Raw genomic sequence first — 115,343 nt, forward strand, 5'->3', positions numbered from 1 at the left:
GGGACTGTCATGGTCAGCCAATTGAGCATAAGGTTGAAGAGATGCTTGGCACTGCCAAGTTTAATGAGCTTCCTGTCGAGAAGATCCGTGAACTTTGTCGCAAAATGGCGGTTGAGCAGGTAGATACGCAACGTCAGGGCTTTAAGCGCTTGGGCGTACTGGGTGAGTGGGATAATCCTTACCTTACCTATGTGCACGATTATGACGCTACAGATGTAGAGATCTTTAAGGCTGTGTTTGATAACGGTGCTGTTTATCGTGGTAGTAAGCCTGTTCATTGGTGTACTCACTGTCACACTGCTTTATCTGAAGCAGAAATCGAGTACAGCGATGAGGTTTCTCCTGCTATCTTTGTGCGCTTTGAGCTTACCTCTGTGCCTGCAGGTCTTGAGGCATATGCTGGTAATATTTGGGTAGACATTTGGACCACCACCCCTTGGACTATGCCTGCCGATATGGCTGTTATTCTTCATCCTGAGGCTAGTTATGTTGCCATTAAGGTTGATGATCGCGTTGAGTTAATGGCAGAAGCGTTGGTTGAGAAAAATGCGGAGCGTTTTGGTTACACCAAGTATGAGCTGGTACACAACGAGGATGGCAGCTTATGGTCCCGCAATGGTATGGAACTTGCTGGTAATGAGTACAAGCAGCCCATCTTTGGCGATCAGGGTGCTTTGGGCAAATTTATTTATGCAGATTACGTAACGCTTGATGATGGCACTGGAGTTGTACACTCTGCTCCTGGTCATGGTGTGGACGATTACAACGCTGGTCAGCGTTTTGATATCCAGATTGTTATGCCCGTAGATGATGATGGTTATTTCTACAAGGGTGAGGGTTTGGGCACTGGCGGTCCCTTTAGTGGCATGGAAGTTAACGAGGCTAATCCCGTCATTATTACGTGGCTGGATGAGCGCGGTCTTCTTATCATGCATGAAGACATTACGCACAGTTACCCTCACTGTTGGCGCTGCAAGAATCCAGTTATTTTCCGTGCAACAGACCAGTGGTTTGTCTCTATGGATAAAACAGGCTTGCGTGCACAGGCAACAGATGAACTATCTCGTGTTGCGTTCTACCCTGAGCATTCTCGTAATCGTATTGGTTCTATGGTAGAAGGTCGTCCAGACTGGTGTATTTCTCGTCAGCGTAACTGGGGTGTACCAATTCCTGCTTATACCTGTGCAGATTGTGGCGAGACGGTCATTAATGATGCAACATTGGATCGCGTTATTGAGCTATTTTCCAAGAAGGGCTCTGATGCGTGGTTTACCGATGATCCTGCAGAGTATCTGGGGGAGGCTAACGTATGTCCTAAGTGTGGCGGTCATCATCTTAAGCCCAACTCTGACATCTTGGATGTGTGGTGGGATTCTGGCGTAAGTCATACTGCGGTATGCAAACACCGCGAGAATTTGCACTTCCCAGCAGACATGTATCTTGAGGGTTCTGATCAACATCGTGGTTGGTTCATGAGTTCGCTTATGACTTCGGTTGGTGCTTATGGTGTAGCTCCTTATAAGGCCGTTGTGTCTCAGGGCTTTACGCTGGATGGTAATGGCCGCAAGATGTCTAAGTCTTTAGGTAATGTTATTGATCCCAATAAGGTATGTGATACGCAGGGAGCAGATGTTTTACGCCTATGGGTTTCCTCGGTAGATACTTCTACGGATGTACCTTGCGATAATGACATTCTTTCTCATGTGGGTGATGCATACCGCAAGATTCGTAATACCATTCGCTTCTTGCTTGGTGAACTTGAAGGTCAGTTTGACCTTGCATCTGACGGCATTGCGCTTGATGAACTGCTTCCTAACGATAAGCTTGCACTTGCACGTATGTGTGAGGTGCATAGTATCGTTTCTCATGCATACGAGAACTATCGCTTTAACGTGGTGTATCGCACGCTGTATGACTACATTATTACCGAGCTGTCCAATGATTACCTCAATGCAACAAAGGACCGCACGTACTGTGGTGCTCAGGATTCCTTTGAGCGCAAGAGCGCCCTTACGGTTTGGTCTTACATGCTAAGCATGCTTGTTCATGACTTCCAACCCATCTTGGCATATACCACCGATGAGGTTATGGACTTTTTGCCTGAATCTTTACGAGACGGTCAGACCTATGCAGCGTTGCTTGATTGGTTTGAGGCTCCTATGGCTAAGGATCAGTATGCTGAGCTTCTGCCGGTATACGCTGCAGTTTCTACTGCTCGCGCCTGCTTTACTCGTGCTTATGATGCCGCTTTAGCTTCTGGTGTTGTTACCGAGAAAACCACGCAGGCCACTCGCGCTGAGTTGACCCTTATACAGGACTTGTATGACCTCATTGTTGCTCACAAGGTGGACTTGGCGGAGTCTTTTGTTTGTTCCGAAGTGTGTATTCAGGTGGGCGATCAGCTGGCCTGTGAAGTGCTTCCTGCCAACGGTGAAAAGTGTCCACGTTGCTGGAATTGGCGTGAGCTAGGCAAGGATGGCTTGTGCGCACGTTGTCACGATGCGGTATCTTTGCTGAATGAGTAAAATCGCTAAAACATCTACGCTTTCCGCATGGGCCAAACTGCTTTTTATGACAGTGGTGGCCTGTGCGGTTATTGCATTTGACCAGGTGAGTAAGGCGTGTATGCGCGAGTATCTTGCTGATGGTCCTAAGCCTTTTTTGCCAGGCATCATTCGTTTTGTGCTTGTACAAAATAAGGGTGCTGCTTTTAGTATTGGTGAAGGCTCCTCATGGTTGTTTATTTTGTTTGCCCTTATTGTTGTGATGGCTGCCTATGTGTGGGTAGCTCGTGATAAGAACTTGCCTTTGAGTATTGTTCTTGGTTTGGGAATTGTGTGTGGTGGCGGTATTGGCAACCTTATTGACCGTGTTGTTGTTGGAGCTGTAACGGACTTTATTGCCACACAGTTTATTGATTTTCCTATCTTTAACGTGGCAGACATTGCCATTAGCTGCGGAATTATTGGTACTTTTTTGTTGGTGTGTCACTTTGATGTAGCTAATCCAAACACTCATACCAATTCTTGTGAGTTGTCTGATTCTCAAGAAAAGTTGCCTGAGCAAAGGCAGGCATAATGGCCAGTCAAGTACTCGACTTCTTAGTAGATCCATCTACGGATGGTCAGCGTTTGGATACTTTTATAGCCCAAGCAGGTGATTTTGTTTCTCGCTCAGCTTGCGTCAAACTTATAGAAGCTGGATTAGTAACCATTAACGGTACGGCAGCTCAGAATAAGTCTGAACGTGTCATGCTTGGAGATCGTATTCGAGTTGTTTATGATGCACCAGATAATCTGCAAGAAGGTGTGTTGCGTCCCAATCCATACATTGAGCTTGATATTCGCTTTGAGGATGAATACTTGATGGTGCTGTCCAAGCAAGCAGGTTTGGTTTGTCATCCAAGTCCTGGCCATGTGGATGATACTTTGGCAAATGCTTTAGTTTCTCATTGTGGTTATGGACATCTAGGCATGTTACAAGGTGAAGATCGTCCTGGTATCGTACACCGTTTAGATATGGATACTTCAGGTTTGATGGTGGCTGCTAAGGATGATCACACACAGAAGTGTCTACAAGATTTAATTCGTCTTCGTACGCTTGATCGTCGTTATGTAGTGCTGGTTCAAGGTTATGTTTCTACAGATAAAGGTACTATCGAGACAGGCATAGCTCGCTCAACACGCAATCGTTTGTCTATGACCGTTTCTGATGATCCCATGGCGCGAGAGGCTATTACTACCTTTCGCACGCTGGAACGTTTTGAAGCTGGTTCTAAGGATGAAGGGTATTCTTTATTAGAATGCCATTTGTACACGGGCCGTACGCATCAAATTCGCGTGCATATGCGTCATATTGGTCATCAGGTGGTAGGAGACCAGTTGTATGGCAAAGGTAGTCTGCAAAGAAATCTTGGGTTAAACAGACAATTTTTGCACTCATGGCATATTAGGTTTTCTCATCCTATTTTGGGAGAGACCATAGAGATGGCCGATTGGCTACCCACGGATTTGGTGACTACCTTACAATCAATACAAGGTCGCTCATTAGGCAAGACCGAGGCTGGCGAGAAAATTATTCCGCAGCTCTTTACACACGATTGGATAGGGTAGTGTACGAGTTTAACCACATGGCCATTACACCCATTGTGTTGTTTAACGGCATCATGTTTTTGTTTTATACCTTTGCGTACTTATACCAGTTCTTTTTTATCATTCGAGTACTCATTAAAGGCGATGTAAAGCTGCCTCCTGCCAAAAAACAGCACAAATACGCTTTCTTTATTGCTGCTCATAACGAAGAGGAAGTAATTGGTAATCTTGTACGTTCTATAAAAAACCAAAACTATCCTGCAGAACTTATCGAGACGTTTGTGGTGGCAGATGCATGCACAGATGATACAGCGCGTGTTGCACGTGAGGCAGGTGCTGTGGTATATGAGCGTAATGATCTTGCACGTAAAGGCAAGAGTTGGGTTATGGATTATGGCTTTAACCGTATTCTTAATGAGTATGGTGATGAGTTTGAAGCCTTTTTCATTTTTGATGCAGACAATATTGCTTCGCCAGACTATGTCAGCATCATGAATCAAGTCTTTGATATGGGCTATTTAGTTTCTACAAGCTATCGTAATTCTAAAAACTTTGATTCAAACTGGATTTCTGCAGGTTATGCCACCTGGTATTTACGTGAGGGAAAGTTTCTTAACAATGCTCGTATGCAAAGTCATACGAGTTGTGCCGTTTCTGGTTCTGGTTGGATGGTGTCCGAGAAGATTATTCGAGGTATGCATGGTTGGGATTTTCATACACTTACCGAAGATATCCAGTTCTCTACCTTCTGTGCAGCCAATGATATTTGTATTGGATATGCTCCTGCCGAGTTCTTTGATGAGCAGCCCACCACGTTTCAGGCATCTTGGGTTCAGCGTATGCGTTGGACTAAAGGATTTTACCAGGTCTTTTTTTCGTATTGGAAGGATTTGCTGCGTGGTATAGCTGCGCGTAAATTCAGTTCTTACGACATGATGATGACCATCGCACCAGGTATGATTTTGACCCTGTTATCATTTTTTGTGAATGCTACCTACTTGATAGTTGGCAACCTATCCAGTGGTTTTCTGGCAAAGTCCAACGAGATTGCTATGGCGTCGGGTTCACTAGTAATGTCGTTTACATCTATGTATAGTGTCTTTTTTCTTTTGGGACTCCTTACTACCATTGTGGAATACAAGCACATTCACTGTAGTAACAAGATGAAGATTGTTGCAAACCTTTTTACATTCCCACTGTTTATGATGACTTACATTCCTATTACCGTTGCAGCTTTGTTTAAGAAAGTTGAGTGGGTGCCTACAAAGCACACCATTGCTGTTTCGTTTGACGACGTTGTGAATACCAAAGCCGATACAGAATCTACCAGCATACCTCGATCATAAATACGAGTGAGTGCGTTACAATCGTTCAAATATAAACTTGCGACATGGGGTCGCAGTACATAGAGGAGGAGCAGCGTATATGGCAACGTTTTTCGAAGGGGAGTCCCACACTTTCTCTGAGTATTTGTTAGTTCCCGGTTATTCCTCGTCGCAAAATGTTCCCGCTAATGTCTCTTTGAAGACGCCACTTGTTAAATACAAGCGCGGTGAGCAACCAGCTATTACCATGAATATTCCTATGGTTTCCGCTATTATGCAGTCTGTTTCTGGTCCTCGTCTTGCTGTTGCTTTAGCGCAACAAGGTGGTATTTCTTTTATTTATGGTTCTCAAACTCCTGAGGACGAGGCATCTATGGTGCGCGAGGTTAAGTCTTACAAGGCCGGATTTGTAATTTCCGACTCTACTCTCACACCAGATATGACACTCCAAGATGTGTTGGATATACGTGAGACAACTGGTCATACCACTATGCCTGTTACAGAGGACGGTTCTGCTTTTGGTAAGTTCTGCGGTATTGTAACCAGCCGAGATTATCGTGTTTCTCGTGATGACCGCAATCTTAAGGTAAGCGACTTTATGACTCATGCATCTGATTGTGTGACAGCTTTGCCAACTGTTTCACTTAAGGAATGCAATGACATCATCTGGGATAATAAGATTAACCAGCTTCCTATTGTCGATAAGAACGGCAACCTTTGTTCTTTGGTATTCCGCAAGGATTATGACTCCCATAAGGCACGTCCTGATGAGCTTTTGGATGAGCATAAGCGCTATATTGTTGGCGCTGGTATTAATACTCGTGACTATGCTGAACGTGTACCTCTGCTCGTAGAAGCTGGAGCAGATGTTTTGTGTATTGATTCTTCTGAGGGCTTCTCGGAGTGGCAGAAACTCACTTTGGACTGGATACGCCAAAATTATGGTGACTCGGTAAAAGTTGGTGCTGGTAATGTTGTAGATGCAGAAGGTTTCCGCTATCTGGCAGATTGTGGTGCAGACTTTATTAAGGTCGGCATTGGTGGTGGCTCCATTTGTATTACACGTGAGCAGAAGGGCATTGGCCGTGGTCAAGCTTCCGCTTTGATTGATGTCTGTCGTGCTCGTGACGAATATTTTGAAGAGACAGGTGTATATGTTCCTGTTTGCTCCGATGGTGGCATTGTGTACGACTATCACATGACGCTTGCTTTTGCTATGGGCGCAGACTTCCTTATGTTAGGCCGCTATTTTGCACGCTTTGATGAATCGCCAACCCGTCGTGTTAACGTCAATGGTTCCTATATGAAGGAGTACTGGGGCGAAGGTTCTGCACGTGCGCGCAACTGGGCTCGTTATGATTTGGGCGGATCAAAAAAACAGCTTTCCTTTGTTGAGGGTGTAGATTCCTATGTACCGTATGCTGGTCCTCTGAAGGATAATGTTGAAGGTTCGCTTACCAAGGTTCGCTCTACTATGTGCAACTGCGGAGCTCTTGATTTATCAGAGTTGCGTGAAAAGGCAAAGATCACTCTCGTCTCTGCAACTTCTTTGGTTGAGGGTGGCGCCCATGACGTAATGCTTAAAGAAAGCCCTTCTGAGAACAGTTTTCGTTCATAAAATTTATAGTATTTTGGAAAAAAAGGTTTAAAGCATCTTTTATACAACTATCCTCCTATAGGTATTCTAGAAATATGTAGTATGTGTATTTATAGAATTTTCATATACCTATAAAGAGGGGATTATTGGAATGAGCTCAATAAGCCTTAAGCAAAAATGCCTTGTCGGTCTATCTTCAGCTGCATTGCTTGCAGCTATGGCTCCCAGCTTTGCTTTTGCTGAAGTTGGGAGTCGTTATACTTCTAACATTACGATTAGTGGTGTAGAAGCAGGCGCAACAGTTAACGCGTATGAAATTGCTGATACTGTAGTAGATTCAAGTAATAATTTGAGCTATGTCTTTGCTAATGGTGTAGATGGTGACGCTTATAAGAATCTCCAAAGTAATTCTGCCGAGATGAAGCAAATGGCTGGTCAGATTGCTACTGGCATTGCTACCCATACCGTCACTCCCATTGACACTAAACAACAAACATCTAATGGAAACGACATTGTTATTTCCAATGCTGATGATGGTTTATGGCTTATTGTCATTACAGGTGTAAATGGTTCCACTAAGGTGTATTCCAACACTATTATCAATAATACTCCTACAATTAGTGGGGGTAACTACGTCGCAAATCCACAAACAGTTACTGTTAAGTCAGAGGCTACACCTACACTTAACAAGACAATTGGTGATACAAATCAGCAAGCTACCCATGCATATCAGATTGCTGATTTAGTGCCCTTTACCGTAACTACGACTATTCCTAACTACCCTGTAAACTATACAGATCCTACCTTTGTGATTAACGATACTCCAGGCAATGGCTTGATAGATCAAGCTGATACTGTTGAGGTAGAAGTAAGTGGTGCAGGTGTTGCTGCATCTAATTACGATATTGCTACCGTGGGCAATGGATTCAAACTTACGTTCCATGCTGATTTTATTAAGACGCATATTGGTCAGCCTGTTACGGTTAAGTACAAGGCAAAGCTTACTTCTGATGCATTTAAGTCTGCAACGGATGTAACAAAAAACGGTGCTAACCTTGAGTACAATACTACCCCTGGTGTTGTCCATACGAGCGACACTATTTCTGATGAGGTTCATACCTATGGCTTCTTCTTCCAGAAGGTAGATAAAAATCAGGCCAGTCTTACTGGTGCAGAATTCACGCTGTATGACGAGACGGGCAATAATGAGATTAAGGATGAGAACGGTCAGCCTCTTAAAAGTACGTCAGATGCGCAGGGCTATGTATGGTTTGAGGACCTTGCTGATGGTAAGACGTATACCGTAAAAGAAACTAAGGTTCCCGCAGGCAAGCAAGCGGTTAGCTTCACTGTTACCATTTCTCAGGCAAATGCCACTTTAGATAATCCAGCGACTGGTACTATCCAGGAAGCAAACTATCAAAAGTTTAGTTCTGATAACAAGGTAGTAGACCCCGATCAAGGCGTTCTGCCTATCACTGGTGGTCCTGGTACCATTGCAATTACAATTGCAGGCGCCGCACTCATTTTTGGTGGTGTTTATGTGGTAACTCGTTCACTTAAGCGTCAGGACGACTAAGACTTTTTTGTTCGTACGTACTGTACTGGGAATTCTTTTTGATTCAACGCAATACATACACTGTCTCGCAACAAGGTAGGGAGGGGAATTCAGCCCCCTCCCTTCTTTCCTACGTATGCAAAGAATCGGTAAGAATTGTTTTTGCGGCTTTATTAGTTTTCGGGGGTCTTGCACTTATCGCCTATCCTTTTGTAAGCAGTTGGCTTAATCAACTAGAGCAACAAAAGGTCGCAAAAGCACAGCAAGAGCTGGTACAAAGTACTCCGACTGAAGATCTTTCGTCAGAGCTTAAAGCCGCCCAAGATTACAATGCACGCTTGCTTGTGAACAATACAAAAGTCATTGACCCCTTTGCTAAGCAGATTCAAAGCGGAAGTGATGAGGAATATAAATCTCTTCTCAATATTGCAGATAATGGCATGATGGGTGAGCTTATCATTCCAAAAATTTCTGTTGATTTTCCTATTTACCATTATGTTGATGGTGAAAACATGAATCATGGTGTTGGACACATGCCCATGACTTCATTACCGGTTGGTGGTCTATCTACACATTGTGTTTTAGCAGGTCATACAGGACTTCCATCGGCACGTGTGCTTGATGATCTTAACCAACTTGAAGAAGGGGACTTCTTTGTTATTCGTGTTTTGAATGAAGAATACGGATATAAAGTATATAAGACTGAAGTAGTACTTCCTACCGATGTAAGCAGCCTTACCATTGCTGAGGGAGACGATATAGTAACACTGGTAACCTGCACTCCTTATGGTGTCAATTCTCATCGTCTTTTGGTTCATGCTCGTCGTTTTGATTTACCCCAAGACTGGAATAGAGAGACTAAGGCATTACCCTTTATAAGCAGTATACCTACTGGTGCTACTACCATACTCATTCCTGTATTGATTGGTTTGGCTGTTATTGCAGGAATAGCAGCTGGCTTATATTTTTCTCGAAGAAAAAAGCAGTACACCATGTATAACGTGCCCCGGGATACTTCTTCGTGGAAAAAGAGGTAGGCACATTCATGCAAGAAATTGATGAAATAAAGGACCAATATAGAAAAAAGAAGTTCGGTACCAGACGCGTCTTACGTGTCTTTGGCGTGCTTCTCTTTCTTGTTGGATGTAGTCTATTTTTATATCCTTTTATAAATGAATTTTTTGCACAGCAGGCTGTAAAGCAGGAGATAGCCCAGGCTTTTGCACCTAACCAATCTCGGGATAATGCAGGAAATGCTCAATCTTTTGCGAACATCATCTCTCAAAAACGTCCAAAATCAGGTGATGCCAGTTATGAATATCTCGAGAAGTATAATGCTCAAGTTCGTAACGGTACAGCTGGCGCCATTAATGACCCCTGGGGAATGGGTCCAGATAATCAAGAGATTGATTCTTTAGGATTTTCAGGTGGAGTTGTAGGATGTCTTACTATTGGTCGGCTTAATGAAACAATTCCTTTGTATTTAGGTGCTGGTTCAATACAACTGAGTAAGGGTGCCAGCGTTGTTGCAGGCACCTCTGCACCATTAGGTGGTAAGGGCAATAATTGCGTTATTGCTGCTCATCGTGGTAGCTGGTCTGGGCTTCCTATGTTTCGTGATATAGAAGATCTAAAAAAGGGTGATTTACTTTATATCGAAACGCCTTGGGATTCCTTACATTATCAGGTTGTAGAAGCAAAAGTTATCAGTCCTGATGATGTTGACTCAGTTCGACCACAGTTAGAACGCGATTTAATAACACTGCTTACCTGCCATCCCTACGGTCATAATTATCAACGGTATTTGGTGTATTGCGAAAGAGTAGAAGTATCGTCAGAAGAAGTGTTATTGGACAACAACGGTTTCCGTAGTTTGCCTGAACTTATTCAACAAGCAACTTTACCAAGTAAATCCGTGGAGCTTACTTTAGAACGATGGGTGCGCGTGGTCGTGCTCCTTATCCTTTTGTCTTTGCTTATTGCAGGGATTGTTATTTTGATACGGATGTTTATACGTTTTTTGCACATATTTATATCTAAAACATAGATAAAGAACAAATTATTGTTTATATTCTATTAAATTGAAAATTATAGTTGCAGTTAGTAATGCGCGTTAAGATAGCGGAAGGTCTACGTTATGTCAGAAAAGCTTATAAGAAAGGCATGCTCTTCTGTCCGGAAACATAGTATTGTTCTATTTGCAGCAGCAATGCTACTTCTTTCTAATCTATTTATGCCAGTCCAAGCTTTTGCCGATACGGTTACCACTTCGGATAATTTGCTTGGTGATCTTGGCGGTACTGTGTACGTTACACATGAGCCTGGAATAGATAATGGTCAATTTTGGTTCAATGGTGCCTGGCATGATTTAGGTGAAATTACGCCAGGAGGCCTTACGCAGGAAGGACCTCAAAAGGATTTAGGCGATGGTTGGAAAATTTATTATTCGCCCACCCTTTGGGAGGATGGTGGCTTCATGGTTTGGCGCTACCATACCCTTACATATGATGGAACTGAATGGAACAACCCTCCACTCAAATTTAGGTTTAATAACGTTGGACATACTGCTTTTGGAGAAAAGTTTGACGTTATCATTTCTTTTGACTCAGTGCATGCATGGAAACAACGTGCACATAATGCATCTTGGTTTTCTCCCTTTAGTATTACAAAAAAATATGGTCTTATGACCGCTGCTCAAAGCAATGATCATATGGGTACAAAATCGATTTTTACTACTCAACTTGTTCAGCATGGTACCAATACTCTCATTAATCCCAACAATGAATTTAATTTGATGTACTGGGATATTGATCAACCTGTATGGAATGATAATGGCTCCGCTGATTATTCTAGCGAGTGGCGCGAGGGCGTTCATAAGGTGAGTGGTTATAAGCCAGAAGCTATTATTAGTACAGATAGTCAACTTGCTGTAACTGATAATGCTACATGGTTTCGCTCAACACGAGATGATCCTTCGAATGTTCCGACAAGTAAATCTACGGTTATTATGAAGGCAAATCCTCAGTATACAACCGAATGGCGTGGATACGGTTGCCTTACCTGTTTGGGTTACGACTCAAAGGTAAAGGTTTATCCTGAGTGGAGCGATCCTGTTAAGTCTGAGGAAGAGCAGATTAAAGAAGTTGGAGAAACGGCCACTTTTGATATTACGCAGGTATTTCCCTATGTGTCTGAAACTAATAAGGCACAGTCAATTGTCATGACGGATATGCTTGATCCAGCTTTGGACGCCTCACAAGCAGTGGTGGAGGTATATAAGGATAATATAAATGTGACAAATAATTGGACTATTAACATCTCTGGTCAAACTGTAACGGCAACAGCAAAAAATACTGGTCACGGTTATACAGAAGGCAAGCATATATTTAGATTAACTGTTCCCGTTTCAACAACAGCAGACATATCAGCTTATCCTTTATATGGGGAGTATTATAAGGTGCCCAATCAGGCATCGGTAAGTATTAACAACCAGACTAAACAGACCAATGAAGTGCGCGTACTTGTTCCTCTTAAAGTAGCTGGTAATGTAACTATTGCGGCTAAGAAAAAACTTACTGGTGGAGTTGAACTTCAGCAGGATCAGTTTAGCTTTACTCTTACCAAAGAAGATGGTTCTGTTGTTGGGCGTGCGACTAATAACGCTAATGGCGATATTAGCTTTGCTCCGCTTGAATTTACTCGTGCAGATATTGGTAAAACGTATCGTTATGTGATTTCCGAAGATCAAGGTTCTCAGGAAGGTATTTCGTACGATACTCATAAGGAGTCAGTAAGTGTTTCCATTACTGATGCAGGCCATGGTAGGGTAACGGTAGTTGCACATTATGATGCTGATGGTGCTGTGTTTACCAATGTGTTCCATACTACACAGTTAGGTATTCTCAAACAAAGTTCTGCAGCAGATCATAAAGTTCTTGCTAATGCTAAGTTTGAGCTTTATCAAGATGATGGTGATGGTCAGTATCAAGAACAAAACGATACTCAGCTAGCGCGTTTCTATCGCGATAGCCAGCTGCATGATATTGCTACTGACGGCATGGTTATTACTGATGAGCATGGAGTGGGACGTTGTTACGGTTTGGCTGTGGGAAAAACATATTGGCTTATAGAAAAAGAGCCTCCCAGTGGATACACTCGTGATACGAATGCTCATGCTATTATGGTCGACTCAAACGGAACGGTGCGAACAATCACCGCTGCTGGTACTGAAGAATTACCCCTTGTAGATGGTATTGCAACAATCACTCTATCCAACAATCCTGTTCAAGCTTTGCCGCAACTTGGTGGTTCTGGTTCTTGGGGGATATATATTGTGGGTGGTAGTATGTTGATTGCTGGTGCATTATATTTGGTATCGGTACAGCTTAAGAAAAACAACTTTGTTCTTATTGGGTAGTATTTTTAAGATATCTTTAAATCTTTTATAAGAGTACTTACATAACTGTGTTTGATTAAACCTTAAATCTCTCTTTAGTACATTTATCTTGTATCTCAGAGGGATTTTCATATTGGTTACTACTTAAAATGTACTATGATTATCGTCTTTAATTGATATTTTAACTGAGGAGTTTTTGCATGAATTCAAAGCGCACTGTCGGTCTTGCTGCCATGCTTTGTGTAACCACAGCATTTTCTGCAGTACCAACGCTAACATTTGGCTCCATTGCCCCAATTATTGCAAACGCTCAAGAGACATATACCGAAGTTGTCACAGATCCCAAAGGTAGCGTTAGCTTTGGAAACTATAGTCTTAATTACGGGTTTGGACCTTCAGGAACCCTGCAAGCTGGAACCATTGCTTCGGATAAGATTCAACTTTCCAAGCCTAATGTATATATTATTAATCAAAATGGTCAGATAATTAATCACATCTGGGGATCTCAAAATTCGAGCTCAAATTTTCTTCTTGGTTTTATGAAGGATGATACTGGCACTAATTACGATATCTTCTCTTCTCCAGGTCTTGGAGGAAAGATTTTCGTTACTAAAAACGATGATGGAAGCGTAGACCGTATTAAGGGTGTCGTAGAGAAGGAAATTCCTAACTACGGCAAGGTTGAATTTACAACAGAACAATACCCAAGTGGCACAAGTGGAATTATGCATAGTACCACCATTAAAAATACTGGCGATAAACCTCTTAAGTTTGTTTACATGAAAAGTGTTGATACTGATTTAGCAGGAAATGATTATGTACCTGTTTTTATGTATGGTCAAAATAAGGGACTGTATATTGACGGTGGCGATTATAGGCTTATCTATGATTTCTCAACACCTCACGGGCCTCAAAACTTTAGAAATTGGTACACCGCAAGTTACCGTAATCCCGTAAAAGATGGATTCGAGAACAACTTACACATTCCGTTTTTCCCAACAAATAATCTTCTTGCTCCAGGAGATGAAAGTAAAAACTATTCTCCAGATGCTAAGGTAACGGGACGTGGCGATACTGGAATTTGGATGAAGTGGCAGCCTGTTTCACTTAATCCGGGAGAGACTGTTTCGTATGATTATCTCGTTCGTCTCTTTGATCGTACGGGTTCAAGTATCAGCGCTTTTAATACTACAAAATCTGCAGATGCAGCCGATGATACTCTTAATGACAATCGAGATAAGATTACCGTAAGTACTAAGATTGATGTTGTGACTAAGTTTCAGAATACGTTTACTGATGGCACCATCAAGCTTACACTTGCTCATTCCAATGCAGATGGCTCCATTCGCAATGATGATCTTAAGCTTGATACAACAGTTTCTTTAGTTGACTGAAATGGCCAGGTAAAAAAGACACTTTTGCTTAGTGATATCTATGATTCTGCTAACAAACAGCTTACCATTCCGTATTCCAAAGTAGATTTTCCCAATGGTATTATTGAAGTTAAATTTGACGTTTTACCAGATGAGAAGCATGTAGAACAAGAGCGATATCTTAACATTCATGCTGACAACAGTATTAGTTTTAGCGATGGCTTTGTTTCTCATACAACAAACGATCTTAAACTTAAACTTAATGCTTTAGTACTGGTTAAGCCTCTTGTTGCTGCACCAACTCTTGAAGTTGAAGATAAAACCATTGAGCAAGGCGATGCTTTAGAGCTTACGTCTTTGGTTAAGTCTGCTTCTGACTTTGAAGGAACTGACCTTGTATCTAAGGTTCAAGTCATTAATGATGGTGGCTTCAAAAATGATGTGCTTGGTAAGTATGTCGTTACGTTTAAGGTAGTAGATAAGCTTGGTGCTTCTGCTACCAAAAAAGCAACGGTTACTGTCAATCCTAAGATGGCTATTTTGAATGCTGCACCAACCCTTGAGGTCCAAGACAAGACTATCACTGCAGGAGACAAGCTCGACCTTGCTTCTCTGGTGACTACTGCCACCGATCAAGAAGATGGAGATCTTACTGCAAGCGTCCAAATTATTGATAACGGTGGTTTTGATAACAGCAAGGTGGGAGAGTATAGTATTACTTTCCGACTCGTGGACAAAAGTGGTGCTACTGTAACCAAAACTGCGATGGTTACAGTCAAAGCGGTACCAGCGGTTCCTGAAACACCTACAAAGTCTCAGCCTCAGGTTAAATCTAAGACACAGATACTTCCACAAACTGGCGACGCAACAAGTACAGTGGTTGTAGCAGGTGTTGGTGTATTGGGTGCTGCTTTCATAGCTTTTGCTCGTAGGTTCAAGAAAAATAAGTAATGTATTCGATTCCCTGGCATTACTGAGTAGCTTTTCGTAACAATTGCGTAACAACACCTCAAACCTTTGAGGTGTTGTTTTTATTTTTTTTCAACTAGGCTAAACTTTATAGCTATCTAACTAAAACGAGGGGAGTCCACGTGGCAGACGTTAGCACCATAGATGAGAACAATTCCGCCATCCCTTGGTATGATGCCAAGGAGATTGAAGCTAAATGGCAAAAGGTTTGGGAAGCCAAGAAAACCTTTAAGGCTTCCGATGAGTCTGAGCGCCCTAAAAAGTACGTGCTCGAGATGTTTCCTTATCCCTCAGGTGACCTGCATATGGGACATGCACGTAATTATTCCATCGGTGATGCTATGGCTCGTCAGGCACATATGCGAGGCTACGATGTGTTGCATCCCATTGGTTTTGATGCCTTTGGTTTACCTGCAGAAAATGCTGCCATTAAGCATAATACTCAAGCTGCAAAATGGACTTATCAAAATATTGCCCAGGCTGTGGAGACCATGCATCGCATGGGTTTCTCGTATGACTACGATCGCATGTTTAACACTTGTGACCCCGAATATTATCGTTGGGGTCAGTGGATGTTTATTAAGATGTGGGAAAAAGGCCTAGCCTATCGTGCTACAAGCCCGGTTAACTGGTGTCCTAACTGCAAGACTGTTCTTGCAAATGAACAGGTTGTAGATGGTAAGTGCTGGCGCTGTGGATCTATCCCGGAGAAGCGCAATTTGTCTCAGTGGTATCTCAAGATTACCGATTACGCTCAAGAGCTGTTGGATGATTTGGACAAGCTCGATGGTTGGCCAGAAAATGTTAAAGCGCAGCAACGTAACTGGATTGGTCGTTCTGAGGGTGCAGAGATTGATTTTACCCTTGCAGACATAGACGGAGTAACGCCTACCAATCAAAAAATCACTGTTTTTACTACTCGTGCAGATACAATCTTTGGCGTAAGCTTCCTTGTGCTTCCCCCAGAGAGTGAGTTAGCCGCTCAGTTGGTTGCTGGCACACAGTACGAAGAGGCTTATCTTGAACTCAAGACAGCTACCGATAAAATTTCCAGTGTAGATCGTCAAGGCTCCAATCTGGAAAAAAATGGTGTCTTTACTGGTCGCTATGTCATTAATCCGATTAATGGACGCCCCGCACCTATTTGGATTGCTAATTATGTCTTGCTCGATTACGGCACAGGTGCTGTTATGGGTGTCCCCTGCGGTGATCAGCGTGATTTTGATTTTGCAAAGAAATATAACCTAGAGATTGCTCCCATTATTTGTACCGAGGAAGACCCTCTGTATGAACAGCTTAAAGATGAAAAGGATTTGCGTGTAACCTCTGTAGACTGGGAAAGTGCCATGGCTGCTGAGGGCTATCTTATTCAATCTGGTGATTTTACTGGTCTTAAGGGTGGCAAGCATTCTGAGGCCGTAGATGCTATTACCAAGTGGCTTGAGAATAACAATTGTGGGCGTCCAAAGGTACAATTCCGCCTGCGTGATTGGCTCATTTCTCGCCAGCGTTATTGGGGCAATCCCATTCCCATGATTCATTGTGATGATTGTGGAGATGTCCCAGTGCCAGAGAAAGACCTTCCTGTACTGCTTCCTCAAAATCTAGATTTAGGTGCAGGGGAGACCTTGGCTCAAAATGCAGAATTCTACCAAACCACCTGTCCTATATGTGGTAAACCTGCCAAACGCATTACAGATACTATGGACACTTTTACTTGTTCCAGTTGGTATTTTATGCGTTATACCGATCCTCACAATGATATGCTTCCGTATGCTCGTGACAAGGTCAATCATTGGATGCCAGTAGACAACTACATTGGTGGTATTGAACACGCTATTTTGCACCTATTGTATTCTCGCTTCTGGACCAAAGTAGCGCGTGACTTAGACTTGATTGATGTAGATGAACCCTTTACAAACTTGCTTACGCAAGGCATGGTTAAGGATGCTCATGGTGAGACCATGTCTAAATCTAAGGGAAATGTTGTTCCTCCTTCAAGTGTTATCGATCCATACGGTGCCGATACCATGCGTCTGGCTATTCTCTTTATCGCTCCTCCCGAGAAGGACTTTGACTGGGATGAAGAGGCTGTTGGAGGTGCAAATCGCTTCATCAAGCGCGCCTGGCGCATTGTTTGGGGTCTCACTCAGTCTGCAAACTTTGATGCCAAGATAGAGTTGAACGGTTTAGATGAAAAATCCGCAGAGCTTAATCGTGTCTTGCATGAGTTAGGTATTCGCTGCACCAATGATTATGATCGAGGGCAGTTTAATACCGCTATTTCTGCCGTTATGGAGCTGGTAAATGCGGCAAGTAAATATCTGGTAGACACTGAGAATACACCTCAGAATCGAGATGCTGCATTATGTGCGCTTGTCGCACGCGATATTGTGGCTATGCTTGCTCCCATTTGTCCTCACTGGGCAGAAGAGCTCTATCATGAGGCATTTGGATTTAGTACTTCTGTGTATGATGAGGCTTGGCCCGAGTTTGATGAGGCGCAAACTATTGCTGCAACTCAAGAGATTGTTGTACAAATTATGGGTAAGCTTCGTGCCCGTATTGATGTTCCCACCAGCGCAACAAAGGAACAGATGCAACAGCAGGCTCAAGAAGCAGTTGCGCAGTTGCTTGATGGCAAGCAGATTGTTAAGGTAATTGTTGTACCACATAAGTTGGTAAACTTCGTAACTAAATAAGTGTTTGAGTATCACATAATGTGTATGTAACGGAGGAAGTATGCTGTGTCCAAATTGTTCACATGACTTTGGAGATGGCATACTTCCTGTTCGTTGTCCCGAGTGTGGGCATAGTTTAGCAAATCTTTCTGATAATCCTGATGTGGTAGAGGGTGCCAAACAGGCTGCAGAGCGTAAAAGGCTGCTGCGTGGCTCAGCTACTATTGAGCATCAAAAGCATCCGTGGGATGGTCATAGTAAGGCATTTGGTTTTGGTATTCTTTCACTGGCCATCATTATTATCTTGTTTTTACTATGGCACCTACAGGCCTGTGGCGGTGTTTCTCCTAGTAATGTGATTGGTTGGCGTTTGGAACGTGCGCAAATAGCATTGGAGCAAAAAGGTTTCAAAGTAACAACCTCAGAGGAGTTTGACGACGGTGAACCTGGTTTTGTTTTGAGTATGAGTCCAAATGCATCGGTTCGTCTTGCTCCTGGTACAACTATTAAGCTTGTCATTTCTAAACCTCGTATCATGCCAGATATTGTTGGCAAAACAAAAGATGAGGCAAAAAAGCTTTTGGATGAAGCTGGACTAAGCTATGAATTTATAGATGTTGTTAGTGATGAAGGAGAAAACGTTGTCTTGTCTGCAAATATTGCAGCAGGAAATAAAGTTTCTTCTAAAAATAAAATCAAGGTTGAAGTATCCAAGAGCTTGACGGTACCTGATGTCATTAATAAATCAGAAGCGGATGCTACTAATACTCTTACCATGGCACAACTTAAAGCTAAGGTAGTTCATGTGGCAGTAACTGCAGATCAAAAAGAGGGTGTTGTGGTATCAGTAGATCCCGGTGTTGGCACCGCGGTAGCAAAAGATGCAGTTATTACTATTTCTGTTACACAAAGTTATATTAAGAAACTCGAAGATAGTTCCAAAGAAATTGTAACAGCTGTATATAGTGGAAGTCCTGCATCTGATGGCTATGCCTGCGGCGGCGTAATTAAGCAGTATGTGGATGATTCTGTAATCATAGGAGGAACCTCAGCTGCAAGTGCTTCCAATAAAGATGTATATTATGCGCTTGTTAAAAATGGCAAATCACTTCCTTGGGGAGTAGATCAAAAGTTGGGTACCTTACCCCGTACACTTACAAGCATCGATAGCCTTACGGGTGATGATATGGGTAAAGTGAGTGTGACAGTTACCGTACAATGGGACTGGTCGTCTTTGGGGGGAGAGTATTCAGGCGTTACCTCTACGGATACACACAATGTTACGTTGAATTTTAACAAAGACGGTAAGCTGACTAGTTTTTATGATCCTCAAGCAGATATGCCATCCTACACAGTAAGCTAGGTAGTAAATCCAATTTCCTTGTAGGACTCGTGTTGATTGCAGCTATTGGCTGCTTAGCTTGATAAAAGCTATGTAGATAGGTATATTTATCTATTGATATGAAGTTTGATTGTTAAGGAAGTGGGGTGCACGTTGGGCCCCGCTTCTTTCTTGTATGTATGCAGGAAGGAGGGCGCTATGGTTAACGAGGCAGTTGTTGCACGAATTATTGAAGTTTTGGAGCAAGCAGGAGAACAAAACAATATTGACATTGTGGATGTTGAGGTTGTGGGGGCTACTAAAAACCCAACCGTTCGCGTGCGCATTGATCATCTTGATATAGAAGCACAGTCTATTTCTTTGGATGAGGTAGCAGCTCATACTGGTTGGATAGGAGATCTTATCGATCAGATAGATCCATTCCCCGATGCATTTACCCTTGAGGTTTCTTCTCCGGGTCTTTCTCGTCCTTTGCGTCGTGCCAAGGATTTTGAACGCTTTGCTGGTAATACGGTAGCACTTAGCACTAATGCTCATGAAGGACGCCGCCGTTTTACAGGTGAGCTAGTGGGCATGGAGCACGAGAAGGTTGTGTTGTTGTGCGATGGTGAGCGTTACGAGTTTGCATTAGATGAGATTAATCGTTGCACCATTAAGCCCGATTTTGATTTTAAGTCTTCTTCGTCTAAGACCAAGAATAAGTAGTTAGGGGAGATCATGGCATCAGAAATGATGGAAGCATTGATGACGCTTTGCCAAGAAAAGCATATCGATCAGCTGTATCTATTAGATCGCTTGGAGCAGTCTTTGGCAAAAAGCTATGCTGATGTTATGCACTTGATTGATGGCGCTAAGGTAACTATTGATCGTGCAACAGGCAAGATTTACGTGTATAAGCTTGTTCCCCGTGAGGAATCTTGGGATGATGAGACTGGCTTATATACCGAGTTTGATGAGGTGGACGTTACACCTGAGGATACCAGTCGTATTGCTGCTCAGCATGCAAAGATTGAGATTAATAACATTGTTCGCAACGCTGCTCGTCAGCAAATTTATGAGGAGTTCTCCGAGCGTATTGGTGACATTATCAATTGTACTGTTTTGCAGATTACAAATGATTTCACTATCGTAAAGATTCGTGAGGGCGTCGAGGCAGAGCTTCCATATTTTGATATTCGTCGTAATCCTGAAGAGCGCAATGAGCGTCCTGCGGGTGAGCGTTACGTTCACAACCAGCGCCTTAAGGCCATTATTGTGGATGTCCGTGATCCATCTAATACCGCAGCTCCTGTTCGTGGTGAGCACGTACGTCCTTCCATTGTGGTAAGTCGTACGCATCCTGATTTGATTCGCCGTCTCTTTGAAGCTGAAGTTCCCGAGATTTACGAAGGAATTGTAGAGATTCGTTCTATTGCTCGTGAGCCAGGTGCTCGCTCTAAGATTGCCGTGTATTCCGCAGATGAGCATCTTGATCCTGTGGGCGCCTGCGTTGGACCTAAGGGAAGCCGTGTTCGCGCCGTTGTAGGTGAGCTGCATGGTGAGCGTGTAGATGTTGTCTTGTGGAGTGATGACCCTACTAAGTGTGTGGCAAACGCTTTGTCTCCCGCTAAGGTCAGTCGTGTTGTAGTAGATCCAGAAACAAATTATGCAACAGTTATTGTTCCTGATGATCAACTATCCTTGGCAATTGGTAAGGAGGGTCAGAACGCTCGTTTGGCTGCTCGTCTTACTGGCTTGCATATTGATATTAAGAATGAATCTTTGGCAGCTAACCTGTTGGCGGGTATGCCTGCACAAGTTGCTCCTCAGACAGAAGAGCTTCTCGATGAGGTGGATGAAGAGCATCGCTGTGAGTATGTCTCTCCATCAGGTATTCAGTGTCGTAACATGGCTCGTCCTGGTTCTCGTTTTTGTGGTGTCCACGAACGCATGACTTCGATGGATGATGTTGAGGTTTCTGACGATCCAGATTCTCTGATTTAGTCCGGGCTTTGCCCTGTAGGTTTTAAAGATGTTAGGGAGGTAGAGTCCATGGCTAAGATTCGAGTACATGACCTTGCCAAAGAGTATGGTATGACCAGCAAAGAGATGTTGGGGCACCTAAAGGAAATGAAGATTCCTGCTTCTTCGGCTTCGTCTTCATTGGAAGATGCGTACTTGTCTATGGTGCGCAAGAAACTTGCACCTATTATGGAAGCACGTGCGGCGGAGATTGAAGCAGCAAAAGCTGCTGAGGCTGCTGCAAAGGCTCAGGAAGAAGCTGCTGCAAAGGCTCAGGCTGAAGCAGAGCGTTTAGCTGCAGAACAACGTCGTGCAGCTGAGCGCGCAGAGGAAGAAAAGCGTCGTGCGGCTGAGCAGGCAGAGAAAGATCGCATTGCTGCCGAGAAAGCAGAGGCCGAGCGTAAGGCTGCAGAAGAGGCTGAGAAAAACCGTATAAAGGATACTGCTCCTAAGGCAGTTCCTTCTATGACAAGTCTGCTTGACCAAATTGCAGCTCAGCAGAAGGTTTTGGAACAACAGAAAACCGAAGAGTCTAGTGCAAAAAAACAGCGTTCGGCTGCAAAGAAGGAAGGTGGCCGACGCAATAATCGTCGCAAGGCCGCTCCTACAGAAAACACTTCTGAAGATGTGGCTGCAGCACAGGCTCAGGCCGAAGCAGAGTCTAGTAACTCAAAGCGTAGTCGCAGTCGCAAAGCGCATCATGAGCAAGAGGAAGATCGCTACACGCGCATGGCTCGTGAGGCAGAAGAATACAACCGCGATCATGTATTAGCTGAGGCTCGCGCTGCTGTTGAAGAAGCGAGTAAGGAATCCACGGGTCGTCGTAAGAAGCGCAAGGAGCGTCGCCAGAAGCAAGCAGAAGAGGCTGCGGAGCAGGCGCGTATTGAGCAGGCGCTGGCTAACGACCAGGATCTGTCTCAGTTGGATACTGTTAAAGTACCCCAAGGATCTACGGTAGCCGAACTCGCAGAGCTTCTTGGCGTGCCTGCAAACGATATTATTAAGCGTTTGTTCTTGCTCGGTACACCTCTTACCATGACTCAGTCTATGACTGATGAGCTTATCGAGCTGGTGGCAGATGACTTGGGTGCAGACGTAAAGGTTATGTCTAAGGAGGAGGAGAATTCCTTTACCTTCTATGACGATCCTAAAGATCTACAGCCCAGGCCTCCTGTAGTTACTGTAATGGGCCACGTAGACCATGGTAAAACGTCACTTTTGGATGCTATCCGCCACACTGGTGTTGCTGCTGGTGAGGCTGGTGGTATTACCCAGGCAATTGGCGCATCGCAGGTTACTATTAAAGACCGCACCATTACCTTTATTGATACCCCTGGTCATGAGACCTTTACGGCAATGCGTGCTCGTGGTGCACGTGTAACCGATATTGTTATTTTGATTGTTGCTGCAGATGACGGTGTTATGCCCCAAACTATCGAGTCTATCAATCATGCTAAGGCAGCTGATGTACCCATCATTGTTGCTGTAAACAAGGTTGATAAGCCCGGTGCAGATCCTACTCGTGTTCGCCAAGAGCTTACTGAGTATGGTGTCATTCCTGAGGAGTGGGGCGGCTCCAACATGTTTGTAGACATTTCTGCTAAGCAAAAAATTGGCATTGATGATTTGCTTGAGTCGGTATTGCTTGAGGCTGATGTTTTGGAGCTTAAGGGCAATCCTTCCACCTTTGCTTCTGGTAATGTTCTTGAAGCTAAACTGGATCGCGGTCGTGGTTCTGTTGCCACTGTTCTTGTTACCCGTGGTATGCTGCGTGTTGGCGATGCTTTGGTTGCAGGCATGTCCTTCGGTCGTGTTCGTGCCATGGTAGACTCTAAGGGCAATACGGTTGTAGAAGCTGGTCCTTCTGATGCAGTAGAGATTTTAGGTCTACAAAGTGTACCTATGGCAGGTGACGAGTTCCGCGTATTCCCCGATGAGCGTGATGCACGTGATTTGGCAGATCAACGTGCTCTTAAAGCTCGCATCGAAGAGCAAAATCGCGTCAAGCATGTTACGCTGGAGAACCTCTTTGATACTATGGCAGATGCTGAGGTCAAGGAACTCAACCTCATTATTAAGGCCGACGTTCAGGGTTCCATTGAGGCACTTCAAGACTCTTTGGATAAGATGGATCAATCTGAGGTTCGCATTAATACCATTCACTCTGCTGTGGGTGCTATTACCGAAACTGATGTTGTTCTAGCAGATGCATCTAACGCCATTATTATTGGCTTTGGTGTTCGTCCTGAAGCAAAGGCGCGTACCGCTGCCGAGCGCCAGGGTGTTGAGATTCGTTCCTACAGCGTCATTTATAAAGCAATTGAGGATATTGATGCGGCACGTATTGGTATGCTCAAACCTACCGAGCAGGAAGTTCAGACGGGTACCGCCGAGGTCCGTGATACGTTTAAGGTTCCTAAGGTTGGTATTGCTGCAGGTTGCATGATTATTGAAGGTGAGATTGCGCGCGAAGACCAGGTACGTTTGGTGCGCGACGGTATTGTTGTCTTTGATGGTAAGATTGCTTCCCTGCGTCGTTTCAAGGACGACGTTAAGAGTGTTAAATCTGGCTTCGAATGCGGTATTGGTCTTGAGAACTACCAGGATATTCACCCAGGCGATCTTATCGAGGGTTACAAGATTGTCCAGGTTGCCCGTACCGAGTAGTACGGTCGCACCGTTAAGGAGCAGCTATGAAGCAGAATCAGAGCTCAAGGCACACAAATGAGATTGCGCGTGAAAAGCTTGCAAGTATTCTGATGTTCGAGATTTCTGACCCTGACCTCACGCTCGTAACCATCACGGGCGTAGAGGTCTCGGTTGATCGTTCATTCATGCGTGTATACGTTACATGTGAACCCGATTCCTATGAGAGGACGCTTATGGCCTTCAATCGCGCAAAGGGACGTATTCGTTCTTTGCTCGGTCGGAGTTTGGGCTGGCGTGTTACACCGGAGCTTGCGTTTACTATCGATAACACAACGGATGAGGCGGACCGTATTGCGCGTGCTTTGGAACAGGTACCTCCTACATTATCTGTTGAGAAGGACGAGGAGGGCTATCCTATTGTGGATGATGCCAATACGTCTGTTGATGAAGGAGATGCGTAGTGGCACCTCACTACAGCGAATCTTTTTCCGCACAGCCAAAAAAGATTGACGCTATTGCCGAACTTATCGATACAGCGCAAACCATCGTGATTTGCGCCCATACCAACCCTGATGGTGATGCATTGGGGTCTGGTTTGGGCTTGGCTATGCTTATTGAGCGCATGTGGCCTGGTAAAGAGGTTGTAAATCTGCTGGCTGATGATAAGCCTATTCCATCGATTTATAAGTTCTTGCCGCAATCAGAGCGTTTTGTTTTTCCTAGTCAATATACGGGTACTCCAGATTTGTTTTTTATGATTGACCTGCCACACCCTTCGCGTCTTAATCATGCGCAGGAAATTTATGAGCGGGCTTTTAAGCGTGTAACTATTGATCATCATCCGAGTCAAGAATCCTTAGGTGATGTGTGTTTGTCTCGACCCGAGGTAGCTGCAACTGGTGTCTTAATCGCAGAGATGGCTCTTAATCGCAATCTTGTCCTTACCCCTGATATTGCTACCTGTTTGCTGACGGCTATTGTGACGGATACGGGGAGTTTCCAGTATCAAAATGCAGATTCTGAGGCATTTGAAATTGCAAGCTTACTGGTGGATGCGGGTGCGGATCCTGCAGTTATTTCTCTGAATGTTTATCAGAGTTTCAGACTTGAGTATTTGCATCTGGCATCTTTGGTTATGGGTCGTATTAAAACATATGATAATGGGCGTATTGCGTACAGCTATGCGACACAACAAGATTTTGCTGCTACAGGTGCCTTACTTGAGGAAGGCGAAGGTCTTATCGATATTGTTCGTAGTGTAGCAGGCACGCAGCTCGCGCTGTTTATAAAGCAAGTGGATAGCAATACCGTACGAGGTAACTTACGTTCTAAATCCGATTTGGATGTTTCGCAGGTTGCAAGCAAACTCGGTGGTGGTGGTCATCGTGCAGCAGCTGGTTTTACTTTTAACGGTACGATAGAAGAGGTTTTGGCGCAGGCACTTCCTATGCTCCAGACTTTGTTTGAGGATGAGTAGAGGTTCGCTTAGGTGAAACGTTCTTCATCAGGTTTACATGCACTTTTAGCCATCGATAAACCCTTGGGTATGACAAGTCACGACGTAGTTGGCAAACTGCGTCGTGCTTTGCATGAACGTCGTATTGGTCATGCGGGAACGCTTGATCCTGAGGCTTGTGGCGTGTTGGTTGTGGGCATTGGTCAGGGTACCCGCCTTATGGGTATGCTCACGGCAGAAAGTAAGCGTTATCGGGCACGTATCTGTTTTGGTACACAAACGACTACCGATGACGCTACGGGTGATATTGTTGCTACTGCATCAATTCCGCAGCAGCTTTTTGACAAAAGTTTTGCTCAGCAAGCTCTTAGCTCGCTTGTGGGAGAGCAGGAGCAAGTTCCCCCTGTATATTCAGCTATTTCCATCAATGGTAAGCGTGCATATGATTTAGCGCGCAAGGGTAATACAGTTGAACTTCCGCCTCGCCATATTACTATTCATGAAGCTTCCTTGGTAAGTGTGAGTTCAACTGATCCTTTGATTTGGGATGTGGATATCCATGCTTCTAAGGGAACCTATATTCGAAGTATTGCTCGTGATCTAGGTCTTAAGCTTGGTACCGTTGCACATATTTGTGGTTTATGCCGTACACAAAGCGGTAGCATTTCTATAGATGCTTGTACTGCACTTGAGCAAATCCAAGCTTTGCAAGATCTACCGGAAGAAGAGCGCAAAACAGTGCTACAGAAAAGCTGGATTGATCCTATTTGCGCACTTGGGCATCCCGTGCGTGAGCTTTCTGATGCAGAGATGGAAGATGTTCGGTGTGGTCGTAAGCTTTGGTTGGGTTCAGACTTGCAACAACTGCTTACGGCAGACCATCAGCGTGCAAGTTTGTTATACATCGGAAAGCTTGTTGGTGTGTGGGAGCGTATAGGTAAAAAGCTTGTGTGTGTTGCTAACTTTCCTGATGGTATTGATGGGGTGCGTGGTTCATGCAACAATATCCATTAGATGCCCCAACACTTACGAGGCTTGCGCGACAGTCGTTTGTGCTTGATGGTCCAGAACTTCTTCTTACAGAGCGTCACGCAGATGCACAGGTATTCATCTATAACAAAACATGGAATACTTTAGGGGTTTCCCGTTCATATATAATTGGCGCCTTTGATGGTATGCATACAGGTCATCAAAGCCTGGTGCATGATGCCTGTGTATATGCGCGAACTCACAATACCTTAGCCGTGGCGGTAACCTTTGACCCCGATCCTTCTGCGTTGGTTGCTGATGTGCAACAAACCATGTTGCTTGCAACACAAGATCGTGTGCGCGCTTTAGCAGCAAGTGGTGTGGATGCTGTGGTAGTGCTTAAGTTCACACCAAAGCTCATGCATACAAGCTATCAAGACTTTTGCTCAACGGTATTAGAAGACTTTGGTCACATGGAGTCTTTGCATGTAGGCGTAGATTTTGTGCTTGGAGCTCAGGCGCAAGGCACGGTTGATATGCTCAAAAACCTTGGTGCAGAGAAGGGATTTGCAGTAGTAGGACATCCGCTGGTAGAAGCTCAAATTGGCACGGTAACTGCAACGCGTATCCGTTCGTTGCTTAAGGATGCCAAGCTTGCGACTGCAAATGAGCTACTTGGCCGCTGGCATTTTGTTAGAGGAACGGTTGAATATGGTAGAGGAAAAGGCCGTTCATTTGGCTTTCCAACGGCAAATGTTCGTTGTGACAGCAACTGGTGTTTTCCTGCACAAGGTGTGTATGCATGTATGGTACGTTATAACAATTGTGCGTGGCCAGCAGCAGTAAACGTTGGCGCTCCACCAACCTTCTTGGCAGAACAGCAAGGCTTTTTAGAAGCGCATCTGTTGGGTTTTGAAGGAAATTTGTACGGCAAAGAAGTTGAAGTTTCGTTCATTGAATATTTACGACCATCCAGGAAATTCTCATCGCTTGAGGAGTTGGAAAAAACGGTTGTAGGGAATATCCAATGGGTAGCAACAAATATTGGTAATGCCCCTGTGGAGGTTTATTAGTGATTGACAACAGCGATAAGGAACGCGTGCGTGATGCCACGGATTTTGCTGCCTTAGTTTCTGAAACTGTTGTGCTCAAGCCACGTGGTAATGATTTGTGGGGCTGCTGTCCGTTTCATCAAGAAAAAAGTCCATCATTTAAAATTACCCCCTCTACTGGTTTATGGCATTGTTTTGGCTGTGGTAAGGGTGGCGATATTTTTGATTATGTGTGTGAGCGAGAAAATCTAGATTTTCCAGATGCTATTCGTTTTTTGGCGGATCGAGCAGGTATAGAGCTCAAAGAAGAGCGCAGTGCTGGTCACACAAATGGCCCTAAGCGTAGTCGTTTGATCGAGTGCCTGACGGCTGCCCAGGAATTTTACAATACACAACTTATGCGTGTACGAGGAGATGCGTTCCAAGCCGCACGAAGCTATTTTGCTGGTCGTGGTTTTGGTTCTGCTGTCTGCAAAAAGTGGATGCTTGGCTATGCGCCTGGGCGAGGCGCGTTGGTACAGCAACTGCAACGTCAGGGCTTTAGCAAAGCGGAGATGCAGGCAGCTAACCTTGCAGTGGAGCGAAATGGTCGCTTACAGGATGTATTCTACGACCGAGTTATGTTTCCTATTCACGATGAACTTGGTCGTTGCATTGGTTTTGGCGGTCGCGTTATGAGTGATGCAAAACCCAAATATCTTAATACCCGAGAAACTCCTGTATTTCATAAGGGTAAACATATGTTTGCCTTTGATTATGCTAAGCAAGCTATTACATCTACAGGCATTGCAATTGTGTGTGAGGGTTATACAGATGTAATCGCCATGCATGAAGCTGGCTTTTCCAATGCTGTAGCTGCATTGGGTACCTCTTTTTCTATCGATCACGTAAAAACACTTTCTCGCTTTGCCAAAACTATTATTTGCATGTTTGATGGTGATGTAGCAGGTCAAAAGGCTGCAGAGCGGGCTGTTCAATTTGTAGATAAAACAGAGTCAGATATTCGTTGTGTGGTCCTGCCTAACAACCAAGATCCTGCAGAGTTCTTGGAAGATCATGGTGATGAAGCGCTTCAGACTCAACTTGATGCTTCACGCCAGCTCATAGATTTTGTGTTTGATAAACGTTTGGCTCAGTATGATTTAACAGTGCCAGGCCAGCGTGTTCGTGCATTGGATGATTTAGCGTCTGTGCTTGCTCCTCTCAAGAACTCTTTACTGCTCGATGATTACGCCGCTCGTCTTTCTGACGCATTGGGTATGGATCGTACACAAACCATGCAGCGCATAAAACAGGCTAAACCGCTTGGGGATAGTGCATATGCTACAACTGTTTCCAAAGATGCTGCTCCAACAGCTGCTGCGGGTCATATCACTAGTACCTATCAGCAAGAAAATCTTGAGTATTCTTTTGTGCCAGATGATTATGTGCCTTATGATGACAGCTCTGCTATTCAGGATGTACCTTCTGCAAACAATACGCACTCTGCTTTGGACAATTCGGTTTTATCTGTAGACGACCGTCGTCAAATTGATATTGAGCAGGAATTACTTTCTTATATGGCCGAGAATATCGATAAAGTACGTCCATTTGATATGCAGATTGGTACGTTTACCTGGGCAGATTCTCGGCATGAAGCTATTGCATGGGCCATGCTCGCAACACCAGTTCATACAGCTGCAACTCAGGTGGTTGCTGCTGCACAAACAGCGGTACCAGAGGCTGGTCAAATCTTATCAGCTGGTCGCATGAGCAGAGTGTGGAAGGGAAGCGAGAGTAGCAAACTTACCTTCCTGCTTAATCAAGTCGAATTATTCTCCACCAAACGCAGAATTAGGGAAATTCGTTCTAAGTTGCGTGGTGCAGAGATTAATGAAGAAACAGAAAAGCTTTTCCGTGAGGCTACGCAGCTGCAGCAACACGTAAATGAGCTTAATAAAACACTTTCAAGTCTGTTATCTCCCGACAATAACGGGTAGAATAGAAAAATCCGTGCGTCGAAAGGACTTTTGTGGCCGCTAAAAAGCAAAAAGCCGACGTCAAGCTTTCTGAGGAACTGGCACAAGTTGCTCAAAAGCTTGTAAGTGCTTCTGGTAAGAGTGGAAGCATTACAGAAGATGATATTCAGGTTGCGCTACGCGACATTGATATTGAAGATGATGAACTTTCTGATCTCTACGATGTCGTTCGGGCACATGGTGTGGAAGTAACTACTGCTGGTGATTCTGAGGCAGCAAGTACTTTGATGGATGTGCTGGGCGATACCGATGACGATGATGCTCCCGTTTTTGATGATGACCTTGATGACGAGGATAAGCGTCCTGGTTTGGATGAGGTTAAAATTGCGGATGAGGAGCTTCGTAGTGCTTCTCGCGCAAAGCCTTCTAAAAAACGTACTACTACACGTGCAAAAAAGCGTAGTAAGTCTGACGCATCTACCGTATTGCTTACAGGCGATCCGGTTCGTATGTATCTCAAAGAGATTGGTAAGGTAGACCTTCTTACTGCCGCAGAAGAAGTGCACCTTGCTATGAAGATTGAGGCAGGTTGTGAAGCTGCCGATAAGCTTGAGGCTGCCGAGAATGGCGAGATTGAGCTTACGCGTGCACAAACACGTCGTCTTACCCGTGTTGAGCAGGTGGGCCTTGAGGCTAAGCAGGCTCTGATTAGCGCAAACCTTCGTTTGGTTGTCTCTATTGCTAAGCGTTATGTTGGTCGAGGCATGTTGTTCTTGGATCTTATCCAGGAAGGAAACCTTGGTCTTATTCGTGCCGTAGAGAAGTTTGACTACACCAAGGGCTTTAAGTTTTCTACCTATGCTACCTGGTGGATTCGTCAGGCCATTACACGCGCCATTGCAGATCAAGCTCGTACCATTCGTATTCCTGTACATATGGTAGAAACTATCAATAAGCTTGTACGTGTACAGCGTCAGCTTTTGCAGGATTTAGGTCGTGACCCAACTCCCGAGGAAATTGGTGAGGAAATGGGCATGACAGCAGATCGCGTTCGTGAGATTCAAAAGATTAGCCAAGAGCCCGTCTCTTTGGAGACCCCAATTGGTGAAGAAGAGGATTCTCAATTGGGTGACTTTATCGAGGATGCACAGGCAGTTGCGCCTCCTGATGCAGCTTCTGATTCCATGTTGCATGAGCAGCTCGATCAAGTTCTTGATGGTCTTGCAGATCGTGAGCGTAAGGTTATTAAATTACGCTTTGGTTTAGAAGACGGTCACCCTCGTACCCTTGAGGAAGTGGGTCGTGAGTTTGGTGTAACGCGTGAGCGTATCCGTCAAATTGAGTCCAAGACCTTGGCAAAGTTGCGTCATCCTTCAAGGTCGGGCAAGCTTAAAGACTACATGGAAGAATAGTCCTAAGTTTTTTAAAATAATGCTTGCACACAAGTACGAGTTCGCTATACTTAGTATTCGTTGCTCGCAACATTCCCCGGTGGCGCAGTGGTAGCGCAGCTGACTGTTAATCAGCGTGTCGCAGGTTCGAATCCTGCCCGGGGAGCCATTAACATCACATGAGTCCGCAAAGTGCTTCTTTGTGGACTCTTTTTCTTACTCAAAAAACTTACTCAAAACTTAACATAATAATATAAAAGTCTTACGCCGTTTGTTTGGAATTTCACCATTGATAGCCTGCTCATGGTAGGATTTATAAGAACATAAATACCGTAGGTGACAACCTATCTATGCAGGTTATGAAAGGATTTGGGAACTTAATAGTGAGTACTTCTCAACCTGTAAATGCAGATCAAATTATGAGTGCCAAGGATGCGTGGAACGATCCTTTTAAACGCGACCTTTCTATCTTGGAACAACTTGTTTCCAAGGATTTCAAACTTAAATATCGTCGTAGTATTTTGGGTGTTGCGTGGAGTGTTTTAAACCCTTTACTCATGATGATTGTCATGGCAGCAGTTTTTTCTTCATTCATGCCAAATGCAGATAAAACACTGGGTAATTACCCTCTGTATTTGATTTTGGGTAACACTGCATGGCAGCTGATGGGTGACTCAACTTCTCAAGGTATGGTGTCCATTATTGGTGCTGCGTCTTTACTAAAAAAAGTTAAGGTAAATAGGTTTGTATTTCCTGTGCAAAAAGTACTTTTTGCAATGGTTAACTATGCATTTTCTTTGGTAGCTATTGCCATCGTAATGCTATTTTTCCGCATTCCCTTAACGCCCTTTGCACTGTTTGTTCCCGTCGCACTTTTGTTGTTGGGAATTTTTTCTATTGGCTTGGCCCTTCTGCTTGCAACGCTGTCTGTGTTTTTCCGTGATGTTATCCACCTGTGGAGTGTGTTCATGACAGCGTGGATGTATGCAACACCATTGTTTTACTCCTACAACATACTTCCTGAGTGGATGAAGATTATTGAAAACTTCAACCCCATGTATTGTTATGTAACGCTTATTCGCGATGCGCTTTTGTGGCAACAAATGCCCACTGCTGCCTTGTTGCTTCGCTGTGCTCTCTTTGCTTTTGCAGCACTTGCTCTTGGCTGGATTGTATTTCATAAGAACGAGCATAAGTTTATTCTGTATATCTAGCAGGGGAGTAACTCTTGTCAGACATCACATTACATAAGCCCGAAGGCTGGACCGCTGAACTTCATGTTGAGAAAACCAACATGCTTACGGAAGAAACTACGCTGGTAGAACCCATTATTACCGGAATTAATCCTAAGGAACTGTGGCTTAATTATACGTGGTCATTTGAAGGTCGTTGGGATGAGGGTAATTGGGATTCCGTTTACAATCATACCGGTGAATATACGCAGGATATGTCGTGGACGTTTGAACCACCACATGAAGGGCGCTATCAAATTTTTGTAGACATCAATGACTCTCAAAGTGGAACCATGACGGTTTCTCGTTGGATTACAGTGTCTGCACCAGATGGTTTTAAGCGTCCTGATCTTCCTGCACCAGATGCAGAGACGGTCATTGCTGTAGATGATGTCTCTATGATTTTTAATATTGCTTCCGAGCAGTTTAATTCCCTTAAAGAGTATTTTTTAGCACTTACTAAAGGTGAATTGAGCTTTAAAGAGTTTCGTGCTTTGGATCACATTACCTTTGAAGTTAAACGTGGTGAAGCATTTGGCCTAGTAGGCACCAATGGTTCTGGTAAATCAACCATGCTCAAGATTATTGCGGGTGTGCTTGAGGCTTCTAAGGGAACATGTCGTGTATCGGGTACCATTGCACCGCTTATTGAGCTAGGTGCTGGCTTTGATATGGAACTTACTGCTAAAGAAAATATCTATCTTAACGGTGCTCTTCTCGGCTATAAAAAAGAATTTATCGATACTCATTTTGATGAGATTGTTGAGTTTGCGGAACTTCAGAACTTCATGGATATGCCCCTCAAGAATTATTCTAGTGGCATGGTGGCTCGTATTGCCTTTGCAATTGCAACCATCACTGAACCAGACATTCTTATTGTTGATGAGACGCTTTCGGTTGGTGACTTTTTGTTCCAGCAAAAATGCGAGCGACGCATTAAGGAACTTGTTGAGTCTGAGGGTGTAACCGTTTTGTTGGTGAGCCACAGCATTGATTTAGTGGAGCGCATTTGCGATCGTGTTTGTTGGATCGAGAAGGGCAGGCAGCGAATGCTTGGACCTACCGACGACGTTTGCGAGCAATACAAGCGATTGGAAGCCTAATATGCCCACCACTTCTTTAGAAAGACCGAGCTTAAGTGTTCTGGTTCCCATTTTTAATGTCGAGAAGTACTTGCGCCAGTGTCTTACATCGCTGATGGCACAGGATTATCAGGATTTTGAAGTCATTTTGCTTAACGATGGCTCTACAGATTCCTCAGCGGATATTGCGGAAGAATTTGCTCATTCGTATGAGCGAGTTAGTCTTATTAATAAAGAAAATTCTGGTTACGGCGCTACGCTTAACCTGGGTATCGATAAGGCTCGTGGCACTTATATTGGTTTTCTCGAGTCTGATGACCTGATGTATCCTGGTGCCTTACGGGTACTTATGGATGCAGCACTTACACATGATGCAGATGTTGTTTGTGGCACCTACTCTAACTATTGGTCACAAGAAAACAAAGATGAGATTCAGCATCCTTATGCTGCAGATTTAGTGGGTCGTCCTAAAGATTATCGTGGTGATTTGCGCCCATTTTTAACGCAACATGCTATTTGGGATGGGGTATACCGTCGCCAAATGCTGTTTGATCAAAGCATTCGTTTTTTGGAAACCGCAGGAGCTTCATATCAGGATACTTCCTTTGCGTTTAAGACTTATGCCGCCTCGCAAAAAACTGTCTTTTTGGATGTACCTATCATTCATTATCGTCAAGATAATGAGGGTTCTTCCGTGCATTCTCGCGGCAAAGTATATGCCGTTTGTCAGGAATACGACGAGATTAATCACTGGTTGGCTCATCGTAACAATCAGTCTTTTGAGAAGAATTTTCAGATGGCTGCTCTGGTTGGGCGGTACAATGCGTATTTGTGGAATGTCGATCGCATTGCCCCTGAATTTCGTAAAGAGTTCATATGCTTCATGAGCAAGGAATTCTCTCTTATGGATGATGCTGGCAGGATTGACTGGGTTCATTTGGATGATTGGCGTGCTCTTAACTTACGTAAAATTTTAGACGATCCTTTGGGATATCTTGCTATTCGCGAACGTCTTCATGGACAAACAGCTTTGTCTAAAGTTGCTTTTGCCTTAGAACTTGGTGGACCTGCAGCACTTGTTGCAGCAGTAAAAGAGCGAAAGACGCGATGATGTCCGCAGCTCAATTAGACTCCTCTTTAACATGCCATTGTGAGCAGCCGCTTGTTTCCGTTATTGTTCCAGCTTATAACTCACAAGATTTTTTAGAGGCGTGCCTTGAGTCTTTGAGAAGCCAAACATTGCACAATATCGAAATCATATGTGTAAATGATGGCTCTACGGATAATACAGCAAATCTGTTGGAGCAGGCTGCAGCTCAAGACAGTCGCATTGTGGTAGTTAGCCAAAAAAATGCTGGTCTTGGATGTGCTCGCAATGCAGGAGTAGCAGCTGCTCACGGTAAAATTATCATGTTGTGTGACGCGGACGATATGCTCAAGCCTCAGGCTTGTGAACATGTATATCAACAGTTTGAACAAAGTGATTGCACTGCTGTAGTTTTTGGGTTTGAGATATTTCCAGAGACTGCATTGCATCCTTCATTGGCTTCTCAGCTTCATCCTCGTGATGTGGTTATTACTAAAAGTAATCGGGGGATAGAGCAGCTTTTATTTGAGGAAAAAGCTCGTCCTTTTGCTTGGCGTATTGCTTTGCGTGCTAAGTTTATGCAAGAACAACATATATGTTTTCATCCAGAGCTTACCTTAGGTGAGGATCAGTATTTTTGCTTTGAAGTGTATCCGCGTTCCAGCAAGACTGTGCTTATGAGTGAGCAGCTTTACTTATATCGCATGAATAATCAGTCCATGACGCATACCATCGGTTCGGGTGTGGATGCGCGTTTGGTAAAACTGTCTAAGCATCTTGCCTGTGAGCAAGCTATTATTCAGGATTGGACTAATGCTTGCTTCATGGGCATATGCGACGAGAAAATCCTTGAGTGGTGTCTCGATCTATTGTTATTGGATGTATCTAAGCTTCCTGCTCAAAATCAAGTGAGTTTTTGGGAGCAATGGCGTACAGAGGTACTCAGTAGGTTTTCTCTACAAGAAATAATGAGTTCTCATAAGTTTTCGAGTGCTGCAAAAGCCTGTGTAACGGATATTTTGTCTGATACTCATCTGGTATCAAAACGCCATCTTGCCATGTTTTACCTGCATAAACGCGGTATGGTAAGCAGTATGAAGCGTGTGGTATGGGGCCTTACGCATAAAGCTTAGTTAACCTATGCATGGCTGCTGTTACAATGTGAACAGTCAATCAAAGGACTTGCAATGACTTATGTTGATCAAACCACACCGCTTATTTCGGTGCTGGTACCTATCTATAATGTAGAGCGCTATCTTGAGGAGTGTCTAGATTCCCTACGTGCACAGACCTTTGATTCTTTTGAAGTACTCTGTATCAATGACGGTTCCACAGATGGGTCAGCTGCGATTGTTCAGCGTTATATAGATATTGATACTCGATTTAAGCTTATCAATAAACCTAATTCGGGGTACGGGGCTTCCATGAATCAGGGCTTGGATGCTGCGCGTGGTGCTTATATTGCCATTCTTGAATCTGATGATTTGTTTATGCCCCAGGCACTTGAAGTGTTGTATCAGACTTTGCGGGCTCATAACGCGCAGGTTGCAAAGGCAAACTTTACGCTGTACTGGTCTGAACCTCAAAAGCGCACGCAATCTTTTGATGTGGTGGGTACACTTGCAAATAGGACCTTATGCCCCTCGGTGGAAGGGCATGAATTCTTTTATCAAAAACCTTCTATTTGGAGCGCACTGTATAGTCGCACATTTTTAGCAGAGAACAATATCCGCTTTTTGGAGACGCCCGGTGCGTCATATCAAGATGCCTCATTTAGTTTTAAGGCTTTTGCTGCAGCAGAATGTGTGAGTTTTATTGCGGACGAAATTTTGCTGTATCGCCAGGATAACGAGGCCTCGTCCGTGAATTCTGCTGGTAAAGTATTTTGTGTATGCGATGAGTATGCGGAAATGCAAAGGTGGCTTGCCAAACATCCTGAGCTTGAGTCACGTCTCAAAAAAGTATTGGCTCATATGAAGCTCAATACCTACTTATGGAATTACAATCGCTTATCTCCCAATCTGCGCGAAAAATTTTTTCCAACTATGCGTGCGGAATTACAAGCAGATTTTGATGAACATAATTTTGACGAGAATAACTTGGGGTTGGTTCGCACAGCAGAGCTCAATGCATTGTTGTTTAACCCTCAGCGTTTTTCTTTTGCTTGGCGCAACGGTGAGCCTCAGCCTGGTAAATGGAACTTGCTTAAGCACGTGTATGCCCTTGGTGGCTTGCAGCTTTTAATTTTCTTAGCAGGTAAGAAGCTCAAGGGGTAGTTGCTATATGGCAAAGTTAAGCATTGTAGTACCTATATATAACGTACAAGAATATCTTGTTTCGTGTTTGGATTCCTTACGTGCTCAAACATATACCAATATAGAAGTACTTTGCGTAAACGATGGCTCGCCTGATGGTTCTCGTGCTATTGCACAAACATATGCAGCACAAGATCATCGTTTTACCGTTATCGATAAGCCCAACGGTGGGCTATCGAGCGCGCGTAATACGGGTATTATGGCTGCTACATCACCCTATATATGCTTCTTGGATGCAGATGATTGTTTTAAGCCACAAGCGTGTGAGCGCATGGTGCATGAATTGGAATCCAATCATGCAGATGTATTAGTATTTGGCGGGGAAGCATTTCCGCATTCCGAGACGTATCCGTGGCTAGAAAGCGTGTTATCACCACGTGACATCATCTATCATTCCTTTAAGCCAGAACTTCTTTTTACCGAAGCAGTAAAACCTTTTTCTTGGCGTCTTGCTTGTAAAACTGATTTTTTGCGTAAGCATCATATTTTATTTAATGAAGCCGTTCGTTACGGAGAGGACCAGGTTTTTGCCTTTAACTTGTTTCCACAATCAAGTAAAACACAGCTGATTTCTGACAAATTGTATGAGTATCGCATTGTGCATAAGAACTCTCTTCTCAACAAAATGTTGCAGGATAAGGTTGGCATGCTGCTTGAACATATCAAGATACAGCAGGTAATTTTTGACTTATGGAAGCGTTTAGGCATTTTGAAAAACTATGCAAGCTATCAAATGGAATGGCTTGTGGAATTTTATTTGTTTGACGCGCTATCCTTGGATGATCCAGGCTATGAAACAGTATGGGAAGCAGCACAAAAGCAACTTATGCAAAATTTTGAGCGTCATCACATACAACAAGCACAGCTTATGATTCCTACGAAGAGACTTTTGCTCGCTTGTTTTGATGGCAAGCATCTTTCTCAAGGCAGGCGTAAACTGCTTGCGTTTTGCTATGTAATAACAAAACGTGGCTTCACAGGTATTGTAAAAAGAATTCTTCGTGGACGCGCAAAAGTTCATAGCTAGGATAACGCTCTGTGCTATAGTGCTTTCAGACCTTTAAGTGTGGTACGAGATACCCACAAGGCGCACTACAAGATTCATATGCCTTTTTCGGATGTCTCGTGTCGCATGACGGCAGGGACATCTTTTTTTGAAGGGGGTCATATGGAGCAGCAGCCTAAGGCAATCCTCATGGACGAGGCTGCCATGAATCGCGCAATCACCCGTATCGCTCATGAAATTTTGGAACGCAATGAAGGTGCATCGCACCTTGCATTGGTGGGTATCGTGCGCCGAGGCGTTTTTTTGGCCGATCGTTTAGCCGATCAAATCGAAAAGATTGAAGGTGTACGTCCTCAAACGGGATCGTTGGATATCAGCTTTTATCGCGATGACGTAACGCGTGCTATCGCACCTGTGTTGCATGCAACGGATATCCCCTTTGGTATTGATGACATTGATATTGTCCTGGTAGATGACGTGTTGTATACCGGGCGTACCGTTCGTTCAGCACTTGATGCTCTTGTAGATTTAGGCCGTCCTAGCACAGTGCAACTGGCAGTAATGGTGGACCGTGGTCATCGCGAGCTTCCCATTCGAGCGGATTATGTTGGTAAGAACGTACCTTCGTCTCATGAGGAAGATGTACGTGTGCAAATTACCCCATTTGACCACGAGAATTCCGTGGGTATTTGGGACATTTTGTCTAAGCAAAACTAGGAGGTGCTTGCCAAGATGCTTTCTGTCAAAAATCTTATCGACACCAACAGCTTGACTGCCGATGATATTACGCAAATTCTTGATACTGCGGCTTCATTTGAGCAGGTAAATAGCCGTGCTATTAAAAAAGTTCCCGCTCTACGTGGTCGTACGATTGTAAACTTGTTCCTCGAGCCATCCACTCGTACACGCAGTTCATTTGAGCTTGCGGAAAAGCGTTTGAGTGCGGATGCTCTTAATATGGGTGGCTCTACCAGCTCTGTTGTAAAGGGTGAGAGTTTAGCAGACACTATTCAGACCATTGATGCTATGAATGTAGACATGTTTATCTGTCGTGCTAAATTGGCTGGTACGCCCCAAAAAATTTCCGAGAATACCGATGCTGTTGTTATTAATGCAGGTGATGGCAAGCATCAACATCCTACACAAGCCATGCTGGATTTATATACGATTCGCAAGAACTTTGGTCACTTAGATGGACTTAAGGTTGCCATTGTAGGTGATCTTAAGCACAGCCGTGTATGTGGCTCTCTTGCACCAGCTCTTAAGACCATGGGCGCAGATGTTACCTTGGTAGCTCCTCCAACCTTCCAGGTAGATGATCCACAGTGGTTTGGTTGTTCTCAAACTTCAAGGCTTGACGATGTGTTGGAAGACATGGATGTGGTCTATATGCTGCGCGTTCAGCTTGAGCGCATGGAAGGTGCTGCCATTCCTTCTCGTCGTGAATACAACCGCCTCTACGGTTTAGATGAAGCTCGTGAGAAGCGCATGAAGCCTGAGGCAATCGTTTGCCATCCAGGACCTATGAATCGTGGTATGGAAATCAATACAGAAGTTGCAGACTGTGCACGATCAAGGATTTTGGACCAAGTAAATGCTGGCGTTTTGACACGCATGGCCGAGATGTACCTGCTTTTGGGAGGAGAAAACAATGGCGTTTCTGCTTAAGGGTGCTCATGTAGTAGATCCTGCAGTACAGTTGGATGAGATCTGCGACGTTTTGATTGAGGACGATAAAATCGCCGAGGTTGGTCAAAACCTTACGGCTCCCAAGAATGCTCATATTATTGATGCTACAGGTAAGTACTTGGTTCCTGGCTTAGTGGACATGCATGTTCATTTTCGTGATCCTGGCTTTGAGTATAAGGAAACCATCGAGACAGGTTCTCGTGCTGCCGTACACGGTGGTTTTACCGATGTTGCCACTATGCCCAATACCGACCCTATTACAGACTCTGGTGCCGAGATTCGCTATCAGATTGATCGTGCTCGCGAAGCGGGTTACGCCCATGTACGTCCTTTAGGCTCACTTACTCGTGGCGAGAAGGGCGAAGCAATTGCAGAAATCGGTGACATGGTCATGGAGGGTGCATGCGGCTTTTCTGATGATGGCCACGGTGTTCAATCTGCTGGTATGATGCGCACCTGCATGGAGTATGTCTCGCAATTTGATCGCGTAGCGATTGCTCACTGTGAGGATGAATCCCTGTCCAGCCATGGTGTTATTAACGAAGGTCTTGCATCTACCCGTTTGGGTATGTTTGGCTGGCCTGCACTGGGCGAAGAACTGGAGATTTATCGCGATATTGAACTTTGCCGCCTTACGGGATGTCCCTTGCATATTGCCCACATTTCCACCAAAAAGGGCTTAGATCTGGTTCGTGCTGCAAAGGCAGACGGTCTTCCTGTAACCTGTGAAGTTACGCCTCATCACTTATTCTTAAGTGAGGAAGACATTACGGATGCATATAACACTCATCTCAAAATGAATCCTCCTCTGCGCCTTGCATCTGATGCCCAAGCTTTATGCGAAGGTCTTCTTGATGGTTCCATTGACTGTGTGGTAACCGATCATGCTCCTCATGCAGCTCACGAGAAGGACTGCGAGTGGGAGATTGCCTTCTTTGGCATTATTGGTCTAGAGACTTCCTTGCCACTTATGCTCACCAAAATGGTGCTTCCTGGCAAAATGAGTTGGTCAAAACTAGTAGAAGTTATGGCTATTAATCCTCGTCAGATATTGCGCCTTGATCCTGTACGTATTGCTAAGGGTAGTGTGGCAGACCTGACGCTTATTGATCCAGAACAGTCTCGTGTTATTACCAAGGAGTATTTCGAGTCCAAATCCAAGAACTCTGCCTTCCTTGGCGATAAGCTCACGGGATTTGCAAGTGATGTATTTGTTGCAGGAAAACAGGTAGTTGTCAACGGTGACGTTGCTTAATGCTTACTTAAATTGCCTCTTGAGCGTATTATTTCGCTGGAGAGGCAATTTTATAAGGAAGGAAACGTACGCATGAGAACACGCTCTCGTACTCAGCTACATGAATTTACGGTTGTGGATAATGTTCCCGTTGCAGCTGGTTTGAATAAAATTGTTATTAAATCAGACCTACTTGCTCAAAAAATTATTCCTGGACAGTTTGTACATATTGCCGTTCCTGGTGACGCTTCACACATTGTGCGTATTCCAGTTTCGTATAGTGCCTCTGATGCTCAGGCTGGTACTGTAGAAATTGTATATGCACTGGTAGGAGAGGGTACCCGTCGTCTTGCAGCTATGAAACCTGGTGAATGTTCAGATCTTGTTGGTGCCAGTGGTAACGGTTGGCAAATCTATGATGACGATACTCGCGTACTTTTAGTGGCTGGTGGTGTAGGTGTGACGCCCATCATTGGCTTAGCACGCGAGCTATCCGATTCTCATACTACTTTTGATGTGGTTATTGGTGCTCAGAACAAAGAACGTTTATGGGGCGCAGATGAGGCTTTGGCAGCAGGCGCTGCTCAGGTTGTAGTGACTACGGATGATGGTAGTCGTGGCCTTAAGGGCTTTACTACCGATGGCATGAAGCAGCTTTTGAATTCTTACTCATATGATCGCGTGTTTACGTGTGGACCTCAAATCATGATGAAAGGCATTGCTCAACTGGCACAGGATTGCAACATTGCTTGTGAAGTGTCTCTTGAGCGGATGATGACCTGTGGATTTGGCGCATGCCATACGTGCAATGTTGCAATGGTTGCCGGTGGTTATAAGCGCTGCTGCACCGAAGGCCCTGTATTCGATGCAACTGAGGTGATGTGGTAATGCAATCTCCTAATCCTACAGTAGATATGTCAGTAAGTTTTGCTGGCATGCCTATGAAAAATCCCATCAATACCGCTTCTGGCACCTATGGTCAAGGCTATCAGTTTGAAGCGTTTTACCCCGTTTCTTCTTTGGGTGCCATTACTACTAAGGGTTGCTCTGCACAGCCTTGGGATGGCAATCCTTCTCCTCGTATGACAGAGATTACTAGTGGAATTATGAACTCTGTTGGCTTAGAAAATCCTGGTATAGAAGCTTTTGTAAAGTCCTATGGTACCTACCTCACAAATTTAGGTAAGAAGGATACCCGCATTATTGTGCAAGCTGCAGGTCATACCCTTGATGAATATGTTGAGGCTGTCGAGAAGTACGAGGAGTTTGCTCCGTTTGCAGATGCCATTGAACTCAATGTGAGCTGTCCTAATGTGGCTGCTGGTGGAGCTGCTATGGGAGGTACACCAGAAGGCGCTTGTGCTGTTATGCATGCAGTACGTAATCGAACCTCCAAGCCACTTATCGTCAAGATGGCTCCTGTTAATGTAGGAGAGATTGCTCGTGCCCTGGAAGATGCTGGTGCAGATGGCCTTTCTTTAATTAACACCATTCCTGGTATGGCAATCAATGTGCATACTCGTAAAAGCAAGCTTTCTAGGCCATGTGCGGGCATTTCTGGTCCTGCAATCCATAATATTGCCGTACGCATGGTGTGGGAGGCTTACAAGGCTTGTAAGCTACCTTTATGTGGTATTGGTGGTATTACGAGTGGCGAAGATGCAGCCGAGTTTATTTTGGCTGGCGCTACAGCGGTTTCTGTTGGTACTGCAAATCTTGTTGATCCAGGCTCGGCATTACGTATTTTGTCCGAATTAACACAATGGGCAGTATCCCAGGGTGTTTCGAATATTTCCGAACTGATTGGAGCGTTTGAATGCTAAGTGCTTCCGAGCGCATTATTGTTGCCCTTGATTGTGAGCGAGAAGAGGCTTTGAGTCTGGCTCAACGTCTGCGTGGTCACGCACAGTGGGTAAAAGTTGGTATGACCTTATACTATGCGTGCGGTCCAGAGATTGTTCACGCTATGCATGATGCCGGTCTCAAAGTATTTCTCGATCTCAAGTTGCATGATATTCCTCATCAAATCCATGGAGCCGCTCGGTCTGCTTCAGACGCTGGTGCAGATATTTTGTCTATTCATGGTCTTGGTGCTGGGGCAATGATTGCCGCAGCACGTGAAGGTGTGAATGAGGCTGCAGCTAATCGAGAAGATCGTACAAAGCTCGTTTCTATTACCGTTCTTACAAGTATGAATCAACAATCGCTTGCTTCTATTGGAATTGAGTGTTCCATTGCAGAAGAAGTGCAGCGTTTAGCCACTCTTGCGTGTTCTCATGGTTCAGATGGTATTGTGTGTTCTCCTCAGGAAGCCGCGGCTATGCGTACCTTATTGGGCCCTGAGGCGCTTATTGTCACTCCAGGTGTACGCCCAGCAGGAGCAACTTTGGACGATCAGCAACGCGTGGCGACGCCCGCTCAGGCCATTGCAGACGGCGCTTCTATGATTGTGATTGGTCGTCCCATTACACAGGCTCAAGATCCTGTGGCAGCTTTTGATGCTATCGTTGAGGAGTTAAAATAGACCAATTAATGGGAAAATTTGCTAAATAAGTACGAAAATTACTGTTAGTTGTGTAAAGTGAGTGGTACAAAAGCATAGTTTCTGCACTTTAGGCTTGATTTTATAGTCTTATATTGCCAAACTATGTTCTCGTTGACGTGTCAAAGCGCGTTTGTATGCAGTTTGCATTAACGATATCTAACAGTTTTGTGTTTGGAGGAAAAATGGCTCTCCCTAACCTCACCCCAGAGCAGCGCAAGGCCGCTCTCGAGAAGGCAGCAGCTGCCCGTCATGCTCGTGCAGAGCTCCGTGAGAAGATTAAGAACGGCGAGGTTTCTCTCGATAGTGTTCTTAACTCTGATGATCCCATCGCTAGCCGTCTGAAGGTTTCCGCTCTTATTGAGTCCCTTCCTGGCTATGGCAAGGCAAAGGCTGCTAAGGTCATGGCTGAGCTTGGCATTTCTGACTCTCGTCGTGTAAAGGGCTTGGGCGCTCGTCAGCGCGAGCAGCTTCTTGAGGCTCTTTCCAAGTAAGTGTCGGCGAATCCAAAACTTTTCGTCGTATCGGGACCGTCGGGTGCAGGTAAAGGCACTCTGCTTGCAAAATTGCGTGCAGAGCGTCAGGACCTGGGCCTGACGGTTTCGGCAACTACACGTAGTCCGCGTGACGGCGAAAAAGACGGCATTTCTTATCACTTTCTTTCCGATGCGCAGTTTGATGCCGGTATTGCTGCGGATGATTTTTTGGAGTGGGCAAACGTACATGGTCATAAGTATGGCACTCCTAAGTCTGAGGTAAATAAGTGTTTGGCTGCTGGTCAGTCTGTTATTTTGGAAATTGATGTCCAAGGTGCACTTATTGTTAAGCAGCGTTTTCCAGAAGCGGTACTCATTTTTATTGAACCTCCTTCACTGGAAGTTCTCGAAAAACGCTTGCGTGATCGGAAAACAGAAGACGAAGCTTCTATTATGCTTCGTATGGCAAACGCAGCTAAAGAGCTTGCGCTTGCGCCACAATATGACGTACGCGTCGTGAACGATGAGCTTGATTTGGCAGTAAAGGATTTGGATGCTGCTATCAAGCAACATGAAATGATGTAAGGAGTGTGCTCAATGTCCGTCATTCAGCCACAGATTAACGATCTTCTCGATAAGACCGAAAATAACCCTTTCTTGCTGTGCTCTATCGCATCCAAACGTGCTTGCGATATTAACGATATGCTTCGTGGTCAGCACTTGCGTGTTACTGCTGTTCAGGCCGTAGATGACATTACCACTATTGCTTCTGGCAAGGATTCTATTGGTATTGCCATGTCCGAGATTTCTGAGGGTACCTTAGGCTTTGTAAAAGATGCTTTTGACGAGGACATTAAGGGTGCAAACAGCAAATACGACAAGATTGACTAGTGCAAAATATGATTTCTCGCGTTTGTCTTGTTCATTATCACGAGATTGGTTTGAAGGGTAAAAATCGTTCTCGTTTTGAAAATCAACTTGTTGTAAATCTGCGTCACGCGCTCAATACATTTCCAATAGCAGACATTGCAAGGATTTCTGGCCATCTGCTTATATCCTTGACGGACGACTCTTGTGTACACCAACTTGCTCATGCGGTTTCATTGGTACCAGGAGTCGCACGTGTTTCTATTGCTTTTAGGACTGCTCAACGTGAAGAAGAGTTTTGTAGCGCTGCGGTTCAAGCTTTAGCTGAGGCAGGGGAGTTTGTAAGCTTTAAGGTGCATGCTCATCGTGCTGCTACCAACTATCACTTGCATACGCTTGAACTTAACAGACTTGTTGGTTCTGTTTTGTGTGAGGCCTATCCCACAAAAAAAGTTGATGTCCACAACCCTGATATAACGGTATATGTAAACGTAGTTCAGGGTGACGTGTTTGTGTATGCTGCTTCTCTGATTGGCGTAGGTGGCTTGCCTGTTGGTACTGCAGGTAAGGTAGTTTCACTCCTGTCCAGTGGTATTGATTCTCCTGTAGCAACATGGATGGTTGGACGTCGTGGAGCAAATGTCATTCCAATCCATTTTTCTGGTCGTCCTATGACAGCAGATACCAGTGAGTATCTATGTCAGGATATTGTAGAGAAACTCCGTGGCGCTGGTATTATTGGCCGTATGTATGTAGTTGCCTTTGGAGAGGTTCAACGCGAGATCTCTCTTGCTGTTCCTCAGGGTCTACGCATCATTATGTACCGTCGTATGATGTTTAAAATTGCCGAGCGCATTGCTCGCATTGAAGGTGCTCAGGCCTTGGTCACGGGCGAGTCTTTGGGTCAGGTTGCTTCTCAGACTTTGGAAAATATTGCGGCTGTCAACGAGGTTGTAGAGATTCCTATTTTCCGACCACTGATTGGAACGGATAAACAAGAGATTATTCAGCGTGCTCAGCAGATTGGTACGTTTGAGATTTCAAGTCAGACGGCACCAGACTGCTGTACGTTGTTTATGCCTCGTCGCCCTGAGACACGTGCTCGTCTTGCAGAAGTGCATACGGCATGGGAACAGTTTGACCATGAAGGTTTTATCGATAAGCTCCTAGATGAGATTGAATACATAGATTTTGGGGGTTGTCCTTCATATAGGCCGCCTAAGTCTATGCGTACTTATCACGCCATACTTGGTTCTGCACAGTCAAGTTTTGTGAAAGAGTAAGATATTTTTGCAGGTATCTTAGCTATTTTTTTGAATGTATAGCCTCTGTTTGGGTTTTGTTAGATTTCTGACAGTTCCAGCAGAGGTTTTTTCTTTAGCCCTTGGGTTTGGCTGTTAACTTCCTCACACTTAAAGCAAGGAGGTAGTATGGCACAAATTCAATCAAATGCGTTTATACGCAGGCTATCCGTTTTAAAGAGAACCTATAGTCTCACAAAACCAAAGCTTCTCGCTTTGGGTGTAAGTGCTGCTTTGTTTATCGGTGGCTTAGTCTTTGTTGCATTCCACCTACCTATAGGTGGAATCGTTATTGGACAATCAGATACACAAGATGCCCAATCAATCGAGAAGAGCAGTCTTAAAAACATGGCAGAAAAGTCAGACGGGAAATCGGATACTAAAACTCAGAACCCGACGACGCAGATGCAAGCTTCAGGCACAGCGCAGTTTATTGTAGTGCATGTAGATGGTGCTGTAGCAAAACCTGGTGTGTACACGCTTGAGCAGCCAAAACCACGCATCAAAGATGCCGTTGATCTTGCTGGCGGTCTAGGAGAAGAGGCAGATACTTCTACGATTAATCTAGCTGCGATTATCGAGGATGGCAGCAAAATATATATTCCAAAACAAGGGGAAAGTATTCCTCTTGAACAAGCTGTTTCTGATGACACCCAGAGCAATTCCAACAGAACCTTAGGTACACACGCAGATGCTGGTGACACACATGCCAGTGGTCTTATTAACATTAATACTGCGACAGAACAAGAGCTTATGAGCCTTCCCGGTGTTGGCAAATCAACTGCTCAAGCAATTATTGAGGACCGTAGGATAAATGGAGTTTTTGCAACCGTAGAAGACCTTATGAGAGTCTCTGGTATTGGCGCAAAGAAGTTTGAAAAACTGCAAGGCAAGATTCGTGTTTAAAGAAATTATGCTTCCTTATAAACCTTACCTTCCAGAAAGCTTATTGGTTCTTGGTTGCTGTTTGGGTTTTGATGCACTTATTGTTCAAGCTAGGCTTTCTAGTTTACTGCTGTTGTGTGCGCTGGGAACCTTTGTGCTTGCTGTGGTTAGTCTGTGCTGTTGGAGAAAACGAGGTAGAACATATACTTCTCTTTGTGTTGCCATGCTCTTAGTTTGTGCTGCAAGTTGTTTTGTTCAGCAACAACATTTTAAGAAGGTTTCTCGCACATTGGAAACGCTGACCCCCTCTTCGTGTATGTATGAGGTGCTGAGCGATAGCACACAAACTCGCTTTGGCTGGAAGGCACGTGCAAACTGCATTTATAAAAATATAGACCATCAAGGAAATGATCTTTGTGCTGACGTTTGGCTTTCGAGTAAAGAACCCTTGCGTTATGGAAGTGTCTTGCGCTTGGTGGGTCGCTATAAGAAAAACTCTGATGATCAATATGGTCAGCAAAACATGGTCCGTGGTATCTGCGGAACAGTGCAAGTTTTACAAGTTAAACAAACATATCTGTTGGGAGGACTAAAAGAATCAATCATTTCTTGTCGAGAAGCCCTATTAAAACAGATTAACCCTGATACAAATGCTTCGCGAGCACTATTAGCAGGATGTATTTGTGGATACAAAACGGGACTTTCAAGTTTTGGTATTTCCCAAAGCTTGGCAGGTTGTGGTCTTGCTCATATGGTGGCAGTGTCTGGCTCGCACCTTGCCTTAGTTGCAAGTATCTTAACGTTATTTATAAGCAAAACCTCGCTAAAACCTGCTGTGCGTGTTGGCGCTGTAGTTGCTGTAACAGGATTGTTTGTAGTGTTTTGTGGTTGCCCTTCATCTGCAATGCGTGCATGGCTTATGTCTGTAACAACTCAAGCGGGAGTGTTGTTGGGTAGGCGCTCTTACGCGCTTTCTGCGAGTTCTTTATGCGGTATCAGCATGTTGATTGTGCAGCCGTTTTTAGTTATGGATGTTGGATTTTTGTTATCGCTTAGTTCCGTTGTTGGTCTTTGCTTGTTTACTACCTATGGTGCATATTTGGGAAAGCTTTTGCTACCTCAGGTTAAAGTATCTCCAACAAAGATACTGGGGAAGTTTTTACACAGAATCCATCCTATTCAAGAGTCGCTTGGCTCATCTGCCGTGACTTCTTGCGTAGCTCTTATAAGCACTTTTCCTCTTGTTATCCATGTGTTTGAACAGTTATCTGTAATTGGCCCCGTATCAAACTGCATAGTAGGACCTCTTTTTGTGTTCTTTATCATGCTTGGTGCAATAAGTGCTCCACTGCTTTTTGTGCCTGTGTTGGGTAATTTGCTACTTGCAGTATTAGATATTGTGGCCAAACTTATTTTGCTGCTGGCGGGATGGTTTTCTCAACTTCCACTTGCCAATATCGCATTGAATGAATCAAGTTGGTGGATTTCTGCTGTAGTAGTAGCTGCGCTTGTAGCTATTGTGCTTGTATGGCCCCGTTTATCCGCACAACTTGTTCGTAGGTGTGTGGGAGTAACCGTATGTTTAATACTGCTGTGGTTTGTGCATGTGCGCTACTTTGCGCCCGCTCGCGTTGTAGTGCTTGATGTAGGACAAGGTGACGCAATTGTGGTGCAGGATGGTCCACAGGCACTGCTAATAGATACTGGACCAAAAGGCATGGTAGTAAAAGCTTTAGGCCGCAAACAAATCCTACACTTAGATGCAGTGTTGTTAACGCATTTGCATGATGATCATATTGGTGGAATGGAAGAACTTGCAACTCGAATGCATACTCATCAAGTGCTTGTGGGTAAAGGGGTTTTGCAGGCGGTTTCTTCTGAGCTAGAACAAAACATCCAAAAAATGACTGACCAGCCAGCTCGGGAATTGTCCTATGGTTCTGTGATTCAAGTTGGACGTTTTTCTCTGCGGATGGTTTGGCCACAAAAGCCAACAGATGGCACGCATAATGCGGATTCAATCATGCTGATTTGCCAGTATCAGGATAATGAAAATGCACAAGAAGACCTTACACTTTTGCTTACAGGTGATGCCGAGAAAGACGAGTTAGAGCAGGTTATACGGTCACATGATATAAAGACTCTTGATGTGCTTAAAGTGGGTCATCATGGTTCGGAAATAAGCATCACCTTAGATCAGGCGCATACCTTAGCTCCAGACTTCAGCCTTATTAGTGTTGGGGCGCATAACAAATATGGACACCCTTCACGAGCATGTTTAGATACACTTACTCAAGCAGATTCAAAGGTGTTGTGTACCAAGGATTACGGAGACCTTGAACTTCGTCCTGATGGCAGAGGTGGCTTTGCTATTATGGGGACACGCAAAGGAGGTATAGATGACTAAGATGAACAAAGAAAACTTACTTGTTGCTTACTTATTAGTGGGTACCGATGAGCTCAAGCAACAGCGTACCATTGCTCGTCTTAAGCAATATCTGGATCCTGACTTTGCAGATTTTAATCTGGAAGAACATCTGAGTGCTTCTGGTTTAGAAGCTCAAGTTCTCATCAGTTCCTTACAAGCGCTTCCTTTTGGAGATAGCCGCAGGTTTGTTATTGTGTGGGAGGCAGATAAGCTTACTAAAGAGGTTTCAGAAGCTTTGGTAAGTTATTTAGCAGATTCCAATCCTTCAAGTATTCTGGTGCTTATTGCTCAGAGCTTGGCTAAATCTACGAGGCTGTATAAAGCAGTAGCTAACGTAGGAGCAAAGGCTGTTATTGATTGTGGTGCCAAGAAAAAATTTGCACTTGCTACCGATGTGATACATATTGCTCAAGTCCATGGTTTATATATAGATACCGCTGCAGCTCAAAGGCTTATTTTTAAGGTGGGAGAGTCCACTATTATGCTGGACAATCAGCTAGCCTCTTTAGCCTCTCGCTTAGGAGTAGGAGCTACAGTTCATGTGGCAGATATAGATTCCTATGTGACCCAAAGTGCAGAAGTAAATCCTTGGGAGTTTTTAGACGTATTGTGTAGTAGAGATTTTGCTCAGTCCATGGAATTATTTCATGTAATGAAATCAAATGGCTATGTAGCGCTACAAATATTTATTACTTCTCGTCTTCGTGAACTTATATGCGTAAAAGCATTACAGGAGCGTGGTACACCGGCGATTATGGCTCAAGAATTGGGTAAGCAAGATTGGCAAATAAAAAAATACCCTAGCTTTGTTCGTAAGTTTGCTCCTGGCGAACTCGAAGAGCTTCTCAAAAAGAGTAAAGAACTTGAGTGGACACTTAAAAATTCAAGCGAAAAAGAAACAGCATTTATCCAGTTTATTGCTGCTGTTTGCGGAAAATAGTAAGTAATGCTACATAAAATAAATTGCATATAAAGAATAAAAAGACCTCGCCAGCACGCGAGGTCTTACACACAAAGATTACTAAGAAAAGCGCTTAGTTATGCAATGGTATTAGCAAGCTTAGCAACACCGCTCTTGCGCTTTGCTGCCTGATTCTTGTGGATAATACCCTTGGAAGCTGCCTTGTCCAGGAGCTTACCTGCATGCTGAACGGCTGCCTGAGCTGCTGCAGCGTCATTTGCCTCTACGGCAAGACGAACATTCTTTACAGCAGTCTTGAGCTCGGAGCGAACTGCCTTATTGCGAATACGAGCTTTCTCGGCAGTCTTAATGCGCTTCTTCTGAGACTTAATGTTTGCCACGTGTGTTTCCTTTCAAAAATAATCTCTGTGAGGCCTCTGACGTTGAGACACGGTGAGGTCAACAAGGAAGTATAGCATGAATGGGGTGCTATACGCTATTATCTCTACTATGACTACATTTGACACTTCACATATCCGCAACTTCTCTGTTGTGGCACACATCGATCACGGTAAATCAACGATTTCTGACCGTATTTTGGAGCTTACTCATACGGTGGAAGAGCGTGACATGGAGCAGCAACTGCTTGACTCCATGGATATTGAACGTGAGCGTGGTATTACCATCAAATCTAATGCCGTACGCGTTATATATGAGGCAAACGATGGACAAAAATATCAGTTTAATTTAATTGACACTCCAGGTCATGTGGACTTCACCTATGAGGTATCACGTTCATTAGCTGCCTGCGAAGGGGCTATCTTGGTTGTAGATGCAACTCAGGGTGTAGAGGCACAAACGGTTTCCAATGCCACACTTGCCATGAATGCTAACCTTGACATTGTACCTGCTATCAACAAGATTGATCTTCCCAGCGCACACCCCGAGGAAGTTAAGGAAGAGATAGAAGAAGAGCTGGCAATTCCAGCAGAGGATGCAGTATGTGTTTCTGGTAAAACAGGCGAAGGCATCCATGAGCTTCTCGAGAGCATTGTTTATCTGGTTTCTCCTCCTGAAGGCGACCCTCATTTGCCGCTTAAGGCTTTAATTTTGGATTCATACTTTGATGAATACCGCGGTGTTGTGGCTACAGTCCGCGTCTTTGACGGTGTTATGAAAGCTGGTCAAAAATTGCAGCTTATGGCTGTAGGGGAGAATTTTATTTGTGATGGAGTTGGCTGTAAGCGCCCTGTTGAGGTGAGTTTGCCTCAGCTTGGTGTGGGTGAAGTTGGTTTTGTGGTAACAGGCCTCAAAGATCCTAGCTTAGTTAAAACAGGTGACACCATTACACTGGCAGATACCCCCTGCGCAGAGCCTTGTCCTGGCTATCATGAAGCTAAGCCCATGGTCTATACAGGTTTGTTCCCTGTAGACAACAAACAGTATGAGAATTTACGTGATGCACTCGAGAAACTTAAGGTTAATGATCCATCACTAACCTGGACACCCGAGACTTCTGTAGCTTTGGGTTTTGGTTTTCGTGTTGGCTTTTTGGGCCTTCTTCACATGGAGGTTGTAAAGGAGCGCTTGGAGCGCGAGTTTGACTTATCTTTAATTGCTACTTCACCTTCTGTGAGCTATCACGTATTTCTAACAGATGGTGAGCAGATTTCTATTACTAGTCCGCAGGATTTGCCTGAGCCTACGCGTATTGATCATATTGACGAACCTTACCTTAAGGCTAAGGTTATTGTTCCGCCCGATTACATGGGTGCTGTCATGCAGCTTGCAGTTGAGCATCGTGGTGCCATGCAGGACATGGTGTATTTGACCGAGAAAAGCGTTGAGATGCACTTTGATATCCCGCTTGCAGAGCTTATCTTGGACTTTTTTGATCAGCTGAAGAGCCGTACCAAAGGCTATGCATCGCTTGATTATGAATTTGGTGATTACCGAGCATCTGAACTAGTTAAGCTGGATATTTTGCTTTCTGGTGAGATTGTAGATGCCTTGTCTTTTATTGTTCATAAGGACAAGGCTTATAACATGGGTCGTTCTCTGTGTGACAAACTCAAGGAAATTATTCCGCGCCAGCAATTTGAGGTACCCATCCAAGGTGCAATTGGTAATAAGATTATTAGCCGTTCTACGGTTAAAGCCATGCGTAAGGATGTTCTTGCAAAATGCTATGGTGGCGATATCTCTCGTAAACGCAAGCTCCTTGAAAAACAAAAAGAGGGCAAGAAACGCATGAAACAGATTGGTTCTGTTGAGGTGCCCCAAGAGGCCTTCCTTGCGGTTCTCAAGGTGGACGACGAGTAATGGCCTTGTCTGTAACTGAGCTGCTCAAAATCTATGGACCATCTGCGGGGTTATCAACAAATCTTGTACCTGCACCACTAGATAAATCCTTTGCACAGCGTCTTGTGCATAATCCATTTTTGATGGCACCCATGGCAGGTGTATCCGATGCTGCATATCGTATTATGGCGCGTGCAGGTGGTGCGGCGTGGGCGGTAAGCGAGATGGTTTCTGTTGCCGGTTTACATTACGGTGGCGAGAAAACCTGGGAGCTCGTTATTCCTCATGATGCAGAGCCAGATATAGTAGTACAGCTTTTTGGTAGCAAGCCCGAACAATTTGCCGAGGCCACAGTTGCAGTCAGTGAGCGCTTGGGCACAAAGCTCAGTGCCATTGATGTAAATATGGCCTGTCCCGTTCCTAAAGTTACACGTAAAGGCGAGGGTTCGGCACTGCTGGATGAGCCCGAACGTGCAGTACAGATTATTCAATATGTTGTACAAAATACTACCGTTCCTGTTACAGCAAAAATTCGTATAGGTCGTACGCCCGATAAAATTGTAGGTCCCGAGTTTGCCTGCAGGCTGGAAGATGCTGGTGTTGCTGCGATTGCGGTCCATGGTCGTACGGCATCACAGATGTATCGTGGTGAATCTAACTTAGAACAGGTGTGTCAAGTAGCTCAAGCGCTGTCCATTCCAGTAATTGGTTCGGGCGATATTCTTACTGCGCAGACAGCAGCACAGCTTGTGAGATCTACACCTTGTGCAGCAGCATATGTGGCACGTGGCACCTATGGTAATCCGTGGCTGTTTGGGGATGCAGCAGCTCTTTTACATGACAAGAAGCCTGCTGAGCATTCTATAGTCCAACGCCTTAATGCCTTTGATTTACATGTGCGCCTATTGGTAGCAACACATGCTCATTTGGCACGTGCACGAAGTCTTGCGGGCTGGTATTTGCGTGGTATTCCTCAAGCAGCAGCTTGGCGTCAAAGAGCTGTGGGGTGTACTGTTCCAGAGGACTACTATGAGCTTGTGGCCGAAGTTAAAGATAAGATTGCAGCACATGGACTCATGTAACGAGTTTTCTCATATTCCTATTGGCTTTTCTTGTGATTGTGCGCAGGATATGCCACATGCGCTATATCTGCACATTCCATTTTGTGCCAAACGATGTAGCTATTGTGACTTTGCAACTTGGGTAGCCGCTCAGGATGATGTCATTATTGCAACGTATGTAAAAAGCTTAGTTCGTTCGTTACATCAACTTGCATCCGGGGGTCTCTTAAGCGCTATACAAACCGTCTATATTGGTGGTGGTACCCCTTCACTTTTGGGTGAGAAGCTCGTGGAGCTTGTACAAGAGATTTGTTACGTCTGCAACCCACTTGAGTTGAGCTGTGAAGCTAATCCAGAATCCTTCTCGCAAAAGTTTGCGCAAAATTTGGCGAGTGCTGGTGCAACTCGTGTGTCATTGGGCGTGCAATCGTTGCTAGATCAAGAACTTAAAGCGTTGGGGCGTATTCATACTGCACAAACAGCACGTACTGCTATTGGTTATGCCAAGCAGGCAGGATTAGACGTATCTGCTGATCTCATGTGTGGCATCCCACTCCAAACACTTCAAAGTTGGGAATATTCTGTTAAACAGCTTATTGCCAGCGAGGTAGATCATATCAGCATCTACCCGCTCATGATTGAAGAGGACACGCTGTTTTGGAAGCAGTGTCAAGATGGACTTCTTGCTTGGCCGGATGACGATGCACAGGCAAGCATGATGCATTATGCACAGCAAGCCTTACAAGAGCGTGGATATTCTCGTTATGAAGTGGCCAGCTATGCACGCATACACAAGCAGTGTCAGCATAATTTGGCATATTGGTCTGGTGTTCCATACATAGCCTTGGGAACATCGGGCTCCGCTATGCTTTCTAGACAGGCTTACGAGAAGTTTTGTGAGCTGGTACCGCATATGCCGCTGCTTGATAAGACTATTTCTCGCGTACGTTATACCATTACAAGTACGCGCAAACAGGTAGCGGCTGCAAAAAGTCTTGCTGCTATGGCATATGAGTTGGAATTTTTGGATGAACAGCAAGCCTCAGCAGAAGATCTTATGCTTGCTGTACGTACCAGTTATGGTATAACTCCTGCGCTCTATGAACGTAGCGCCAAGGCACTAGGAGTGCAAAAGCTCGATAGAGCACTTGCACATGCGTATGAGCTGGGATTACTGCAACAATTACCTCAAAATCAAGCTGCTAAACAATGGTGGATACCAACTCAACGAGGTTGGTTGCTAGGTAATAAACTGTATGGCATTTTATGGGGGTTGGCTCAAAGACCTGTTGAATCTGTGCAGATAGAAGCTTAATTTTTTTGGACTAATGAAGGTACTCAGAAAAGCGCTGTTTAAGCTCTTGTGCACACAGTGGAGTAGTAAGTAGAGTAAACCTGCCGTTTTGCGCCTTAATAAGTCCTATAGATGCATTTGGTGTTTTAACTGTATGACTTTTCCAGCTGCGTGTACAGGCACTGCCATCCATAAACTCCCATACAAGGTAGCGTACCAACGCTCCATGAGCAGCAACAAGAATCTTGTCTCCATCTGAGGCATGGGTATACATGTGTTCAAAAATACGACGGATACGTCTACAGACATCATTGCGTTTCTCGCCACCAAAGCGAGAAAAATCCTGCATCAGATAGCTGCTTATAAAGTTAAATCGATTGTTTTTGAAGGGCTTGCCATCAATGGAGCCAAAGTCAAATTCACGGAGGTCTTCTGTGGGCTGTAGTTGTATCTTTCGATTACCTAAAACCATGCGTGCGGTGTCTTGTGCACGCTTGAGTGGAGAGCACCAACAAGCATTAAACTGTACGTTTTTGAGGGCTTCTGTAGTGTCATGAATAAGATATAGATATTCATTTGCCAGTGGAGAATCTACTCTGCCGCCCTGAATAATAAGATCCCGATTAAACTCTGTTTTTCCGTGGCGCAAGTAGTAAAACGTAACCGTTTTTGAAGTTGGATGATGTGGCGAAGTAGACGCTTGGGACATCATTACTCTTTTCTATCGAAAACCGTACACGTAGTACAAGCTTGAGCGTTAATTGTCTGTACTATGCTATAGGAATGCTTAGAATGCATGACGGATGGATATAATCTCGCACGTATAAATTATAGTAGGTCGCTGCAGACCTGGGGGATAGGATTTTGCTTTGGCTTCCATGAACGAGAAGGACTATTACGAGATTTTAGGTGTCTCATCCGATGCAACAGTGGATGAGATTCGTAAAACATTCCAGCAAAAAGCTCGTAAGCTGCATCCTGACATCAATAAAGCTCCAGATGCAGAAGAGAAGTTCAAGGAGCTTTCTGAGGCTTATGCAGTGCTTTCCGATGAGTCTAAGCGTAAACGTTACGATGCCATGCGTTCAGGCAATCCGTTTGCAGCATCTGGCAATTGGAATCCATCTACTCCAGGTGATATGGACTTTAATGGCTGGCCTTTTGGTGGTGGTTGGGGTTCTCCATTTGGGGCAAGTCCTTTTGGTGGCGTTGGTCATACGGGGTCAAGGTCGCGTGCGCGTGCTTATAACCCAAAGGTGGGCGCAGATGTTGTATACCATATGGACTTTGATGCGGATGCTGCAAAAAAAGGCACGCGTCGTGGCGTAACGTACAACCATTTTGTCAGCTGTGAAGTTTGCTCTGGTAAGGGATCGGTACACACCGGTCATGCACAAACGTGTCCTACCTGCAATGGAAGCGGTCATATTAATGTTGACCTCATGAGTATTTTAGGTTTTGGTGAGATTAAGATGGTGTGTCCTGAGTGTGAGGGCACCGGTAAGGTTGTTGTTGATCCCTGTGATCACTGTGGTGGCTCGGGTCGTGTGCTCACGGCGAGCGAAATTATAGTGGATATTCCTGCTAACTCTCACGATGGTGATGTTATTCGTTTGGCGGGTAAAGGTAATGCTGGCACAAATGGCTCTTCTGCGGGAGATTTTGTTTTAAGGGTGGGCGTTCCAAGTGAGCGATTAGATCAACTACAGGCCTTTGGTTTTAGACTTGTAGGTCTTACACTACCGTTTTTTGCATATGGCGCTATTGCAAAGACCTTGCTTGCCTTTAGTTTTACTTTCTCCATTCCATTATTTATCGGTTTGTACCTCGTGTTCTCTCGTGGTATTGTGGGTCGGCGTGGCATCTGGTGGAAAAATGCTTTGCGCTATTTGGGTGATGGTCTAGCAAATGGTCTGGTTATTACCTTGTTTTTGGTGGGAATGGTCTCGTGCATTTCTGGCGGAAGACTATAGTTGTGAGGTTTGTCCCACAGAGTGCTCTCATATTTTTGTAATGACAGTATATTCGATATGATTGGTTTTTAGCGTGGCTGCTTCAAAGGATTATTACGATATTTTAGGCGTCAATCGTGACGCGGATGCAAAGACTATCAAACGAGCTTTTTTAAAGCTTGCACGTCAGTTACACCCTGATGTTTCCAATGAACCTAATGCGGAAGAGAAGTTCAAAGAGGTTAATGAAGCCTATTCCGTTTTGTCTGACGAGAAGCGCCGTGCAAATTACGATCAATTTGGCAATCCTGATGGTCCGTCCGGTTTTGGCGGAGACTACGTGGATATGTCTGACATTTTTGGTGGCTTTGGGATGGATGATCTGTTCTCATCCTTCTTTGGTGGTATGGGTGGCAGTGCGGGTGCACGTTCTGTTCGCACACGTGGTCGCGATATGGGCCTTAACCTGCATATTACGCTAGAGGAAGCAGCATGTGGTTGCACCAAGACAGTTGCCTATGATCGTTTAGCTCCTTGTGATGACTGCGGTGGTACTGGTGTTGGTGAGGGTGGCAAAGTTACCGCCTGTGATCACTGTCAGGGTACTGGCCGTGTAGTTACTGTACAGCAGACTATTTTAGGTCAGATGAAAACTCAGACCACTTGTCCTGAATGTGGTGGTACAGGCAAGGCTGTTGAAGGTGCGTGTGAGACCTGTGGTGGTCAGGGCCGCACTCCTTCACGAGAGACTGTAGAGGTGAAGATTCCTGCAGGTATTCATTCTGGTCAGTCCATTCGCATTAAGGGACGCGGTGAAGCAGGTGTTCGTGGTGAAGTTGCGGGTGATTTAGTAGTTACCATAAGCGTGTCCGAGCATGAACATTTCCAACGCCAAGGTGATGATCTGTATTACATACTTAAGATCGATGCCTTTGAAGCTATGGTTGGAATTACTCACACCATTGCTGGCATTTTGGCTGACGAGAAGGTCGAAGTTGTTGTTCCGGCTGGTTGTCAGTATGGTCAACAGCTTGTTATTGCTCGATATGGTATGCCTCGCCTCCATAGCTCTGCACGTGGCAATTTGATTATTGCTGTTGAAGTAAGTGTGCCGGTAGACCTTACAGATGAACAGGTGCAGCTTGTTCGTAGCTTGCTTGAGCAACAAAAGTCTCAGGCAAAAGAAGCAGTTCAAGTAGATGATGACTCTGACGATGAAATGGATATGGATACTGCAACTAGTGCTTTCCGTAGACCTTTTGGTAAGAAAAAGCGTCCTCGTAAGGGACATCGCAAGTGAACGCTGCTGTTCCTCGTATTGCATTTGTTAATTTAGGCTGCCGTGTTAATCGAGTTGAACTTGATGATATGGCATATGCCATAGAGCTTTTAGGTGCGCAGGTAGTGCGTCCAGAAGATGCGGATTTGGTAGTTATTAATACCTGTGCCGTAACTGGTGAGGCTGAGTCCAAAACCCGTAAGGCAATTCGTAAACATGCAGCATTAGCACAAAGACCGCTTGTTATGGCTACTGGCTGTGTAGCTAATCTCTTTACCAATGAGCTCACAAGCTTGGGTGAACAAGTTCTTGTCGAGACAAACAAGAGTATGGTGCCAATTCGCGCCTTACAAGAGTTAGGATTTGAGGTAGATCAGCACGTAGGTAAAGTTTGTTGTAGCTCCTCTTATGCGTCACACCAGCAATCGGTTTTAACACCCACAGGACGCACTCGTCCTGGTATTAAAATTCAAGATGGTTGCGATAATCGCTGTACTTATTGCATTGTGTGGAAGGCTCGCGGCGCTGGTCGTTCACTGCCTGTAGATCAGGTTATACAACGTGTACAAACAGAGCAGGAACATGGTTCTCCTGAAGTGGTTCTAACTGGCATTAATTTGGGCCGCTATGAGGATATGAGTTTGGGAAGATGCATTAATCTTGCAGGGCTTCTCGATATGTTATTAGAACAAACCGATATTTCTCGTATTCGTTTATCTTCTATTGAGCCTCAAGATGTAAGTACACAGTTGCTGCGAGTTATTGCGCAGTCTGATGGTCGCATTGCTCCGTATTTGTACATCCCGCTACAGTCAGGCTGCAACAAGACTCTTAAGCGTATGGGTCGTGCTTACAGTTTGGATGACTATATGCGTACTATTGATCGCGTAAAGTCCATGCTTGATGTGGCATTTTTAGGCTGTGATCTAATAGTTGGCTTTCCTGGCGAGACAGATACCGAATTTGAACAAAGTCTGCAAACTTGCATGAATATTACATACACAAAAATGCATATTTTTAGATATTCAAAACGTCCGGGGACTCCAGCGGCAGATATGCCAAATCAAGTAGATGCTCTTGTCATGGCTACGCGTGCAAAACAAGCGCGTGAGCTGTCAATATCTATGAGAAAGCAGATTGCTTCAAGGCTTATTGGAACTACCGATTCTGTAATTTCACAGGTAGATGGTAGGGGAGTTTCATCAGGTTTATTTGAAGTAGCATTTGAGCAACCATTAGCTATTGGAATGCATATATGCACTATAACAGGGGTTCAAGGGACCATGCTATTAGCTAAACCAATCGATTAAGTACTAATTTCACGAATGTTTCTGTTTAGCTTGTTATAAGTTAATAAATTGTTAACAACCCTCTTTTATGCACTTTTTCGTGTATTGTGCAGCAAATCGCATTTGCCTTACACCAGCACATGCGAACGTAGTTTAAGAGGAAGGGAACATCATGGAAACTCCCCAAGCACAAATGTCTCGTAGACTATTTGTCCAAGCAATGGCTGCGGTTGGCGCAACGTCTGCTTTTGCCTTAGCAGGTTGTGGCTCTAAGCGTGCCGGTTCTGCGTCTGACGCAGAAGGAGATTACACCATCACATTGGCACAGGGTGCCGATCCTCGTGGTCTTGATCCTGCATTGGTGGATGATGGCGAGTCCGCTGAAGTATTGGTTCAGGTGTACGAAAATATTTTGCAGTATGAAGACAAGGACTGTTCTTTGCGTCCTGGTCTTGCTAAGTCCTATGAGGTCTCCGATGATGGCTTGACCTATACCTTCGCTCTTCAAACTGGTGTAAAGTTCCATGATGGTACCGATTTTAATGCTGCGGCAGTAAAGGCCAATCTTGACCGACAGCTCGAGCCAAATCGTACAGCAGATATGCCCTATGCATCGTTTACCTTTGGTTCAAAAGAACAAAATAATGGTATTGATTCTGTAGAGACACCCGACGATAGTACGGTCATTATTAAAATGCGTGCCGTTTCTACGGCTTTTCTCGCTAATCTAGCTATGGCTCTTGCGGCTCCCATTGCTTCTCCTAAGGCTATTGAAGCAGGCACCCTTAACGAGAAACCCATTGGTACTGGTCCCTTTAAGTTTGTGAGCTGGACTAAGAATTCCGATATTAAGCTCGAGCGCTTTGATGACTATTGGGATAAAGAAAATGCTGCAAAGCCTAAAAATGTTGTTATCCGCATTATTGCTGAGTCTGCAACACGTGTAACTGCTCTTGCAAATGGTGAAGTAGACATCATTACCGGCATTGATGAAGCGGTGGTAGACCAAATTGAATCCAATGGTGATATGGTTAGTAAAGCTGATGGCATGAACATTAACTATATGGCCTTTAACTGTGACTCTGAGCTGTTTAAGAGCAAGGAGGCGCGCATTGCTGTTGCTCAAGCAATTGACGTTCCTACCATTGTTGACAGTCTGTATAAAGGTTACGGAACCTATGCAAATTCCATTATGCCTACTTGGATGGCTCCTTACGATAAGGATGTTGTGCAAACCACCTATGATGCAGCAGCTGCAAAGGAAGAGCTTGCTCGTTTAGGCATCACAAAGATTAGCTGCATTACGTATTCCAATCCTCGTCCCTACAACGGTAAAGGCGGTACCGCTTTAGCAGAGGCCGTTCAGGGTTATCTACGTGATGCTGGCGTAGAGATGACCATTGATCAGTATGACTGGACATCTTACAAAGATGCTGAGGTTGGCGGTAATTTTGATATTTGCTTCTATGGCTGGGTGGGAGACAATGGCGATCCAGACAACTTTATGAACTTGTTGTCCGACACTGATCCATCCTTAAATGCTGCTCGCTTTAACAACAGCGAGTATAAGAAGCTCATTGCTCAAGGACTGCAAACTCCTAATGGTAGTGCTCGTGATGATATTTATCTGCAGTGCGAAAAGATTGCTGCTTCCGAGCAGCCTTGGCTTCCTATCTCTCATGCAACGGCTTTGCTTGGTTACAAGAAGGGTGTAGACGGCTTTGTCTTCCATCCAACTGGTAATACGTATCTGCGCAATTGCACTAAGTCTGCATAGCGCGAGTCGCGCCACGTGTACGAGTAGCTCGGGCCGGCTCTCCGGCCCGAGTTTTTGTATCTACAGGTAGCAAGACAGTAGGTACCTATCAAATCCGTTGTATGTTTTAAAGAGGTGTATACGTTGATTAAGTACGTTGCAAAACGTTTGCTCCAAGCAATTCCCGTACTTATCGGCTTGTCTATTGTGGTTTTTCTTATTATGCGTGTCTTTTCTCCTGATCCTGCACCAGTTGTACTGGGAGAACACGCTACTGCTCAAGCAAAAGAAGCTTGGCGAGAAGCCAATGGATTACACGAGCCTATTGTTACTCAGTATCTTAATTTTATGTTTGGAGCGCTTCGTGGTGATTTAGGGGCATCGTATTATACACATGCTTCAGTTGCTTCTGAGTTGGCAAGTCGTTTTCCTGCTACTGTTGAACTTGCTTTAGTAGCTATTGTATTTGCTTCAGTTATTGGTGTGTTTTTAGGTGTTATTTCCGCAGTGCATAAAGGTTCATTTATCGATGGCTTGAGCATGATATTGGCTTTAGTGGGAGTATCTATTCCCATCTTTTGGTCTGGTGTGCTTCTCATCATTCTCTTTGCGGGTGTCTTACACATTTTACCTTCCGGTGGTCGCATTGATCCTATGTTAGCTCCTGTGGGAGGTACCGGATTATTTCTTATAGATACGCTGTTTTCTGGAGATACAGAAGCTCTTATTGATGCGCTGGCACATATTCTTTTGCCTGCCTTGGCACTTTCCTTGTATTCCATGGCAATCATTACACGTATGACGCGCTCAAGCATGTTAGAAACACTTAATGAGGATTATGTTCGCACAGCTCGAGCAAAAGGCGTATCACGCGGTCGTGTGAATCGCCATCATGCACTGCGTAATGCTTTATTACCTGTGTCTACTGTCATTGGATTACAGCTTGGTAGTTTGTTGGGTGGTGCACTGCTCACAGAGACAGTTTTTGCATGGCCAGGTATTGGTAAATACGTAGTTGACTGCATTCTTAAATCAGACTTTCCAGTGGTGCAGGGTGTAGTACTTCTTATTGGCGTCATTTTTATTGTGATTAATCTCGTGGTTGATATTGTGTATGCCTATCTTGATCCTCGCATCAAATATTCGCAGGAAGAGAGGTGAGTTGCATGTTAGATCAAAAAAAGACTACTTCTGATACTTCAATTGCTGCTCTTCCTACAGTGGTGCAAAAGTCAGAATCATTGTGGAATGACGTGTGGTACTCGCTTTCTCACAATACTGCTGCATTTATAAGTTTTATTTTTATCATCTTAGTTGCGCTCATTGCCTTGTTTACGGCAGTCTTTCCCCAAGTCTTGCCTTACGATCCATATGCACAAGACCTTACGCAATCCTTTGCTGCTCCTAGCGCAGTTCACTGGTTTGGATGTGATCAGCAGGGGCGAGATATTTTTTCGCGCATTCTTATTGGTTCACAAATTTCTTTGAGTGTTGGTCTACTTTCTGTAGCAATTTCACTAATAGTTGGCGTTACACTTGGCGCCATTGCGGGTTATAAAGGTGGCAAGATAGATACCCTTATCATGCGTATGATGGACATTATGCTTGCTGTTCCATCCATTTTATTAGCTATTACCTTCATGGCTGCATTAGGCAAGGGCATTGATAAGGCAATCATTGCTATTGGTTTAGTTTCTATCCCAGAGTACGCGCGTATTGTTCGCTCACAAATATTGGCTGTTAAGTCAAATGATTTTGTTGCTGCTGCTCAAATTATTGGCGATTTCGATGCCAAGATTATCTTTAGACACATTTTGCCAAATGTTGCTCCTTCTATTATTGTGCGCGCAACTTTAGGCATTTCGAGCGCTATTTTGGATGCAGCAGCCTTAGGCTTTTTGGGTTTGGGCGTACAGCCACCACAGGCAGAATGGGGAGACATGCTTGGACGTGGACGCAATTATATCTTCCAAGCACCTCATGTCATGATATATCCCGGTTTTGCAATTACCTTTACCGTTTTAGCATTTAATTTGCTTGGTGATGGTATTCGTGATGCTTTTGATCCAAAGAGTAGGAGGCGCTAATATGGCTCTTCTCGAAGTCAAAAACTTGGTTACTAAGTTTCCTACACGCACAGGCGTTGTGAAAGCTGTTGATGGCGTAAGTTTCTTCCTTAACCACGGAGAAATTCTTGCGGTGGTTGGAGAGTCTGGTTCTGGAAAATCCGTTACATCTCTCTCTATTATGGGATTGTTGCAGGAGCCAGGTTATGTTTCTGGTGGCAGTATCACATTTGACGGTACAGATTTACTTGCGCTTACTAACAAAAACATGGAACGGCTGCGCGGTCAAAAGCTTGCTATGATTTTTCAAGAACCCATGACATCTCTCAATCCCGTATATCGTGTGGGAGATCAAATTGTTGAGGCTATTCAGACACATATGTCTATGAAGAAAAACGAGGCTTGGGAACGAGCAGTAGAGATGTTGCGTGTGGTAGGTATTCCGTCTCCCGAAGATCGTGCTCGAGATTATCCTCATCAGATGAGTGGTGGTATGCGTCAGCGCGTTATGATTGCAATGGCGCTCTCATGTAACCCTCAACTTCTTATTGCAGATGAGCCAACCACAGCTTTAGATGTAACCATTCAAGCACAGATTCTCGATCTTATTTATAAGCTTCGTGACGACTATAACATGGCGGTACTGTTTATTACACATGACCTTGGTGTAGTGTCTGAGGTGGCAGATAACGTTGTAGTTATGTATTGTGGGCAAGTTGTAGAGCAGGCTGGTAAGATTGCGTTGTTTGAAAAGCCATTGCACCCCTACACACTTGGTTTGCTTAACTCTATTCCTCGACTTGAGGATGAGAAAAGTAATCGTCTTTACACTATCAGAGGTACTGTTCCTAATCCTTTAGACATGCCTCAAGGTTGTCCATTCTCTGATCGTTGTGAAAAATGCTTTAATCGTTGTCTGAAAGAGCGTCCAAAACTTATGTCTGTGCAAGGTGACCCTACACGTAAAGTCCGTTGTTTTCTTTACGATCAACAGGAGGCCTTACCATCATGCAAGTAGTGAACTCTGAGCCTCTTGTTGAGGTTAAAAATTTATCTAAAAGTTTTGTTGCGGACACTAATTTTTTTGGCCGTCCAACATCATTTGTACGTGCAGTAGATGATGTCTCTTTCAAGATTATGCCAGGTGAAGCCTTTGGTCTAGTGGGTGAATCTGGTTGTGGTAAAACCACCATCGGCAAAATGCTTGTTGGTCTTCTTAAACCCTCAAGTGGTCGTATATTCTTTGATGGAAACGATATTACCGATTATTCTCGTACTCAAAGACGTAGTTTATGTACAGATATCCAGCTTATTTTTCAAGACCCCTACGCATCCCTTAATCCTCGCATGACGGTTGCACAGATTATTTCTGAACCTCTTAGTACCAACAATATCTTGCCATCTAAACATATTGATATGCGAGTTGACGAGCTTCTGGAACGCGTTGGTATTCGCCCTGAGCTTAAGAATCGGTATCCGCATGAATTTTCTGGTGGACAGCGGCAGCGTGTAGGTATTGCACGTGCACTTTCGGTCAATCCTAAACTTATTGTGTGCGATGAACCCGTTTCTGCACTTGATGTATCCATTCAGGCACAGGTTCTCAACTTGTTGGATGACCTTAAGGAGGATATGGGTCTGACATATTTGTTTATTGCTCATGGACTTAACGTGGTTAAACATATTTCAGATCGTGTTGGTGTTATGTATTTGGGAAAGCTTATGGAAATTGCTCACAAAAATGAGTTGTATCGAGAGCCACTTTGTCCATATACACAAGCATTGCTTTCTGCAATTCCTTCTCCAGACCCCAAGCTTTCGCGTAAACGTATTATTTTGCAAGGTGATGTACCAAGTCCTATTGATCCACCTACAGGATGTCGTTTTGCTAGTCGCTGTTTTGCAAAAATTGGTGCATGCGATGTAGCTCACCCCGATTTACGCGAAGTAACAGATGGGCATCTTTGTGCATGTCATCGCTATGATGATGTGCTCTTGAGTGATGTGTCAAAAATTGCTCGAGAAATGCAATATGAAGCTGCACGTCCAACGTATGGCAGGGGAGGACGTGATGCAAATGCAGACCCCATTTCTACAGATCCCGATACACCAGAAGAAGCCTATGCAAAAGGAGATGTTCTTCCACAACAATAGGCTGTATGAACAGTAGAGTAAACCAGAGCAGGTAGATGCATACATACCTGCTCTGGTTGAATAAAACTTTAATAATTGGCTAGAATAAAGTCATTAGTATTCGCGCTAAAGCGAGATTACCTTGGAGGAATATGGAGCCAACTCAGCTTCGTTTAACAATTCCAGATTCAGTAGACCTTACTATTTTAATGGGTCCAGCTGATTGTTTACTTCGTCATATTGAGCAAGCATTTGATGCAATTATTACCGTGCGTGGCAATCAAGTGAGTGTTAGTGGTTCTGCCATGGAGGCAAATGGTGTGACACAAGTTTTTTCTCATTTGATTCGGCAAGTCCTTGATGGCGATGTGCCTACTACCATGGATGTTGACGTACTTATTGAACAGGTTAAATCCGGAAGCACGCCGCCTACTTCTTTGTCTGATGACATACTATTAACCTATCGTGGTCGTGCCATTAGGCCTAAGACCGTCGGTCAAAAAGCCTATATAGATTCTATTCGTACAAACACCATTACCTTTGGCGTTGGTCCTGCGGGCACGGGGAAAACCTACCTTGCTATGGCCATGGCGGTTGCCGCACTTAAACGTCGAGAAGTTGGTCGTATTGTTTTAGCGCGTCCTGTAGTAGAAGCAGGAGAATCGCTCGGCTTTTTGCCAGGTACTTTGGAAGAAAAACTCGATCCCTACGTACGTCCTTTATATGATGCGCTCTTTGATATGACGGATATGGAGAAAGCAAACTCCCTTATTGAACAAGGGGTTATAGAAATTGCACCTCTTGCCTTTATGCGTGGACGCACTTTTAATGATTCGTTTGTTATTCTCGATGAGGCTCAAAATACAACGCCCGAACAAATGAAAATGTTTTTGACTCGTCTGGGTTTCTCGTCACGCTTTGTAGTAACGGGAGATCTTTCTCAGCGTGATGTTTTGGGTAAAAATGGCTTGGAGTCTGCTCGGGATGTTTTATCGGGAATCAAGGACATTGATTTTGTAGAATTGACACGAGCTGATATTGTTCGTCATTCGCTGGTAGCGCGTATTGTTGATGCGTATGAAGAAGCCGATGGTGCAATGAGGAGATTCTAGCATGGCTGCAACACTTGATATGTTTTGTGAAGATACTGCTCATCCAGCAATACAGCAAGAAGAGGCGCTTTCTATTTTTAATGCAGTGCTAGAAGAGCGTGGGATTTTGCGTGAGTGTTCTATCTCCCTATCGTTTGTATCTGATGAAAGTATTGCGGAACTCAATGAAGAATGGCGTGATGTTGCTGCTCCTACGGATGTGCTTTCGTTTGAGATTGAACGCCCTAATGACCCCGATTTAGCAGAAGACGAAGTATGCGAGCTAGGAGATATTGTTATTGCGCCCGAATATGTTGCACGTCAAGCACTTGACTTTGGTACTTCTGCGGCTGATGAGACACGCCTTATGCTGGTACATGGCCTTTTACATTTACTTGGATATGATCACATGGAAGAACATGATGCCATTATTATGCAGCGTATTGAGGATAAGCTTTTGCAAATATTGCCTACAGACGGTACATTAAGCGCAACAGTGCTTACGCGTCATCGTGAGGATGCATAAATGATTCCCGGATCTACCAGCGATCATCCTAGCTTTAAGAAGAGCTTTGATTTTGCCATTAAAGGTTTTATCACCGCTTTAAAAACCGAACGTAATATTTGCGTTATGACAGCAGTTGCGTTAGCAACAATTATTGCAGGCTTTGTAGTAAAGCTTGATGTTGCAGGTTGGGTTGTCGTGCTATTGGGTAGCGGAATGGTGTTATCTGCAGAACTTATTAATACCTCTATAGAAACCGTCGTAGACCTAGCCTCCCCAGAAATTCATCCGCTTGCTGCACGAGCAAAAGATATTGCTGCGGCTGCCGTTTGGATTTTATGCATGTTTGTAGCCTGTGCAGGAATTATTGTTTTTGCCCATGCGCTGTTTTATTAGGAGCATGATATGACCTTTGAACCTTCTGGTGTCTTTCATAGTGGATTTGTTGCTTTAGTTGGCCGTCCCAATGTTGGTAAATCGACCTTGCTTAATGCCTGTTTAGGACATCGTGTTGCTATCACCAGTCCTGTTGCACAGACTACACGCAAACGTTTACGTGCAGTAGTGAATACGGATACATCACAACTTGTGATTGTGGATACGCCGGGGCTGCACAAGCCTAAAGATGCTCTTGGCAAGGAACTTAATCGGGCTGCTCTTGGTGAGCTTGCAGATGTTGATGTGGTAGCTATGCTTATTGATGCTACCAAGCCGGTAGGTAGAGGAGATGAGTGGGTAGCTACACATGTGGAGGCCTCTCATGCGTACAAGCTGCTTATCATTACTAAGGCAGATTTAGCCACACCTGAGCAAATGACTTCTCAGCTCGAAGCTGCTCAAGCCTTAGCTCATTTTGATGATGTATTGGTTGTTTCGGCAACGGAAAACTTCAACGTAGATGCTTTTATAGCCTTGGTATCTTCCAAGCTTCCCGAAGGCCCAAAGTGGTTTCCTGAAGGTATGGAAACAGATGCCACAGACGAGGAACTGGTGGCAGAGTTTGTTCGCGAGAAGGTCTTGCTTAACTGTAAACAAGAAATTCCACATTCCGTTGGTGTTCTTTGTAACGAGATTACCTGGGCAAAAAATGGACATGCATCCATTGAAGCTACCGTTTTGGTGGAGCGAGAAGGACAAAAACGCATTGTTATTGGCCATGGTGGTCAGATGATAAAAACTATTGGGATGCAAGCACGTAAAGATATTGAGCGTTTGTTTGGTGCTCGAGTCTTTTTGTCCCTTGAAGTTCGCGTTCGCCCTGCTTGGCGTCGCGATCAAAATGAAATTCGCCGTTTGGGTTATGACGCTGGTGAATAAGAGCCATGCCTCGCAACCATACCTTTCGCAATAAAGGAATAGTACTTCACAAGACAAAGCTTGGGGAGCAAGATGTTATCCTTACGTTTTTGTCTGATGATGGCTCACAGCGTCAAGCGGTGGCTAAAGGTGCACGCAAGCCAGGCGGACGCTTGGCTGCACGTTGTGATCTGTTTTGTGAAGTAGATTTTTTGCTGGCACAGGGACGTTCCTTAGATGTAGTTGCAGAGGCTTCGTTGATTACTCCTCACCAGTCTCTACGCACAAATTTAGAGCAAATGAGCTGCGCATCTTGTGTATGTGAGATTGCACAACATACTTCGTTTGAGGATGCGCAAGATGGTTTTTTGTTTCCTCTTTTATCTCGTGTGCTTTTGGCTATTGAACAAACGGCTACAACTGAGCAGCTAGATTTAATTGTTACAGCATATGTGTTTAAGGTACTTGCTCATCAAGGCTGGCGTCCACAATTAGATGAGTGTATTGCTTGTGCAGATTCAGATGTATCGCGTTTTTCGGCAGCTATGGGTGGCGTTGTGTGTGAAAGTTGTGCATCAGACATCGAAGGAGCAGAGTTAATTTCTCGCACGGAAATCAGCTGGCTTGACTCCTTATTACACATGACTTTTGATCAGATACTTGCAGCTCAGATAGATAAGCAAACCGCTTCATATCTCGTTTCTTTGGCGCATATATGGGCGGTTACACATCTTGATTGTAGATTGCGTGCTTTTGAATATTATGTATCGCTGTAGTAATTCTATATATTCCCAGCGTCTATAGGTAGTTTTTGCTATACTTCGTACGTTGCATTACCCAAGCTTTGTTATCACGTACCACCTACATGATTACGCAGCTTTGGGCGTATTATCCAGCGGTTGCATATGCCGCAGTATGGTGCTTGGCACCAGAAAGGTGGACAGTCCTATGGCTACCATCACAAATGAGCAGATTGCTGACATCATTAAGGAGTTTGGCAAGAACGAGAAGGACTCCGGTTCCGCTCCTGTTCAGGTTGCAATTCTTACCACTCGTATTAAGAATCTCACCGAGCACATGAAGTCTCATCCTAAGGACTTCCACACTCGTCGTGGCCTGTTGATGCTCGTAGGTCAGCGTCGTCGCCTGCTTAGCTACATTAAGCGCAACGACATTAACGAGTACCGTGAGCTTATCGCTCGTCTGGGCATCCGCGACAACGTCCAGTAAATTGGTAAGTAAGGGCGCTTAAGTAGCGCCCTTTTTTATAAGAGGCCCGTCTGCAATGGGGCAGGCGGAGTTAAGGGGAAATAAAACATGACAAAAGTTACCCACGAGTTTGATCTGTATGGCAAGCAGTATGTCTTGGAATCTGGTGAGCTTGCAAAGCAGGCTACAGGTGCTTGTTTAGTAAAATGCGGCGACTCGACCGTTCTTCTTACCGCTGTTGTATCGGACGAGCGTAAGGATTACGACTTTTTTCCACTAACAGTAGATTTTATCGAGAAGATGTATGCGGTTGGACGCATCCCGGGCGGCTATCTTAAGCGTGAGGCTCGTCCCTCCGAGAAAGCCACGTTGACGGCTCGTATGATTGACCGTCCACTCCGCCCAAGCTTTCCAGATGGTTTTCGCAATGAGGTCCAAGTTGTTGCTACTTCTTTAGTTGCAGATCAAATTCATGCGGTAGATACCGTTTGCATTATGGGTGCTTCTGTTGCTTTGGCAGTAGGCGGTGTTCCTTTTGAAGGTCCTTTGGCTTGCGTGCGCATTGGTCGCTCCAAAGAGACAGGCGAGTTTATGGTCAATCCAACCTATGAGGAGCGTGCTAACTCTGATTTGGACCTGGAACTCGCTGGTTCTGATGGTTTTATTTCCATGCTTGAAGCTGGTGCAGATGAAATTTCTGAGCAGGACATGCTGTCAGCTATGGCATTTGGTCAAGAAGCGATTGCCGCTTTTTGTTCAGAGCAGAAGAAATTTATTGCCAAGTATGAAGAAGCTAATGGTGCCATTGAGCAGCGTCAATACATCTTGGATGAGCCTATTGCAGAGGTTCATGAGCGCATTTTTGCCCACTATGATGAAATGAGTGCAGCTCTTAAGAATGAGGACAAGCAGTCCCGCATTGGTCGTGTTTCTGCACTCAAGGAGCACATCAAGTCTGAGTTTAACGATGAGGAACTCGAAGAGTGGGGTCGCGCCATTGCTGTTGAGCTCAAGGGTCTTGAGAAGCATGCTATGCGCATGATGGTTGTCGAGACGGGCGAGCGTGTTGATGGTCGTGTTGCCAATGAAGTACGTCCTCTTATGATTAAGCCGGACTACTTGCCTTTGGTACATGGTTCTGGTTTATTCCAGCGCGGTCAAACTCAGGTTTTATCTGTTGCTACGCTCGGTATGCTCAATGAATGGCAGCGCCTCGATACCATTGAGCCTGTTGAGGGTAAACGTTATATTCACCATTACAACTTCCCACCGTATTGCACTGGCGAGACTGGTCGTATGGGTAGCCCTAAGCGTCGTGAGCTTGGTCATGGTGCTTTGGCAGAGCGTGCCTTGTTGCCTGTATTACCTTCTGAGGAAACATTCCCTTATACCATTCGTGTTGTATCTGAGGTTATGGAGTCCAATGGTTCATCTTCTATGGGATCAACCTGCGGATCTACGCTTGCATTAATGGATGCTGGTGTACCCATTAAACGTCCGGTATCTGGTGTTGCTATGGGACTTATTCAAGAAGAAGGCAAGACAGTTGTTCTTACAGACATTCAGGGTCTTGAGGACTTCTTGGGTGATATGGACTTTAAGGTATGCGGCACCGAGCGCGGCATTACTGCAATGCAAATGGATAACAAAGCAACTGGTCTAACTTCTGAGATTTTTGAGCAAGCTATGAAGCAGTCTCATGAAGGTCGTATGCATATTCTTGAGGCCATGCTTACTGAGATTCCTGCTGTGCGTGAGCATACTAAGGAAACCGCACCTACTATTATTAGTCTGCAGATTCCTGTAGATAAGATTCGTGATGTTATTGGTAGCGGCGGTAAAGTTATTCGTGGTATCCAGGATGAAACGGGCGCTACGATTGACATTCAAGAAGATGGTACAGTCTTTATTGCTGGTGTTGGTGAAGCTGGTACCGAGGCTGCAGAGCGCGTTAAGGCAATTGTGAAAGTCCCCGAGCCTGGTGAGGAGTACACCGGTCGCGTTGTGGGTATTCAGGCATTTGGTGCCTTTGTTGAGCTGCTTCCTGGTAAGGATGGTTTGCTGCACATTTCTCGTGTTGCACAGGGCCGTGTCAACAAGGTTGAGGATGTTCTTAACGTTGGTGATGAGGTTAAGGTTAAGGTCCTTGAGGTAGATGAGAAGGGCAAGATTTCTCTTGATCGCATTGATAAGCCCGAAGCTCCTGAGAGTGCTTCTAAGGGTTTTGAAGGCGGTAAGCCTCGTGGTGATCGAGCTGATCGTAGTCGTAGCCGTCGCGTTGGCGATCAGGGAACAAATGGTGCTCGCAAACCTCGTCGCCATCACGATGGCGAGTAGTTGTAGGACTTTTCTATAACAGTAAGTTCACACGTATACTCGTGTAGTTTTTAAGCGGTTGAGCCTTATGGTTCAGCCGCTTTTTTGTATAAGTTCAGATGTGGGTATAGTGCAAATAGTGAGAAATCTTGTTGCTATTCCACTACAATTAATAAGTTACAAGCACATCTTGTATCAGCGGGATGCCGCTGTTGAATATATATGTTTGGAAGGAAATACACATATAATGGCTAAGAAAAAACCGCCTCTAAAGATTATTCCTTTGGGAGGCCTGGATGGCATTGGTAAGAACATGACTGCCTTTGAGTATGGCGATGACATGGTTCTTATCGATGCTGGTTTGATGTTTCCAGATGATGATCAACCAGGTATCGATTTGGTTTTACCTGACTACACCTATGTTTTGGAGAATGAAGAAAAACTTCGTGGCATTATTATTACCCACGGCCACGAAGATCATACGGGTGCATTGCCGTATTTACTACAGGATTTGGTACCTAAAGTACCTATTTTTTCAAGTGCGCTAACACTTGGTTTTATCGAAGGAAAACTAGCGGAACACAAGATTCGTAACCCTAAATTTCGTACGGTTACAGATGGCTCTCATATTGATCTTGGTAAGTTTTCAATTGATTTCTTTTCTATGACACATTCCATTCCTGGTGCTTTTGGTGTCTTTTTACAAACACCCCAAGGTACTGTGATGCATACGGGAGACTTCAAGCTGGATCAGACGCCCATTGATGGTGTTTTACCTAACTACTACGCTATTACTAAGTTTGGACATCAGGGCATTGATTTGTTACTTTCGGACTCTACCAATGCCATTCGTTCTGGTTATACACCTTCCGAGGCGGAAGTTGGCGCTTCGCTGCGTCACATTATTAAGAATGCTACAGGTAGGGTATTTGTGGCTTCCTTTGCAAGTCACATCCACCGTTTACAGCAAATTTGTGACTTTGCCGTTGCATCTGGTCGCAAGGTTGTTGTAACTGGTCGCTCTATGGTTACTAACACTAAAATTGCACGTGAACTAGGCTATTTGCACATTGCAGATGAAGACATTATCGATGCGTTTAACGTGGATGAAATCCCTGACGATAAAATTGTTGTTTTATGCACAGGCAGTCAGGGCGAGCCTCTGAGCGCTCTAGCGCGTATGGCTAATGGTGAGCATAAGTCACTTTCCATTACGGCAAATGATACCGTTATTATTTCTGCCACACCTGTGCCTGGTAACGAGCGCTCTGTTCAGGGTATTGTTAACTCGTTGTCCAAGATTGGCTGCGCTATTTACGATAAAAGCAATGCGTTGGTGCATGTTTCTGGTCATGGCTCTCGAGAAGAGCTTAAGCTTATGTTGGCTATGACGCATCCTGTAAATTTTGCTCCTGTCCATGGTGAGGCAATTCATTTGCGTGCCCACGCTCAGCTTGGTCGTGATATGGGTGTCAACCCAGATAATATTTTCTTGTTAGATAATGGTGATACCTTAGAGATGCGTGGCGGTAAGGTTCGTTTTGGCACTGCCGTTGAGTCCGGCATTGTTTACGTTGACGGTCTGCGCATTGGTGATACCGAGCCAGCAGTCTTGCGTGACCGTCAGAAGCTTTCTGAGGACGGTATTGTTACGTGCTTTGTTGCTATCTCTTCTCGTGATCATAAGGTATCCGAGATTGATATTACTATGCGTGGCGTTTCTTTTGGTGGAGATGATTCATTGCTGTCTGGTGCACAGGATTCCATCCGTGATTCTGTTAATAATGCGGCCAGCAACAATGGTTCTTCACCTGAATCTCTTCGCAAAACAGCACGTAATAGTCTGTCTAATTATCTGTGGAATAAGACTCACACGCGTCCGATGGTTATTCCGGTCGTGATGGAGGTTTAGGATTTTCATGCCCAATCGTAGCTCAAACATATCCCGCAAAGGCAAAAAGTCCAATGCTCGCACCAATCGCGGAGCAGGTGCACGTCGTAGTGATGCCAATTCATTTGCATCTGCTACAGCTATCAATGACATTCTTGGTGTTTTGATTGCTGTTATTGCTCTTGCTCTGGCGCTTGCCTTACTTTCTCCTTCAAATGCACCGGTAACTCACCTTACAGGTCAAGTGCTCATACAAGGTTTTGGTGCTGGCGCACTCTTGGTGCCCATTGCATTGTTCTTATATGCACTTACCTATTTCATGTCTTCTGATGGACCCATATCTCGTCGCATTGCGGTGGGTCTTGCGCTGATTGTAGTAGCAATTTTGTCTATCTTATCGGTCATGGTGCCAGGTATTGAAGGAAAACCTACGATTGTTTTTATGAATGAGGTGCTTCCTAGTGCTGGTGGCTATGTTGGTGGCGCTATTGCATGGGCATTAGTTTCCTTGCTGGGTAAGCTTGTTTCTTTGGTGGTTCTTGCAGGTGTTATTATTGCTGGCATTATTGTCTGTGGTTTCTCGATAAGCACTGTTGTCGCAAACTTACAGGATAAGGCTGCTGATTTCCGCGAAGCTGCAGCAATAAGGCGAGAAGAAGCGGCTGCACGTGCTGCTCAAAATAAACTTATGCGTGCACAGGACCGTCAAGATCGCCAGGCGGCGCAGCATGGCGGCAAAGCTACAAGTGATGAGCCTGCAACTACTTTTATTGGTGCTCGCAAAACTACTGTTATCAAGCGCAATGAGTCTACCGAAACGCAAGATATTCCCGCTCCGGTAACTAAGTTACTTACGCGTAAAAAGAAAGATGTCTCTTCGGAAGTAGCAATAGATGTTGCGCCTGCAACAAGTAAGTTAGAAAAGAGGTCTTCTGCGAAGGACGCAACAAATGGCAGTATTGCTATTCCTGGTTTTTTGCAAAATGCTTCCTCCCAAGACCAAAAAACAAAAAATTCATCTGAATCCAAAGTGGATCCTTTGCGTGAGCGAGCAGATGAGCATGATGGAGCGCTGCCACCAATCAATATGATTAAGTGTGGAGACAGGTCAGCTACCAGTGAAGTAAGCTCTGATGAGCTTTCTACAACTGCAACTAAGCTTCAGTCTACCTTGGAAGAATTTGGTCTAGTTAGTAGGGTAGTAGGTTGGACGAGTGGTCCTGCCGTTACCACCTTTAAGATTGAAATGGGTGAGGGTGAGCGCGTAAACAAAATTCGTAATCTTGAGGATGACATTGCCCTGTCCTTGGCAGCAAAGTCTGTCCGTATTTTTGCTCCAATTCCTGGCACATCTTTAGTTGGTATTGAAATTCCAAATAAGGCAACGCAGCCTGTCTATTTGGGAGATGTACTTTCTCACGTTACAGGTGGTCCCTTGGAGGCAGCTTTTGGCCGCGATTCTGAAGGTGCCCCTGTTGTAGTAGATATTGCTGCTTTACCTCACTTGCTTGTTGCGGGTACAACAGGTTCTGGTAAATCTGTTCTTCTCAACAGCATTGTTATGACTATGCTCATGCGTGCTACACCTGAAGAACTTCGTCTTATTATGGTTGACCCTAAACGTGTTGAATTTACTTTTTATGCAGGCCTTCCTCATTTATATGTTCCTGTTGTTACGGAGCCTCGTCAGGCAACAAGTGCGCTGCAGTGGGGCGTTACAGAGATGGAACGCCGTCTAAAGGTTTTTGAGCACTATAAAGTACGTGACATTAAGTCATTTAACAAGCAGGTAGATAGTGGTAAGTTGTCCGAGATGGACAATCCTCCCAAGAAGATGCCCTATTTTGTCATTGTTATTGACGAGCTCAGCGATCTTATGATGGTCGCTGGTAAAGATGTTGAATCTTCCATTGTTCGTATTGCCCAACTGGGCCGTGCAGCCGGTATTCACCTGATTGTTGCAACACAGCGTCCTTCTGCAGATGTTGTAACTGGTCTTATTAAGGCAAATATTGATAACCGTGTTGCCTTGTCTGTTGATAACAGCATTAATTCTCGCATCATTTTAGATCAGACAGGTGCCGAGAAGCTCTTGGGTCGCGGTGATATGCTATATAAACTTCGTGGACGCAAGCCAAAGCGCGCGCAGGCATGTTTTGTATCCGAAGCAGAGGTCGAGCAGGTAGTTGACTTTATTAAGGAGCATCATGAGTCTGATTACCATGAGGATATTTTATCTGCAGTAACACCTGGAAAACCCAGTGCCGGTGGTTCAGATGTTGCTTCGGATGATGATCCCTTGGTATGGGAAGCTGCACAAATTGTTGTGGATTCCCAACTAGGTTCTACCTCGGGTATTCAGCGCAGGCTTAAAGTTGGTTATGCTCGTGCTGGGCGTATTATGGATATGCTGGAAGCAAAGGGTGTAGTTGGTCCCCCAGATGGATCTAAACCCCGAGAAGTACTTATCGATGCAGACGGGCTAGAAGAGCTCCGTGCTGCAGAGTCTGAATATAGGGAGGTGTAGCCATGGCTTATCCACGTTTTAGCGAGATGTTGCGTAACCGCCGCGAGCAGCTTGGCTTAACTATTGAGCAAGCAGCTCGTGTGCTTAAACTAAAAGAGCAGGCGCTTATTGCTTTTGAGGAAGCAGACTTCACTTCCATTCCTAAGTCAGGATATGCTCAGGGCATGCTTTCTTCGTATGCACGCTATTTAGGATTGAATCCACGTGAGGTTGTGGATCAGTTCCAAGAGGACTTATACGAGCATACTAATGGCGTTATGTCTCATGAGCTGCGACGTCGTACTCGTGATGGTGTGCATGGACGAGGGCCTATGGAAGGGTCAAGCTACGAGCTTCCTATTGTAGGTAGACGCTCTTCTAACTCTAATTTGCCCGAGCCTCCCCATCTACTTCCCGAGAATCCCTTGCTTGGACGCACGGGTTCTTTTGAGACTACTTCTCAGGCTCGTTCTCGCTCGGAGTTATATCAGCAAGGTAGTCCTGCTACCCGCAGCTATGATGCTACGAGCACTAATATGATGTCACAGTCTCGTGATTCGTATCCACAGGGTCGCCCTTATACGAGCAGCTCTGCCTCTTCAGCATATACAAGTCCGCGTCGTTCTTCTCGACGTTCTCGTAATACGTCCAATTCCCAAGAAAGTCAGGCACGTGCAATAACACCACGTACGGGTGATGTGGTTTCTCGTCGTCCATCAACCAATCAGTATACGGATGATTTGCGTATTGAGAACAATGCACGCAGGTACGAAACCGCTTCTTCACGTCAAGGCAGGCATTCCTACCGTAACATTGCTTCTACTAATCGACCTTTGGTCAAGCGAAATGATGAACTTAATCGTAGGCAGCTGCGCAATAGACGAAGTAACACAGTACCTCAGGAACCTGGCATTATAGGTTTTTTGAGCTATTTTTTCTCTGACCGAGTGCGTGCTATTGCAACTATTTTGATTGCTTTGGCGGTTTTACTCATCATCTTGGTATCTACAGCTGTTCGTTCTTGTGCAAGCAGGGTTACTGATGACAAAAAAACAGTTGCTATTTCTACTGCAACTCCTGCTGCTTCTAGTACAGCGGCTGCCAGCACTACTGCTACCACCGAAGCCGAGCCGGCTACTACTACTGCCGCACCTATTACCGAAACAGTGGTAAAGGTTAGTGTCGAAGACGGTGCAGTTACTTGGCTTGAAATTACCAATGACGGTACTTCTGAGGTCGTGCAAACCGTTACGGGCCCCTGGTCAAAGACATATACCGTTACTAAGGAAATTACCATTCAGGTTAATGATACTTCGGCTGTAAACGTTACAAAAAACGGTGAGAATGTTCGTTTTGATGAACGTGCAAGTGGAGTAGGAAGCATTACCATTCAGGGAACTAATCCTCAGGCTGCAACTACAGACGCTGCAGATAATGGCACTGATGCTAACGAAAATAAAAGCGCAGAGGGATCCTCAAAAGATTCCAAGAACTCTAGTTCTTCATCCAACTCATCTTCGAGCAATAGGTAAAGGAGAATTGCTATGGCCAAAGATTCTAGTTTTGACGTCGTATCTACGGTAGACATGCAAGAAGTAGATAACGCTTTTCAGCAGACTGCTCGTGAACTTACGCAGCGCTATGACCTTAAAGATACTGGTGCCACCATTGAACTTTCCAAGGCAGATGGTATGATTACCGTTCATGCTCCTTCTGAGTTTACTGCTTCGCAGGTAACTGATGTTTTAAATAGCAAGCTTGTTAAGCGTAAGGTTGACCTTAAGGCTGTTCGATGGGATAAGCCTCAGGCTGCAACGGGCTCTTCCATTCGCTTAGTTGGTCACATTGTTCAAGGTATTGAGCAGGAGCTTGCCAAGAAAATTTCCAAGGACATTCGTGATCAAAAGCTTAAGGTTAAAGCTACAGTAGAGGGCGATAAACTCCGTGTTACTTCTGCTTCCAAGGATGCCCTTCAGCAGGTCATTAGCTTCCTTCGCGAGAAGGACTATGATCAGCCGCTTCAATTTGTTAATTATCGTTAGGACAGTTCTTTTATGCCATCTGTTTGTTATGTCACGCTTGGCTGTGCAAAAAATGAAGTTGATACTGACCGTATGCGTGCCCTGTTGCGCAATAGTGGTTATTGTGATGCTGCTATGGCTGAAGATGCGGATGTTGTTCTAGTAAACACCTGCTCATTCCTTGCAAGCGCCACTACAGAAAGTATCGAGACTACACTTGAGCTTGCGGAGGAAACAGCCTCTGGTGTGCGCCAAAAGCCTATTATTATGTGCGGCTGCGTGCCTTCTCGTTATGGCGATGCACTTCCTAATGAGCTTCCTGAGGTTGCTGCCTTTGTACGCACAGATGAAGAAGATGGCATTGTTGACGTTGTTTCCAGTGTTTTGGGTATCGAGAAACGCTCATCTGTAACAGATTTTTCTGAACTCACCTTGCGTACGATTGATGGTGCAAGTGCCTTTGTCAAAATCTCTGACGGCTGCGATCGCTTCTGTGCCTTTTGTGCCATTCCTTACATTCGTGGTCGTTATGCGTCAAGAGCTGCAGAAGAAATTTTGGACGAGGTTCATGCACTTATGGGGGGCGGTGTTCGTGAAGTTATCCTCATTGGTCAGGATACTGGCGTATGGGGTAGCGACATGAAAGATTCTTACAACCTTGCCTGGCTTTTGCGTCAGGTGGGAAAAGTTGTACGACCTTACCAGGGTTGGGTTCGTGTTTTGTATCTACAGCCTGAGGGCATGACAGATGATTTGATTGCAGCTATTCGCGATACTCCTGAAGTATTGCCTTATATTGATATTCCTATCCAGCATTGCTCGGGTTCCGTCCTTAAAGCAATGAATCGTACGGGCAATGCGGATGAATTTCGTAATGTGTTTAATCGTTTGCGTAATGAAATTCCTGGCATGGTTTTGCGCACCACTGCACTTACTGGTTTTCCTGGAGAAACTGAGGATGATTTTGACGAGCTCATGGACTTTCTCGTCGAACAAGAGTTTGACTACACCTCGGTATTTTCGTACTCACCAGAAGAGGGTACACGCGGTGCAAAAATGTCCAATCAGATTGATGAATCAGTAAAGCTTGAACGCACGCAGGCCCTTATTGATGTGACAGAACAACTTGGATTTGCTGCAACTGCTAAGCATGTAGGCGAGCGCGTACAAGTTATTATTGATGGAATCGAAGAGGGCGATAATGGCCCTGAACTTATTGGCCATACTTGGTTCCAAGCGCCTGATTGTGATGGTGCGGTTCACATTGCCTATGGCGAGGCTGCGGTGGGCGAAGTTGTAACCTGCGATTTGGTGGATTCGTTTTGTTACGAACTAATCGGTGAACTTGTGGATACGGCAGATGGGAAAGCATAAAAACATGTGTACTGATTCTTCTCATAGCACACCTGGTTCTGGTATTCGCTGGACTGCCGCAAATATAGTTACAACTATTCGAGTTGTGCTCATACCGGCATGGATTTTGATGGCAGAGCTTATATATGCAAAGAGCAATGGTGTAGAGGTTAACTGGGGCGGTTTTGCAATTTTTTGTTTCTTTGCCTTCTTGTCTCTTACCGATAAGATAGATGGTTACCTTGCGCGTAGCAGGGGAGAGGTAACTGTCTTTGGTAAGTTTCTTGATCCCATTGCAGATAAATTATTAGTTGTTACTGGCATGGTTTGGCTATTAGAACAAGGAGCTATCCCGGCTTGGGCTATTGTGTTGGTAATTTCTCGTGAGTTTTTAGTGTCTGGTTTACGCATGGTCGTTGCTTCTAAAGGCACAGTTATTGCAGCAAGTAATCTTGGTAAATGGAAAACAGCTACTACCATGGTGGCATTATGTGGCTATATGTTGGCTATTACCCTTCCAGCAGGAATTTTATGGCTCGGTGTCTTTAGCGTTTCTACAGTAAGTTTTTGTGTTGCTATGATACTAACCGCTTGGTCTGGAATTGACTACTTTATTAAGTCTTGGAGCGCCTTGGGCGAGGACTAGCAAGGAAATACTCATGACGCACTCTGCATCTTTTGCAGCTTCTTCAGATTTGTTTGAACGAGAAATTCGTGAACTTGCAACGCAAGTTGTGCAATGTGCTACTGAAGCTCATGTACAGCTTGCAGTAGCAGAGTCTTGTACTGGTGGTTTGGTGAGTGCTGCTCTTACGTCTGTAAGCGGTTCAAGCGCAGTTGTGCGAGGCGGAGTTACAAGCTATGCAATTGAAGTAAAACACGATGTCCTTGGTGTGGATAATCAAATTTTCTCCACCGTAGGTGCTGTTTCTTCTGAATGTGCTCAACAAATGGCTCAAGGTGTTTCTCAGGTGCTAAAAGCGGATATTGCAGTATCTGTAACAGGTATTGCAGGACCTACAGGTGCAGAGCCTGGCAAGCCCATTGGAACAGTATGGTTTGGCTTATGTACCCCTCTTACTTGCAAGAGTTTTGTAAAATATTTTGATGGCAATAGGGATGCTGTTCGTATGCAAGCTACCCGTACCGCGCTTCAGAGCTTATTGGATGAAATCGCTGCTTGTTAGATATATGTTAGTAGGTGTTTGATATACGTTAGAAGCCTCTTACAAAATGATTATTAGTGATTGACATCGAACAGATGTTCGTATATTCTCTTTTGTGAGAGAAGGGGAGCCATATGGCAAAAAACAAAGGTGTTAACCGCGAGATTCACGCTAAAACAACAGGTGAAGAGCGCGATAAAATGATTGATACCACAACAGCAGAGATTGAGAAGCGCTTTGGTAAAGGCGCAATCATGCGTTTTGGTGATGGTGGACCAGATCTTGAGGTGGAAGGAATTCCCACAGGATCTGTTGCTTTGGATGCGGCGCTTGGCATTGGCGGAGTTCCCCGTGGTCGTATTATCGAGATTTACGGTCCTGAGTCTTCTGGCAAGACTACACTTTCTTTGGAAATCCTGGCCGAAGCTCAGGCTCTTGGCGGTATTGTTGCATTTATTGATGCAGAGCATGCACTGGATCCTGGTTATGCGGCTCGTATTGGTGTAGATATTGATGATGTTTTAATTTCTCAGCCAGATACCGGTGAGCAAGCTTTGGAAATTTGTGACATGCTCGTTCGTTCCGGTGCTATCGATGTTGTGGTTGTAGACTCTGTTGCCGCTTTGGTTCCTCGTGCAGAAATTGAAGGAGAGATTGGCGATACAACAGTGGGTTTGCAGGCACGCTTAATGAGTCAGGCGTTGCGTAAACTTGCTGGGTCTCTCTCTAAGTCTAAGACTACCTGTATTTTCATTAATCAACTTCGCGAGAAGATTGGTGTTATGTTTGGCAATCCAGAGACGACCCCCGGTGGGCGTGCTCTGAAGTTTTTTGCTTCGGTACGTATGGATATTCGACGCATTGATTCCATTAAGGAAAGCGGTGAAGTAGTTGGTAATCGCGTACGCGTAAAGATTGTTAAAAACAAGGTAGCTCCACCATTCAAGCAAGCTGAGTTTGACATCATGTATGGTGTTGGTATCTCCAAGGAAGGCTCTATCTTGGATATGGCTGTAGATTTTGACATTGTTAACAAGTCTGGTGCCTGGTATACCTATCAAACTGAACGTTTGGGACAAGGTCGTGAGGCTGCTAAGGAGTTTTTACGCACTAATCCAGATTTATGCCTTGAAATTGAACATAAGGTTCGTGAGGCGTGTGGTCTTGAGTTGAGTGATGAGCCTGTTGGTGCACCAATATTAGATAAAGAATAACTATTGTGCCTTGTGATACTTTTTTATGGGATTGTGAGCTTCCAGAGCGCACCACTGCTGCATTGGGAGCTCATAAGCCTAAAGCACAGTTACATATATCCTCTGAGGCAACAGGTCAAGAGACATTTTATATTCCTATAGCTGTTGCACGTAAGCTCATATCTGCTCAAAAAAAGAATGAGATTAACCCTCAATCACGTGCAGAAGTTTTATATGAGTTTGGACGTATCTCAGAAAGCTGTGCATTTTTACGTCTTACTAAGATGATTGACAGAAGAGATTACTCTGTTAAAGAGGCATCTGATAAATTGCGCCTTGATGGATATTCTCAAAAAAGCATCGAACATGCCATTGCAAGAGCAGTGGAATGCAACTTTCTTAATGATCAGCGTTTTGCAGATATTTTTATTCGTTCAAAAATATATATGGGTTGGGGCAAGCTTCGCATAGAAAGAGAGCTTCTATGTAAGGGGATTGAAGCCAATCATGTTGATGGATGGCCTGAGAAGTTCTTTGAAGAACAAAGCGAGGCTGACCGTGCTTATGATTTTATTTGTACAAAGTTTATTCCAGAGAAGAATGCCTATCAGAAGTTTATGAGAAAATTAGTATCACGAGGGTTTTCATATAAAGCTTCGTCTGATGCAGTAAAACGATATCTCCAAGATTAAATTTTTTATTCATGCAAATTTTAATAGAGTTCATGAATTACTGCATTTATGCAGGTAGGTCAAATAAAAGAATTTGACAAGAGCATCGTATCTCAATACGATTATAGAGTCACTTGAGTTTACTTACGTCTGCCATAGGTTGACGTTTTATATATTTTGATGTGTCTTGCCAACTATATAGCGGTCCTAGGTGCTCTTTTGACGGGTTCAATCCGTATAGATTGATTCCAGAACTAACTTATACACTTTTTATAGGAGAGCAGTTTTATGGAACCGGTTTCGATTTTGATTGGCATTGTGTGCCTTATTGCAGGTGCTGCAATTGCCTATTATTTTGCTAATAACGCACATACAAAGCGCGTACAAGAAGCTCAGGCAAAAATCCAAGAGGCAGAAGATAAGGCTAAGCAGATTCATGCAGATGCTCAGCGTCAGGCAGAAACATCTCGTAAGGAAGCTGTTCTTGAAGCTAAAGAAGAAATCCTGCAAATGAAGCAGGCATCTGAGAATGAAGAACGTCAGCGCAAGAGCGAGCTTCGTAGCATGGAAAATCGTATCATGCAACGCGAGGAGTCGCTTGATCGTCGCAATGATGTACTTGATAAGCGTGAGCATCAACTTTCCAGCTTGCAAGGCCAGCTTGACCGCAGGCGTAATGATTTAGACGGTATTATTTCTCAACAGACCACAGAGTTGGAGCGTATTTCTGCACTTACCACCGACGACGCACATAAAGAACTTCTCGATAGGGTTCGTAAGGATACCATCAAGGAAGAAGCTCAGATTTTACGTGAGTCCGAGACTCGTGTTCGTGCAGAGGCCGAGAAAACCGCGCGTAAGATTGTTTCTATTGCAATCCAGCGCTGTGCTTCTGATCAGGCCGGTGAGATTACCGTAACTTCCGTACATATTCCTTCCGATGACTTAAAGGGTCGTATCATTGGTCGTGAAGGTCGTAATATTCGTACCTTTGAACAGATTTCTGGTGTTTCACTGGTTATTGACGACACACCTGAAACCGTTGTGCTTTCCAGTTTTGATCCTGTCCGACGCGAAACTGCTCGTGTTGCCCTAGAAAATCTCATTGCAGATGGGCGAATTCATCCTGCTCGAATTGAAGAGATGTATAAGAAGGCAGAAGAGCTTGTAAATCAGCGAGTTCAGGAGGCGGGTGAGCAAGCTGCATTTGATTGTGGCATGCATGATTTGCACCCAGAGGTTATTAAAATTTTGGGTAAACTGCGTTATCGTACGTCATTTGGACAGAATGTTCTTCAGCATTCTATACAGGTGGCAGAGCTTTGTGCCATTATGGCGTCTGAGCTTGGTATTGACCCTACTCCCGTAAAGCGTGCTGGCTTGTTGCACGACATTGGAAAGGCTATCGATCACGAAGTTGAAGGTCCTCACGCTGTTATTGGTGCTGATTTTGCTCGTCGTTATGGAGAGCGTGCAGACATCGTACATGCTATCGAGGCCCACCATGCAGACATTGAGCCTAATACCATCATGGATCTTCTCGTTCAAGCTGCAGATGCTATTTCTGCAGCTCGCCCAGGCGCTCGTCGTGAATCTGCAGAAAATTACATTAAGCGCCTTGAGAAGCTTGAGACTATCTCTAATGCCCATGATGGTGTTGAGCGTACCTATGCAATGCAAGCTGGTCGTGAGTTGCATGTAATGGTTGAGCCTCAAAAGATTTCTGACTCCGAAGCAACTGTTTTGGCACATGATATTGCTCAGCAAATTGAGGATGAGATGGAATATCCCGGTCAAGTTCGCGTTGTTGTTATTCGTGAATCTCGAGCAGTAGACATTGCTAAATAGGCTATGAGCAACGAAGCTCAAAAACATAACAACTTGTTTGATTTTGTGGAAACAGTATCAGGCGATAAAACCCTTCGCGTTGAGGAAAACCTAGGCGAGGGGTTTGTCCGTCTACGTGTAGCTGAGGCAGAGCGGCGTCAGGCAAAGCATGATATTCGCTGCTCTGAGGATGTTATTGTCGAGATGCTCCGTAACTCACGCGATGCTGGTGCACAACATATTTATGTGGCAACTGCGCGTGATAGGGATATGCGCTCTATTGTTATTCTTGATGATGGTCAAGGTATTCCAGAGTATATGCAAGAAAAGGTTTTTGATGCGCGCGTAACCTCCAAGCTAGAATCCATGCACATGGATCGTTGGGGAGTTCATGGTCGCGGTATGGCTTTGTATTCTATTAAAGAAAATTCTGACGAAGCACGTGTCATGTCCTCTGGTCTTGGAAAGGGTACATCCATCCGGATTGTAACTGACACCACCAGACTATCCGAACGTGCAGATCAATCAACCTGGCCCCAAATCGGAACTGATGATGAGGGCGCTCAGAGTGTGGTACGTGGTCCTCATAATATTGTTCGTACATGCTGTGAGTTTGCATTAGAAGAACGACCTCAGGTATCGGTATATCTTGGATCTCCTGCAGAGATTGTTGCAACTATTCGCTCCCGTGTGCGCTCTGAGATTGATGAAACAGAACTATTATTTATTGATTCTTTAGAGTTTCTACCGGTACTTCATAGGTTATATGCAGCAGCAGATGCTATTGATTTGCAAGAAGTTTCAAGAAGTCTTGGGTTAGATATATCAGAACGTACCGCCCATCGTATCCTTGCTCATCAGATTAAGCCTCAGCGTAGTGTTATTGCTCAACTAACACACTCTACAGATGATTTAGGCGCTCATGAAGTTGACCTTCTTAAAGATCGTCGTGGTCTCAAATTATCACAAGATGACCTAGATGATTTCTCTCGTTTGCTTGAACGTGATTTTGAACTTATTGCAAAGCGCTATTATGTTTCACTCGCGGGTCAACCAAAAATTAGGGTATCTAAAAATAGAATTTCGGTAAGTTTTGAGATAGATAAGGACGATTAACTGCATTTCTAATCTTCCGTTTATTTTGTCCGAACGGTATCGTAAAATGAATCCGCCTAAACGTAGTACATACATGCTTACATAAAACATTTTGTAGGAGTCACATACATGGAGTTTCTAAAAGTATCAAGCAAGTCTTCACCTGCATCGGTTGCTGGTGCTATCGCCGGCATGGTTAAGGATGGAACTCCAGTAAACATGCAGTGTGTAGGTGCTGGCGCTGTTAACCAAGCAATTAAGGCCTTAGCTATTGCACGTGGATTCTTGATTCCAACTGGCATTGATATTTCTTGTGCTCCTACATTTTCTGATATTTCCATTGGTGGAGAAAATCGTACGGCTATCCGCATTGCTGTGTATGTACATCGTTTAGCTGCACCTACGGCAGAAACTTCTGTCGAGTAATTGTTTGTTTTTGGAGAGAACTTCTTAATGGCTGATTTTCCTGTTCTTGTAGGTAAGACCTACTCTATTAAAACCTTTGGCTGCCAAATGAATTTGCATGATTCCGAGCGCGTCTCGGGTCTCTTGGATTCTGTAGGTATGAACGAGGCTTCTTCAATGGAGGAAGCTGATGCTGATATTTTTATGACTTGCTGCGTGCGTGAGAAGGCAGATACACGTTTATATGGTCAAGTTTCCTCTTTAGTAAGTGCCCCTATACCCGCTGCTGGAAAGCGTGTTGTTGCTGTTGGAGGCTGTATTGCACAGCGTGATGGAGAAAATCTGCGCAACAATATTCCTAATGTAGATGTTGTTTTTGGTACACAGGCCATTCAAAACTTGCCTCATCTACTTACTGAGGCTTTTGGCTCTGAGAGTCACACAACTTTGTATGCGGACACCGAAGAGACCTACAAGAACTTCTCTACAGATTTGCCAAGCAACCGAGTACAGTCTTTTCATGCCTGGCTGCCCATTATGACGGGGTGTAATAATTTCTGCAGCTATTGCATAGTTCCTTATGTTCGCGGTCGAGAAAACAGTCGTGACATCGAGGATATTGTTATCGAGGCAGAACATCTTGTTCATGATGGTGTACGTGAAATCACCTTACTTGGTCAGAATGTCAATTCATATGGCCGTAGTATTTACGGCGAGCCGCGCTTTGCAGAGTTACTGCGTCGTGTGGGGAATACTGGCATCGAACGTCTGCGTTTTACGTCATCTCATCCAAAAGATTTGTCTACGCAAACCATTGCTGCCATGGCAGAAACTCCAGCTGTCATGCCTCATCTACATTTAGCAGTTCAGAGTGGCTCTACTAATGTACTGCGTAAGATGAATCGTCGTTACACGCGTGAAGACTACCTTCGTTTAGTAGACAATATACGTGCTTCCATGCCAGACATTGCGCTTTCCACAGACATTATCGTTGGTTTTCCTGGTGAGACTGAAGAAGATTTTAAACAGACGCTTTCTTTGATCGAAGAGGTTGGATTTTCTTCTGCATTTACCTTTATCTACTCTAAGCGTCCCGGTACACCTGCCGAGAAAATCATTGATCCAACACCTCATGAGGTTATTCAAGAGCGTTTTGAACGCCTCGCTCAGCTGGTAAGTGATCTTTCATATAAGTCCAATCAAGCTGATCTTCATACGGTTGCTGAGGTACTTGTAGAAGGTCTCTCTAAGTCTGATGAGACTATTATGGTTGGGCATAGTCGTAAAAACCAAACAGTTCATTTTCCAATTCCAGAAAAAATGATTGCTCAGGATCTTATCGGTAAGATTGTAGATATACAGGTTGATGAGGCTCGTACCTGGTACTTACGTGGACCCATGATTGGTGATCCTCGATGACAAACCCTGTTGTTTGCATTGTTGGCCCAACAGCATCTGGTAAAAGTGCTCTAGCCGATTTACTGGCGGAGCATTTTTGTGTTCCTGTCATTTCCGTTGATGCTATGCAAGTGTATAGAGGTATGGATATTGGTACTGCTAAAACACCAATACATAAGCGTCGCGTAGAGCTACAAATGGTTGATGTGTGTGATGTTAATCAAAATTATTCGGTAGATATATTTCAAAAACAAGCACGTCACTGCGTCGATACACTTTTATCTGAGAAACGCCAGCCTATTTTATGTGGAGGTACAGGACTGTATCTCGATGCTGTTATTGATGAAATGAATTTTCCTTCTGGAGATGTTCAAAGTCTTTCTCGTGAGAAATATACTCGCTATGTAGAGAATGAAGGTAAAGAAGCGCTTTATGCATTACTGCAAAAAAAAGATCCTGCAAGCGCTCAAGAGATTCACCCTAACAATATTCGTCGTATTATCCGTGCTTTGGAGTTGTGTGATCAGGGTCAGTCTTATGCCTCTATTCACAAAGGTCTTCTTGATAGAAAATCACATTATTCTGTCCTCATTTTTGGCCTTACGCGTAATAGAGAAGAACTCTATAGACGCATTGATGAGCGAGTTGATCTCATGTTTGAGCAAGGACTTGTAGATGAGGTACAAGGTCTTTTGAACAGAGGTCTGAGAAATTCTAAAACCGCTTATAAAGCAATCGGGTACAAAGAAATTATTGATGCATTTGAGGGACTTACTTCTATAGATGAGGCTCGTAAACGTATCAAGATGCACACTAGAAGATATGCAAAACGTCAGCTCTCTTGGCTAAGACGTGACAAAAGAACTATATGGCTTTCCTTGGATGAGCTTAGCCAACAAGAAGCTTTTGAATTCATTGTATATTCAATTAAGCAGTGGAAACGAGATTAGTATCAATATGACTAAACCTCAGCGTTTTAAACCTATTTCGACCGCACCAGTTCCTGAGCGTGCAATTTTGGTAGGCGTTGATTTTGGAAAAGGGGAGTGGAGTATTGAGGAATCCCTCGCTGAGTTGGAGCGTTTAGCTCAAACTGACGGTGCAGAAGTAGTAGCCCATCTGACACAAAAGCTCGATTCTCCCATTCCTAAAACTTTTATTGGATCTGGTAAAGCTCAAGAACTTGTCTCTATGGTAAAGCGGTTTGAAGCTGATATTGTCATTTTTGATGATGAACTAAGTCCTTCTCAACAGTCAAATCTTGAGAAAATCTTGGGCGAGCCTACTAAAGTAATTGATCGAACGGCACTTATTTTAGACATTTTCGGAGTTCATGCAAAAACACGAGAAGGTCGTTTGCAGGTTCAGCTGGCGCAACTTCAATATTTGTATCCACGTTTACGTGGCATGTGGAGCCATCTTGTTGGAGAGCAAACACGAGGTGGTATTGGCAGTCGTTTTGGTCAGGGTGAAAGTCAGCTTGAGGTGGATCGTCGTTTAGTACGCAAGCGTATTGGTATGCTGCAAGAAGAGCTTGCCAATCTTGATAAGAGACGTTCTACACAAAGTAAAGCGCGCTGGGAATCTGGTGTTTGGCGTGTAGCATTAGCAGGGTATACCAATGCGGGTAAATCAACACTTCTTAATAGATTAACGGGCGCACATGTGTATGCAAAAGACGAACTCTTTGCCACACTTGATCCAACAACACGCTCTCTTGATTTGTCTGAAGGTAGAAAGATTACGCTTACCGATACCGTAGGTTTTATTCAAAAGCTTCCAACTACCTTAGTTAAATCATTTAACTCTACACTTGCAGAAGTTAAGGCCGCAGATCTTGTGTTAAAAGTTGCAGACGCAAGTGATCCTCATGTGTTAAAGCAGCTACAAGCTGTTGATGAGGTGTTGGAGCAAATTGATGCTCAGGACATTCCATCGCTTATTGTTTTGAACAAATGCGACCTCATTACTCCAGAGCTTAAACGCACGCTTTCTATTACATTTCCTCAGGCGGAGTTTGTTTCTGCTTTTGTAGGAATTAATACCGATGGACTGCTCTATAGAATTGCAAAAGAAGCATCGGCTGGTAATAGTGTTATGACTGTTTGCATTCCTTATAATAAGGGCATGTTGCTCAAGATGATTCATGAGCAAGCCCAGGTTATTCGAGAAGAATATAGTGAGTGTGGTCTGATAGCTACAGTCAGTGTTTCTGTTCGTATGGAGCAAACGCTTAAACCATATAAGCTTGATGCTGAATAGCTAAGAAATAACCTGCAATAGGCCTAAAAGTAATGGTTGATGCAAGATATATACTAGCAAGGCATGTTTACCGATAAACTCCAGAGGCTTACAGGATACGTTAACGAATTGATCTGAAATACCAGCTTCTTTCCAAGAAGAACAGAATGACCAGCCAGCGAGAAACATAAGTGTATAGGGAAGTACAGGATAATAATCCCCAGAGGTAAAGCCTGGGCCTGGTAAACCTAACCAACTAAAATATGGGGTTGAATAGAGTGCATAAGGAAGTTTATATGAAATTCCCATCAATTCAAGGTATCCATCATTAAGATGCAATAAAGCTAGAAACATAAGGATAAGTAAGGCGCTCACCTTAACGCCAGAAATTTTTATTTTGTATTGTTGTAGGGTCCCAACAACAAGAGAAGAAGCACCAAGACAAAAGATAATTCCAAAATTGATGGGAGTGTCTACAGCAACAATACTTGTGAGGACAAAAATAGTCGCTGCTAAAGTGAGTAGTTTAAAAGAACGTTTGATATTACTCCTTGAATAGCAAGACATGCATCCTGCAATAAATAAAAATGTCCATGAAATACTATTGCGCCATATGATTTCTAATACACCAGAGAACCATGGTAGTGATACGTTTGTGAAGGTTGCTAAGTCATAGCAAAGATGAAATGCCACCATAGATATAACAGCTATGCCTCTTACAGCATCAAATCCATGAACTCTTACAGATTGCATGTCCTTCATTAGGAAATAGAGCGAATAAGTGCTGTTACTCTACCTAAAATTTTAGGATTCTTAACATAGATAGGATCCATGGAATCATTTTCTGGTTGCAAACGCACACGATACTTTTCGCGATAGAACGTTTTTACTGTTGCAGAATCATCAATAAGCGCTACAACGATTTCCCCATTATGCGCATCCGACTGTTCTTTAACAACAATATAATCACCATCAAAGATGCCAGCATTAATCATGGAGTCACCACGAACGCGAAGGATAAATGAACTGTAGTCACCAACAATACTGGTAGGCAAAGAAAGACTTTCCTCTACATTTTGTTCAGCTAAGATTGGTTGCCCTGCAGCAACTCTTCCTACTACAGGCAAAGAAATAAGATTGTTATTAATATCGAGAGATACCGTAGCCAACTTAGAATTACTCGTTGGATTAGTTTCTGAATTATCTTGCTCATTTACCACACCAATAGCACGTGGCTTGTTTGAGTCACGATGAATAAAACCATTATCTTCAAGATATTTGAGGTGCATGTGAACTGTAGAAGGTGATGCCAATCCTACTGCACGTCCAATCTCACGAACTGAAGGTGGAAAACCATGGGTTTGAGAATAGACACAAATATAGTCATATATCTGTTGCTGACGCGCACTAAGCTTTCCTTTAGGCATTTCATCCTCCTTGACGATGTAATTAGCATAATACATCTGTTCTAAAAAATATGCAAACATTTGTTCGTTTTTACTTGACAAGAACAAATGTTCGTACATACTTATAATCAGAACAAATGTTCTAAGCCTAATAGTGTCTGAGTACTCCTCTATAAATGACTCAGAACCTAAAGCAAAGAGGAGAAGGATATGAAGTCTGATCGTATGTATCTAACATATGCAGTTAATGGCTCTACAGCACTTAAGCCTAAGGTTACTCAATTTACGGTTTACGAGGGAGGTCTTAATAAACCAGCACGTAATCTAAAGCCAACATTCCGTAGGTCTCAAGATGACAAGAGAAATCTTTCTTCTCAATTAATTTCAGTGTTTGCTTTTATAGTTACAGTTGCCTTCTTTGTTGGAGCAATCTTATTTGTAGATATTACTGCAGCCATGCAACGTACTGCTGGTTTTAATTCTATTCAAACCAAAGAGATTTCCGTACAACCAGGAGAGTCTCTTTGGACTATTGCCGCCAATCATTCTGTTGAGGGACATTCTACAGAAGATGTTGTTAAGTATATTAGCCAGAAAAATAATTTATCTGATTCAATGTTAACCGTTGGACAAAAAATAACCGTTCCTGCAATAAGTTGAGTTCTTTTGTATTGCTTGTGTTTGTAACTGTAAATTAACACTATATATAGTGTTTCATGTGTTTTTTTATGTTATCGTCCTTTTTGGTGAAAATCATTTTCAAAGAAAAAAGGATGTGTCCATGCGTTGTCCAAAGTGTGGCTATGAAGAGTCACGCGTTGTAGATTCACGTTCATCCGACAATAATGCTATTCGTCGAAGGCGAGAGTGTGAGAAGTGTCACCATCGCTTTACAACATACGAACGACGCGAAGAAACACCGTTAACCGTAATTAAACGTAACGATGTTTGTGAGCCGTTCGATCGCCAAAAGCTCATGCGTGGGCTGATTACAGCTACCGTAAAGCGTAATGTTTCTACAGATCAGCTTAATAATTTTATCGATACTATCGAATCAGAAATTCGTGATACCGGTAAAACTGAAATTCATTCTTCTGAATTAGGCAGTCTTGTTTTAAAGAATCTTCTTTCTTTAGATAAGGTTGCCTATGTTCGTTTTGCATCGGTATATCGTGACTTCAAGGATTTGGAAGAATTTAGCAATGAGCTGAGGAGCCTTTCTGATGAGCACTAATCATATTAATCTAGCTATTAAAAAGCTTGATCCAACCGTTGAATTACCTGCATATGCGTATGAGGGTGATGCGGGACTTGACTTGCGTGCTAATGAAGATGTTACGCTCCAGCCATTTGAGCGTTGTTTGATTTCTACTGGTTTAGCAATTGCAATCCCTGATGGTTATGCTGGTTTTGTACAACCTCGTAGTGGTTTGGCTCTACGTGAAGGTCTCTCTATGGTCAATACACCTGGGCTTATTGATGCGCATTATCGTGGGGAGCTCAAGGTGTGTGCCATTAATCTTGATAGTACTAACCCTATTTATATCAAACGCGGTGAACGAATTGCGCAGTTGGTTATTCAGCAGGTTCCCATTGTTACACTTGTCGAGGTAGATAAACTTGACGCAACAGATCGTGGAGCTGGTGGATTTGGTTCTAGCGGCGTTAACTAACGCTGTGGAATAGTCTGTGATACAGGCTTTTATTGTCCGTCGTTTGACGTAGAGAGGGAATTCCTAATGGAAAAGTTCTTTCACTTGGAAGAGAGGGGATCGTCCGTAGGACAAGAGCTGCGTGCTGGTCTTACAACCTTCCTTGCAATGGCTTACATCATTGCAGTTAACCCAGCTATTCTGGGTAACCCAGAGGTACCTCTTCTGGCCTCTATTCCAATGAATGCACTTGTAACTGCCACATGCGTTGGTGCAGGTGTAATGACCATTTTAATGGGTCTATTTGCTAACCGCCCCTTGGCTTGTGCTTCCGGTCTTGGTGTAAATGCCATGATTGCCTCTGCAGCAACTGGCATTGCTGGTGGCGACTGGCACGCTGCAATGGCAATTATTTTTGTCGAAGGTATAGCCATTTTGATTCTGGTTTTAGTTGGTCTTCGCGAGAAGATCATGGATGCAATTCCAGTATCTCTGCGTCATGCTATTTCTGTTGGTCTTGGTCTGTTTATTGCTATGATTGGCCTGGTAAATGCTGGTATTATCGTTCCAGGTATGGGTACTATTGTTGGCTTGGGTGACATCCACAGCGCTACGTTCCAGGTTGGTATGATTGCAATTATTGCCACACTGGTTTTCTCTGCGCTTAAGGTTAATGGATCCATTTTACTTGGTATTTTAGTTGCTGTATTAGCAGGTATTCCTTTGGGTGTAACCATGGCACCCACCGGCATTGTTTCTGGTCTTGACTTTAGTACTCTTGCAGCTCCTTTCCAATCTGATGCTCAGGGTGTAATGGGTCTGGTTAAGGTTTTAACGAGCCCAACACTTTTGATTTTTGCGTTCTCCCTTATGATGTCTGACTTCTTTGACACTATGGGAACAGCACTTGCAGTAGCAAAGCCAGGTCAATTCCTTACAGAAGACGGTAATGTGGAAAATATCAACGAGATTCTAATTGTTGACTCTTGCGCTGCTGCTATGGGTGGTTTCTTTGGTGCTTCCTCTATTACGACCTTTGTTGAGTCTACTGCAGGTGCTGCAGATGGTGGCCGTTCTGGTCTAACCTCTATCACCACAGGCATTCTCTTTATTCTTGCTGCCTTTTTTGCTCCATTGATTTCTGTTGTAAGTACTGCTGCTACCTGCGGTGCTTTGGTATATGTTGGCTACCTCATGATGACCGAGTGTACAGAAATTGATTGGTCCAATATTTTGGATGGCTTCCCTGCATTTATGATTGTTGCTAGTGTCAGCATGACCTACTCCATTTCTGATGGTATTGGAATGGGCTTTATTTCCTATGCTGTTGTTGCCGTAGTAACCGGCAACGCAAAAAAAGTTAAGCCTATGATGTGGGTTGCAGCGCTTGCATTCTTGGTTTACTTCCTAATGCACTAAAAAACAGAAGGCATACTATAAGAGGTCCGGAGTTCCGGACCTCTTTTTTAAGAAAAGAGGGAGAGAATGGCGGTTTCTGAGCGTGAAACTATTGGTGTTGATGATCGAGTTTCTATTGCACGCGCAATTCCTCTAGGCATTCAGCACATGATGAGTATGTTTGGATCAACGGTTTTAGTTCCCATGCTTACAGGCCTTCATCCCTCCATTGCCATTATGTGTTCAGGCATTGGTACTATTTGCTACCTATTAGTAACTCGTAATAAGATTCCGAGTTACCTTGGTAGCTCTTTTGCATTCATTAGTCCAATTGTTGCTGTTGGTGCAGTACAAGGTCTTGATGCAGCATTATCGGGTGTTGTGATTTCCGGTCTTGTATTCTTACTCTTTGCGGCAATTATTAAACTTATTGGAACCGACTGGATGGATCGCATATTACCACCCGTGCTTGTAGCTAGCGTCATTATTGTTATTGGTATTGGCCTTTCTGCAACTGCTGTAAAAATGGCATTCAATTCAAGTACTGGTTCTTTTCAAACAATTGGTGCTATTGTTGCAGGAGTAACCCTGCTTGCTGCTGTTATCTTCTCAAATATGCCAGGTCTTATCGGAACTATTCCCGTATTACTTGCTATTGTTGTTGGCTACATTTGCGCAGCATTCTTTGGTCTAATTGACTTTAAATCTGTTTTTGATGCAGCTTGGATTGGGCTTCCACAGATTCATACTCCTCGTTTTGACTGGGGAGCTATTGCACTGATTGCACCTATTGCTGTAGTTGTGGTTATTGAACATATTGGGCATTTGCTGGTAGTAGGCGAGGTTGTAAATAGGGATTATCGTTCTATGTTGCCTCGGTCGCTTGCAGGCGACGGCATTGCAACCACTATCGCTGGTTTTTTAGGTGGTCCTCCAACTACTACCTATGCAGAAAACATAGGCGTTATGAGTGTTACGCGTGTTTATTCTACACAGGTGTTCTGGTATGCCGCAGGATTTGCACTGGTAGTTGGTGGATTTTGTCCAAAACTTGAGGCACTTATCGAAAGTATTCCCACCCCTGTCATGGGCGGTGTAAGCCTACTTCTTTTTGGTCTTATTGCATCAAATGGCTTACGTACGCTCGTAAGCAACCAAGTTGATTTTTCAATCAACCGAAATTTAATGATTGCTTCTGTAGTACTCATTTTAGGTGTAGGAATGGAAACCGCCAGTATTACCATTCCTTTAGCTACTTATGAACTCCCCGGTATGGCTACTTCTGCAATTATGGGCATTATTTTGAACTTGGTATTACCCCAAACCCCAGATAACCCTAAGACACAGATGGAATCCGAACAACCCAAGTAGGGCAGCATAAAAACCTAGTGAATAAATTGTGTACAACTTAATTTTAATAAAACTGGGTATAAAAGGGGAGTAAAGAAAAATCAACTCCAAAAAAGGATGTATCATGGCTACTTCTGAATATCATGACCTTGTAATTATTGGTTCTGGACCTGCAGGTTTATCTGCTTCAATCTATGCAACGCGTGCTATGCTTGATGCAATTACCATAGAACAAACCGCAATTGGCGGTCAGGTCATTACCACAAACGAGATTGATAACTATCCCGGCGTTCCTAATACCACGGGCTTTGAACTCATGGATCTAATGGAGAAACAAGCACGTGATCTTGGTTCTAAGATTGTTATGGACAATATTGTTTCCATTGAAAAAGACAATGAATCTGGCATCTTTACTATTGTTGGTGGTTCTGCAACCTACACAGCAAAGGCGGTTATTTTTGCTACTGGTGCTACTCCTCGTCATGCTGGTTTTGAGAACGAAGAAAAATTTGCTGGCCGTGGCGTTTCTTACTGTGGCACCTGTGATGGAATGTTTTATCGAGGCAAAAGTATCTTTGCAATTGGTGGCGGTAACACAGCTGTTGAGGATGCGCTATTCCTGACGCGTTTTGCAGACCATGTAACTATGATTGTACGCAAAGACCACTTTAGAGCTCAACCTGCCCTGATTAAGCGTCTTGAAGATAATGAGAAAGTTTCTATTCGTTATCAGACTTCCGTCGTAAAGGTTGATGGTAATCAACTCTTGAATGAAATTACATTCCGTAACAATGTTACAGGAGAAGAAACTACCGAGAAATTCGATGAAGGCTCCTTTGGTGTCTTTGTTTTTGTAGGTCAGCAACCAGCATCTGAGGTTTTAGGTGACATGGTAGAAAAGCTACCTAATGGTGCAATTATTACAAATGAACACATGGCCACTAAAACCGAAGGTTTATACGTAGCTGGTGATGTTCGTGCGACACCATTGCGTCAGATTATTACAGCTGCCTCAGATGGTGCCATTGCCGCAACAAGTGCTTCATCATTCTTGGGTATTCCAGTAGAGTGATATTTTTTATTGATAGTTTGATTCTCTTTATGAGGTAATTTCTAAGCCGATGGTCATTACAAAGGTAGTAATCATCGGCTTACTTCTTATGGTTTGAAAATTAATTTCTGATTTATAGGTCCGTTACTCATTAAAAATATTCTAAGGGCTTAAAACGGCTCTTACACTGTCATTTTTCTGGGTTTGATGCTACTTATCTATATTGTAAGCACGACACCAGTTTCTTTACTACATATGACGTTTTATTATTTTAAAGTGCGATAATATATCTTATGTAAAGTAAAGATATTACATAAATATAAGAATCAGTATTACTACCCTCACTCATCAGTCGATAAATCAAATACGTCATCTTCGGCGCAAAGGCTGCGAAGGATATTTTGTGATGCAATCTCGGTTTTCTCATCCATCAAAATAACGAGTCGATCAAACGGTTCGATACGTGTGTTTCCTGACGGTATTAACTCTGTTCCTGCTCGATCAATGGACACAACTAAAGTTGCAGCTGGCCATTCAATCTCACTAATAAGTTTATGGGCTACAGAACTTTCTGCAGATACAATATGGCTTCTCAGTAATTTTTCAGATGCATGTATGTGTGAATCGTAATCATCCCTATTATGTCGACCCAACATTTTTGCAAAAAGGTGCTCGTAAAAAGCATCAACGTTAAGATGATCAGCAACAAGATACGAAATGATTGAGACCAATACTGCCGATAAAAGCGAACTAAAACTGCCGGTTAGTTCAAATACCAGCACAACTCCTGTAATTGGAGCTCGGATAACACCTGCAAAAAGACCAGCAATTCCCAGCGCAGTATAGTTGGCAACATATGCATAGCTGGTACCAGTAATCTCGGTAACTACTCTACCAAAAATCGTTCCAGCTAATGCACCCATAACTACCAGTGGAAACAACGTACCGCCAGGCATTCCAGAGCCAAAAGCAAGTGTTGTAAGAAGATATTTTCCAATAAGAAGGAAGACTAACAGCTTAAGAGGCTCAACAAAGGGACTCTGAATAATTTCAAAAATTGCATCACCACCATCAAGCAATGCAGGTACGCTAAATGCCACTATGCCTGCAGCAATAAATGGGATAAGGTAACGCGTAAAAGGTGCTTTATAGGTAATTTTAGTATACAAATCCTGTGCAAAAAACATTCCAACATTGTGCACAGCACCAAGAACTCCCAGGTAAATACCCATAATAATGACAATAATATAATCAATATGAGGTAAATTACTTACAAAATGGAGTGATAAAACAGGTTTTACACCAAGAACTTGTGATACGAAAAAGTCAGACATAACTGCAGCAGCCATAACAGCCGTAATAAGCGGTGCTGAGAAAATCTTCTGCATTTCCTCCAAGGCAAACATGATTCCCGTAAGAGGTGCATGAAAAGCAGCAGCCATACCTGATGCAGCACCACAGGTAACAAGAATATGCTCTTCTCCCCTTTTAGTTTTAAAAAGCTTTGCAATGCCCTTTCCAGCCATTCCTCCAAGCTGAACTGAGGGACCTTCTCGACCCATAGAAAGTCCTGCAAACGCAACTAACGTTCCTTCAATAAATTTTGCGAGGATAATTCTGCGCCAGGGTAAATCATAATGACCAGCAACATCTGCCTGCGTTTGTGGAATACCAGAACTTGCCGTATATGGTTCCCAACGCACAAGCAAAGAAATAATAAGGGCAAGCAAGATCAATATGACAAACCAAAGCGCCATAAAGAAATAATTCTGATTAATAGAACTAGTAATAAAGCGCAAAAGCTTTTCTGCATTACTCAAAGAAAGTCGATATAAGGTAACAATTGCACCTGCAAATAAACCAACTAGGGCACCTTTACCTACAATTTTGAGTCTAAAACTACGAGAAAGACCACGTTCAGCAGCTGTTCTTGTATCTGCTTTTATACTCACGTATCTCCCTCCTTTTTTGATTGCCTTTCTACAGTAACAAAAAAGACGCTGTTTGGGTTCAAACAGCGTCTTAGTAGCTAAAAAATTTTGAATTTTCGTATGGTCACATCTTAGTAGCTACCGCCACCATAAAATGCCCAAACGCGTGTCTCGCATACCCTGCGACCTTCTGCAGGTGCATGAATCATTCTATTGTTGCCCAGATAAACTCCTACATGACCTGAAGACGTAAAGATTAAATCGCCGGGATTAAGCTCGGAAATACTTGTTTTCCAGTCACCAGAAGCTTTAAGAGAGTTAATCATTTCGTAAGTAGAGCGACCACGACGCGTTCCATACGAATAAATAACCAAGCCAGAGCAATCAACCCCACCATCACGGTTAGGATTGCTGCCACCCCACTTATACATAACACCAATCAAAGAACGTGCAGACTCGATACCCGCACCAGAAAAACTATTGTATGTTTCCTTGGGTTTAGATTGGGTTGTTGTCTGAGAAATGTTGTTTTGACTTGTAGAAGAGTTATTGCTTGTAGAGCTAGATTGAGAGTTTTGGGAAGTGTTTGTACTGGTGGATGCGGGGCTCGAATTATTACTTCTAATAGCTTGCACTGCTGTAGAAACCGAAGAGTTCTTAGTAGAACTTGAACCTTGATGAGAGTTAGAAGTATTACTCGAAGTAGCGTTTGAGTTAGAAACTAAAGCTTCTTCTGAAGCCTGAGCTTCGCTTTCTACTCGTTGTTGCGTTTCCTCATCCAAGGAGTTGAAATAAGCCTGCGCTTCATCAACCTTCTGCTGGTATGCAGCAAGCTTGGATTGTGTTGCCGAGATAGAAGCTTCAAGCGACTGTTTACGATCCTCAAGCACCTGATTTTGAGCAGCTAATTCAGAGCTAAGTTTCTGCACGGCAGAAATGGCCTCTACATTTTCCTTAGACGTTTTATTCATGTAGTACAGACGATTAGCAAGATCTTCAAAGCTTGAAGACTCAAAAATTACATCCAAAACAGAACCATTGCCAGTTTTATAATTAGAGCGCGTAAGCTTAGAAAGCGTCTGTTTTGCCTCATCAAGCTTCTGGCTTGTCTGAATAATTTGAGCTTGAGTTTTATCAATCTCTACCTGAGTTTCTTCCATCTGAGCGGTCTTACTATCAAGCTCACCCTGAATGGCATCGAGCTCCGAACCAAGAGACTCAAGTTTATTCAATGCTTGCTCCTGAGCAGTGGGCTCAGCTAATGCAAGCGTAGGCATGCAAGCCTGGAAAGAAAGAGCAACAACAAGACCAGCTGAAATAGCCGTATTTTTGTTGAACATACCGTAACCTTTCGTCGCGTGATATAAAAACGCGTGGTGATTACTATACCCCTTTACTGGGAAAATAAAAACGCTACTTCATATTTCATGAAGTAGCGTCCACATAAACAAAAATCAACAACTATTAAAACTGTTAGCCTACTCTACGGTAATCAGAGAGAAGATTTCCTTATCAAAGTCCTTTTGCACAATCTCACGAGGCTTAAGGAATGCCAGTTCAAGCAAAAAGGCAAAGCCTTCCACCTCAGCTCCGGTCTTCTCAACAAGCTTACCACTTGCTACACAAGTGCCACCTGTAGCTACCAAATCATCTACAATCAAGACCTTATCGTTAGGACCAAGAGCATCCTGATGAATCTGCAGCTCATCAGTACCGTACTCAAGTGCATAAGACTGAGAATAGACCTCACGAGGAAGTTTACCGGGCTTACGTGCAGGTACAAAACCAGCACCTAGGCGATATGCAACAGGTGCGCCAATCAGAAATCCACGAGCTTCAGCACCTACTACTTTAGTGATACCCCTACCCATAAAGTGTGTAGCAATGGTATCCACAGCCGCAGACAAACCCTGAGGGTCTGCAAAAAGTGGTGTGACATCCTTAAAAATAACACCAGGTTCTGGATAATCAGGGATATCCACAATGAGGTTCTCGTACTCAAATTTAGACACAATTGTTCCTTTCGCTGAACGCACAGCCTTGTTCAGTGTACTACACCTTAGCTTGTATAAACTCCGTTTGTTCGGTTAGTGACCGTTTTGCGAATAAGCGTGCTTCTAAACGCATTGGTAAGTGCAAGCATTTGATCAAAAGCAGCATCAAAAGCAGCCTGAGCCTCTTCCCCATCACCCTGGCGAGCTTTACCATAGCTAATAAGAGCCTGCTCAAACATCGTGGATTCACGATTTGCAGCAGTTACATACTGACGAAGATTTTTAGGGCCAATATTGTAACGACCCAACTGAGCTGCAATACGAATGAGCGCAAAATCATGACCATCAACTAAATCTCTACCATGAGGTGAACGTTTAAATCTAATGATTCCTGCCTCTGCAAGTTGCCGAACAAAACTTACGGATACGCCCAGCAACTCAGGCATACGATCTATGGGATGCAAACGATTAACCGTCTCTTCATCATCTATATCAAAGCGTAACTCAACGTTTTTCTCGGTTGACTGCATTGCAGCGTGCTCAGAATGCTTGAGTTCCTCTTTGATAACAGAAAGTGGCAAAAAACGATTCTTTTGAAGATAAAGAATATCTTCTAAACGTTTAGCATCGCGTGCAGAGTATAAACGATAACCGCCAGGTGTACGTGAGGGGTTGAGCAATCCCTCATCTTCCAAGTAACGGACCTTGGATACAGATAAGTCGGGATACTTATCTTGTAACTTTTTTACAAGCTTTCCAATTGTTAAGTAGCCGGCATCTGACATGATTTTTTACCTTGCTATGCGGAAGTATTGGTATGAAATACCATGTAAAATGTACCGATTTGGATAGAGCTGCCATCCGAAATTTGTGCTTGGGAAACAATAGCACCGTTAACCCATGTGCCATTGAGAGAACTAAGATCCTCAATAGTAGCAAATCCAGAAGCAATATTAGATAAATCGATACGAGCATGGTGGCGAGACACTGTCATGTCATTAAGAAAGATGCTATTAGATGGATCGCGACCAATGGTAATAGAGTCCTGATCAAGTTCAAAAGACATACCTGCTTGGGGACCCTTTACAATACTCAATGAGGGATTAACAATCTTGCGAGCACCCATCAAGTCGGGCATAGTGGCATCCTGGGAAGGAATGCGAAACATTTTTGTTGCGTCTCCACCCTCTGGAGTTATAAAGTCTTGCGCCATCTAATGCTCCTTAGAAAATTAAATACAATAATGTAATTGTACTCGCTATCGTTGTGTTTACTCAATCTATACCTAAACTTTATGCTAGACGGTATTTTGATTGTTTGGATTTTGAATGCTTGTCTTTATGATGAAACATAAATACCTGATTGTTTTACTGCATCAATCAACCGCATAAAAGCTTCTACTAAGGTCTGAGTTGGCGCAGCAAGATTAATGCGTTCATAGCAACTACCCTCTTCGCCAAAGATATATCCCTCATCAAGAAAGAGTTGTGCCTTTGTATGAAGGAATACCTCAAGCTCTTCTTGAGATAAAGACCAAGCAGAAAAATCTAACCACATGAGATATGTACCTTCAAGTTGATATACCTTAACCTCAGGTAGATGTTTACTGATAAGCTCAGAAAGCACTTGATAGTTATGTCATATGAGCCTAAGCACTTCTTCAAGCCAAACTTCACAGTTGTTATAAGCTGCTTCACAAGCAGTGTAACCAAAGGCATTAAGCATGCCTAACCCTAGTTTTTCAAACTCGAGCTGAAATTTCTTGCGACAATCTGCGTCAGGAATGAAGATGTTAGAAGTTTGAAATCCTGCAAGGTTGAAGGTTTTAGAGGGTGCTGTACAAACCATTGTATGTTTGGCCTGAACTTCATCTACAAGACTTAGCAATGTTGTGTGCTCATATCCAGGCATAATAAGATCGTTATGAATTTCATCAGAAATAATAAAAACATCATGACGTAGGCAAATATCAACTATGCGCTGCAGTTCATTACGCGTCCAAACCCTACCTACTGGATTATGAGGGCTGCATAATAATAAAATTTTATTATGTGGATTCGATGCCTTCTGCTCCAAATCAGCAAAATCAATCTGATAACAACGTTCTTTCTTATTGTTGATCAATGCGTTATTAACGATAATGCGATCATTTATCGTAATTGCCTTCATAAATGGATAGTACACAGGTTGCTGGATAATAACGCCATCTCCTGGCTTAGAAAATGCACGAATTGCAGCATGAAAAGCAGGTACTACACCTGGGGATGTTACAATCCACTCCTTTTGAGGAGTCCAGTTATGACGGCGGGTTTGCCATTCAATAACGGATTGAAAATATGAATCGGTAGGTACGGTGTAACCCAAAATAGTCGTATCAAGCAAGGTATGTAGTGCCGTAATAACCTCAGGTGGATGCGGCAATTCCATATCAGCTACTGAAAAAGGCACAATGCCTTCTGATAATGGATCTTCTGCTTGCTCATGCATGAGATTCCATTTTGCAGAACCTTGACCTTCTCGATTAATTTTGGTTGTGAAATCGTAAGAAAACGAGGTAATCGAAGTGGTATCAGTCTTATCCATGATAGCCATCCAATCAGTCATTAATGAGACAGCGCGCGAGCTCCAATGAAATCATCTGCAGAGCGACAAATATTCCAGTTAGACAGCATTGTTCGTGTAACGCTCACACGATCCGAATGAGAAAGTGCACTTGTCCAAGGATGTTCCTTGCGTACAAACGTGTCGAGTACATCATGCCCAACAGGTTCAACTTCCGAGAAAGACAAAAAACTGCGCCAGAATACAACACTGACAGCTGGTGGTACCAGGACTATAAAGCTATCCTGACCAGCAATGCCATCGTGCAGCACAATGCTCATTGTGCTGTCCAACGTAAGGTTAGCAACACCTCCCTGTTTGGGAAGTGTTGCATGCTGAGTCAGATAATCATTCAAAATGCTTGATGCTTGGGGGCCAGTTAACTGAAATGGCACAAGTGCAGTAGATTCGTTACTGACAGAAGTGTTTTCATAAGGTGCTACCCCTTGCTGCTCTACCTGAGAAAGCCAAGAAATCCACTCGTATAGCAATTCAAAACGAGAAGAATTATCCAAGAGCAAAAACTCTGTATCTCCTGTACGAACTACCATAGGAACACCTAATAAAGCACCATCACCGGATAAAACAGCACCGTAAGCAAAAGATCCTACATCAGGCAATGTGCACGCTACAGCGGCTTGTATGAGACCAAGAGCATCTGTTCCGCTTACAAGCATCATGCCCAAATCTGCCAGATGCGTAAGAGCACAGGACTCAAGCACAGCGGTTTTCTCGTTAGAAGCAGAATGGTAATGCAAGGCAACCTGCGCACGATGTCTTTGGGCCATAACTCCACCCAACAGCATATGCTCTTTAAGGAGGTCAACCTGAGAACTATGAGAAGACATATTTATACCTTCGTTTGGAACGTATTACTTGAGCATAAAACGCACTGATGTATTACATGCTATAGAAATTGAAAGTGTTAAAGATGCCGTATGATGGCACACCAAGCATAGGAATACCTGCATGATATGAACAAATAGCAACAGTACGCTCTCCTTGGTACCAACGAGTAGCGCCATAGGCATCCTGAGAAGATACCAAGGTGTTGGGTCGATACTGTAAAGAGCTGTAATTAAGTGCAGCTCCGTCAAAAACGGCACCAGAAGCTGCGGAGGCATACACTGGACATTTAAAGCTAAAGTTGTAAGCAAAGGGAGCCCATCGCACAATTGTATGGGGTTGAGCAATGACCTTGTTAGTAACGTGAGCAAAGCCCCAGTCGAGAAGGGCTGCACTATCTGCAAAACGTCCATCATTAGTTTCGCAGCCAAGCACGGCAGAATACAAGCGTACTCCATCACGCTCAGCAGCACCCAAAAAAGTGGTACCAGACTCAACAGAACCTGTCTTAATACCCAAAAGACCCTCGTAGGTCTCCATAAGGTCATCGGTTGATTCAAATGTTCTATTCTTATTATTCACGGGAACTGTAACAGAACGTTTGGTTACAACCTCAGCAATAAGTGGATAGTGCTGCATTGCATGGCGACCCATAATAATCATGTCATGCACCGAAGAGTAGTGATTCCCCGCATCTTCTAGACCATGCACATTTGTAAAGTGAGTGTGCGTCATACCCAGTTCAAGCGCCTTTTTGTTCATGAGTTCCACAAAGGCATCCTCGTGACCAGCAACAATACGAGCAATCTCTGTTGCTGCATCATTAGCAGAAAAAACCAGCATAACGTCAAGAAGATCAGATAGCTTGGCTTGGTCTTCAGGCTTATAGCCTGCAGTCTGAGAATTAGGGCCAAGATCAACCGCAGTCATGGTGTAAGTAGCATTAAGATCTACACCCGAGTCCAAGGCAACCATTGCCGTCATAACCTTAGTAACAGAAGCTAAGCTCATCTCGGTATTCTCGTTTGTGGACCAGAGGGTTTGTCCAGAAGAGTCTGCTATAAGAGCAGCTTGCGCTTCGGAAAGCTGCGGCTCCTCCAAGGGCATATCTTCCTGTGCAAATGCGCTTATGGGTGATGTGAGAGATGCAATAGCAAGTATTGCTAAGACTGTAATCGAGGCGAGTAAGCGTTTTGCCTTAAACATGTGACGCTGCTTCCTTTTGATCTAAACGACTCGAACGAATAATGGAAATACCAGTTTTGGTATATATGATTGCAGTGATAACAGAGCAAACAATACCCGCATATACAGCAAGCATGCCAAGAGGTGCTTGTGTTCCGTTAAGAAGTGGCAACCAGTCCACCTTGACCAAGCGTAGGCTTTGCAACATAGGAAGACCCAACAGCAGGTCAGTAAAGCCAAACATAAGTAATGCGGTAGTTATCTTGCCAATAAGGATTACATCCACAGGACGACGGCGATACTTTTGTAAAATCTGAGCGCCAATACCTAAATAGGCGTCACGACCAATTACAAAAATTGCAGTCCAAAGAGGCAATTCTTTTGTAAGAACTAAACCTAAAACGCCTGTAAATAGCAAAACACGATCCATGATGGGGTCCATAATTTTGCCAACCCAACTAACGGTTTGCGTGCGCCGTGCCACTTGGCCATCCAAAAAATCCGTAATGGCTGCTGTGGCATAAAAAAGCAGCGCAATATAGCGATTCTCGCCAGTTACGAATATATACAAAAAGATGAGCGTAAAGATTAAACGAGTAAACGTAATGGCATTTGCAAGAGTAAAAATTCTAGTACTCGGGTTATCTGGAGTACCAACAGGACTAGTAGTATGACCCGTTTGTTGTGCGGTAAGAGCATCGTAATCGGCCTTATTTTTAAGGTTGTTCTTAACGCGCTCTTTTATTTGGCGATTCTTGGCCATGCACTACCCTTGCAACAGTTTGATTACCGATACATACGGATTAATCCTACCCTATCAACCGCTTAAAAACGCCGCATTAATAAAGCGCACATACTCCCTAACTTTATGTTGCAAACAAATTGTAGCCAGCATGAAACAAGAAAAATTTTGAGATGCTGTAAAGTTTTGCTTGAAAGCGTTCGTAATGAATGGTAAGTTATTCCCTGTGCTCAAGCGAGCATATGTAACGGGTGGTGGCGCAGTTTGGTAGCGCACTTGACTGGGGGTCAAGGGGTCGCTGGTTCGAATCCAGTCCACCCGACCAGAATAGTAAAGCAGATGGCAGAGTTCATCTGCTTTTTTATTAGCACTCCACTCTTTGGCAATATTGTTTTTATCGCAAATGCCAAAGACCACATAATACGAGTACAAAAGCTACCGGTGCAGTTCTTATAAATATCCACTCGACCGCATGTAACCCCACACCCATTACGGCTAACTCAGGATCTGCATAACTCCACTCTAAATAGCTTCCATTAAGTACTCCGAAGAAAATACATCCTCCAAGTATGACTACGCACAAAACGTAAAGCAAAATGCGAGCAGTTTTATAACGCACGCGTTTTTGTTCTGCCAGCTGCAAATTGATGAGTTCCAGTTTTTGAGCTAAAACATAAACTTCATCCGGTTTTTGCTCTGAAATATCCTCTCCCAGCAACGCGCTTACTGGCACATCTAATATTTCTGCAAGCTCTAACAACATATCTGAATCAGGAACAGATAGACCTTTCTCCCACTTAGATATGGTTTGACGTACCACATGTAGCTTAAGGGCAAGTTCTTCTTGTGATAATCCCTGTGACTTTCTAAGCGTTTTGATGTTTGTGCTAAGCATACAAACTCCCTTATCCTTTACAAGCTACCGCTTAGCAACAAGGTATACAAACTATCCCGTTGCCAAAAGCAACGTATAATAACATGGCATTTAACCTGCAGTAATATATCCGAATTTGATACTTAGATCGAATGCTTATAAATCCTCAAACTGGCTTTTATACAGCTTGGCATAAAATCCATTTTGAGAAAGAAGTGTATCATGCGACCCTTTCTCGACAATTACACCATTATCAATAACCAAAATACAGTCTGCATTACGAATGGTAGATAGTCGATGGGCCACCACCAGTGATGTACAACCTTGCATCATCTGGTCAAACGCATCCTGTACCTGACGTTCAGTACGCGTATCAATAGAACTCGTAGCCTCGTCTAACAACAAAATTGAAGGATTTGCCAACATAACACGAGCAATACACAGCAGCTGACGTTGACCCTGACTGAGCAGGCCTCCTTCTTCATCAATAACTGTGTCATATCCTGAGGGAAGCTGTTGAATAAATTTATGAGCATGGGCCATTTTTGCTGCGGTAATAATTTGATCATCTGTTGCATCTGACTTGCTATACGCAATATTTTGTCTAATCGTACCCTTAAACAACCACGTATCCTGTAAAACCATTCCAAATGCTTCACGCAAGCTTTCGCGACTTACCTGAGAAATATCTTGACCATTTACAAGAATCTGACCGCCCGTTATGTCATAAAAACGCAGTAACAAATTTATGAGTGTTGTTTTACCACAGCCTGTAGGTCCAACCAAAGCATATGTCTGTCCTGGTAATACATGGAAACTTAGATCATGTAAGAAGGGCTTATCGCTTGTATAAGAAAACGATACATTCTTAAACTCAATTTCGCCATTATCGTGGGTAGACAAACTATCTGCCTGGAGATTCTCGCTCATTTCTGGGGCATCAAGCAACGCAAGCACACGACGAGCAGAGGCAAATGCAGATTGAATTTGTGTAACCACGCCGGAAATTTCGTTAAACGGTTTCATATATTGGTTTGCATATGCCAAAAAACTCTGGACCTGACCCGCTGTCAACACGGAAGGTGTGCCTGTAATAATACAAATCACACCTACTACAGCAACAATCGCATAAATAAGATTATTGACTAGTCGCGTAGAAGGATTGGAAAGTGAACTAATAAACTGTGCCTTTTCTCCTGCTGTATAAAGTGTTTTATTAATAGCATCAAACTGCGTCTGAGCGGTTTTTTGATAGCCAAAAGCTGCTATCAGTTTTTGGCTTCCTATAAATTCTTCTGCATAGCCTCCCAGCTCACCTTGCAACTGTTGTGTTTGAGCAAAATGTTTAGCCGAGAAACGCGCAATGAGACTTGCTACAACTATAGATAGTGGAGTCACAACCACAACGATAAGCCCCACTGGGATTGATAAGCTAAACATGAAGAATAAGGTTCCCACAATAGTAATAACGCCACTAAAAAGCTGCGTAAATCCTTGCAACAGACCATCACCTATTTGATCCACATCATTAGTGATGCGAGATAACAAATCTCCATGTGCGTGTGAATCAATAAAAGATAAGGGCAAAGCTTTAAGCTTAGCGTATGCTACCGTACGCAAATCTTGCACGGTTGTATATGAAAGCTTGTTGGTACACCAGCCAGCAAGCCACTGCAATACTGCAGCACTTGCCACCACAAGGGCAATATGCTGTAAGAGCTTAAACAAAAAAAGAAATTGCACCTGGCCTTTGCCAACAAGCAAGTCAATACCTTGACCAATCAGAATAGGTACATAGAGCTGTAGTAAAACTGCGCCAGCGCTTGCCAGAAAAGAAAGGAGCGTCAGCCAAGCATGAGGTTTTACTACTGACACAATCCAGCTTAGGACCTGTTTGACCGAATACGTATGTGTATCAAGTCTATCCCCTATCAAGTCATAATCACTTTTTCCCGTATTTTTGATGGTAGTTAATACTCCCGAACCTCCACCAATACCGGTATAGGCATTTGCCATTTTTACTGCACCTCCTCATGACTTAACTGGGAGTTGCAAATCTCCTGGTAGATATTACAACTATGCAAAAGCTCATGATGAGTACCCAAGCCAGCAACTCGACCGTGATCAAGAACTAAAATAGCGTCTGCTTGCATAACTGCAGACACTCGCTGAGAGATGATGACACTTGTAACACGGTGGCGTAATTCATGAAGAGCCAAACGTAAGCGTGCCTCAGTTGCATAGTCCAAAGCAGAAGCAGCATCATCCAAAACCAATATACGTGGCATGGCAACTAACGCACGTGCGATAGTAAGACGCTGACGTTGCCCACCAGAGAAATTCTTACCGCCTGCTTCTACTACGCTATCCAATTGTTTAGGCTTTTTTGCGACAAAATCCTTGGCTTGTGCAAGTGCTAATGCATTCCACAGCTGTTCATCTGTTGCATCTGGATTTCTCCATTGCAAATTTGAGCGAATAGTACCACTTATGAGCGAAGCTTTTTGTGGAACATAACTCACAAGTTCATGAAGCTGTTGCAGTGAAAAGGACTGAATATCTGATCCAAACAACTCAATAGAACCGCTTGTTACATCATATAGGCGCGCCAACAACTGAGCTAAGCTCGACTTACCAGAACCAGTTCCTCCAATGATACCCAAGGTTTGTCCAGGCTGAATAGTAAAGCCTACATCCCGTAATACAAGAGATGCTTCATGTATAGCATCACCATAGCCAAAACTTACGTGATTAAAACAAAGAGCAGGAGCTTCAGAGTTAAGTTCAACTGTCTTTTGAGTAGAAGAAGTAACATGCAGTGTGGTTTCCAATACTTCAAGTATACGAATAGAGGATGCGGATGCGCGCAAAAAAATGATGACTAAGTTTGCAAGATAGCTTACAGAAATCAATGTAGTTGTCATATATGAGACAAAGGCAACTACCTGTCCTTGGGTTAGATTTCCAGTGTTGACATGGTTACTTGCAATCCACAAAATAACAAGCACTGCCGTATACATTACAAAAAAAGTTGCCGGATTAAGCACCGAACTAAGCTTGCCTGCCCCAATAGCCACTCTTGTTTGTTCTTGTGTAGCAACCATAAAACGTTTTGATTCGTAAGCGTCTTTCCTAAATGCACGGATAACACGCACGCCCAAGAGGGCTTCTCGAGTGATTTGAGAGATGGTGTCCAACTTATCCTGCATGGTTTTATAAAACGTTAATGCAGCGCGCATGATATAGAAAAAAATAAGACCCACAACAGGTGTACTGATCAACGCTACAAGACCAAGTTCCCAGTTAATGCTTATACAAGCAACAATAGAGCCAAATGCTAAAAGTGGCCAACGAGTAACCTGCCGAATGCCTAAAGCCACAGCCACCTGTACTTGATTTACATCACTCGTAATACGCGTCACCAATGAAGGCGTCCCAAATCTATCCATTTCGCCAGAAGAAAACTGTGAAATGTGTTCGTACAGGGTTGTGCGTATATCTGTACCAATACCTTGACTTACCAATGCTGCACATTTTTGACAAATAAGAGTAAAACCGTAACTTACTACAGCAAATACAAGCAGCAGGGCACCAAGACGTACCACCATATCAACATCATTGGTATGTACCCCATAATCAATCATGCGTGCTATTACTAACGGCGTAAGAACCTCAAAAATAACCTCAACCATCTTGGTAAGAATGCCCAGAATCGCTTTTGAAGTGTATGGTCTTAAAAAACGTTGCAATAGTTTACGCATGTTTTTGCTCTTCTAGCGCCTCTTCGAGCTCAAGCCATTGTATTTCTAACTCTTCTACACGCGCTTGAGCCTGTTCAAGTTCTTCTTGTAGCTGCTGAAGCTTAGCAAAATCTGTAGGATCGACCGTATGCATAAGCTGCGTAATTTGAGTAGGCTTCTTGGATGCAGTTGCAAGTTTTCGCTCCACAGAATCGTGGCGTTTACGCAGTTCCCGTACTTGTGCATTCGAAAGTTTTTGTATGCCAGCAGCACCCGGATAAGAAACATCTGCAGTAACACCAACTCGCCCACCTACAATAGGCTTTTCCGCAAGCGCTGTACGATTTGAAGAAGTCTTAAGCAACCTAAGATATTCATCTACACCGCCTGGAACGTGACGAAGTTTACCATCAATGAGTGCAAACTGATTGTCTGTTACACGTTCCATTACATATCGATCATGTGTAACTACTAGCATAGATCCAGGCCAACTATCGAGAAGATCCTCTAGAATGGCCAACATGTCGGTATCAAGGTCATTACCTGGCTCATCCAAAACTAACACATTAGGCTCTTCTAAAAGTACACACATAATGGCAAGTCTACGTGCTTGACCACCAGAAATATCACATACACGACTCATGAGCTCGCGAGTATCAAAACCTAAACGCTCCAGCAAGCGTTCAGGAGAATATGCTTTGCCATCAATGTAGTAACTACTTTTATACTGATGCAAAACTTCGTTTACTCGCCAATTTTGCTTGTCTGCTAAAGCATCTAAGTTTTGTGTCAAAAAACCAAAGCGTACACTCTTACCAACGCGCACACTACCTTGCGTAGGCTGTGTACGCCCTGTCATAAGCTTGAGCAGCGTTGTTTTACCAGCACCATTCTCGCCTAAAATACCGTAACGATCACCAGGACCAATCAGCCAGTCTATATGAGAAAAGATTGGTTTTTTCGTATCTATATAAGAAAAACCAGCGTCCTTCATTTCTATAACCATTTTGCCAAGGCGGGCTATGGCTAAACGTTTAAGCTCCAAAGGATTACGTAAAGGTGGATCATTTGCAATCAGCTCCATTGCAGCATCGATTCTAAACTTTGGCTTAGAAGTACGTGCCTTAGCACCATGTGCCAGCCAATTGAGTTCCTTGCGCAACATATTCTGACGACGCTCTTCTATCACAGCAGCCTGACGCTCACGTTCTACACGCTGTTGAATATATGCAGAATAACCACCTTCAAATGGATCAATAACTCCATCATGGACCTCCCACATATTCAGGCAGACTTTGTCTAAAAACCAACGATCATGAGTGACTACCAGCAACGCACCCTGGCCATTTTGCCAGCGCTGTGTAAGATGCTCTGCAAGCCAGCTAATGGCACCCATATCCAAGTGGTTAGTAGGCTCATCCATGAGCAAAACGTCCCAGTTGCCAATAAGTACTCGTGCTAAATCTACACGTCTACGCTGGCCACCAGAAAGCTCTCCTACTATGCCCTCCCAGTCCACATCAGGCAACAATGCCGACAAAATCTCGCGAATGGTAGGGTTTGATGCCCACTCATAATCAGGCATATCTCCCACTACAGCCTGATGTATGGTAGCTGTGTTATCCAATGCATCTACTTGACTTAAATAACCAACACCAATACCACCGCGCCAGGTCACAACACCACTGTCTGGTTCAAGCGTATGAGAAATGAGTTGTAATAAGGTAGACTTACCATCGCCGTTTTTGCCAACAATACCAATGCGGTCGCCTTCATTAATGCCTATCGTTTGCTCAGAAAGAACCTTTTTGCCAGGCCATTCATGAGAGATCTTTTCACAACCAATAAGAATTCCCACGGCCTAAACCTCCTGAGCAGCAACGCCAAATTGCGCATTATTCATGAGCTGCACAAGTTTAGAAATAACACGTACCGCAACCTCATCTTTTCCAAGTGTAGGTAGGTGCTCAACCTCATGAGGCATAACTAGGGTTACACAATTAGTATCTGAACCAAAGCTTGAATCCTTGCGTGATACATCATTTGCCACAATCATGCTGCAGTTTTTACGCTTGAGTTTTGCCTTGGCATATTCCAGTACATTGTTTGTTTCGGCTGCAAAACCAACTACAATACGGCCATGTGCCTCTTCACTAACCTTTGCGAGAATATCTTTAGTTTCCACCAAATCAATCTGACTAACCTTCTCGATCGATTTTTTAAGCTTATGGTCTACTGGATGAGCTGGTGTGTAATCTGCTACAGCAGCTGTTAAAATTGCTGCATCTGCCTGTTTAAATTCTGATAGCGTAGCTTCGTACATCTGAGATGCATTATCAACCTGAACAACAGTCACTCCCCAAGGTATATCCAGATTAACAGGACCAGAAATAAGCGTCACATTCGCACCGGCATTACGCGCTGCACGTACGAGTGCGTAACCCATCTTGCCAGAAGAAGCGTTGGATATATATCGCACAGGGTCAAGAGCCTCATGTGTAGGACCTGCAGTAATAACCAGCTTTTTACCTGCAAGGGGCATTCCACAAACTGCTTGATTCAATACACATAAAGTTACATCCACAATGGTGGATACAGCTGCCAGTTTGCCAGTACCCGTATCTCCACAGGCCAATAGACCAGAAACAGGATGCACAAACTGCACGCCTCTATCTTTAAGCGTGGCAACATTTGTGCGTGTAGCAGGGTTATTCCACATGCGTGTATTCATAGCAGCTGCAAGTACAAGGGGTTTCTCGCAAGCTAATAATGTGGCACTTACTATCTCATCCGCCAAGCCATATGTCATTTTTGCAATGATGTTTGCTGTAGCAGGAACTACCACCACAACATCTGCCCACGCGCTTAGATCAATGTGGGGAATACTAGACTCAGGATAGTCATACAAACTCGTGGCAACAGGGTGTCCCGATAAAGCCTCAAACGTTACCGTACCCACAAACTTACAAGCATCGGCTGTTATGGCAACACGAACATCCACATCTGCTTTTTGCAAAGCGCGCAGTACTTCCACGGCCTTATAAACTGCTATACCACCAGTTACCAACAGCAATACATGACGCTTTGTTGCCTCATTTGGGGACACGGCTAGCATATGACACCTACTTGTTTTAAGCGTTATACGAAGGATCAGTAACTACGAGCATGCGATGACAATAGGGACAGGTAGTAATTTCTGTGTTTTGGGCGCGAATATCAGCATATGAACTTGGCTGCAAAGAAACTCGACAAATCGATGGATTGTTGCCCACGAGCTTCTCTACTGCAAGACCACCAAAACGCTGGACTGCTGTGTTGTACTTCTCAAGAAGTTCTGTATCCAGCTTACTTACCAGCTGCTCTCGTTCTTCGTTAAGATTTGTAATACTTGCAGTAATGTCTGCAGTGGCTTGTTTATAGGCATCAGCCTGAATCTGTGCCTCACTTTGTAATTTGCGACCAAGCGCGCAAGCTTTAGCCTCAGACTCCTGTAGCTTTGCCAAATCTTTATCCAAGGCAGCCTTTTCAAAATCAAGGCGTTCAATACGCTTGGCTAAGTGGGTAAGCTGTGCCTCCAAGTCTGCAATAGCACGATAATCGCTCGTAGTACTTACCTTAGTAGAAACCTCTTCCACTAAATCAAGCATATGTTGGTGCGTCGCACGATTGTCATCCAGATCAATTTGAACGTCCTTACGTGCGCCTACTAGCTTAGTAAGTTCACTACTTAAGCTTTTAGCAGCCTGTTTAATTTTTTTAATTTTTTCCTTTTGCGGAAGAGCGGCAAGAGCCCGCTTGGTACGAATTAACTCCAAATCGACTTCTTGAAGTCGCAAAAGAGCGTCAGTCTGCGTCATGTAGACTCCTGAATAACGGGTCCGCCTTTATTCGGTTGAAGACGAACAAGTTTACCTTGTTTCTAGCGATAGCTTTTTACTATCTGTAAAAGCGTATCGCAAAATGCATCAAGTGCCTCTGAAGAAACACGCTCATCAAAGGAAATACGAAGAGAACCAAAAGCTAGGTTACGTGGAATTCCCATAGCGGTAAGAACGTGACTTGGGTCAAGAGATGCGGATGAACAAGCAGACCCAGCAGATACCTCAAACTTTGCAGCATCAAGTTGTAGTAAGAGCGTCTCTGAATCCAATCCGTCTACCACAACACTTACTAATCCCGGTAAGCGATTCTTATCCATTGTAGCAGTAGTGGTTGGCAAAATATGCGTACCTTCTGCACAGAGGCGGTCATAGACTTGTTGTGCAAGTGCAGCAACATAGGGACGCACCTCTCCCATTTGATTTACAACCATCTGAGCAATCTTCGAGAATACATAGGCGCTTTGTACATCTTGCGTTCCCGGACGACGTCCCAGTTCCTGACCACCGCCAAAGGTTTGAGCTTTAAAGGGACAGGTGCGGCGCAAAGCTAAAACACCTGCACCAATAGGAGCACCAATCTTATGTGATGCAATACTTACGGCATCTACCTGGTTTATTGCAAGAGGAATACGCGCAAAAGCTTGAATAGCATCCGTATGGAAGGACGCTTTAAACTCATGTGTTACCTGAGCAAGCGCATCTATATTATTTACAATGCCCGTTTCATTATTTGCATGCATGATAGAAACCAATGCAACATGGTCATCCATATGCTTTTGCAAATCCTCAGGGTGTATTGCACCATCAGATTGAGGTGGTATCAATACCACCTCAAAGCCACGTTCACGCATGGCGGGGACAAGATCTAACACAGAATCGTGTTCGATAGCAGAAAAAATAACTTTTGTTCGTGTAGGATCCTTCTTACGCATAGCCTCTGCAATGCCATAAATGGCAAGATTGTTAGCCTCTGTACCGCCAGAGGTAAATACAATATCTGTAGGTCTAAATCCACCGCCCAATGCCTGTGCTATACGCTTACGCGAAGCCTCTAGCTCTTGAGAAGCCTGTCTTCCCAAAGTATGAAGTGAGTTGGGATTGGCGCCAGCAAAAGGTTTTTCTCTATATTCTTGTAATGCAGCAAAGGCCTCTTCCCTAACAGGCGCAGATGCTGCATAGTCTAAGTAGATAAATTCGGATGTCATACAAACCTCAGTTATATTTGCAAATCCAGACCAGACTTGCCAGCAACGCGCAAGTCAGAAATATTTTGAGCATAATCGCCACGGAAAACAGCACTACCCGCCACTAACATGTTGGCACCATAACTGCATACTTCCTGAGCTGTCTGAGCATTGATGCCACCATCAACCTCAATCAAAGGCGATACTCCTGCTTCTTGGCATAGCGCATGTAATTTTTTGAGCTTCTGAGCAGTAGTGGGAATATAGCTTTGACCACCATAGCCGGGGTTAACGCTCATAATCAAAATCATGTCTACATCACAGAGTAAAGAATCCAACA

102 protein-coding genes and 2 tRNA genes (2 of these 104 running past the window's edge) are annotated in these 115,343 nt (G+C 43.9%); 82 read left to right on the forward strand and 22 right to left on the reverse strand.

Annotated elements, in window-relative coordinates:
• The 42 genes from ileS to holA all read left to right on the forward strand — a co-directional run.
• Positions 1-2,525, forward strand: the 3' portion of a protein-coding gene (ileS, locus tag G469_RS0105360) for an isoleucine--tRNA ligase (RefSeq protein WP_028264170.1). 286 nt of this gene lie to the left of the window's left edge; only the last 2,525 of its 2,811 coding nucleotides appear in the window; the start codon falls outside the window, past its left edge; its stop codon occupies positions 2,523-2,525.
• On the forward strand, positions 2,518-3,078 hold the full coding sequence (gene lspA / locus G469_RS08505; protein ID WP_051353789.1) for a signal peptidase II: 561 nt from the start codon (positions 2,518-2,520) through the stop codon (positions 3,076-3,078). The genes ileS and lspA overlap by 8 nt, the downstream gene beginning before the upstream one ends.
• Complete coding sequence (locus G469_RS0105370; RefSeq protein ID WP_028264171.1) at positions 3,078-4,112, forward strand: RluA family pseudouridine synthase; 1,035 nt, start codon at positions 3,078-3,080, stop codon at positions 4,110-4,112. Before lspA ends, G469_RS0105370 begins: the two co-directional genes overlap by 1 nt.
• Before the next feature lie 17 nt (positions 4,113-4,129).
• A complete protein-coding gene (locus G469_RS0105375) occupies positions 4,130-5,437 on the forward strand; it encodes a glycosyltransferase family 2 protein (RefSeq protein WP_028264172.1) in 1,308 nt (435 codons plus the stop codon).
• A 79-nt stretch (positions 5,438-5,516) separates the two neighbouring features.
• Positions 5,517-7,034, forward strand: coding sequence for an IMP dehydrogenase (locus tag G469_RS0105380; protein WP_028264173.1), 1,518 nt, complete (start codon positions 5,517-5,519; stop codon positions 7,032-7,034).
• Positions 7,035-7,164: 130 nt separating this feature from the next.
• A complete protein-coding gene (locus tag G469_RS0105385) occupies positions 7,165-8,592 on the forward strand; it encodes an isopeptide-forming domain-containing fimbrial protein (protein ID WP_028264174.1) in 1,428 nt (475 codons plus the stop codon).
• A 38-nt stretch (positions 8,593-8,630) separates the two neighbouring features.
• Entirely contained in the window at positions 8,631-9,608 is a 978-nt protein-coding gene (locus G469_RS08510) for a class C sortase (RefSeq protein ID WP_169726179.1), read from the forward strand.
• Between the two features lie 8 nt (positions 9,609-9,616).
• The gene (locus G469_RS08930; protein WP_051353790.1) at positions 9,617-10,618 is read left to right on the forward strand and encodes a class C sortase; all 1,002 of its coding nucleotides are present in this window, start codon (positions 9,617-9,619) and stop codon (positions 10,616-10,618) included.
• A 90-nt stretch (positions 10,619-10,708) separates the two neighbouring features.
• Entirely contained in the window at positions 10,709-12,988 is a 2,280-nt protein-coding gene (locus G469_RS08520; protein WP_051353791.1) for a Spy0128 family protein, read from the forward strand.
• 179 nt (positions 12,989-13,167) lie between these two features.
• On the forward strand, positions 13,168-14,361 hold the full coding sequence (locus tag G469_RS0105405) for a hypothetical protein (protein WP_028264175.1): 1,194 nt from the start codon (positions 13,168-13,170) through the stop codon (positions 14,359-14,361).
• Positions 14,362-14,385: 24 nt separating this feature from the next.
• The gene (locus G469_RS0105410; RefSeq protein ID WP_028264176.1) at positions 14,386-15,291 is read left to right on the forward strand and encodes an immunoglobulin-like domain-containing protein; all 906 of its coding nucleotides are present in this window, start codon (positions 14,386-14,388) and stop codon (positions 15,289-15,291) included.
• Positions 15,292-15,431: 140 nt separating this feature from the next.
• Positions 15,432-18,011, forward strand: coding sequence for a leucine--tRNA ligase (gene leuS, locus G469_RS0105415; protein ID WP_051353792.1), 2,580 nt, complete (start codon positions 15,432-15,434; stop codon positions 18,009-18,011).
• A 40-nt stretch (positions 18,012-18,051) separates the two neighbouring features.
• The gene (locus G469_RS0105420) at positions 18,052-19,353 is read left to right on the forward strand and encodes a PASTA domain-containing protein (protein ID WP_028264178.1); all 1,302 of its coding nucleotides are present in this window, start codon (positions 18,052-18,054) and stop codon (positions 19,351-19,353) included.
• A gap of 177 nt (positions 19,354-19,530) precedes the next feature.
• Positions 19,531-20,037 carry a ribosome maturation factor RimP gene (locus tag G469_RS0105425; RefSeq protein ID WP_028264179.1) on the forward strand — a complete coding sequence of 169 codons (507 nt, stop codon included), beginning with the start codon at positions 19,531-19,533 and terminating at the stop codon, positions 20,035-20,037.
• Positions 20,038-20,049: 12 nt separating this feature from the next.
• On the forward strand, positions 20,050-21,315 hold the full coding sequence (gene nusA / locus G469_RS0105430; RefSeq protein WP_028264180.1) for a transcription termination factor NusA: 1,266 nt from the start codon (positions 20,050-20,052) through the stop codon (positions 21,313-21,315).
• Positions 21,316-21,363: 48 nt separating this feature from the next.
• Positions 21,364-24,000: a translation initiation factor IF-2 gene (gene infB / locus G469_RS0105435; RefSeq protein ID WP_028264181.1), complete on the forward strand. Its 2,637-nt coding sequence runs from the start codon at positions 21,364-21,366 to the stop codon at positions 23,998-24,000.
• Positions 24,001-24,026: 26 nt separating this feature from the next.
• Positions 24,027-24,443, forward strand: a complete 417-nt coding sequence (gene rbfA, locus G469_RS0105440; RefSeq protein ID WP_028264182.1) for a 30S ribosome-binding factor RbfA — start codon at positions 24,027-24,029, stop codon at positions 24,441-24,443.
• Complete coding sequence (locus G469_RS0105445; RefSeq protein WP_028264183.1) at positions 24,443-25,459, forward strand: DHH family phosphoesterase; 1,017 nt, start codon at positions 24,443-24,445, stop codon at positions 25,457-25,459. Before rbfA ends, G469_RS0105445 begins: the two co-directional genes overlap by 1 nt.
• A 12-nt stretch (positions 25,460-25,471) precedes the next feature.
• Positions 25,472-26,452: a tRNA pseudouridine(55) synthase TruB gene (gene truB, locus G469_RS0105450; RefSeq protein ID WP_028264184.1), complete on the forward strand. Its 981-nt coding sequence runs from the start codon at positions 25,472-25,474 to the stop codon at positions 26,450-26,452.
• Positions 26,434-27,480: a riboflavin biosynthesis protein RibF gene (gene ribF / locus G469_RS0105455; protein WP_028264185.1), complete on the forward strand. Its 1,047-nt coding sequence runs from the start codon at positions 26,434-26,436 to the stop codon at positions 27,478-27,480. Before truB ends, ribF begins: the two co-directional genes overlap by 19 nt.
• A complete protein-coding gene (gene dnaG / locus G469_RS0105460) occupies positions 27,480-29,438 on the forward strand; it encodes a DNA primase (RefSeq protein ID WP_028264186.1) in 1,959 nt (652 codons plus the stop codon). Before ribF ends, dnaG begins: the two co-directional genes overlap by 1 nt.
• A 32-nt stretch (positions 29,439-29,470) precedes the next feature.
• Positions 29,471-30,829, forward strand: coding sequence for an RNA polymerase sigma factor RpoD (gene rpoD / locus G469_RS0105465; RefSeq protein ID WP_028264187.1), 1,359 nt, complete (start codon positions 29,471-29,473; stop codon positions 30,827-30,829).
• A gap of 73 nt (positions 30,830-30,902) precedes the next feature.
• Positions 30,903-30,977 (forward strand) — tRNA-Asn (locus G469_RS0105470).
• 214 nt (positions 30,978-31,191) lie between these two features.
• The gene (locus tag G469_RS0105475; RefSeq protein WP_028264188.1) at positions 31,192-32,022 is read left to right on the forward strand and encodes an ABC transporter permease; all 831 of its coding nucleotides are present in this window, start codon (positions 31,192-31,194) and stop codon (positions 32,020-32,022) included.
• Between the two features lie 14 nt (positions 32,023-32,036).
• Positions 32,037-33,143 carry an ABC transporter ATP-binding protein gene (locus G469_RS09200; protein ID WP_084522315.1) on the forward strand — a complete coding sequence of 369 codons (1,107 nt, stop codon included), beginning with the start codon at positions 32,037-32,039 and terminating at the stop codon, positions 33,141-33,143.
• A 1-nt stretch (position 33,144) separates the two neighbouring features.
• Complete coding sequence (locus tag G469_RS0105485; RefSeq protein WP_028264190.1) at positions 33,145-34,233, forward strand: glycosyltransferase family 2 protein; 1,089 nt, start codon at positions 33,145-33,147, stop codon at positions 34,231-34,233.
• Positions 34,233-35,342, forward strand: a complete 1,110-nt coding sequence (locus G469_RS0105490; protein ID WP_169726180.1) for a glycosyltransferase family 2 protein — start codon at positions 34,233-34,235, stop codon at positions 35,340-35,342. The genes G469_RS0105485 and G469_RS0105490 overlap by 1 nt, the downstream gene beginning before the upstream one ends.
• 54 nt (positions 35,343-35,396) lie before the next feature.
• Positions 35,397-36,485 carry a glycosyltransferase family 2 protein gene (locus G469_RS08935; RefSeq protein WP_051353793.1) on the forward strand — a complete coding sequence of 363 codons (1,089 nt, stop codon included), beginning with the start codon at positions 35,397-35,399 and terminating at the stop codon, positions 36,483-36,485.
• A gap of 7 nt (positions 36,486-36,492) precedes the next feature.
• A complete protein-coding gene (locus G469_RS0105500) occupies positions 36,493-37,551 on the forward strand; it encodes a glycosyltransferase family 2 protein (protein ID WP_028264192.1) in 1,059 nt (352 codons plus the stop codon).
• A 141-nt stretch (positions 37,552-37,692) separates the two neighbouring features.
• Positions 37,693-38,247: a bifunctional pyr operon transcriptional regulator/uracil phosphoribosyltransferase PyrR gene (pyrR, locus tag G469_RS0105505; protein WP_028264193.1), complete on the forward strand. Its 555-nt coding sequence runs from the start codon at positions 37,693-37,695 to the stop codon at positions 38,245-38,247.
• A gap of 15 nt (positions 38,248-38,262) precedes the next feature.
• On the forward strand, positions 38,263-39,198 hold the full coding sequence (locus G469_RS0105510) for an aspartate carbamoyltransferase catalytic subunit (protein ID WP_028264194.1): 936 nt from the start codon (positions 38,263-38,265) through the stop codon (positions 39,196-39,198).
• Positions 39,182-40,474, forward strand: a complete 1,293-nt coding sequence (locus G469_RS0105515) for a dihydroorotase (RefSeq protein ID WP_028264195.1) — start codon at positions 39,182-39,184, stop codon at positions 40,472-40,474. The genes G469_RS0105510 and G469_RS0105515 overlap by 17 nt, the downstream gene beginning before the upstream one ends.
• 72 nt (positions 40,475-40,546) lie before the next feature.
• Positions 40,547-41,341, forward strand: a complete 795-nt coding sequence (locus tag G469_RS0105520; protein ID WP_028264196.1) for a dihydroorotate dehydrogenase electron transfer subunit — start codon at positions 40,547-40,549, stop codon at positions 41,339-41,341.
• Positions 41,341-42,276, forward strand: a complete 936-nt coding sequence (locus tag G469_RS0105525) for a dihydroorotate dehydrogenase (protein ID WP_035425404.1) — start codon at positions 41,341-41,343, stop codon at positions 42,274-42,276. Before G469_RS0105520 ends, G469_RS0105525 begins: the two co-directional genes overlap by 1 nt.
• Positions 42,270-42,977, forward strand: a complete 708-nt coding sequence (gene pyrF / locus G469_RS0105530; RefSeq protein ID WP_028264198.1) for an orotidine-5'-phosphate decarboxylase — start codon at positions 42,270-42,272, stop codon at positions 42,975-42,977. The genes G469_RS0105525 and pyrF overlap by 7 nt, the downstream gene beginning before the upstream one ends.
• A gap of 203 nt (positions 42,978-43,180) precedes the next feature.
• The gene (gene mihF, locus G469_RS0105535) at positions 43,181-43,489 is read left to right on the forward strand and encodes an integration host factor, actinobacterial type (protein WP_002563580.1); all 309 of its coding nucleotides are present in this window, start codon (positions 43,181-43,183) and stop codon (positions 43,487-43,489) included.
• Positions 43,490-44,056 (forward strand): guanylate kinase, encoded by a 567-nt coding sequence (gene gmk, locus G469_RS0105540; RefSeq protein WP_028264199.1) that lies wholly within the window; start codon positions 43,490-43,492, stop codon positions 44,054-44,056.
• A gap of 12 nt (positions 44,057-44,068) precedes the next feature.
• Positions 44,069-44,362, forward strand: coding sequence for a DNA-directed RNA polymerase subunit omega (locus G469_RS0105545; protein ID WP_028264200.1), 294 nt, complete (start codon positions 44,069-44,071; stop codon positions 44,360-44,362).
• A gap of 8 nt (positions 44,363-44,370) precedes the next feature.
• Positions 44,371-45,621, forward strand: coding sequence for a tRNA uracil 4-sulfurtransferase ThiI (gene thiI / locus G469_RS0105550; protein WP_028264201.1), 1,251 nt, complete (start codon positions 44,371-44,373; stop codon positions 45,619-45,621).
• A gap of 147 nt (positions 45,622-45,768) precedes the next feature.
• Entirely contained in the window at positions 45,769-46,545 is a 777-nt protein-coding gene (locus G469_RS0105555; RefSeq protein ID WP_028264202.1) for a ComEA family DNA-binding protein, read from the forward strand.
• The gene (locus G469_RS0105560; protein WP_028264203.1) at positions 46,538-48,931 is read left to right on the forward strand and encodes a ComEC/Rec2 family competence protein; all 2,394 of its coding nucleotides are present in this window, start codon (positions 46,538-46,540) and stop codon (positions 48,929-48,931) included. The genes G469_RS0105555 and G469_RS0105560 overlap by 8 nt, the downstream gene beginning before the upstream one ends.
• A complete protein-coding gene (gene holA, locus G469_RS0105565) occupies positions 48,924-49,892 on the forward strand; it encodes a DNA polymerase III subunit delta (protein ID WP_051353794.1) in 969 nt (322 codons plus the stop codon). The genes G469_RS0105560 and holA overlap by 8 nt, the downstream gene beginning before the upstream one ends.
• A gap of 98 nt (positions 49,893-49,990) precedes the next feature.
• On the opposite strand, the gene rpsT is transcribed toward holA, so the two are convergent.
• Entirely contained in the window at positions 49,991-50,254 is a 264-nt protein-coding gene (gene rpsT, locus G469_RS0105570) for a 30S ribosomal protein S20 (RefSeq protein WP_028264205.1), read from the reverse strand.
• A 109-nt stretch (positions 50,255-50,363) separates the two neighbouring features.
• Here rpsT and lepA point away from each other — a divergent pair, with 109 nt between their 5' ends.
• From lepA to hemW, 3 genes are read left to right on the forward strand one after another with little or no spacing between them, the layout of a single operon-like run.
• Entirely contained in the window at positions 50,364-52,175 is a 1,812-nt protein-coding gene (gene lepA, locus G469_RS0105575) for a translation elongation factor 4 (RefSeq protein ID WP_028264206.1), read from the forward strand.
• Positions 52,175-53,236 (forward strand): tRNA dihydrouridine synthase, encoded by a 1,062-nt coding sequence (locus G469_RS0105580; RefSeq protein WP_028264207.1) that lies wholly within the window; start codon positions 52,175-52,177, stop codon positions 53,234-53,236. Before lepA ends, G469_RS0105580 begins: the two co-directional genes overlap by 1 nt.
• Entirely contained in the window at positions 53,223-54,530 is a 1,308-nt protein-coding gene (gene hemW, locus G469_RS08530) for a radical SAM family heme chaperone HemW (protein WP_051353795.1), read from the forward strand. Before G469_RS0105580 ends, hemW begins: the two co-directional genes overlap by 14 nt.
• Before the next feature lie 10 nt (positions 54,531-54,540).
• On the opposite strand, the gene G469_RS08940 is transcribed toward hemW, so the two are convergent.
• The gene (locus tag G469_RS08940; protein ID WP_051353796.1) at positions 54,541-55,218 is read right to left on the reverse strand and encodes a histidine phosphatase family protein; all 678 of its coding nucleotides are present in this window, start codon (positions 55,216-55,218) and stop codon (positions 54,541-54,543) included.
• 169 nt (positions 55,219-55,387) lie between these two features.
• Here G469_RS08940 and G469_RS0105595 point away from each other — a divergent pair, with 169 nt between their 5' ends.
• The 30 genes from G469_RS0105595 (at position 55,388) to hflX (ending at position 89,189) form a co-directional block, all read left to right on the forward strand.
• Complete coding sequence (locus G469_RS0105595; RefSeq protein WP_156908424.1) at positions 55,388-56,482, forward strand: DnaJ domain-containing protein; 1,095 nt, start codon at positions 55,388-55,390, stop codon at positions 56,480-56,482.
• 73 nt (positions 56,483-56,555) lie between these two features.
• Positions 56,556-57,761 (forward strand): molecular chaperone DnaJ, encoded by a 1,206-nt coding sequence (gene dnaJ / locus G469_RS0105600; protein ID WP_028264209.1) that lies wholly within the window; start codon positions 56,556-56,558, stop codon positions 57,759-57,761.
• On the forward strand, positions 57,758-59,050 hold the full coding sequence (locus tag G469_RS0105605) for a MiaB/RimO family radical SAM methylthiotransferase (RefSeq protein ID WP_028264210.1): 1,293 nt from the start codon (positions 57,758-57,760) through the stop codon (positions 59,048-59,050). The genes dnaJ and G469_RS0105605 overlap by 4 nt, the downstream gene beginning before the upstream one ends.
• Before the next feature lie 151 nt (positions 59,051-59,201).
• Positions 59,202-60,806 (forward strand): ABC transporter substrate-binding protein, encoded by a 1,605-nt coding sequence (locus G469_RS0105610; RefSeq protein WP_028264211.1) that lies wholly within the window; start codon positions 59,202-59,204, stop codon positions 60,804-60,806.
• A gap of 123 nt (positions 60,807-60,929) precedes the next feature.
• On the forward strand, positions 60,930-61,946 hold the full coding sequence (locus tag G469_RS0105615; protein ID WP_028264212.1) for an ABC transporter permease: 1,017 nt from the start codon (positions 60,930-60,932) through the stop codon (positions 61,944-61,946).
• A gap of 5 nt (positions 61,947-61,951) precedes the next feature.
• On the forward strand, positions 61,952-62,872 hold the full coding sequence (gene nikC, locus G469_RS0105620) for a nickel transporter permease (protein ID WP_035425405.1): 921 nt from the start codon (positions 61,952-61,954) through the stop codon (positions 62,870-62,872).
• Position 62,873: 1 nt separating this feature from the next.
• Positions 62,874-63,869, forward strand: a complete 996-nt coding sequence (locus G469_RS08540; RefSeq protein ID WP_035425406.1) for an ABC transporter ATP-binding protein — start codon at positions 62,874-62,876, stop codon at positions 63,867-63,869.
• Positions 63,860-65,005 (forward strand): ABC transporter ATP-binding protein, encoded by a 1,146-nt coding sequence (locus G469_RS0105630; RefSeq protein ID WP_028264214.1) that lies wholly within the window; start codon positions 63,860-63,862, stop codon positions 65,003-65,005. The genes G469_RS08540 and G469_RS0105630 overlap by 10 nt, the downstream gene beginning before the upstream one ends.
• A gap of 131 nt (positions 65,006-65,136) precedes the next feature.
• Complete coding sequence (locus tag G469_RS0105635; RefSeq protein ID WP_028264215.1) at positions 65,137-66,096, forward strand: PhoH family protein; 960 nt, start codon at positions 65,137-65,139, stop codon at positions 66,094-66,096.
• A 1-nt stretch (position 66,097) separates the two neighbouring features.
• The gene (gene ybeY, locus G469_RS0105640) at positions 66,098-66,601 is read left to right on the forward strand and encodes an rRNA maturation RNase YbeY (protein WP_028264216.1); all 504 of its coding nucleotides are present in this window, start codon (positions 66,098-66,100) and stop codon (positions 66,599-66,601) included.
• The gene (locus tag G469_RS0105645) at positions 66,602-66,976 is read left to right on the forward strand and encodes a diacylglycerol kinase family protein (RefSeq protein ID WP_028264217.1); all 375 of its coding nucleotides are present in this window, start codon (positions 66,602-66,604) and stop codon (positions 66,974-66,976) included.
• Positions 66,977-66,985: 9 nt separating this feature from the next.
• Positions 66,986-67,897: a GTPase Era gene (gene era / locus G469_RS0105650; RefSeq protein ID WP_028264218.1), complete on the forward strand. Its 912-nt coding sequence runs from the start codon at positions 66,986-66,988 to the stop codon at positions 67,895-67,897.
• Positions 67,898-67,902: 5 nt separating this feature from the next.
• Positions 67,903-68,652, forward strand: coding sequence for a DNA repair protein RecO (recO, locus tag G469_RS0105655; RefSeq protein ID WP_028264219.1), 750 nt, complete (start codon positions 67,903-67,905; stop codon positions 68,650-68,652).
• Positions 68,653-68,824: 172 nt separating this feature from the next.
• Positions 68,825-69,106: a 30S ribosomal protein S15 gene (gene rpsO / locus G469_RS0105660; protein WP_028264220.1), complete on the forward strand. Its 282-nt coding sequence runs from the start codon at positions 68,825-68,827 to the stop codon at positions 69,104-69,106.
• 87 nt (positions 69,107-69,193) lie between these two features.
• The gene (locus G469_RS0105665; RefSeq protein WP_028264221.1) at positions 69,194-71,422 is read left to right on the forward strand and encodes a polyribonucleotide nucleotidyltransferase; all 2,229 of its coding nucleotides are present in this window, start codon (positions 69,194-69,196) and stop codon (positions 71,420-71,422) included.
• Positions 71,423-71,648: 226 nt separating this feature from the next.
• Entirely contained in the window at positions 71,649-73,313 is a 1,665-nt protein-coding gene (locus G469_RS0105670) for a ribonuclease J (protein ID WP_028264222.1), read from the forward strand.
• A gap of 7 nt (positions 73,314-73,320) precedes the next feature.
• Positions 73,321-75,819 (forward strand): FtsK/SpoIIIE family DNA translocase, encoded by a 2,499-nt coding sequence (locus tag G469_RS0105675; RefSeq protein WP_028264223.1) that lies wholly within the window; start codon positions 73,321-73,323, stop codon positions 75,817-75,819.
• 2 nt (positions 75,820-75,821) lie between these two features.
• Positions 75,822-77,330 carry a helix-turn-helix domain-containing protein gene (locus G469_RS0105680; RefSeq protein WP_028264224.1) on the forward strand — a complete coding sequence of 503 codons (1,509 nt, stop codon included), beginning with the start codon at positions 75,822-75,824 and terminating at the stop codon, positions 77,328-77,330.
• Between the two features lie 12 nt (positions 77,331-77,342).
• Positions 77,343-77,840 carry a YajQ family cyclic di-GMP-binding protein gene (locus G469_RS0105685; protein WP_028264225.1) on the forward strand — a complete coding sequence of 166 codons (498 nt, stop codon included), beginning with the start codon at positions 77,343-77,345 and terminating at the stop codon, positions 77,838-77,840.
• Positions 77,841-77,852: 12 nt separating this feature from the next.
• Complete coding sequence (gene rimO / locus G469_RS0105690; RefSeq protein WP_028264226.1) at positions 77,853-79,193, forward strand: 30S ribosomal protein S12 methylthiotransferase RimO; 1,341 nt, start codon at positions 77,853-77,855, stop codon at positions 79,191-79,193.
• A gap of 4 nt (positions 79,194-79,197) precedes the next feature.
• Positions 79,198-79,818 carry a CDP-diacylglycerol--glycerol-3-phosphate 3-phosphatidyltransferase gene (gene pgsA / locus G469_RS0105695; RefSeq protein WP_028264227.1) on the forward strand — a complete coding sequence of 207 codons (621 nt, stop codon included), beginning with the start codon at positions 79,198-79,200 and terminating at the stop codon, positions 79,816-79,818.
• Positions 79,819-79,831: 13 nt separating this feature from the next.
• A complete protein-coding gene (locus G469_RS0105700) occupies positions 79,832-80,359 on the forward strand; it encodes a CinA family protein (protein WP_051353797.1) in 528 nt (175 codons plus the stop codon).
• 113 nt (positions 80,360-80,472) lie between these two features.
• Positions 80,473-81,552 (forward strand): recombinase RecA, encoded by a 1,080-nt coding sequence (recA, locus tag G469_RS0105705; protein ID WP_028264229.1) that lies wholly within the window; start codon positions 80,473-80,475, stop codon positions 81,550-81,552.
• A gap of 5 nt (positions 81,553-81,557) precedes the next feature.
• Positions 81,558-82,223 carry a regulatory protein RecX gene (locus G469_RS0105710; RefSeq protein WP_035425407.1) on the forward strand — a complete coding sequence of 222 codons (666 nt, stop codon included), beginning with the start codon at positions 81,558-81,560 and terminating at the stop codon, positions 82,221-82,223.
• 267 nt (positions 82,224-82,490) lie between these two features.
• Complete coding sequence (rny, locus tag G469_RS0105715; protein ID WP_028264231.1) at positions 82,491-84,050, forward strand: ribonuclease Y; 1,560 nt, start codon at positions 82,491-82,493, stop codon at positions 84,048-84,050.
• Between the two features lie 3 nt (positions 84,051-84,053).
• The gene (locus tag G469_RS0105720) at positions 84,054-85,145 is read left to right on the forward strand and encodes an ATP-binding protein (RefSeq protein ID WP_028264232.1); all 1,092 of its coding nucleotides are present in this window, start codon (positions 84,054-84,056) and stop codon (positions 85,143-85,145) included.
• 108 nt (positions 85,146-85,253) lie between these two features.
• Positions 85,254-85,550: a stage V sporulation protein S gene (locus G469_RS0105725; RefSeq protein WP_028264233.1), complete on the forward strand. Its 297-nt coding sequence runs from the start codon at positions 85,254-85,256 to the stop codon at positions 85,548-85,550.
• Positions 85,551-85,577: 27 nt separating this feature from the next.
• Entirely contained in the window at positions 85,578-86,948 is a 1,371-nt protein-coding gene (gene miaB / locus G469_RS0105730; protein WP_028264234.1) for a tRNA (N6-isopentenyl adenosine(37)-C2)-methylthiotransferase MiaB, read from the forward strand.
• A complete protein-coding gene (miaA, locus tag G469_RS0105735) occupies positions 86,945-87,877 on the forward strand; it encodes a tRNA (adenosine(37)-N6)-dimethylallyltransferase MiaA (protein ID WP_028264235.1) in 933 nt (310 codons plus the stop codon). Before miaB ends, miaA begins: the two co-directional genes overlap by 4 nt.
• 7 nt (positions 87,878-87,884) lie before the next feature.
• Entirely contained in the window at positions 87,885-89,189 is a 1,305-nt protein-coding gene (gene hflX / locus G469_RS0105740; RefSeq protein ID WP_028264236.1) for a GTPase HflX, read from the forward strand.
• On the opposite strand, the gene G469_RS0105745 is transcribed toward hflX, so the two are convergent.
• Positions 89,190-89,921 carry a heparan-alpha-glucosaminide N-acetyltransferase gene (locus G469_RS0105745; protein ID WP_245579124.1) on the reverse strand — a complete coding sequence of 244 codons (732 nt, stop codon included), beginning with the start codon at positions 89,919-89,921 and terminating at the stop codon, positions 89,190-89,192.
• 8 nt (positions 89,922-89,929) lie between these two features.
• Positions 89,930-90,595, reverse strand: coding sequence for a transcriptional repressor LexA (lexA, locus tag G469_RS0105750; RefSeq protein ID WP_028264238.1), 666 nt, complete (start codon positions 90,593-90,595; stop codon positions 89,930-89,932).
• A gap of 189 nt (positions 90,596-90,784) precedes the next feature.
• On the opposite strand from lexA, the gene G469_RS08545 reads away from it, so the two are divergent.
• The 6 genes from G469_RS08545 to trxB all read left to right on the forward strand — a co-directional run bounded on the left by G469_RS08545 (position 90,785) and on the right by trxB (position 96,046).
• Positions 90,785-91,234 (forward strand): LysM peptidoglycan-binding domain-containing protein, encoded by a 450-nt coding sequence (locus G469_RS08545; RefSeq protein ID WP_035425408.1) that lies wholly within the window; start codon positions 90,785-90,787, stop codon positions 91,232-91,234.
• Between the two features lie 121 nt (positions 91,235-91,355).
• Positions 91,356-91,808, forward strand: coding sequence for a transcriptional regulator NrdR (nrdR, locus tag G469_RS0105760; protein WP_028264239.1), 453 nt, complete (start codon positions 91,356-91,358; stop codon positions 91,806-91,808).
• Positions 91,798-92,247 (forward strand): dUTP diphosphatase, encoded by a 450-nt coding sequence (dut, locus tag G469_RS0105765; protein ID WP_028264240.1) that lies wholly within the window; start codon positions 91,798-91,800, stop codon positions 92,245-92,247. Before nrdR ends, dut begins: the two co-directional genes overlap by 11 nt.
• 66 nt (positions 92,248-92,313) lie before the next feature.
• Positions 92,314-93,645 carry an NCS2 family permease gene (locus G469_RS0105770; RefSeq protein ID WP_028264241.1) on the forward strand — a complete coding sequence of 444 codons (1,332 nt, stop codon included), beginning with the start codon at positions 92,314-92,316 and terminating at the stop codon, positions 93,643-93,645.
• Positions 93,646-93,711: 66 nt separating this feature from the next.
• Complete coding sequence (locus G469_RS0105775) at positions 93,712-94,995, forward strand: uracil-xanthine permease family protein (RefSeq protein WP_028264242.1); 1,284 nt, start codon at positions 93,712-93,714, stop codon at positions 94,993-94,995.
• A gap of 103 nt (positions 94,996-95,098) precedes the next feature.
• Complete coding sequence (trxB, locus tag G469_RS0105780; protein WP_028264243.1) at positions 95,099-96,046, forward strand: thioredoxin-disulfide reductase; 948 nt, start codon at positions 95,099-95,101, stop codon at positions 96,044-96,046.
• Between the two features lie 320 nt (positions 96,047-96,366).
• Here the strand turns inward: trxB and G469_RS0105785 are convergent, their stop codons facing one another.
• The 10 genes from G469_RS0105785 to G469_RS0105825 all read right to left on the reverse strand — a co-directional run bounded on the left by G469_RS0105785 (position 96,367) and on the right by G469_RS0105825 (position 105,345).
• The gene (locus G469_RS0105785) at positions 96,367-97,977 is read right to left on the reverse strand and encodes a ClC family H(+)/Cl(-) exchange transporter (protein ID WP_028264244.1); all 1,611 of its coding nucleotides are present in this window, start codon (positions 97,975-97,977) and stop codon (positions 96,367-96,369) included.
• A gap of 110 nt (positions 97,978-98,087) precedes the next feature.
• Positions 98,088-99,296 carry a C40 family peptidase gene (locus G469_RS0105790; RefSeq protein WP_028264245.1) on the reverse strand — a complete coding sequence of 403 codons (1,209 nt, stop codon included), beginning with the start codon at positions 99,294-99,296 and terminating at the stop codon, positions 98,088-98,090.
• A gap of 138 nt (positions 99,297-99,434) precedes the next feature.
• The gene (locus G469_RS0105795; RefSeq protein WP_028264246.1) at positions 99,435-99,968 is read right to left on the reverse strand and encodes an adenine phosphoribosyltransferase; all 534 of its coding nucleotides are present in this window, start codon (positions 99,966-99,968) and stop codon (positions 99,435-99,437) included.
• Between the two features lie 47 nt (positions 99,969-100,015).
• Positions 100,016-100,735, reverse strand: coding sequence for a transcriptional regulator FtsR (gene ftsR, locus G469_RS0105800; protein ID WP_028264247.1), 720 nt, complete (start codon positions 100,733-100,735; stop codon positions 100,016-100,018).
• Between the two features lie 14 nt (positions 100,736-100,749).
• Entirely contained in the window at positions 100,750-101,163 is a 414-nt protein-coding gene (locus G469_RS0105805) for an FHA domain-containing protein (RefSeq protein WP_028264248.1), read from the reverse strand.
• 125 nt (positions 101,164-101,288) lie between these two features.
• Complete coding sequence (locus G469_RS09190; RefSeq protein WP_245579125.1) at positions 101,289-101,507, reverse strand: hypothetical protein; 219 nt, start codon at positions 101,505-101,507, stop codon at positions 101,289-101,291.
• An 81-nt stretch (positions 101,508-101,588) separates the two neighbouring features.
• The gene (locus G469_RS08550; RefSeq protein ID WP_245579126.1) at positions 101,589-102,533 is read right to left on the reverse strand and encodes a MalY/PatB family protein; all 945 of its coding nucleotides are present in this window, start codon (positions 102,531-102,533) and stop codon (positions 101,589-101,591) included.
• A gap of 20 nt (positions 102,534-102,553) precedes the next feature.
• Entirely contained in the window at positions 102,554-103,399 is an 846-nt protein-coding gene (locus G469_RS0105815; protein ID WP_028264249.1) for an aminomethyltransferase family protein, read from the reverse strand.
• Positions 103,400-103,451: 52 nt separating this feature from the next.
• Positions 103,452-104,603 carry a D-alanyl-D-alanine carboxypeptidase family protein gene (locus tag G469_RS08555; RefSeq protein WP_051353798.1) on the reverse strand — a complete coding sequence of 384 codons (1,152 nt, stop codon included), beginning with the start codon at positions 104,601-104,603 and terminating at the stop codon, positions 103,452-103,454.
• A complete protein-coding gene (locus G469_RS0105825; protein WP_028264250.1) occupies positions 104,596-105,345 on the reverse strand; it encodes a CDP-alcohol phosphatidyltransferase family protein in 750 nt (249 codons plus the stop codon). The genes G469_RS08555 and G469_RS0105825 overlap by 8 nt, the downstream gene beginning before the upstream one ends.
• A gap of 227 nt (positions 105,346-105,572) precedes the next feature.
• Between G469_RS0105825 and G469_RS0105830 the strand changes: the two genes are divergently transcribed.
• Positions 105,573-105,649: transfer RNA gene (locus tag G469_RS0105830), tRNA-Pro, on the forward strand.
• A gap of 69 nt (positions 105,650-105,718) precedes the next feature.
• On the opposite strand, the gene G469_RS0105835 is transcribed toward G469_RS0105830, so the two are convergent.
• The 8 genes from G469_RS0105835 to rpe form a co-directional block, all read right to left on the reverse strand.
• On the reverse strand, positions 105,719-106,219 hold the full coding sequence (locus G469_RS0105835; RefSeq protein WP_028264251.1) for a helix-turn-helix domain-containing protein: 501 nt from the start codon (positions 106,217-106,219) through the stop codon (positions 105,719-105,721).
• Between the two features lie 135 nt (positions 106,220-106,354).
• A complete protein-coding gene (locus tag G469_RS0105840; RefSeq protein WP_028264252.1) occupies positions 106,355-108,214 on the reverse strand; it encodes an ABC transporter ATP-binding protein in 1,860 nt (619 codons plus the stop codon).
• 2 nt (positions 108,215-108,216) lie between these two features.
• Positions 108,217-109,959, reverse strand: coding sequence for an ABC transporter ATP-binding protein (locus G469_RS0105845; RefSeq protein WP_028264253.1), 1,743 nt, complete (start codon positions 109,957-109,959; stop codon positions 108,217-108,219).
• On the reverse strand, positions 109,952-111,796 hold the full coding sequence (locus G469_RS0105850; RefSeq protein WP_028264254.1) for an ABC-F family ATP-binding cassette domain-containing protein: 1,845 nt from the start codon (positions 111,794-111,796) through the stop codon (positions 109,952-109,954). Before G469_RS0105850 ends, G469_RS0105845 begins: the two co-directional genes overlap by 8 nt.
• A 3-nt stretch (positions 111,797-111,799) precedes the next feature.
• Positions 111,800-113,053: a bifunctional phosphopantothenoylcysteine decarboxylase/phosphopantothenate--cysteine ligase CoaBC gene (gene coaBC, locus G469_RS0105855; protein WP_028264255.1), complete on the reverse strand. Its 1,254-nt coding sequence runs from the start codon at positions 113,051-113,053 to the stop codon at positions 111,800-111,802.
• Between the two features lie 16 nt (positions 113,054-113,069).
• Positions 113,070-113,795, reverse strand: a complete 726-nt coding sequence (locus G469_RS0105860; protein WP_028264256.1) for a zinc ribbon domain-containing protein — start codon at positions 113,793-113,795, stop codon at positions 113,070-113,072.
• 62 nt (positions 113,796-113,857) lie between these two features.
• On the reverse strand, positions 113,858-115,024 hold the full coding sequence (locus G469_RS0105865) for a cysteine desulfurase family protein (RefSeq protein WP_028264257.1): 1,167 nt from the start codon (positions 115,022-115,024) through the stop codon (positions 113,858-113,860).
• 11 nt (positions 115,025-115,035) lie between these two features.
• A protein-coding gene (rpe, locus tag G469_RS0105870) for a ribulose-phosphate 3-epimerase (RefSeq protein ID WP_028264258.1) crosses the window boundary here: on the reverse strand, positions 115,036-115,343 show its 3' portion. It continues 367 nt past the right edge of the window; 308 of the gene's 675 nt are visible here — the last part of the coding sequence; the start codon falls outside the window, past its right edge — the gene reads right to left on this strand; its stop codon occupies positions 115,036-115,038.

This window comes from Atopobium fossor DSM 15642 (genome assembly GCF_000483125.1).
Taxonomy (GTDB): Bacteria; Actinomycetota; Coriobacteriia; order Coriobacteriales; family Atopobiaceae; genus Atopobium; species Atopobium fossor.

Coding starts and splice junctions, on each gene's coding strand:
- G469_RS0105545 (WP_028264200.1), top strand. CDS start 44,069: ATGTCCGTCATTCAGCCACAGATTAACGATCTTCTCGATAAGACCGAA.
- G469_RS0105725 (WP_028264233.1), top strand. CDS start 85,254: ATGGAGTTTCTAAAAGTATCAAGCAAGTCTTCACCTGCATCGGTTGCT.
- G469_RS08520 (WP_051353791.1), top strand. CDS start 10,709: ATGTCAGAAAAGCTTATAAGAAAGGCATGCTCTTCTGTCCGGAAACAT.
- G469_RS0105375 (WP_028264172.1), top strand. CDS start 4,130: ATGGCCATTACACCCATTGTGTTGTTTAACGGCATCATGTTTTTGTTT.
- G469_RS0105510 (WP_028264194.1), top strand. CDS start 38,263: ATGCTTTCTGTCAAAAATCTTATCGACACCAACAGCTTGACTGCCGAT.
- lepA (WP_028264206.1), top strand. CDS start 50,364: ATGACTACATTTGACACTTCACATATCCGCAACTTCTCTGTTGTGGCA.
- G469_RS0105840 (WP_028264252.1), bottom strand. CDS start 108,214: ATGGCAAATGCCTATACCGGTATTGGTGGAGGTTCGGGAGTATTAACT.
- G469_RS0105515 (WP_028264195.1), top strand. CDS start 39,182: ATGGCGTTTCTGCTTAAGGGTGCTCATGTAGTAGATCCTGCAGTACAG.
- G469_RS0105580 (WP_028264207.1), top strand. CDS start 52,175: ATGGCCTTGTCTGTAACTGAGCTGCTCAAAATCTATGGACCATCTGCG.
- G469_RS0105500 (WP_028264192.1), top strand. CDS start 36,493: ATGGCAAAGTTAAGCATTGTAGTACCTATATATAACGTACAAGAATAT.
- pyrF (WP_028264198.1), top strand. CDS start 42,270: ATGCTAAGTGCTTCCGAGCGCATTATTGTTGCCCTTGATTGTGAGCGA.
- G469_RS0105685 (WP_028264225.1), top strand. CDS start 77,343: ATGGCCAAAGATTCTAGTTTTGACGTCGTATCTACGGTAGACATGCAA.
- G469_RS08940 (WP_051353796.1), bottom strand. CDS start 55,218: ATGTCCCAAGCGTCTACTTCGCCACATCATCCAACTTCAAAAACGGTT.
- lspA (WP_051353789.1), top strand. CDS start 2,518: ATGAGTAAAATCGCTAAAACATCTACGCTTTCCGCATGGGCCAAACTG.
- G469_RS0105420 (WP_028264178.1), top strand. CDS start 18,052: ATGCTGTGTCCAAATTGTTCACATGACTTTGGAGATGGCATACTTCCT.
- rny (WP_028264231.1), top strand. CDS start 82,491: ATGGAACCGGTTTCGATTTTGATTGGCATTGTGTGCCTTATTGCAGGT.
- G469_RS0105610 (WP_028264211.1), top strand. CDS start 59,202: ATGGAAACTCCCCAAGCACAAATGTCTCGTAGACTATTTGTCCAAGCA.
- G469_RS0105675 (WP_028264223.1), top strand. CDS start 73,321: ATGCCCAATCGTAGCTCAAACATATCCCGCAAAGGCAAAAAGTCCAAT.
- pgsA (WP_028264227.1), top strand. CDS start 79,198: ATGTGTACTGATTCTTCTCATAGCACACCTGGTTCTGGTATTCGCTGG.
- G469_RS08550 (WP_245579126.1), bottom strand. CDS start 102,533: ATGGATAAGACTGATACCACTTCGATTACCTCGTTTTCTTACGATTTC.
- thiI (WP_028264201.1), top strand. CDS start 44,371: ATGATTTCTCGCGTTTGTCTTGTTCATTATCACGAGATTGGTTTGAAG.
- recO (WP_028264219.1), top strand. CDS start 67,903: ATGCCTCGCAACCATACCTTTCGCAATAAAGGAATAGTACTTCACAAG.
- nusA (WP_028264180.1), top strand. CDS start 20,050: ATGGCATCAGAAATGATGGAAGCATTGATGACGCTTTGCCAAGAAAAG.
- ribF (WP_028264185.1), top strand. CDS start 26,434: ATGCAACAATATCCATTAGATGCCCCAACACTTACGAGGCTTGCGCGA.
- rbfA (WP_028264182.1), top strand. CDS start 24,027: ATGAAGCAGAATCAGAGCTCAAGGCACACAAATGAGATTGCGCGTGAA.
- G469_RS0105525 (WP_035425404.1), top strand. CDS start 41,341: ATGCAATCTCCTAATCCTACAGTAGATATGTCAGTAAGTTTTGCTGGC.
- G469_RS08555 (WP_051353798.1), bottom strand. CDS start 104,603: ATGTTTAAGGCAAAACGCTTACTCGCCTCGATTACAGTCTTAGCAATA.
- coaBC (WP_028264255.1), bottom strand. CDS start 113,053: ATGCTAGCCGTGTCCCCAAATGAGGCAACAAAGCGTCATGTATTGCTG.
- G469_RS0105770 (WP_028264241.1), top strand. CDS start 92,314: ATGGAAAAGTTCTTTCACTTGGAAGAGAGGGGATCGTCCGTAGGACAA.
- recA (WP_028264229.1), top strand. CDS start 80,473: ATGGCAAAAAACAAAGGTGTTAACCGCGAGATTCACGCTAAAACAACA.
- G469_RS0105720 (WP_028264232.1), top strand. CDS start 84,054: ATGAGCAACGAAGCTCAAAAACATAACAACTTGTTTGATTTTGTGGAA.
- G469_RS0105555 (WP_028264202.1), top strand. CDS start 45,769: ATGGCACAAATTCAATCAAATGCGTTTATACGCAGGCTATCCGTTTTA.
- G469_RS08545 (WP_035425408.1), top strand. CDS start 90,785: ATGAAGTCTGATCGTATGTATCTAACATATGCAGTTAATGGCTCTACA.
- G469_RS0105635 (WP_028264215.1), top strand. CDS start 65,137: ATGGAGCCAACTCAGCTTCGTTTAACAATTCCAGATTCAGTAGACCTT.
- G469_RS0105645 (WP_028264217.1), top strand. CDS start 66,602: ATGATTCCCGGATCTACCAGCGATCATCCTAGCTTTAAGAAGAGCTTT.
- G469_RS0105380 (WP_028264173.1), top strand. CDS start 5,517: ATGGCAACGTTTTTCGAAGGGGAGTCCCACACTTTCTCTGAGTATTTG.
- miaA (WP_028264235.1), top strand. CDS start 86,945: ATGACAAACCCTGTTGTTTGCATTGTTGGCCCAACAGCATCTGGTAAA.
- infB (WP_028264181.1), top strand. CDS start 21,364: ATGGCTAAGATTCGAGTACATGACCTTGCCAAAGAGTATGGTATGACC.
- G469_RS08930 (WP_051353790.1), top strand. CDS start 9,617: ATGCAAGAAATTGATGAAATAAAGGACCAATATAGAAAAAAGAAGTTC.
- G469_RS0105630 (WP_028264214.1), top strand. CDS start 63,860: ATGCAAGTAGTGAACTCTGAGCCTCTTGTTGAGGTTAAAAATTTATCT.
- nikC (WP_035425405.1), top strand. CDS start 61,952: ATGTTAGATCAAAAAAAGACTACTTCTGATACTTCAATTGCTGCTCTT.
- hemW (WP_051353795.1), top strand. CDS start 53,223: ATGGACTCATGTAACGAGTTTTCTCATATTCCTATTGGCTTTTCTTGT.
- G469_RS08540 (WP_035425406.1), top strand. CDS start 62,874: ATGGCTCTTCTCGAAGTCAAAAACTTGGTTACTAAGTTTCCTACACGC.
- mihF (WP_002563580.1), top strand. CDS start 43,181: ATGGCTCTCCCTAACCTCACCCCAGAGCAGCGCAAGGCCGCTCTCGAG.
- lexA (WP_028264238.1), bottom strand. CDS start 90,595: ATGCCTAAAGGAAAGCTTAGTGCGCGTCAGCAACAGATATATGACTAT.
- G469_RS0105485 (WP_028264190.1), top strand. CDS start 33,145: ATGCCCACCACTTCTTTAGAAAGACCGAGCTTAAGTGTTCTGGTTCCC.
- holA (WP_051353794.1), top strand. CDS start 48,924: ATGACTAAGATGAACAAAGAAAACTTACTTGTTGCTTACTTATTAGTG.
- G469_RS08935 (WP_051353793.1), top strand. CDS start 35,397: ATGACTTATGTTGATCAAACCACACCGCTTATTTCGGTGCTGGTACCT.
- ybeY (WP_028264216.1), top strand. CDS start 66,098: ATGGCTGCAACACTTGATATGTTTTGTGAAGATACTGCTCATCCAGCA.
- rimO (WP_028264226.1), top strand. CDS start 77,853: ATGCCATCTGTTTGTTATGTCACGCTTGGCTGTGCAAAAAATGAAGTT.
- G469_RS0105790 (WP_028264245.1), bottom strand. CDS start 99,296: ATGTTCAACAAAAATACGGCTATTTCAGCTGGTCTTGTTGTTGCTCTT.
- hflX (WP_028264236.1), top strand. CDS start 87,885: ATGACTAAACCTCAGCGTTTTAAACCTATTTCGACCGCACCAGTTCCT.
- pyrR (WP_028264193.1), top strand. CDS start 37,693: ATGGAGCAGCAGCCTAAGGCAATCCTCATGGACGAGGCTGCCATGAAT.
- G469_RS0105595 (WP_156908424.1), top strand. CDS start 55,388: ATGAACGAGAAGGACTATTACGAGATTTTAGGTGTCTCATCCGATGCA.
- G469_RS0105680 (WP_028264224.1), top strand. CDS start 75,822: ATGGCTTATCCACGTTTTAGCGAGATGTTGCGTAACCGCCGCGAGCAG.
- G469_RS0105425 (WP_028264179.1), top strand. CDS start 19,531: ATGGTTAACGAGGCAGTTGTTGCACGAATTATTGAAGTTTTGGAGCAA.
- G469_RS0105825 (WP_028264250.1), bottom strand. CDS start 105,345: ATGGCCAAGAATCGCCAAATAAAAGAGCGCGTTAAGAACAACCTTAAA.
- G469_RS0105370 (WP_028264171.1), top strand. CDS start 3,078: ATGGCCAGTCAAGTACTCGACTTCTTAGTAGATCCATCTACGGATGGT.
- G469_RS0105775 (WP_028264242.1), top strand. CDS start 93,712: ATGGCGGTTTCTGAGCGTGAAACTATTGGTGTTGATGATCGAGTTTCT.
- era (WP_028264218.1), top strand. CDS start 66,986: ATGACCTTTGAACCTTCTGGTGTCTTTCATAGTGGATTTGTTGCTTTA.
- G469_RS0105845 (WP_028264253.1), bottom strand. CDS start 109,959: ATGCGTAAACTATTGCAACGTTTTTTAAGACCATACACTTCAAAAGCG.
- dut (WP_028264240.1), top strand. CDS start 91,798: ATGAGCACTAATCATATTAATCTAGCTATTAAAAAGCTTGATCCAACC.
- G469_RS0105385 (WP_028264174.1), top strand. CDS start 7,165: ATGAGCTCAATAAGCCTTAAGCAAAAATGCCTTGTCGGTCTATCTTCA.
- rpsO (WP_028264220.1), top strand. CDS start 68,825: ATGGCTACCATCACAAATGAGCAGATTGCTGACATCATTAAGGAGTTT.
- G469_RS09190 (WP_245579125.1), bottom strand. CDS start 101,507: ATGTGGTTAGATTTTTCTGCTTGGTCTTTATCTCAAGAAGAGCTTGAG.
- G469_RS0105700 (WP_051353797.1), top strand. CDS start 79,832: ATGACGCACTCTGCATCTTTTGCAGCTTCTTCAGATTTGTTTGAACGA.
- ftsR (WP_028264247.1), bottom strand. CDS start 100,735: ATGTCAGATGCCGGCTACTTAACAATTGGAAAGCTTGTAAAAAAGTTA.
- nrdR (WP_028264239.1), top strand. CDS start 91,356: ATGCGTTGTCCAAAGTGTGGCTATGAAGAGTCACGCGTTGTAGATTCA.
- G469_RS0105835 (WP_028264251.1), bottom strand. CDS start 106,219: ATGCTTAGCACAAACATCAAAACGCTTAGAAAGTCACAGGGATTATCA.
- G469_RS0105665 (WP_028264221.1), top strand. CDS start 69,194: ATGACAAAAGTTACCCACGAGTTTGATCTGTATGGCAAGCAGTATGTC.
- G469_RS0105745 (WP_245579124.1), bottom strand. CDS start 89,921: ATGCAATCTGTAAGAGTTCATGGATTTGATGCTGTAAGAGGCATAGCT.
- G469_RS0105865 (WP_028264257.1), bottom strand. CDS start 115,024: ATGACATCCGAATTTATCTACTTAGACTATGCAGCATCTGCGCCTGTT.
- G469_RS0105805 (WP_028264248.1), bottom strand. CDS start 101,163: ATGGCGCAAGACTTTATAACTCCAGAGGGTGGAGACGCAACAAAAATG.
- G469_RS0105670 (WP_028264222.1), top strand. CDS start 71,649: ATGGCTAAGAAAAAACCGCCTCTAAAGATTATTCCTTTGGGAGGCCTG.
- G469_RS0105520 (WP_028264196.1), top strand. CDS start 40,547: ATGAGAACACGCTCTCGTACTCAGCTACATGAATTTACGGTTGTGGAT.
- G469_RS0105860 (WP_028264256.1), bottom strand. CDS start 113,795: ATGACGCAGACTGACGCTCTTTTGCGACTTCAAGAAGTCGATTTGGAG.
- trxB (WP_028264243.1), top strand. CDS start 95,099: ATGGCTACTTCTGAATATCATGACCTTGTAATTATTGGTTCTGGACCT.
- G469_RS0105405 (WP_028264175.1), top strand. CDS start 13,168: ATGAATTCAAAGCGCACTGTCGGTCTTGCTGCCATGCTTTGTGTAACC.
- miaB (WP_028264234.1), top strand. CDS start 85,578: ATGGCTGATTTTCCTGTTCTTGTAGGTAAGACCTACTCTATTAAAACC.
- G469_RS0105815 (WP_028264249.1), bottom strand. CDS start 103,399: ATGTCTTCTCATAGTTCTCAGGTTGACCTCCTTAAAGAGCATATGCTG.
- G469_RS0105490 (WP_169726180.1), top strand. CDS start 34,233: ATGTCCGCAGCTCAATTAGACTCCTCTTTAACATGCCATTGTGAGCAG.